We start from the raw sequence: 112,927 nt of genomic DNA on the forward strand, positions 1-112,927 counted from the left end.
TTCGGTCGGGGTGGTGAAGAGATTGCGGACCTGGTGCGTGAAAAAATCCCCTTCCAGGTCATACCCGATATAACCGCTGCATCGGGTTGTGCCGCCTATGCCGGTATACCACTTACCCACCGTGACTACGCGCAATCGTGTGTTTTTGTAACTGGCCATCTAAAAGATGGTCAGCTCGATCTCAACTGGTCTGCGCTTTGCCAGCCTGGCCAGACAGTGGTCGTCTATATGAGTCTGACCGGTCTTGAGACACTGTGCAGCGAGATGATCAAGCATGGCGCGGATGGAGATTTACCGGCTGCATTAATTCAACAGGGTACAACACGGAACCAGAAAGTCATTACAGGCACACTGGCGACCCTGCCTGGTACAGTAAGCAGCGGCGACATCAAACCACCCACTCTGCTTGTCATAGGCCATGTTGTCGGTTTGCACTCAGATCTTGCCTGGTACAACCCCGACGACTGTAACCCCGATACCGACACTGAAACAAACTTGCACGCGAAATCGGACTTTTCCAGATGAGCGGACAAGCGATACTCTGTCCATGACCACCGTCTGGCTGGATGTGGGTGCTGACACCGATCTTGAGCCGGGCGACATGAAAAGACTGGACATCGGCCGCGAGCCTGTACTACTTTCCAATGTCGAGGGGACAATCGTTGCTGTTGCCGATACCTGTACCCATGAAGACGCATCTCTCTCGGGTGGCGCACTCAATGGTGTTTTTGTTCGTTGCCCACTGCACGGCAGTAGATTCTGTCTGCTTGACGGCAAGGCTGTGGATGATCCTGCAGAGATCGACCTTGAGATTTTTTCTGTCAAGATCGAGCATGGGCGGATCCTGATACAAGTGCAGAGTTGATCCCGCCGGCTCAGTGTGCCTGAGTACCCGTGTCTCCAGAGAATCCGGCTCCAAACTCGCACAGTGCCTTCACCAGATGGTATCGATCCTCGACTACGGCAGCTTCGAGCAAGCCCTGCTTCTCACGCGGCGAAAAAGGCAGACTGCAGGCCAGTGTGTCGACCAACTCGTGCATTTCAAGCACTTCAAGAGACTTCCATTCAACACTTAAGTTCTGATGCTCGAGATAGACCTTTACCGAATCCAGGAGCAGCTTTTTTTCGAGTTGAATATCCTCAAGTACGGTGTCATGGGCAAAACGTTCCCAGCACACGTGTGCGCTTCGATAGCCGTGCCTGACTTCAAGTTCACTGCGGATATCAAACCGACAGACCCCGCCAAGCACAATCAGCAAGCGACCGTCGCGCGTCTCACTGAAACTGATAATTCGGCCGGCACATCCAGTTCGGTGTAGTTCCGGCTGTTCAGTGTCCGCACCAGGTAGGGGCTGGACCATGCCGATCAGACGCGCACCGGCCAGTGCATCCATCACCATATTCAGATAGCGAGGTTCGAAAATATTCAACGGGAGCTGTCCGTTCGGCAGCAGCAGTGCACCAGTCAACGGAAAAAGTGACAGCTCCTGGGGCAGATCCTCGAACTGAATTGCAAACGATCTGGTCATCGTAAATACCTCTACTTGATCTGCGATTGTAGCGTGAACGCTTGAAGATGCAGACCGTCCGGTAACGGTCTATGCCAGTATCGAGTTCGTAGATCGCAAAAGCATCTGTGGAAATTGATCACCATGATGTCTTGTATGATCTGCACCTGGCATCGGCACGTGGCTGGAGGACATTGAACCATGGCAGGTTTTGCTGTAATTGGTTTTGGCTCACTGATCTGGGATCTTGACGACCTGGCACCTCGCGTCGAGGGTCAATGGACGCTCTATGCCGGACCCCGGCTACCACTGGAGTTTTCACTCGTTTCGGCCAAGAGACGCCGCGGGCTTGCCCTGGTGATCGATCACGAACAGGGTCAGTCCTGTCCAAGCTGCATAATCAGTAGCCGGCGCAATACGATTGAAGCGGTAGTGCAGGACCTCGCTGCGCGGGAACGCACATCAGACCAGAAGATCGGTTTCATCGAACGTGATTCCGGGGCAGCCCGGTCATGTTCGGCAGCCACGCTGGCCAGCGTCCGGAACTGGCTGGTTAAATCTGACTATGCTGGTGCGGTCTGGACCGACGGTGTATCCAATTTCGAGTCTGTCCTGGGAGTCAAATTTTCGGTTGCCGCGGCTACAGCTCACTTGCGCAGCCTCGAAGGCACATCTGCGGCAGAGGCAAAGCGGTACATTACACTGGCCCCGGGAAAGGTGGATACACCTCTGCGCCGCGCTTTAGCAGGACAGCCCTGGTGGATCGAACAGCTCTATTGAGTTCCGTGTCCAATACCCCCTCGACCCGAACTATCGACTACGTCGGTCGGTTCGCCCCTTCACCAACGGGGCCCCTTCACTTTGGTTCTCTGGTCGCGGCTGTCGGCAGTTTTGCTGATGCACTGCACTGTGACGGGACCTGGCTGGTTCGAATCGATGATGTCGACCAGACCCGCAGCATAGCTGGGATGACTCAGACCATACTTCGGCAGCTCGAATCGTTCGGTTTCCAATGGACGCAAGCACCGGTACGGCAAAGCGCACGGAAGGACCTGTATCTGGAAATCATCGAACAACTGCTCGCTGAAGATCATGCATTTGGATGTCGCTGCACCCGCCAGGATGTGCTCTCAGCCGGGATACGAGGTACAGCTGGACCGGTTTATCCCGGCACCTGCCGGCACAATCAGCTGCCCCCCGGTTCCTATCGTACGGTCCGGATCAAGGCCGGTTCGGCACCGATACGGTTCAACGACCGCATTGCCGGAGACCTGCTGCAGGACCTGCTTCACGACGTGGGTGATTTTGTGGTCAAGCGCGCAGACGGGTATGCGGCTTACCAGATAGCGGTTGTGGTCGACGACCATTTGGACGGCATCACCGACGTTGTTCGAGGTGCAGACCTGCTGGCCTCAACACCCCGTCAGATACACCTCCAGCACCTTCTTGGTTACTCCACTCCCCGCTATGCCCATCTGCCCCTGGTAGTGGACTCTAGCGGCAGAAAACTCAGCAAGCACGATCACGACCGCCCCGTCGACGTAGACAAAGCGTTGCATTCTCTAGTCGCCGCATGGCGGTTTCTTGGGCAGAAGATACCCCAGCATGACCTAGGGGATGTTGAAGAATTCTGGTCTTTCGCTGCCAACCACTGGTCTATTAAAGCGATCCCGGCTACTGGTCATTATTTCGAATCTGCCGAAACTCAAAAACCTTTGCTTTGAACCCGGCTTTGTTGCTCAGGCAGTTTTGCTGGCGACCACTGCCCCCAATGCCGCACTGGCGAGTCGCGCAGCAGGCGGATCGGCCCGACTGGTCAGAAGAATAGGCACATCGGCACCCAGCACGATGCCTGCCGCGCAGGCGCCCATGAAGTACACCATCATTTTAAACAGTGCGTTTCCTGCTTCGATTGTCGGCACAACAATAATATCTGCCGCACCGGCTACGACATGTGAGATACCTTTGAGACGCGCCGCCTTTTCAGACACGACGTTGTCAAATGCCAGTGGGCCATAAACGTCAGCAGCCATCTCCAGATCGGCACATCGCTTTGTGATTTCCTGGCAATCCACGGTTACCGACATGGCGGAGCTAATCTCTTCTGACGCTGCCAATAGAGCCACCTTGGGTCTGCCGTTCCCCAGTGCGTGGCTGAGGTCGACTGCATTCTGAATGATTGAGATTCTCGCCCTGACATCAGGTGCCACATTGACAGCGCCGTCGGTGATCATAAGTACACGGTCGCTGCCCAGCACGGTCATGTGAAAAACATGGGAGAGTCGTCGTCGACACCTCGGTCCGGTCCGGCGGCTGATCAGGGGTCGCATAAAGTTATCCGTGTGAATATGGCCTTTCATAACCATATGGACTTCGTTGGCGCGCGCCAATGACGCACCAGCCTCCCCCATGGCCTTCTCGTCAGGTGTGGAGATGATCTCGTGGTGGTTGATATCGAAACCGATTTCATCGCCTATTTGTGCAAGAATGCCCGGTTCACCAATCAGTACAGGATCAATGATCCCGGCATCAACCGACGCACGTACGCTCTCTAAAACGACCCGAGCACCTGTTCCCACAATCGCTGTCTTAACCGGAGGACAATTCCTTGCCTTTTGCAGCAGATAGTCTGGGCATGTCACTACTTCGGGGCTCAGCACGTTATTCTCCTTCAATACCACCAGGGGTTGGCCCTGACGGTAAACTATCATATTCGCCAGCACACCGGACGCCTGCAATCCAGTGTTAGAACAAATTCCTGGGTTACCCTTTCTCCACAGACCGATGCCGAACACCGATAGCATAACGGGCTATCTGGAAAATGGGTTACCCATTTTTACCTTGTCCTTGTTCATGTCGCCCAGAGATATAGCGCTGACCCAAGATCCCCCGCACAGCGAATCAGACCACACCACCAACCCCCAAGATCATCAGCGTGGGCAATAGACAAATCAGCCGTATCATTTCAGGACAAGCCACGGCCGACGGTGCCGGGGTGCGCCTGCGACGATATATCGGTTCCGCTGAATTAGATCAGATTGACCCCTTTTTGCTATTGGACTTTTTTGAGTCCGATAATCCCAACGACTACATCGCCGGATTTCCGTCTCATCCCCATCGGGGGTTTGAAACAGTCACCTACCTTTTGGCTGGAAAAGTCAGGCACGAGGATAACGCAGGCCATGGCGGAATCATTGAGACTGGTGGGATCCAGTGGATGACTGCAGGCCGAGGCATCATCCATTCTGAAATGCCGGAACAGGAACATGGGCGGCTGGCCGGTTTCCAGCTCTGGGTTAACTTGCCTGCGACCGAGAAAATGTGTCCGCCCGCCTATCACGAGTACCCCGCCAGTGAGATCCCCACAGAAATTCGCGACAACGGCACCACATTGCGGGTCATTACCGGCGCCACCAGCGCCCAGACGATCGGACCAGTACAAGGCGTCGCGACGGACCCGGTCTACCTGGATGTGACCCTGCCCGCTGACTGCACCCTGACAGAGCCAATGCCAAATGGGCATACGGCTTTCATATTTGTCATCGATGGCGAGCTCACCCTGCCAGATGGCGAGAACACGCCGGCATTGCTGAGTGCTACCCAGCTTGGCACATTGAGTAACGGCGCCGCGGTCTGTGTTACAGCAGGTGATGCCGGTGCGCGGTTTCTTCTGGTCGCAGCGAAGCCCTTAAACGAACCCATAGCACGCTATGGCCCATTCGTCATGAATACCCGGCATGAAATTGAACAGGCTGTAGCCGACTACAATGCTGGACGGTTCTAGACCTGTCAATCGCTCCTCAGGACGATATTCCAGCAGTCGCGAGCACCTGAGAATCATCGCCTGCACCTAAACCCGACTGCCTGATGCCAACAGCATCCCCGCACCGCCCAGTTGCCGAACGGTGGGCCATACCGATGATCGCCGGCAGCTGTGTGCTGATATCTGTCAACGGCCTCGTAATCAGGAGCTTTGACTCCGCCAGTGACTGGCAGATCATCTTTTACCGACAGGCTTTCTTTATTGCTGGGCTGCTGCTGGTCCTGATACTCCAATACCGTTCGAGGCTACCAGGGATGTTTCGTCAGGTTGGGTGGGCTGGGATTGGCGCCGCCATATCACTCGGGCTTGCAAATCCAACCTTCATCATGGCGCTCAGTCATACGACCGTCGCCAGTGCCTTATTTACGATTAGCGCGTCGCCACTGATCACCGCCGTCTTGGCACGAATATTTCTTAAGGAACACATCTCGCGCCCAACGATGGTTGCCATTATCGTCGCGATGATTGGGATCAGTATCATGGTGAGCGACGGTATTCTGTCTGGCTCGATCTTCGGGAACCTGCTGGCTCTACTGTGCGCATTCTTTTTTTCGACCTTTGTGATCTTCCTGCGTGTCGGCAAAGACAGAAACATGCTTCCAGCCAGTGTCATGGGTGCGATCATCGGCGGGTTGATCGGGCTGGTCGGGTGTGAATTCGACTTTAGGGTATCTCTGCATGATCTCTCGCTCTTCTTTTTGTGGGGTGCAGTCATCGTCACAATAGTTCATTATTTCTTCACTCTCGGCTCTCGTTACATCACAGGCGCCGAAATTATGCTGATCACTTTGATCGAATTTACTCTGGGACCCATCTGGGTATGGCTGGTGTTTGGAGAACAACCGACGCGAATTGCTTTGATCGGAGGATTGATCGTACTCAGTGCAGTCGCAGCACGTGCTCTGCTCATGATGTATGAGGACCGAAGCACCCGTCACCTCAGCGCCACACGTCTTCCTTAGATATCTGCCAACCAGCCAGGTGCCCTTATATCCCCATTGCAACATTCCAAAGGCAGCAGCGATGATGCCGACTAGATCTGTGTTCCAGGCACCTGCTTAGGAAAGTAATCTTCACAGTTGCCCTCTCGCAATACATCCCCCGTGGCGCAGTGCAGGCCACCGCCGAACGGATACGCATCGCGAAATTCCACCGGCAGCACATTGAATCCCAGGGCATCGAGCTGCTCAATCTGGTTCACTTCGCTGGCCTCGACAATCACTGTGTTGTGATCAAGTATCAGGACATTCATGGACAACCAGACGCTGGAATAGCACAGTGGCGGCGGTGAGTCGTGGGCCGGTTGTGCGGCGTCGATAATCTCCCAGTCATTGGCTTCAAAGATCTTTCGCTGCTTTTCCGGCAGTTTCCTGTTGGGATTATTCATCACCAAACCCGGCCTTAGCGGTACGAAAGTCGCGTCGATATGAATCGGGTAGGGGTCACCAGGAAAATTCACTGTATGAACCCGGTGTGCCGGATAATGTCGCTGCAGCCACTGCATTCCCCGCCGGTTGGTGGTCAGCCCGTGCTGGCAGAACAGGTCTTTGCCAATTCTCAGCACATCGGCGGCATCAAACAGCGGTTCGTGTTCGGTGGTCACGAAATCAAGGTTCGCGGTACGCTCGAGCCGTTCTTCAATGGTAATTTCCTCAAAATATCCTGCTTTATAAGCCTCATCAGCCAACCGGGGTCGTGGCGCCTGCTCCCAGCGAAATTCCGTATCTTCGTCGAAATATTTCTGCATCAGACTGTGGTAGGCCAGGTATTCCCAGAATCGGCAGCGAAATGACATCGGTGCCGAAAGAATTTCCTTACCAACGGTCAGCAGCACATCACGCGGTGGCATACAGCCAAAGGAGGAACCTGTCGAAAAATCCGGCGTCATGACAGCCTGGTTCCACTGAAGCGGTTGCGGACGATCGACCCGGACACCTCGAGACTCCAGCAGTGCAGCGAGGGTATTGAGCTGGACATTCGCACGCTCCACGGTCTGCTGGGGCCGCGGCCCCCACATCCCCCGCATGTCACTGTCTTCGGGAATTTTCGCTTCCGTTGCCGGTTCAGTCGGGGGGATACAGGTAAAATCTGCACGCCCCACAATAGCGTGTTTTAATGGATCGAAATCATTCCACGAACTGACGACCGTGTTTTCCATCTGTTGATCTCCCGTACAGTCACTGACTGGTCCAGTGATTTAAAAACCCAAAACTCTCAATCTGAGCCAACTATATAGCGATGTGTTCTGCTTCACCAGATTGATGATCACTCTTTCGGAACCCAGCACCGGGGCCTTGCAGCGTGCTTTCAAGTTGTATACCGTGCTGCTTATCCGAGGAGAACTCACCAGTGTATGACCCCCTTCCCGCTGCAAGACTGATCTATGATGCACGCCTACCCGGGCAGAGCCTGGCAGCCCTGCCTGACAATATCATACCGGTCAGTCTCGACCAGGCCTATGCTGTTCAGTTCACACTGTGCGAACTATTGATCCCGAACCAGGGCCCGGTCCAGGGATATAAAGTCGGCTGCACCAACGCCAGCGCACGCAGCATGCTGGGCATAGACAGTTGCTTCTCAGGACGTTGTTTTGAAAACGACATCAAACACGCGCCGGCAATAATCAACCACAGTGACTATCACATGGTCGGGATTGAGCCGGAAATTGCGGTACGGGTCGGCCAAGACCTGACTCCGGGAGACCCCTGGACTGCCAGACGCGTCGCCGACCTGACCTCAGAAGTAATGCCATCGGTCGAGCTTGTTGAAAGCCGCTTCTCTACCTGGCCAAAGATGGGGGCATTTTCAGCGGTGGCTGATAACGGCGTACATCGTGAATTGATTCTCGGTGATCCGGTGTCTGACTGGTCACCGGAAAGCGTCAACAGTACCGAGGTGACCCTTTTGGCGAACGGTCAACGTGTCGAGCAGGGACATGCCATGAACGTTGACAGCGGCCCTTTTGGTGTCCTGGCCTGGTTGGCCAACCATCTGAACGCACAAGGTGACGTTCTGATTGCCGGTGACATTGTGACCACGGGCGTTCTGACGAATATCTATAACGCCACGCCGGGTCAACAGCTCGTCGCGGACTACGGATCTTTCGGCGCCCTTAAGATAGAGGTCACGTAACCCATGAGTGAAGAACTGATCAGATCCAGCGCCCGAGACATACGGGCGCAGCTCAAAAACAAAGCAGTCAGCAGCGCTGAACTGCTCGATGCGCTCGAGGCACGGATCGCGAAAATCAATCCCATCGTCAACGCCCTGCCGACACTGTGCTTCGACCGGGCTCGAAAGAATGCAGCCACTCGGGACTATCAAAGCTCTGCACTGCAAGGTATGCCCATTGCGATCAAAGATCTGCTGCCAGTCGCTGGCGTTCGCACCACCTGGGGATCGATGCTCTATGAACACCACATACCCGACACCTCCGATCTGCTGGTAGAACGCCTGGAATCCTCAGGGGCTGTGGTCTACGCCAAGTCAAACACCCCCGAATTCGGTGCCGGTGCCAATACGTTTAATGATGTTTTTGGCGTTACCCGGAATCCGTGGAATACAGCGCTGTCCTGTGCCGGTTCCTCCGGAGGTTCGGCTGTCGCGCTGGCGACGGGGATGGCGTGGCTTGCCAGTGGTTCAGATCTGGGCGGGTCGCTGCGAAACCCTGCCAGCTTCTGCGGCATCGTGGGATTTAGACCCAGCATTGGCCGAATCCCGACCAACCCGGGCGACATGGCGTTTTATCGGCTCAGCGTGGAAGGACCCATGGCCCGAACCGTCGGCGACGTTGCCATGCTGCTCGATGTGATGGCCGGACGTGACCCCCGAGACCCGCTGTCCGTCACTCGCCCTGAGCAGCGCTTTGAGGCCATGGCTGAAGCGCGAACCGTGCCCAAACGGGTCGCCTTTTCACCTGATCTAGGGGTCACACCGGTGGACCCGGAGATCGCCAGTATTTGCCGCCGTGCTGCCCAACGATTCGAGGACATGGGGGCGACTGTCGAAGAAAACCATCCGGATTTTTCCGACCTGCAGCACGTATTCCACACTTTTCGCGCGCTCGGGTTTGCGGCACGCCATGGCAGTCAGCTGGACAAACAGCGCTCTGTGCTTAAACCTGAGATCGTCTGGAACGTAGAGAAAGGTCTCTCGCTCACTGGTGAGGAGATCGCCCGCGCTATGAGCGCACGGGCTGCGATCTATGCCAGGGCGCAAGTTTTCTTCCAGGACTACGATCTGCTGATTTCACCGGCCACGATTGTCCCTCCGTTCCCAGTTGAGCAGCGCTACGTCGAACGCCTGGGCGAACACGAGTTTTCAAACTACATTGAGTGGTGCTCAATCGCCTATGCCATCACGGTTATCGGTGCACCAGCAGTGTCGATCCCCTGCGGATTTACTTCGGCTGGCCTACCGGTCGGCCTGCAGATTGCCGCAGCACCGCTTAATGAGGGACCTTTGCTGTCGGCGGCACTGCTTTTTGAGGAAGCAGTTGATCTAACATCCGGGTTGCCGATCGATCCGGTCACTGCCCACTGAATCCGCCCGGGTTCAGGGATTTAGCCCTGCTGTCAGCCACCGATCTGCAAGATAGCCACCTTCTATACCACCGGCTGACAAGACCACCTGCCAGAGCTGATTATCTCGCGCCCTGAAACTGCCGGCGCTGGTGAGCAGGTAGTAGTCGAACATTCGCTTGAACCGGTCACTGTAACGGCTCTTGAGCTCAGGCCACGCATCATTGAAATTTCTGTACCAGGCCATCAGTGTAGGATCGTAATCCGCGCCAATATTGTGCCAGTCTTCGATGATAAACAGACCGTCACAGTTGTTGACGATACCCCGGGGCAGGGGCAGTACACTGTTGGGGAAAATATACTTCTGTGTCCAACGGTCATACGCATAGTGACTGTCGCCGGCGCCGATCGTATGCAGTAGAAATATCCCACCCTCCGCCAACAGGCTGCGCAACACCCTGAAATAGGTTCGGTAGTTCTTTTGACCCACATGCTCGAACATGCCCACCGAGACTATCCGATCATAGCAACCGCTCAATGACCGGTAGTCAATCAGTTCAATGGTCACGGGTAGATCACGGCAGCGGTTCTGTGCCAGCTCTGCCTGTTCCTTGGACACGGTGATCCCAGTGACTTCAACACCGTGACGTTCCGCCATCCACCACGATAAACCACCCCATCCACAGCCAACATCGAGCACCCGCATACCGGGTTCGAGCTGGAGCTTGCGGCAGATCATCTCCATCTTGTGTTCCTGGGCCTCACCCAGGTTCCGTGCAGATGCCCAGTAACCGCAGCTGTAGTTCATGTGGGTATCGAGCATGGCTTCAAAAACGTCGTTGCCTATATCGTAGTGTTTTTCCCCCACCATAAATGCCCGTTGCACACTCTGCAGGTTGAACAACCTGCAAAAAATGGAAAAAACAACAAACCGCCAATTGTTGCGAATCGAATGATGGAGTCCCGAACGCAGAGTGCGGCAGACCAATTCGTCCAGTTGTTCACAGTCCCACCAGCCGTCCATGTAGGCCTCACCCAAGCCCAGGGTTCCATCCCGCAGGACCCGCCGGAACAGGCGTTCGTTACTGACCTTGATATCCGAGCTATTGGCGCCATTGAGCGTGATATTGGCCGGTGCCAAAAGCTGCTCGAAATAGCTGAAGCCTTTTGGGTCGGTCTTATGGGTCAACTGAGGCAACATAACTCCGGATCAGACGATCCACTCAGTACCGCTATCCACGGGGACCTGAGCGCTCGTGGCCCGGTTGAAATTCGGACCGGCCATGGCACAGACCACCGCCACGACATCCTGTGTCCCAACTTGGATTTAATTGCTGTTTAAGGTCCAGGTCCTGTCCGATCAGTCGAGAAGAATAGATCCGCAGTGCCAGAAGGTCTTCCCTACAGGCTGCAGCCTGTGACGTGTTCAATAGATTTTTCATCGGTCAGGTCTGGAACGCACACAGGTGAAGGTTAGCGCAGTACCGTCCCGGAGTGCAAAGACTAACCGTTATTTACTGAACCTCCAACTGGCTGTCGGCGCTAGAATACCTGCGGCGCCCGTGCTGGGGCAGCTGAAATGGCAATCAGGAGAAATCACCCATGAGTATCCGCAGAATTGAGACCGGCGAACGAATGAGTCAGACGGTCGTACATGGCAACACAGTCTACACCGCAGGCCAGGTTGCCAGAACTGCAGCAGGTGCTTCGGTCACTGACCAGACCCACGCAGTACTGGACCAGATCGATGCACTGTTGGCCGAAGCCGGGACGGACAAGTCAAAACTAATTTCCGCCACCATCTGGATCAGTGACATGTCGACCTTCAATGAGATGAATGCGGTCTGGGACGCCTGGGTCAGTCCCGGTAATACGCCAGCGCGCGCCTGTGTAGAAGCCAAACTGGCGTCACCTGATTTTACGGTTGAGATTGCGGTGATAGCGGCTGTAGACTGAATCGTCTGTCACAGCAGGAATAACGACTTAGCAGTATCTTTTGAACGACAGTGTCGACATCCTTTCGATGCCCTGCGTGCTTGACGAGGGCATCGCCAGTAGAGCGCGTATTGGGCTTGTTGTTCTGGCTTCTGACCACACGGTGGAACATGAATTCCGCCAGGTCGTCACGATGCCCGGCGTTGCTGTCTACCAGACACGTATTCCCAACTCTCCCAAGATCACGACACACTCTCTGCGGGCCATGGCCGGCGATATTGCTGGCCAGGCGTCAGTCATTCTCCCGGGTGTAGAGCTGGATGTACTGGCCTACGGCTGTACGTCCGCATCGATGGTGCTCGGTGAAGACCGTGTCTTCGAACTCATCAAGAAAGGACGGCCCGAGGCACGACCGACAACCCCGATTACCGCAGCCTTCGCCGCTTTCCGCGCTTTCAGGAGCCGCCGCATTGGCGTGGTCACCCCTTACAGTGAGGACATCAATCGGATTGTCCGGCGATACTTCATTGACAACGGTCTTAAAGTCCCGGTTTTCGGGTCGTTCAACCAGACCGATGACAATCGAGCATCTCGTATCAGCGCTGACAGCATTCGGGATGCCATTATGAAGATCGGAAGCCACACCGAGGTCGAGACCGTTTTTCTCTCCTGTACCAGTCTCAGGCTCACTGACACCGTACACGATATCGAGTCTCAACTCGGCAAGCCGGTAACCTCGTCTAACCATGCCTTGATCTGGCACGCCTTGAGGCTCGCGGGAGTGAGTGAACCCATCAACGGATATGGCTCGCTGTACCAGTTGCCCGCACACTGAACCTGATCCAGGATCGACCTACAGATGGGTCAGCGCATTGTCTTCATAGAGCATGAATCCGAACCTCGGGATGACAGGGCATCTAGATATCTTGCCGACCGGGGGTTTGCGATCGCCTGGTTCCAACCGTTCAAAGGGGAGCTTTTGCCGGATATAGATCCAGAAATTGCTGGCGTGGTTGTTACAGGTGGCGGTGCCCAAATCGATCAGATCGAACAATCACCTTATCTGTACAGCGAGGCCCAGTGGATAGAGCAGTGTCTGAAAGCTGATGTACCGGTGCTTGGGTTGTGCCTGGGTGGTCAACTCCTGGCCCATGTGCTGGGTGCGCAGGTCGCACCCCGGGATGATGGCCTGCAGGAATTCGGTTACTACACCATTCAGCCCAACGATTCGGAAAAGCCATTCGTGCCGCAGGACTTTAACGTCTTACAGAACCATAGCCGGGGGTTCGAAGTCCCCGATGGGGCAACGCTACTCGCCCGTGGAGAACTTTTCCCAAACCAGGCGTTCTGTTACGGTGGTAACGCCTATGGACTACAGTTCCATCCCGAGGTGACTTCCACCATACTTCTTAAACGCTGGCATGAGGCAGATTGGGCCCCCTGGAATCAACCCGGCACTCAGAGCAGGACGGAACAACAAAAGCTGGCGCCACGACACGATCCTTTGATTGGTAGCTGGTTTACCACTGTTCTAGATCGACTATTCCCAAAAGCATTAGTGACTTCTTGAGGTTGTTCAATGACGAAAGAAAGGTTACTCGCTAAAACGCTCAGGGCTGAAATAACTGCACACTACTGCAACCCTAACGCTCTGCGGGGACAACCCCGGCCGACAAGGGTGGATTCAGCGCTGGATGACCAAACCTGCTCACGCGCACGAGCGTCGATCACATCATGGTCAAACTACGCGCCTACGCCATTGCACCCCCTCCCTGCCCTGGCACATGAAATCGGCATCGGGCAACTTCTCTACAAGGATGAAGCAACCCGGTTTGGGTTGGGCAGCTTCAAGGCACTGGGCGGCGCTTACGGAGTACTGCATTGTGTGGCCCAAGAAATTTCCGTGCGCAGCAGTACACCGACTGATATTGATGCTTTGATGACGGGACAGTTGAGCGAAGCCGCCGCCGAAATCACTGTGGTCACCGCAACGGATGGTAACCATGGACGATCGGTCGCCTGGGGCGCCGGAAACGTCGGCTGCAAATGCGTAATCTACATGCACGCAGAAGTAAGCCCCGGCCGCCAGAGCGCAGTCGAGGCGTTCGGTGCCGAGGTGGTGCGTGTGCCGGGGGATTACGGAGAATCTGCGCGCCAGGCAGCACAGGTTGCAGCAGAGAACGACTGGCTGCTCGTCTCTGATACTGCCTGGAGTGGCTACACTGAAATCCCAAGGGCAATCATGGCCGGGTATACCGTCATGAGCAGTGAAGCGATGGACCAGTTGCCACCAGCCACCACACCGACCCATGTGTTTGTTCAGGGTGGATGTGGTGGACTGGCCGGGGCCGTCTGCACTGACCTGTGGCACCGATACGAATCCCGGCGACCCCGATTTATTGTAGTTGAGCCGGTGCCGGCGGACTGCCTGTTTCAGAGTGCCGTGGCCGGAGCGATGGTCAATATTTCGGTCACACGGGAGAGCGTTATGGGCGGCCTCTCCTGTGGAGAAGTGTCGCTGCTGGGTTGGGATATCCTCGAAGCAGGCGCTGACCATTTTCTAACCATCGAAGACGATGCAGTGGGTCCACTGATGAAACAGCTTGCGCAAGGCACTGGTGATGATCCTAGAATCGTGGCCGGCGAAGCTGCAGTCGCGGGGCTCGCCGGCTGCATCGCGGCCTGTGCCGACACGGACCTGTGCCAGACACTCGATCTGAATGAACACAGCACCGCGCTGGTGTTTGGGACAGAAGGTGCGACCGACCCTGCCGTTTACCGCCAGTTGGTGGGTACGGCTGCCGACGACCTGCTTTAGTCGAGTAAATCGTGTCGAATCACCCCATGCCAACCCGCGGCTTCCCGACCATTGAGTTCGAAACCCGTACAAGCTCTGCTCAGCAGGTGATGCACGATGCTCAACTGGACGCACTGCTCGTGACAACGGAACCTGAGATTCGTTATTTCACTGGTTTTCAAACACAGTTTTTCGAAAGCCCTACCCGACCTTGGTTTCTGATCGTACCCGCCGACGGAAAGCCGATTGCGGTGATCCCAACGATCGGAGAAGCCGGCATGGCTGCCACCTGGATTGACGAGGTCAAGACTTGGCCATCGCCCACACCCGAAGACGACGGTATCTCGCTGCTGGCTGCGACCGTCAATGCCCTGCCGACCCGTTTCGGCCGACTCGGTCTCCCACTCGGCCAGGAAAGCGTGCTCCGGATGCCGGTTCGCGACAGCCGGGTGCTGGCGGACAGCGTGTCACTCGAAATGGTCGATTGTGCACCGCTGATGCTCCGACTGCGCTTCGTCAAGTCGGACCTTGAAATTGAAAAGATTCGATTTGCCTGTGAGATCACTTCGGACGAATTCGAAGCACTGCCGGCGATTGCCGCACTCGGCGAGTCGGAACGCGAGATCAGCCGTCGGATGCGGATGAACCTGCTGGGGCGGGGCGCCGACAGCACGCCGTATCTGATTGCCGGCTCCGGTCAGGGCGGATACGACAACATCATCATGGGCCCGACGGATCGCTTGCTCGAAGACGGCGACGTTCTGATCATCGATACCGGCACCACCTTTGATGGCTACTTTTGCGATTTCGATCGAAATTTTGCCTTTGGCCATATTGCCGACGATACCCGCCGTGCCCATGAAACGGTTTACCGCGCGACGGATGCGGGTTTTTCAGCAGCTAGGCCCGGCATTACGATGGCGGAAGTCTGGGCTGCGATGTGGGAGATCTTGGAAGCGGGGGGTGCACTGGGCAACAACGTTGGACGCATGGGGCATGGCCTTGGCATGCAACTGACCGAATGGCCATCGATCAAGCAGACCGACCACACTGTGCTCGAGCCAGGAGCAGTGATTACACTGGAACCCGGGATGTCGTTTGCACCCGGCCGTCAGCTCGTCCATGAAGAGAACATCGTGATCACAGCCGACGGCGCTGATTGGCTCACCCATCGTGCTCCCGGTGACATGCCTGTCATCACCTGATACAACCCCGACTCCCAGTCGAAAATCAACTTTGCCCAGTGTACTCATTACCGGTGCGAGTCGTGGTCTTGGCCGTGAATTTGCGCGCCAGTACGCATACGCTGGCTGGACGGTGCACGCCGGTGTCCGCAATCTGCACCAACGTTCCGCCATCGAAGAACTCCAACACGAACAGATCATCTGCCACCAACTCGATGTTGCCAAGCACGACCAGATTCTTTCCGTTAACACTGAACTCGCCCAGGAACCGATAGACCTGCTCATCAACAACGCCGGTTTCTGGCTCGGAAAAGATGAGCACTACGGCCGCTGTGATGATGCACGATGGATGGAGGAGTTCCGGGTCCACATGTTCGGCACCATGGCCATGTGTGAGAGCTTTGTGCAGCAGGTGGCAGCGAGCAAGCGAAAGCTTATCGTCAATATATCCAGTGGTAACGGCAGTCTTACCCTAGAAAACGGCATCGGTGATTATCCGTACAACACCAGTAAGGCAGGCTTGAATCTGATCACTAAAGGATTGGCAGCAGACCTTAAACAACGGGGCATCACCGTTGTCTGTTTCACCCCGGGCTTTGTTGCAACGGACATGTCGGGGCCCGATGCGGATCTCACCCCGCATGAAAGCGTGAGCGCGATGCGCGCCATCATCGATACGCTCGGTCCTGAACAGACGGGCACTTTTTTGCGCTACAACGGTGAAACGGTGCCCTGGTAGGCCATGACAAACAAACGACTCTCTGTTGTCGTTACCGGTGCCAACCGCGGGATCGGGCTGGAGCTTGTGTCCCAGTATCTGACCGATGGCTGGCAGGTGCACAGCTGCTGCCGCGAACCCGAATTGGCAACGCAACTAGCAAGTCTGGCATCAAACTCAGCGCTGAGCATTCATCAACTTGACGTCGGCAATCCAGATTCAGTCGAGAACCTGGGGCTTGCACTGTCAGAACATTCGATTGATCTCTTGATCAACAATGCAGGTATTTATGGCGGTGAACGGCAATCCTTCGGTGACATCGACTATGAGCAATGGGCGCGGGTGCTTAACGTCAACACGTTGGGCCCCTACCGGGTCAGCACGGCACTGGCAGACCAAGTCGAGAACAGTGAACGGCGTCTGATAGTCAACGTCTCGAGCGCTATGGGCAGTATCGAGCAATATGCATCGGGCGGCCACTATATCTACCGCAGCAGTAAAACCGCACTGAATATGGTGACCGTCAACCTGGCCCATGATCTTCGCTCCCGTGGCATTACCGTCCTGTCAGTACACCCGGGCTGGGTACGCACAGACATGGGTGGCTCAAGCGCCGATATTTCAACCCCGACGAGTGCAGCCGGACTGCGTCAACTGATCGACGATGTATCGATCGTGGACAGCGGCCGATTTTTTTCCTGGGACGGTTCACCCCTGCCCTGGTAATCCCGGCGAACGAGGCAGGCTGGGCCCCATGTCAGAATCGGTGTTGTGACCGCGCTGCAAAACAAACCCCGAACTGACATATCTGCCGCTGACCTGGCAGACACAGTTTTTCTGATCAATCCGCTTGCCGGCAATGGCCGCGGACAAGAAACCTGGTCAATGCTGCTGGCGCACTTGCCTGAGCTGGGCAACACTCGATTGATCAAGAGCCGGAATCCCGCTGAGGCCTTGCAGAAACTCAATGAAACACTGACCGAAAATGTCCGCCGTCTGGTGGTCATTGGTGGTGACGGCAGCCTGCACTTGGCTGCCAACCACGTACTGAAGAACGGATACACGAAACAGGTCGCGTTAGGGCTCATTCCGGCAGGTACTGGATCAGACTACGCCAGGATCCTGCGGTTGTCAGGAGATCCGCTACAAGCACTCCACCAGATCTGCACTGCAGTACCCAGAAAAGTCGATGTCCTTCGTATCACGGGGGGGAACGGTGAGGTGCGCTACGCAATCAATACCTTCTCTACCGGTGTGTCTGGGTGGGTCAGTCGTCGCCTGGCTGGGTTAGCAGTCAAGGGATCTGCGGTGTATCTGCGTACCACCTTAAAGGCGTTTATCAGTTTCGAAGCCGTCGACTGCCGGGTAGTTGTTGACAACACACCCTGGTTTGAGGGTCCGCTGTATCTGCTGGCCATCACCAAGGGGAGTCACTTTGGCCAGGGCATGCATATCTCACCCCGCGCCAGTCTGGACAACGGTCTATGCGAAGTTGTTGCCGTGGAACCCATGTCGCGCTGGCGACTGCCGCTGCGACTGTGCCGGCTCTACCTGGGAAACCATCTTTCCGCCAGCTACGTGCACTACCGACAGGGCCGAACGGTTGTAATTGAACCTATTACCAACAATCCCGGATTCGAGATCGATGGAGAATCAACCGACGCTGCGTCAGTCACTGTGGAGACTGTGCCCGCGGCGCTGACCATGCTGGCGTAAACTGCTCGATCACCTGGCACATAATTCAGTCAGCGGCCTGTCGACAAATCGCACAAAAGCGCCAGGCACTGCACCATCACGGTTGCCGCCAGAAACGCCGTCATACCCCCTATGTCGTGCGGCGGACTGACGGTGTTCACATCGACTGCGACCAGATTCAACCCCTGCAGTCCAGTGATCAGCTGCAGTCCTTGCTGTGCAGTCGCACCGCCGAAGGTTGGTGTACACACACCGGGTGCACAGGATGGATCGAAAAAATCCATGTCAAAACAAAGATATACAGGCTTGTCGGCCAGAATTTTGTGGACCTCGCTCAGCACCGAGCCAAACCCGCGTGCATAGAGCGCCGCGCCGTCAATCAAACGATAGCCCATCTCGCGGGTGTGCTCAAAAACACCGGGAACGGTTACGGTACCGCGAGCGCCAATGTGAAAGGACTGCCGGGTGTCGATCAACCCTTCCTCAGCAGCCCGGGTAAAGGTGGTGGCCGTGTTATAACGCTGATGTTCATATTCACCGTCGCCAGGATAAGTGTCGGTATGTGCATCGATGTGAAGCACTACCAGATCGGAATACCGGCGATGCAGGGCCCGGAGCTGCGGCAACGTGACCAGACCGTCACCACCCATGGTCACGGGCACCGCGCCTGCCGACACGACAGTGGCTACCGCCTGCTCGATACTGTCCAGTGACGGCGTTATCACACCGGGTGTACAGGCCACATCGCCGCAGTCGACCACGTTGAGTCGCTTCAGGGGATCAAAATCCCACTGTGGCGGCTGGTAGGGCCGCACCAACGCGGATTGTTCGCGGATGGCTGCTGGGCCAAGCCTTGCGCCAATGCGGGTTGGATGTATGCCACAGTCAAATGGCACACCTAACACAGCTGCCCTGCTTTCTGATGCATCGCTGGAAAACGGCACGCCCATAAAGCTGGATCGAATTTCTAATCCGCTGTTCTGTTGATGCTCTGTCGATTCCATAATTTGAGCTGAAATGATTCTGCAAAACGCCGCACTCACACCTGTACGGACAGGGATGCTATTGTAGGCAAATCAACTGCTTCGTGTCCCAGCACAACCCATCTCCTGGAGATTTTTCATGGACCGTGTTTTGCGCACCCCGGACGACCGATTTCAGAACCTTCCGGGTTATGATTTCGACCCGCACTATGTAGAAGATCTGATCGGTTACGAAGGTCTTCGCTGTCATTATATTGACCTTGGCCCCAAGGATGCGGAGCAGACCTACTTGTGTCTTCACGGCCAACCCACCTGGCTCTACCTTTACCGTCACATGATCCCGGCCTTTCTTGAAAGCGGCGCTCGAGTGGTCGCACCGGATTTCTTCGGTTTTGGACGGTCTGATAAACCTGCTGATCAGAGTGTTTACACCTTTAACTTTCACCGCAACATGCTGCTGGCTTTCCTGTCGCGTTTTGATCTGACAGAACTGACTCTGGTCTGCCAGGACTGGGGCGGCATACTCGGGCTGACTTTGCCTATGGAAGCGCCCCATCGATTTTCCCGCCTGCTGGTCATGAACACAGCTCTAGGTACAGGGGATGCGCCGTTGGGCGACGGGTTTCTGGCCTGGCGCCAGTGGTGCCGCGACAACCCTGATCTGTCTGCAGGCAGGCTGCTCTCCAGAGCCTGTCCACATCTGCAAGCCGATGAGGTCGCGGCCTACGATGCGCCGTTTCCCGATAGTGAATACAAAGCAGGGGTACGCGCTTTCCCCGAACTGCTGCCGGAACAGCCGGACGACGAAGGCGCTGAACTCTCCCGCCGGGCAAGATCCTGGTTGGAAGACGAATGGCCGGGCGAGACATTCATGGCCATCGGCATGCGCGACCCGGTACTGACACCGAAGACTATGCACTACCTGCGGAAGAACATCCGCAACTGCCCGGACCCTTATGAAGTCGCTGAGGGTGGCCACTTTCTGCAGGAGTGGGGTGTAGATGTTGCAACCCGAGCGATTGCTGCTTGGTCGGCTGAAGCCTAAACCCGGCGCTAAAATCAAACCCTGTTAAAGCCGGCTAGAATGACTGGACAGAACGTTCTTGTCATCGTTTCTGATGAGCATACACGTGAGGCGCTGGGCTGTTACGGCGCCGATCACATGCATACCCCCAACATTGATGGCCTTGCCCGCCGCGGCACACGCTTCAGTCACGCCTACACGCCGTCTCCCATCTGTGTCCCGGCCAGAGCATGCATCGCAACGGGTACCTACGTTCACCAGAACCGTTGCTGGTCTAATGCGCAGCCTTATCACGGGCAAGTTACCGGGTGGGGCCACCGCCTGATTGAAAATGGACACCGGGTGGTGTCTGTTGGAAAACTTCACCATAGAAGTAGCCGGGACGACAATGGTTTTGATACTGAAATCATGCCATTGCACGTCAAGGACGGCATCGGCTGGGCCCGGGGCCTGCTGGGGCGTAATGGAAGCAGCTGGGATGCTGCCGCACATTTCGCTGAAGAAATTGGCCCTGGACTGTGTGACTACAATCAATATGACATGGAAATTTCAGCAGCCGCATGTCAGTGGCTTCGACACGAGGCAACGAAAGATCCAGAAAAACCATGGGTGCTGTATGCGTCCTTTGTCAGCCCACACTACCCACTGATCGTGCCTCAACGCTATTTTGATCTCTATCCGCCGTCGCAGATCGAACCACCCCGCCTGAATACCCCGACCGACCACAGCGAGCACCCTGTCCTGCAGGCGATGCGTCATTACCTCAACTATGATGACTTTTTCGATGACCAGAGCCGCCAAGTCGCCAAGGCCAGCTACCTTGGTCTGTGTTCATTTCTAGACGATCATGTGGGAGCACTCATCGACGCACTGCACGACAGCGGCCAATACGACAACACGCTCATCATTTACACCAGTGATCACGGAGAAATGGCTGGCAATCACGGGCTGTGGACCAAGTGTGTGATGTACGAGGAATCGGCCGGGATACCGCTGATCCTGTCCGGGCCCAGTGTACCTAAAGGTGAGGTACGCTCAACCCAGGCCTCACTGGTTGATCTTCATCCTACCATCCTCCAAGCCACGGGGCTTGGGCTGTCCCGTGATGACCTTGATCTACCGGGATGCTCACTGCTCGACCTGATAGATGGCGAGACTCCTAACCGACTGGTGCTGTCAGAGTATCACGATGGCGGTTCGATTACGGGCATGTTCATGATTCGCCGAGAACAGTTTAAATATGTTTGCTACCCGGGATATCCACCCCAGCTGTTTGACCTTGAAAAGGACCCGTATGAAAGCACTGATCTCGCTCCAGAAGCTGCCTACCAGCAGGAAGTCCAGGCGTGTCACCGGGCTCTGTGCACACTGGTTGACCCCGAACGTGCGAATGAACTCGCGTTCTCCGACCAGAGCGCCAGAATCAGCGAACTCGGTGGCCGAAAAGCAATCGAGTCGATGGAGAATTTCGACCAGAGTCCTGTCCCGCATTGATCTCCGCTATCTTTGGGCATTGACCAGAAGTCGGTCGGACCCCATTGCCTAACAACGACAACACGATCAATCCGATAACAAAGGGTGACTAGCGGGGTGTAGCCGCGGGCAGGCCACCATCTACAGGTAGCGTTACACCAGTGGTCGGAGTAGCGCGCGTCAGAAAAAAGAGTACGGCGCTGCCGACGTGCTCCGCGGTAATTTGGGCCTTTAGGAGATTTCGATCACGGTAATACGCTTCGAGTCCCGCTGGGTCGAGTCCCCGTGATCGCATGCGGTCCGGCCCAACCTCCGCCCATAGCCCAGAGGATCGTTCCCCATGTGAAAAAACCGCATCAGGTGCGACCATGTTCACGCGTATGTCATGACTTGCGAACTCCTGACTGGCGACCCGAGCGAGTTGGTGGGCGGCTGCCTTAGTGGCGCTGTAAGCGCCAAAATCAGCCCCAGGTGCAAACACGTTTTTTGTCGATATCAGAACGATGTCTCCCCCGGTTCCCTGAAGATTCATGTTTTTCGCCGCCTCTCGCAAGAGAAGCAGGGTACCGTCTGTATTAACACGCTCTAGGTCTCGAAACTTCTCGAAATCAATCGTCTCCAGTGGGGAAACGTGAGCCAATCCTGCGTTGATCACTACGATATCCACCCCTCCCCATGCTCGATTCACTTGTTCGAATCCGGCGACAACTGAACCGGGGTCAGCCACGTCGAGCCCAAGCGAAAGAACCCGGTCGGGGAACTGCTGACTGAGGGATTCTGCGAGTTGGTCAAGTGAATCACCAGGCAAGTCCGTGACCGCCACATGTGCACCCTCCGAAAGGAGTCGGGCAGAAATGCCTGAACCGATCGCGCCTGCCGCACCCGTCACCAGTGTGATCCTGCCGGTAAGTGCCGGCCTGTTGTCGCGGGCAAGTTTCGCGTGTTGCAGTGACCGGTATTCCATATCGAACAGGTGCTCCTCTGCGGGGGCCTGATAGCGGGAGCCCATGGCAGCGATCAGAGCCTTGGTGGCCAGCGTCTGGGCCATGATATCGCGGACGATTACGGCCGGACCGGCGTCTTCACCTGCGCAGAGCACACCCATCCCAGGAAAAAGCACGATGCTCGGATAGGGTCCGAATGGTGTCACTCCGTCAGGCATGCGATGAGCATGGCGCTCTAAGTAGGTCTGGTAGTCTTCGGCGTACCGCTTAAGTGAGGTGTCGATCTGATTCACGAGCAATGTCTCGTCGTCATAAGCTGGTTCGTCCACCCATGCGGGTAGAATCTTCGTCCGAATCAGGTGATCACTCGTAAGCGGTGGCGAGAGCGCGAGGCTGCGAGCTCCCTCGGTATCGAGAAAAGCCAGAATGTCCGGGGTCAGCAGCGGGCGCAGTACCATTCGTCGGTACGGGCGGTCCGGGTCACCGGTCGTGCGAGCGAGTCGCCCACGGATCAAAGGAGCAACTGTAGACAAGCGCTGGTAGGCCACCTCCATGGAAGTCTGTCGTACGCGCGGCAGGCTCAGAGTGGCGGATTTGTTCAGGTAAGTCTCGGCGCGGGAAACGAGATCAATCATGCGTTCGTAGCTCTCGCGTGGAGACTCTCCGCAGACGATGATACCGTGATGCATCCACACCATCGCCTGCGCCTCCGGTGCAGCAGCGATCGCAGAGGCAACCTGCTTGGCCAGTTGAAATCCCGGTCGAATATACGGCAGGACGATAATATCGTTCCCTAGAGCCGCGCGGACGTGCTGCTCTCCCTGGGGCTGGTTTGTGAGTGCAAGAATCGCATCAGCGTGAGTGTGGTCAACGACGCGGGCAGGAAGGAATGCGTGGACAGGTGTCTCAATCGATGGAGTCGGTGCACGGTGATCGAACAGGTGCGTGCGAAGTTCGCTCACCATCTCCTCATCGGAAAGATTGTCAATCCCGCAAAGACGCTTTAAGTAGGACAGGTCAACAGCTACGTAGTCTTCGGGCGTCATGGATGCCAAGTCGTGTCCTGACGCTTTTATGAATAGAGCGGGTACATTCTCACCAAAGAGGTTCTGGACGTTCCCCTTAATAGATGTATTCCCACCACCATGAAGCACGAGAGAGGGCTCTGCACCAATCAGTCGGCTGGTGTACACGCGTAGCGCAAATTCTTCGCCACGAATTGCTCCGTATCGCTCGACGAATTCGGTCGCGTCAGTATCGGACCAACGATTTTTCACAGTCACTCCATTCCCGCGTCGGCAGCAACCATACCGACACTGATCGTGGGTGAGGTGGTACAGATAGCTTTAAAGACCGAAAGAGTCACGATGCTCACGTGGTGTTTCGCTTCAACTCTCGGCCGATTGTTTGTTATTCTCTTTGAGCGTCAGATAGAGGTCGTAAGCGTCCGTTGGAGAGAGATTCTCGTGGACGACAGCCCGAACGGCCTGGATCATCGCAGCAGGCGCTTCTGACTGAAAGATGTTCCGACCCATATCGACGCCGGCTGCGCCTTGTTGTACTGCATTGTGGGCGAGTTGCAACGCGTCGGGCTCGGGGAGTTTCTTGCCGCCGGCGATGACGATCGGCACTGGACATGACGCGGTAACTGTATCGAAGTCCTCTTCAACATAATACGTTTTGACATACGTTGCACCGAGTTCCGCACACATTCTAGTTGCCAGGCGCATGTACTGGGCGTCCCGGACCATCTCCTTGCCGACTGCAGTCACAGCGAGAGTTGCAATTCCATGACGATTTCCCATATCGACAAGCCGCGTCATGTTGTGGACCGAGCGGGTCTCATGCTCACCGCCTATAAAAACTTGAACTGCCATGGCTGCCACATTAAGTCGGATTGCTTCATCAATGCTGACAGCTATCTCCTCGTCCGAGAGCTCTTTCAAAATGCTCGGCCCACCACTGGCACGCAACACGATACCTCTGGTGTAGGTCGGAGGGATCGTTGTGCGCAGAATTCCGCGGGTCAACATCAACGTGTCGGCGTATTCGATCAGAGGAACAATATTGAGGTCTATCCGCTCCAGACCGCTGGTCGGGCCGAGAAAGTACCCGTGATCGAAGGCCAACATGACGGTACGACCAGAGGTCGGATTAAAAATCTGGGACAGGCGATTTTTCATCCCCCAGTCAAGATTGTTCGACCCTTTAAGGAAAAAGGGCACATTTTGCATCGGAACGCTGGTAGCGTAATTCTTCGCTTCAGTGGTGTCAGCGTCAGCCATGGGTCTTGATCTCCATCGATTTATTCGATCTACTGCAGCAGTACTATCAGCGTACTTCCAGTATAACTCGGGGGCCTAGCCACTTGAACTTCCGCCCGCTCATCAAACTGATTGTCTTGTCGCAACGTTATCCAGCGGATAAATCGGTCGCCGCACGTTGTCAAAGGTGATCTCCGAATAATCCGAAGTACACACGCCGAGCCCGGCGCATTCCACGACCTCGCGCACCAGATCACGGAAACCGACGCGGTAGTGAATGCGGCTCTTCAGCATCAGGAAGCGCTGCTCGGTGGGTTCGATGCCGACCGCGCGGAAACATCCGGGGTCGACCGGTTCAAAATGGCGGGAAATAACCATGATGTCCACCGCACCCACAGACAGCACGCCAGTTGTACCCATATCGGTGATCAGGCCTCTGCCCATCGCGATGGTGGTCGGAAAGCGACCTTCGCTGATCAGCTTGACTCGCCCGGTCAGTTCAAGGGGATGACTGTGGCGCTGCAGAACCGGCATAGCGAGCTTACCGCCCAGTGACAAGCGGACCTCATTCCCCACGCCCGCAGCCTGCATTACACTGACGGCATCAGGATCGAAAATGCCGCAGAAAGCCACGTCCTCCAGACCTTGCGCCAGCACCTCGGCCAGCACATTGGTGGTATCCATCGTACCGCCAGACGCGGTGTTGTCATAGTGATCCAGAATCAGTACCGGTCCGTTGTCGCTGGGTTCTGCTCCCACGGTTCGGGCCCTGGCAACGGACTGTTCCAGCGGCTCGAGCTGATAGACAAAATTTTGACGTTGCGCCCAGGCCTGATCAAGCAGTTCATCACGCAGGCACCCAGCCAACTCGGGGTCATTGTCTGTTGCGACCACCACTGACAGACCCGCTTGCGCGATATCTGCATGTGGAAAACCAGTGAACACACTGACAGCCAGGGCACCATCACGCTCCATTTCCTGGGCCCGCGCCTGCAGCGCCCGATTTGGCTGATCATCCGTACCCTGGCGCATGATGTGCGGGAGCATTGGATTGTTGCCCCATGCCATGGTGGGTTTAATGCCGTTGACGATGTGATCCAGCAATAATTTTCCGGCTAACTCGGCAGTTTCATACATATCGATATGGGGGTAAGTGTGGTAACCCGCGACGATGGTCGAAAGACCGACGATGTCATCGTAGAGATTTGCGTGCATGTCCAGCGCGACCGCAATCGGTACATCCGGATTGACAGCCCTTAACCGACGCAACAGTTCACCTTCACCGTCTTCGTGTGAACGGGTCACCATGGCACCGTGAAGATCCAGGAAAAGCGCATCGCATCCTTGTGCTGCTGCGTGTACGATTTTTTCAGCGATATATTCGTAAGCCTCATCTTCCACAGGGCCGGATGGTGCTGCACCCGCCACCACCGGTATGGTGATTTGAGCATCTGCAGCTTCAGCAACCGTTAGATATCCACCCATGCAACTGGCCGTGCCCCGAAACATCTCCTGCGCAGCATCACCGGCGATGGGTACACCGCTGCCAGCGGGTGAAAACCGGGCAAGATCACTGACCACCGGAGAAAAGGTGTTGGTTTCATGGCTCATCTGCGCAATGACGATATGCATTCTGTACGCTCCAAAAAGGTTATAGCGATCAGACCAGTATAAACGGCATCACTCACTCAATCGGGTCAGCGCATAAAGCTGATCTCTACCAGAAAGCATTCACCACGACCTAACGGTAGGTGTGCTTCGGGGTTTGACCCTCTCTCCTGCCAGGTGCCAGAATGCTTCTTTCCACAACCAGTTTTATAAGGCCGGGATACTTAAGGTCCGCTCTGTCCAAGAGGTAAACCATGCTAGATGATCTGGGCAGCCCAGTTGAGCGACAGATGCAAACATGGCTAAGCACCTTCGATGCTGACACCATCAGCGTTGCAGGTATCCTGTGTGACCAGCACGCCGAAGACCCGCAAAAGACAGCCCTGCTTTACGAAGACGCACTGGGCAACAGTGCCCGTTATACATTTGCACAGCTACGCGACCTGTCGTCCCGGTTGGCCGGTGTCCTCAAAGCGCTGGGGGTGACCAAGGGGGACCGCGTCGCGACATTACTGCCCAAATCACCCGAACTACTGGTCACCACGTTGGGGCTGTGGCGTCTCGGTGCAGCGCATGTCCCCTTGTTCACGGCCTTTGGCCCGCAAGCCATTTCATCGCGGGTCGAAAACAGTCAAGCGCGTGTATTGGTGACCGATGTCGCCAATCGACACAAGGTCTCATACGCAAACGCTGGACCCGGGTCTCCACAAGTCGTCACCGTCACCGATGACAGCAGCGGCACGCATGATGGCGATGTGGCGTACCGGGACGCACTGGCTCAGGCAGATCCAGTAACGGATCCGGTTTTAACCTGTGGCGACGATCTGTTTATTCTGATTTATACATCCGGCACCACCGGCAGCCCCAAAGGGGTGGAGATTCCGGTCAAAGCACTGGCTTCTTTTGTAGCCTACATGCGTTTCGGCCTGGATGTGCGCGATGACGATGTGTACTGGAACATGGCCGACCCTGGTTGGGCCTACGGTCTGTTTTATGCACTCGTTGGGCCCCTGCTATTGGGCAACACTACATTGTTCTTTAATGCACCGTTTGACGTCAGCGCAACCTATAGAATTCTTGAGACTTATGGTGTGACCAATGTGACCACTGCACCCACTGTTTTCCGGATGATGCGAGCAGCGGAAGATCAGGTCATACCATCAGACACCTCTTCGCTGCGGTTGGCATCTTGTGCCGGAGAACCGCTCAATCCCGATGTTGTCAGCTGGGGCCGTGACCAACTCGGTGTACCCATTCACGACCACTATGGCCAGACCGAGGGCGGTATGATGGTCTGCAATCATCATCTCCCAGAACTACAGCGACCCATCCGCGCCGGTTCAATGGGGCACACGATGCCGGGATTCAGGATCGTCATTCTGGATCCTGATGGCAAGGAGTTAGCGGCCGGCCAGGAGGGCCAACTGGCCGTAGACACATACGCCTCCCCGTTGTTCTGGTACCGTGGCTACTTCAACGATCCTGAGCGCACCGCCGAGCGCTTTACCGACAATGGCCGATACTACCTGACTGGTGACTCAGCGAGTCGGGACGCGGACGACTATGTGTCTTTCAGTGGCCGGGCCGATGACATCATCACCAGTGCCGGTTACCGGATCGGTCCGTTCGAACCTGAAAGCGCACTACTCACGCATGAGGCCGTGGCTGAAGCTGCGGTGGTCGGTATTGCCGATGAACTTCGGGGCGAAATCGTCAAGGCGTTTGTGGTTCTTAAAGCAGGATACGACCCCTCATCTGAACTGGCCGAAACATTGCGTACATTCGTACAGTCCACACTGTCAGCACACGCGTACCCGAGACAGATTGAATTCATCAGCGATCTGCCCAAGACACCCAGCGGCAAAATCCAACGCTTTTTGCTGCGCGGATAACACGATACATAGTCATAACCGAGGTCGATATGTCCCAGGATAGAAAGCAGGCGACCCGGCAACGCTGGCTGGAGTTGCTCCAATCCCACCGTGCCGATTTCGATGCAGCGGGTTCGGAACAATTCTGGTCGCCTGCCCGTGACTGCGCCTCACGCGATGAACTTCGCGCCCTGCAGAACGAGAAGCTGAAGGTGCTGACACCATTTCTTTATGAAAACAGCGATTTCTACCGCCACCGGTTCGATTCACTGCGGCTGACTCCGGCTGACATTCAAACCGTCGACGATCTTCTGAAATGGCCGCCCGTCGACAAAAAGGAGATGGTCGAAGACCTGATGGCCAATCCGCCCTGGGGCACCTACACCACCCATAACGATGCACTCTGGAACGAACGGGGCTGGAGCCTGTTTACAACCTCGGGAACCACCGGGCTACCACGGGTTTTTCGCTATTCCAAGTTCGACCTGGAACAGTGGTGCTGGGCCAACGCCCGGGCACTGTGGTCGCTCGGTGCCAGGCGCGGTGACAGTGTTTTTCTGGTAGTTGGATTTGGACCACATGTCTGGGCCTGGGGTGTGCATCAGGCGCTCGCGTACATGGGGATACCGTGTATTCCCGGCGGTGGCATGACGGCGGAGATGCGCTGCAACATCATCGAGCGATACAAGCCGACGATCCTCGCGACACTGCCGTCACAGCTATTGCGCCTCGGCCGGGTAATGCAGGGCCTAGGGCTAGATCCCGCCAGATCTTCGATCAAGACCTTGTTCACGGGAGGTGAACCCGCGGCCGGGATATCCACTACGCGTGCCCGGCTCGAAGACCTGTGGGGTGCCCGGCTGGTCGAATTTTATGGCTGTACCGAGGCCTCCCCACATTCCGGCGGCTATTCCTGCCCGGCTTCCAGCTTACCCGGCCAACAGGTACATACCCACCTGATGGAAGATTTTCAGATCTGGGAACTGGTCGACCCTGACACGCTGAAACCGGTTGCCGAAGGTGAGTGCGGCATCACCATCTGCACCAATATGAACTCCGAGAGTTCCTCACAGTTGCGTTTTATTGTTGGCGACTACACGACCTTCAATTCGTCTCCCTGTGACTGCGGGCGCACCCATGTACGCGCGATGGGTGGATTTTCCGGTCGTGCCGATGACTTGATTAATCTGCGCGGATTAAAGTTCTATCCGTCGGTCATCGAAGAAGCCGTGCGCGCTGTCGCCGGCGTGGGTGATGAATATGACGCCACAATCGAGACCAACAAAGCTGGCATCGATGTGATGACCGTGCGTGTTGAACACGCCGATTTTGAGTCGTCTGAAACGGTCGCCAGGGCTGTTGCGTACGAGGTTCGAACCCGGATCGAGGTCCGCTGCGAGGTGGAGATCATCGCACCGGATACCCTGCCCAAAACAGAATTCAAGGCCAAGCGCATATTCGATAATCGGAACAAACGTTAAACCGGAAAAACGATATGACAGTGGCTCATGCCCCGCCTTTTCGCGCCGAACATGTGGGCAGTTTGCTCCGTCCCAGTGAGCTGACCCAGGCCTTTCGGGCGTTTAATGCGGGAACGATCTCAGCGGACGCATTCAGGGCGGTCCAGGACAAGGTTATCGGCGACGCCGTCACGACACAGGAGTCACTGGGTCTGAAGCTGGTGACGGACGGCGAGTTCCGCCGGGCGTCTTACTGGGGGCACTGGGTCGACGCCGTCGAAGGACTGGGTGTCGCACCAGCGCTTTTCGCGTTCCATGACGAGAGCGGCGCAGAACAGGAATTCATAGCTGCCACCTGTACCGGAAAGCTGAAAAAATCCGCTTCCATCTCAACCGACGAATTTGCGTTTCTTCAGTCGGTGGCATCGGTGACGCCGAAAATTACGATGCCGTCGCCGTCGACCCTGCACTTCTGGCGACTGAACGAGACCATCGCGGGCTCGGGATACCCATCGGAGCAGCATTATCTGGCCGATTTAACAGCGATTTACCGCCAGGAAATAGCCGACCTGTATGACCTAGGGTGCCGTTATATTCAGTTGGACGAAGTGCCACTGATCATGCTGGCCAATCCCGCCATCCGCAAGCGCGTGGTGTCACTGGGCGGCGACCCCGAGCGGCTCACGGCACTGTACATCGAGGCACTGAACGCGGCTGTGCAGGACCGCCCGACTGACATGACCGCGGCACTGCATATCTGCCGGGGTAACTTCAAGGGTAAATGGCTCACTGAAGGGGGCTACGACGACATTGCGGAATCCGTATTCGGCCAGGCAGAAGTCGACGCGTTCTTCCTTGAATTTGACACCGACCGTGCCGGCAGTTTCGAGCCGCTCAGACACGTACCGCTCAATAAAAAGGTGGTCCTGGGACTGGTCAGTTCCAAAACGCCTCACGTTGAAGATCCGAAGCAACTCAAAGTGCGTATTCTCGAAGCCGCTGAGTACCTGCCACTTGAGTCGCTGTCGATCAGCCCGCAGTGCGGATTCGCCAGCACAGTCGCGGGAAACCCGATCACCGAACGGAACCAGATCGACAAACTCTCGGCACTGGTCGGGCTGGCCGAAGAGATCTGGGGCAAGGACTGAATCCGAATACCCTACATTTCGGGGCTCGCCAGGTACTAGCTGGTGTCAGTTGCGCACTGCTTCCAGTGCCGCGGCCGTTGCGCTGGTCAGGATCCTGATGTCGCTGCCAACAGTCACCAGATCAAACCCCATCGATATCATCTCCCTGGCATAGGCCGGCGAGAGACAGTGGATTCCTGCCCGTATACCAGCCGCTTTGGCAGTCTCAAGAATCCGTTTGATCGCAGACACGACCTCCGGCTCGTCAGGGTCAAGTTTTGGGGTGTATCCCATCGACAAGCTGAGGTCGCTTGGCCCGATGTAGACCCCTGTCAGCCCCGAGGTGGCCACAATGCCATCCAACTCGTCAAGCGCCCGTCTAGTTTCGACCATGGCCAGCGTCACGATCTCCTCATTGGCAGCCTGGGCATAATCTGGACCATGCGCCATGATGGCTCGGGTCGGCCCAAAACTCCTTTCACCAGCCGGTGCGTAAAGCGCGTAACGCACAAGGCGTGCTGCATCTTCAGCTGAATTGATCATCGGGCAGATCAATCCTACCGCACCCGCATCGAGTAGCTTACCGACGATTCCCGGCTCCAACCAGGGCACCCGCACGAGGGGCGCCGATTGTCCAATCGATATGATCTGCAGCAGATTAAGCGCTGACTGATAATCATTGAGTCCATGCTGAAGATCGACCGTCAGCGAGTCGAAACCCGCTCTGGCGTTGATCTCGGCAGTCACCGTGCTGGGGATGGAAAGCCAGCCGTTGACGACAGGCCTGTTTTCAGCCCAGATTTCACGAATTCTATTTTTCAAATCACGCTCCCGCCATGATCCAGGCACCAGCCAGAGCCCGCGTGCCGATTAGCGCTGACGACCCGATTAACCTGACCACAGGCCTTCCCGGGTAAGATCATCCATGGTTGCACGGATACTTTCGTGCAGAACTTCGACCATGGTATCGATCTGGCGTCGCGTCAACACCAACGGTGGCGACATGACATTGAGATGAGCGATGGGCCGCACGATCACACCACGCTCCTGGCAGTGATCGGCAATCCGTTTTCCGATATTGGCGTCATCTGGCAGCAATTCCCTGGTTTCCTGATTCGCGACGTTCTCAATACACATCATGAAGTGGCTGCCCCGCACATCACCCACGATGGGATATTCCCGCAAGGTATTGAGTTGTTCCTCAAAATAAGGCCCGACTTCGCGAACATAGCCACATATGTCGTCGCGTTCCATGATCTCAATATTCTTAAGGCCAGCCGCGCAACTGACCGCATGTCCAGAATAGGTAAAGCCATGGGTAAACAACGCACCCTCAGCCTGCGGCACGCTGATCACATCATAGATCTTTTTTGAAAGTATCGTCGCTGACAGTGGCACGTAGCCTGAAGAAATACCTTTGGCACAGGTGATAATGTCGGGGACAAAATCAAATACTGTTTCAGAAGAAAAAAACTGTCCCAACCGACCAAAACCGGTAACCACTTCGTCGGAGATATACAGCACTTCGTAGCGGTCACAGACCTCACGCGTTCGCCGGTGGTATCCCGGTGGCGGTACGATGACGCCGCCGGCGCCCATGATGGGTTCGGCGATAAAGCAGGCCACATTTTCAGGACCGAGTTCCAGAATTTTGTTTTCAAGATCTGCCACTTTCTCATCACAAAACGCTTCCATCGACATTCCATCTGGTCTTCGATAAGGATTGGGCGCTGGAATGTGATGGACCAGATCGGGGACAAGGTCAAACCCCTGATGATCGAATGCCACGCCCGTCATGGACATGGCGAGGTACGTGCTGCCGTGGTAGCCGTCTATTCTGGAAATGATTTTTTTCTTGTTCTTCTTGCCTAAGCGGTTGAAGTAAAAATGGATAATCCGGATCGCCGTGTCGTTTGACATTGATCCACCCGTACCAAAAAACACATGATCAAGCTGTCCTGGCGTCAGTTTGGCCAGCTTGGCTGCCAATTCTGCGGCGGGCGGCGTCGTCAGGTGACCAAATACTGAGTAATAGTGAATCTGCCTGACCTGATCGGCGATTGCCTCGGCCATCTCTTCATTGGCATAACCAATGTTGTTACACCACAAACCGCCTATGCCGTCGATATATCGTTTACCGTCTGAGTCAATTACATAAGCGCCTTCAGAGTTGGCCATCACCATCGATCCTTCTTCCTTGAAGGTCGAAAAATCAGTCCAGGGATGAATGTAGTGATCGCGATCTTTTTGCCACAGACTCTCGGTATCGTATTTAGGCTGTGTCGTCATTGGATTTTCTCCGAATAGCGTTATAGATTTTATCGTTGGGTTTTTGGGGATCCCTGCTCCTAAAACCGCAAAGCTCATTAACCACGTTTACACCGAATTCGTCAACACAATTGCACAGACAATTATGTGCTCTCATGAAAAGGCGATGCCGTCGACGAGTGAATCAGTCAGCTTCGAAATAAAACGCATACACCTATCTAACTGTTTTTCCGAAACATACTCATCGGCTCTGTGCGCCTGCTGGATACTGCCCGGACCGCAGACCACCGCAGGTATGCCGAGCTCACTGGTAAAAAGACCCGCCTCGGAACCGAAGCTGATTTTCTGCGTACCCTCAGTATCGCTCAACAACGACTGAACCAGGCTCACCACCGCTGCATCCGTTTGGGTTGACAAGCCCGGGTAGCGGGTCAAAACCTCAAACTCGACACCTGCTTCAGGATCAACGGCCTGCATAGGCGGCTCCAGCACCGTTGCGATGTGACCACGGATATCAGCGACAAGACTTTCGGTGTCCTGCTCCGGGAGATGACGAATTTCAAACTCCAGTACACATTTTTCTGGCACGATATTAAGGGCTGTTCCACCGTGTATCGTACCCACATGTAAAGTGGTGTTCGGTACGGTGTAAGCATCATCAAACGGCCCGTGTACACGAATGTTCTGCTGTAGATGCCGTATATAGCAGACCAGCTCGGATGCAGTGTCTACCGCATTAACGCCCGAGGTCGGGTAAGCGGAATGACTGCTGCGGCCGCGCACCGTGACCCTGAATGCCTGTTTCCCCTTGTGCCCCCGAACCACCTGCATTCCGGTCGGTTCGCCAATCACACCCATCATCGGCCGTGCCGGCAGGGTCGCCATCAGCTCGATCAGACGCCGTACGCCGAGGCAACCGATCTCTTCATCGTAAGACAAGGCAATGTGAGCTGGTGTCCTGAGTGGACGACGCGTCATCTGCGGTACCTGGGCCAGAACACAGGCAATAAACCCTTTCATGTCAGCGCTGCCACGAGCATAAAAACATCCGTCCCGACTGACCAGTGAAAACGGATCCGTGTGCCAGTCCTGCCCATCGACAGGTACAACGTCGGTGTGACCAGAAAGCATGACGCCCGGCGAATCGGTTGTGCCAATCGTTGCGTAGAGATTCGCCTTACAGCGCGTCTCGTCAAAAATCAGCTCACTGTCGACGCCGTGACCGCGGAGATAATGCTGAACATAGTCGATCAGATCAAGGTTGGAGCGGCGGCTGGTGGTATCAAATGCAACCAGATCCGTCAACAACCTCAGCAGATCATCCGACACCATCAGGTTTGACTCGCTCAGAAGGTAACAAAGCCCGGTACCGGCGGGTAGCATAAATCAAAGGGTCACCCTGCTCGTTAAGCCTGACATTCTGGATCCTGCCGATCAGAACGTAGTGGGTCCCGTACAACATTTCCCCTGCGATCAGGCAATCCAGGTTTACCAAGGCTTCTGCGAAAGCCGGTGCCCCGGTCGCCATACGGTCCCAGTTACCCGACACAAAAAGATCAACATTGGCATCCAGGTAGTCACCCGCAAACGCTGTAGACACGTAGTCCTGATCATCGCGTAGAACGTTGACACACATAGTGCCGTTGGTCCGGACAACCTCACTGACCGGGGAGGTTTTATTCAGGCAGACCAAAACAGAAGGGGGATCATCCGAGACTGAACACATACTGCTCACGGTCATCCCGGCACAGCCGGATGCACCATCGGTAGTAACGACCGACACCGCAGATGCCACACAGCTCATTGCCTCGCGAAACAGATCGCTACTGACCATATCTACAGTCATCTTCGGTGAGGAGTTTGCTGACCGGTTCAGTATCATTCATCGCCCGGCACCCCATAGGTGGGTGCTGCGCCGGGATTGAGGGCTCGGGTCAGGTAGACCATCATCTCGGGTTCGTATCGTTCCCAGCACCGGCGCAGTTCTTTCACGGGTTGTTCGGCCCAGTCCACACGCAGATCGACCAATGGCCAAGGCTGCTCGTGGGCGACCAGCAAGGCCGCCGAATGAGTTGGGCCCTTCTCACCACCGGCTGCAACGCCGGCTTCCAGTGCCTGCAACAAACGTTCGGCAAGGTGTACCCCTATCGATTTCTCAAACATAGCGCACATTGCCTGCGCCACCCCGACATCGGACAGCAGGTTACCAGCACCAACACAGTGCTGCCCTTCGCTCACGGCGTGGATGCCCAGGACTTCTTGTCCACTGAAGTGAGCAGTACGACTCGATAGATCTACGACCGCTACCTGACGATACTCAGCGTAAGGACGCTGGTCCATTACCGAATTCAGTGCATCCGATGCACTCTGCCCGCCCGCCATCAGATCAAGCACCTCATTGCCGATTGTCGGGTCGGTAATATTCTGGGTTGACACAGCACCTGCACCCGCCCGTACCCAGGGGCAGCGACTGCCGACACAGATACTCGAGGTCGTGATCGCAATGCCGCTCATTCCACTCTCATCGCACATACCCGTGATTGAAAAAGTCATGGCTTGTCCCGGTAGTATTCAGACCATCGAAAATCAGCTGACGTTACTATCGGGTATTACCGCAGTCACTTCGATCTCCACCGACCACTCAGGCCGGGCCAGTGCCGAGACAACCAGCCCAGTTGAACACGGGTGTACACCCTTGAACCATTTGCCCATCTCCTGATAAACGGAATCTCGATACCGGATATCGGTCAGGTAGACCACCACACGGCACACCTGTTCAAGACAGCTGCCCGCTTCCCCAAGCAATAGGGAAACGTTTTCCATTGCTTTTCTGGTCTGGGCACCGGCGTCATCGGTGAAAAGCGACTCACGAGTCTCGAGATCCTGGGCCACCTGTCCCCGCAGAAAGACCGTAGTTCCTTTCGCGACGACTGCCTGGCACAGATCATTGTCCAGGCTCTGTTCGGGATAGGTGTCTCGGGTATTGAACTTGCGCAGGCGTGTGTGAGTCATCATCGGTTCTCCGTTTATTCAGGCCGCTGATTTGCCGGCGGGCCTGGCACCAAACAGCTGTTTGGCGCTGGTGTCCCCGGCCGTCTGATCGATACGCTCTAATAATTCTTCCGACAGACCAGCTGCCCGGTGGGCAAAGCCCAGTGATTCGCCCCAGTCAAAATTTCTGTACACCGCTGCCAGATGTGCAAATGGTGGTGACTGCGCAAAGAGCTGGAAAGTCAATCGATGGCCTGCATAGTCCGAATTCAGCAGATCGCGGGCGAATGCCAGAAGTTTACGTCGATCCTCAGCAGTCCACTCGTCATTGATTGTATAGAATTTCTCCATCCATTTACCGGTCTCCGGATGCCTGAAGCTTGCAACATCCGGGGTCACACAGATCTGTCCACCACACAGTTCCCGCGCCAGGTGCATCATCGCCGGCAGATTCGAGCACGCATGAACCCGTCCTGTAAAAAGCAATGACTGATTGGGCATCAACAGTCCGCCAGGGCTCCTTTCAGCGGTCGCGATAGCAGCGGTCAGGTGTGCGTTGATTCCCTCGCGGTAGACCGCAAGTTGGGACAGTTTCTCCTGTACGGCTGGCTGCTTGTCCAGACCAGTCTGGCGCACGTTAAACAGTGCAGCGCCGATCATCAGATCGGCCATCTGCAGGTTGCGCTGTACAAATGCAAAGGCGCTGTAACGGTGCAAGGTTGACCGAATGAAGGTGGCCGCTTTCGTGTGACGGTAGAACAGCACATTTTCCCAGGGTATCAGGACATTATCAAATACCACCAGCGCATCGATTTCATCGAACTTGTTGGCGAGCGGATAATCCTCAGCTGATGCGCGCCCGGTAAAACCGGTACGGCAAATCATCTTGATACCTGGAGACCCGAGATCACAGATAAATCCAACTGCATAGTCAGACAATTCGCTGTCACCCCAGTTGGCGATGGTTGGCTTGGTGAACGCCTGGTTCGCATAAGGCGCCGCCGTTTCGTACTTTGCCCCGCGAACAACAATGCCCTGATCTGTCTCACGGACCACGTGCAGCAACATGTCTGGATCCTGGTCCTGAGGTGCCTTGGATCGGTCACCCTTGGGATCGGTGTTGGCCGATACATGAAAAGGATCGATCCTGATCACGCGATCAACATGATCACGAATATTTTGTGAAAACTGCGGGTCCATTTCGTTCAGCACGTCCTGCCCATCGTACAGGGACCACATCTCGCCGACGGTTTCATCACCCACACGGGTCACAATCCCACCGACATCATCCATCACTGCGTCGGTGGCCTCACGCTTCCGGTACCAGTCCTCCTGCGCGTACGGCAATTTAAGTCCCACCGAGAAGGTCTCACCTTCCTCTTCATAGGTCATCACGTGCCGCGTTGCGGCATCGTGCTGCATCTCGTAAATACGGGCCCGAATGTCGACCACGGGCTTGAACATCGGATGCGTCGGCACGTCGTCGACTTTCTCGCCATTGATCCAGACCTGACGACCATCGCGGATAGAGTCCAGGTATTCAGCAGCGGTTCTGATCATTTCAAAATTCCTGGCTGGGTTTTAGCCGATTCACTCACCTTTCGGCTTGATAGTGGAGGATCATGCGCAGTCTGCCTGTATTGTAAAATACAATTTAATAATCCATTGTATCTATTATTTTTATGCAATATACACTCAAACAGCTCCAGTATCTGATCAGTGTGTCCGAGCACGGCAACATATCGGCCGCTGCCAAAGACTTATTCATCTCCCAACCTGCCCTCTCGACCTCCATCGCACAACTCGAAAGTTCGCTTGGCCTGACGTTGCTGATTCGACATCACGCCAAGGGGGTCTCGCTGACACCGGCAGGTGCCGATTTCCTTGCCCGTGCAAGATCACTGCTCACTCATGCGCAGGAAATTGAGGAGGACGTGCGGGAACTCCGCGATTCGATCAGCGGCGACCTTGCAGTTGGGTGCTTTGTGACGCTTGCACCGTTTTTTATTCCACGGCTGATGAGCGATCTGAAAGAAAACCACCCCAAGCTGCGGATTCGCCTGATTGAGGGCACGCTGGACCGACTCCAGCAACTCCTTAAATCGGGTGACATTGAAATGGCACTGCTTTACGACCTCGAGTTGGATTCTGAACTTCGAAGTGAAGGCTTGACCGTCATAGCGCCACATGTTCTGCTGCCGTCTGGCCACCCGCTGTCCGGTGGGAAATCCGTTTCACTTAAAGCGCTGCAGGATGAATCAATGATCCTGCTGGACCTCCCGCACAGCCGTGAATATTTTCAGCGACTGTTCCAGCACCTGGGTATCAATCCGCGAATTGACCAGCGGTCTGCGTCATTCGAACTGGTCCGTGGTCTTGTTGCCCGGGGCCACGGCTACAGTGTGCTCAATCTACAGCCGGCCTCCGAACTCACTTACGATGGCGCTCGCGTCCGCTGTCTGCCGATCCGTGAAAAAGCCATGCCATTGCGGGTGGTGCTGGTCACACTGTCGAAAACCCGGCGAACCCGTCGTTCTGAAGCTTTTACGCAGACCTGTAGAGCGTTTTTCGCCCGTTTATAACCGCGAGAATCTCGTCCCAGCCTTATGTCGATGCCATCGCTGCCAGCACTTTCTGAACGGCCAGTTCACCACTCATCAGGGCGCCGTGACAGGTACAGAAATGGTTAAGCGATGTCGCTTCACCGGCAAAAAACAGGCGCTCCGCAATCGTTTCAGCGAGCACAGCACGCTGATTGAACTGTCCGGGACTGGCGCTTGAATACGCACCGCGCACAAACGGGTTTCCGCGCCATGCGGACTGTCGATCACCCTTGATGTGGCGCACTATGTCATGGCCAAAGGCACAACTCAGAGCCTCTTTGACCACAGCTGCCGAAGCCGCCGGTCCCGATCGTTCCAGCCAGTCTGCATAACGACCCGCTACGATCCCGATGACACAGTCAAATCCGTGGGGGCGTAGGTTGAGCAAAATCGGGGCATCGTGATCGACCTGGACCACCACGCGCTCGGGTACATCTGCCGGGAAAAGCCGGTGATCGAGCCAGAACCTGATATGGTTGTAGTTGCCCAAGGGCAGGGCAGCGATGGCGCTCTGCTTGCTGCCAGGCAACTCTGGCAGAAAACGAAGCGCGCCAGAGTCCAAAATACCTGTTGATACAGTGATAATGACCCGCTGGGCCTGTACATCACCGCGTGTTGTTTCCACGCGCACGCCCGCATCGCCCCAGTGAATGGTCCTGACCTCCGTATTCAACGAAACGGGTACACCAGAGCCCCAACGTTCGACCAGTTGGCCGTAACCGTCTACAACAGGCCAGTTTTCGTGGGTATCTTCATAACTAACCATGTCACCTATGGAAACCTGATCGGAATCAGACGACGTATTCAGTGCCGTGTAGTAGTCAAGTACAGATGTCCATTCGCCGTCGCGTTCTGTCACCTCAGCAACAGACTTGTCCAGACCGTCCGACCACGCCTGTGCTAGCACTGCTTCAGCGGCCTCGAATTCTTCCTCCAAAGACTCAAGCGCCGGTTCAGACACCCACTGACCGCCCCTGAAATAGCCCTCTTCCGGTCCATAACCATCACGCTTCTCATAGCGGATTGAATACTGGTCAGCAATTGGAACAAAGGGATTGATACTGGCGGAATGCATCCAGTGGCAGCCGAGATCAAATGCTGCACCATCCGGTGGATACTCGGTGTGCGCGCGCCCACCGATCCGGTGAGATGCTTCAAGCAACACGTAGGGTACACCTCGGGCGGTCAATGCTATCGCTGCCGCCAGGCCTGCTGCACCGGCACCAATGACTGCAACCTCAACCCGGTCGGTCATGAGGCGCGCACCGACCCCGCTGGCCTGCGGTTGTTCGGGACCGTCTCGGACAGTTCACGGCCATCAATCCGGCGAATGTTATGTTGACTGATCATGACGGCAATTGTCACAACCAGCACCACACCAGCACCCACGATCACGGCGATCGATGCGTTATAAGTAGATGCGATCGCACCCACAAACAATCCCCCCAGCGGCATCAGGTAGAAACTGATGATGTGAATTCCCATCACACGACCCCTTAGCGCATCGGGTACCGCTATCTGGAGCACCGTCATCGAGGTGATCAAATACACCGAACCGAAAACGCCGACAAAAAACGTACAGGCCAGTGCAGTCTCAAAAGCCAGATGTGCAGTACCGTAAGCTACCGTGAGTCCAAATCCTATCAAGGCGACCCCCCCACACAGAAGGCCTGCCAGCATGGCGACGCCAAGATGTCGGTGCTGCTGAAACGATGAGACCAGCACAGTGCCCACTGCCGAACCCAGCCCAACAGCGGACATCAGTGCACCAAACCCGATTTCCTGGGTGCCCAGGCTGTTGGCGAACACTGGCATCAACTGATTGAATGAAAACCCAAAGAACATCCAGACCCAGGTCAAGGGAATCAGCACCAAAAATGTCCGGTTAGTAAAAATAAAACGGATACCTTCGGCGAACTGTTGCCCAGTACCGCCAGTCGCTGCCGCCTGACGCTCTACCTGCATACCGACCAGTGTGAAAAACATCCCGACAAAACCGAGTGCGCCCAATGCAAATACAACGGACGTGCCTGCCGCTGCGATCAGTACCCCGGCCAATGCCGGTAGGATCATTCGGCTGCCCTGCCAAAGAATAGAATTCAAAGACACCGCACTCATCATCTGGTCCGGTGTAATCAGCTTCGCAAACAACGCCTGGCGTACAGGCCATTCAAACCCCGTCACGATACCGATCACACAACCCAGCACAAGGACATGCCAAACCTCGACGACACCAGAATAGTCGAGGAACGCCTGAACCAGCAGCAGTACTGCAGTAATCAGCGATGTGGTCATCAACAGCACTCGGCGATCGAATCGGTCGGCCAGTACGCCGCCAAACAATAAAACGATTATCGCCGGTCCGGATACGGCCGCACCCAGCACGCCAAGATCCATCGGCGATCCGCTGAGTTCAAAAATCAGCCACCCCTGTGCCATCAGCATCAACTGACTGGCACCCACGGTACCCATGGAACCAAACCAGTAACGCCGGTAACGACGGGACTTCAGCGCTGAAAACAACATTGGAATTAGATCACGCGGTCAGAGTAATCGCGGGGTGTCATTGAGTCCACGCAAGCATTGTCTTTTGGCCGGCAGTCGACCAGTCTTCAGGAATCTGGAGCGAAGACCCCGGTCCCGGCCGTTCGATATTCGTCCCGCGGCGGACTGAAGATATCCAGCACCATTGCCCCATCTGGACCTGCTCGAAATGCATGCGGTACATCACCTGGTGTGCGCCAAAAATCGCCGATGGTTTCAGGATGTTCCACACCATCCTGAATTGGAACGCCGCTACCCGCAATGATAACGCCCCATTGTTCCGGGGGATGTGAATGCACTTCACTTTGACTGCCAGGTTCCAGCTGAACCACCGACAACATGGCCTGATCTCCCGGAAATATCCGTGTAGATACACCCTTAAGCCAGATCTCGGGCGATGCCTTGTGAGAGATCTTGAAGGTTAAAGATATTTTCTGTCAACTCATTACCTCCAGGCAGTGCGAGTTTCCCTGCCCGTTCATGAGATCGGCACAGTCGGTAAACGGCGATAGTCAGGTCACCGATATAGTCTTTATCAACCTGGACCAGAGAATTCCCGCAACAAATGACCGGGCGTACCACAATCTGCGATCAGTCCATTCTGATCGACCACCCGTGTACCGTTCACCCACAGTCCATGCAGGCCCACAGCAGGGGTGTCGACCCGGCTGTTGCCCCCCGGAAGATCAGTCACCCGTCGCCGCGGCCCGCGACCCACCGTCGACGGATCAAAAAGCATCAGATCAGCCTGCTGGCCAGCAACGATCCGACCTCGATCAGCGATTCGACAGATATCAGCCGGTCGGCTGGTCACTGCCTGTACAGCTTGCTCCAGCGACAGATCTTCCCTGTCCCGTACCCAGTGACCCAGAAGGTGCAATCCAAATCCCGCGTCACAAAGAAACGACAGATGGGCACCCGCGTCCGACAGTGTCACGGCGGCATGGGGGTGATTGAGCAGATCTTTTACCCGATCTTCTTCAGTATTGAACAGCTTACAGTCGAACATCGCATCCATCTCATCATCGAGCGCGAAATCCAGTAACCAGTCAAAGGGATCCTTCCCGCTTGCGTTCGCGAGTTGACCGACGGTTTTCTGAACCAGGTCCTGGTGTCGCTGTTCAATCACACTGATGATCGTCAAATGATCAAACTGATGATAGGAAAAGCGGTTGGGCACGCCTTTTGTACGTGCTTCTGCCTTGATCTTGTCACGGAATGATACATCCGCCAGTATCTGCCGAAAACGTTCTTCGCCGTCAGCTTCAAGCGCAGGTCGCCAGGCCAGAAACGCTTCAAGCGGATAGGGATGCCTTATTGTGAACTCCATACCCAGTGGAAAACAGCCCACCTGGCCCCACAGTTCACGGCCACGACTGCGAGCGTTTTCTATTTCACTGAATTCCCGGAACACGCGTTCAGGATCATTGGGATCCACGAACATCGCTGCGATCATGACCGGCCTGCCATTGTTCGCAGAAATCTGTTCCAGAAATTCTATCGTTGTCGTCATCCCTTTGGTCAGCATAAAAACACCTCGACCTGCTTCCTTAAGGGCGCCAGTCAGCTCCAACATCTCGTATTCATCGGCAAGACGCGATGGCATCGGAATTCCGTTCTCACCGTTGTGCTGTTCCAGAGTCGATGTCGCAAAACCGACTGCACCGACCGACAGGGCTTCAACGAGGATCGATTTCATCTGCGCAACCTCATCGTGTGTCGCAGCTCGCGTTGATGCCTCTTCACCCAGCACCCACATCCGAAGCGATGAATGTCCGCAATAAGAGGCCACATTCGGCACCATGCCCCGCCTCTCTAGGAGATCGAGGTACTCGGGATAGGATTCAAAATTCCAGTCGACCCCTGTTCGCAATGCATCCAGCGACATACCCTCGACATGTGTCAAGTTGCGTAAAGTCAGATCTCGGTGCTCAGGTTTGCATGGCGCAATAGTGAAACCGCAGTTACCGATGAGTGCGGTGGTCACCCCAAGACCTGTTGACGGACTCGCAGAAGAATCCCAGGTCAGCTGTGCATCGTAGTGGGTATGCAAGTCAATAATACCGGGCGCCAGAGTCAATCCGTCCGCATTAACTTCCTCGACACCTCCCCCAAGCCCAGTGCCGAGCTCAGTGATTTGCCCTCCGTCTACCGCAACGTCACCCCACTGTGCCGGATTTCCTGTGCCATCGACAATCTGGGCATTACGAATGATCAGGTCGTGCATGAATATCACCTATATTATGTTTGAAGTCATCAACGGGTCTGCTTGAATCACTCTAAACAAACCCGCAAGACCTTTCAATTCATTCATCATTCAAAGTTTCCGTCCTCACGCCTAATTCTGGCGCCAGCGGGGATGCTTAGGCCTGCTTCGAGGGAAACCCGGTTAGCCTGCCTACTGCTATAAGTTGATTTTCATGTTCGGTACAAATATCGAGTTCGGTACGACCTTCTCGGAATGCCCAAAACTGTCGCCAATGGAGTTTGGTATAGGACGTGCTTGGCAGCGCATAGCCCAGCTGCTGCTCCACTTCCCGATGCAATGTAGGCAGTCTGTAGAACGGAACACCGGGAAACGTATGATGCACACAGTGATAAGTCATGTTCCAGTTGACCCATCGCATAAACCAATTAGTGCTGAAAGTTCTCGTATTCCACAGGGTGTGTGGTTGATGTGTTAGGCCGGTGTGCTCTCCGAGCCCCTGCAGCATATACGACCAGCGCATCAGAAAAAACGGACCCCACCAGAACACCAGCACCCACCACGATTGCAACACGAGGGCACTCCCAAGCGCGACGGCGTAGCCAGTCACATGCCAGCGCGCAGCCTGTTTCACGTCCTGCTGCTGTGATGGGGTCAGATACCATTCATCTGCGCTAATAAAAGCATGACACCAGATTCTTTTGAGCTTTGATCGGATCAGCGGGAAACCGCTCAAGGCCAGCAGATACTGTCCGGCACTGCGGATTTCCGGGCGCTCGAGCTCGGTGTCCTTTTGCCAGTCCTGCGTGTTGCGATGGTGTACAAAATGTGTCCAGCGATGATGGTCACTGGGATTGAAAATAACGAAACCACACAGCCTCGCCACCCAGATATTCAGCCAGCGTGACTTGAAAGCAGTCAGGTGATCACATTCGTGGGTGGGTGCATAGAGATAGTTCAGCAATATGCCTTGGAGTATAAACAGGGGCATACTCCACCAGCTGCCCCAGCTAACAGACAGTCCCCAACTCGTGGCGGCAATCGCGCCGAAGTGACCGGCAAGCTGAACCAGACCCGGCCAGTTACGCCGCGTCGACAGCTCGGCAAGTCGTTCTGTCGATATAACACCTTTGGCACCGATAAAATCCTGCATACCCTTTTCGTTCTCGTTAGCCGTCAGCGATAGACACCGTCCCACTCACCGGGATCAACATCAGCAAGGGTACCATCGGGATTCACGGCCGGCCGATTGATGGCAAATACGGTCTCTGGTCTCACCACCGAGTACTCCATGTAACCCATGCGCGCGATGGGTTGCATCGCTCCTGTATTGACCATACCGTCGTCAATGAACTGGTCATCGATGTAGATGCCGACAACATGCCCAATTACAACGAAATGACCGTTCTCGGTGCCAGGCACCACATCGGGTAACGGCACAGTTTTCCAGTGGCGGCACTCGAACGCGGCGGGACTCTCCTTAACCCGAGGCGGTTTTACAAATTTTGAAGTAGTTGGTGTCAGACCCGACAATGGAAATTCATCAGTATCAGCCGGCACCGATGCTGAAGAGATGTTCATACCCCCGCGTGTGTCCCAGGTCGCCATCGAGCAGGTGAATTCGCCGGTCTGCTCGATGTTGCGTACACTGTCCTTGAAGTCAGCAGAAGAAAACATCACATAAGGAGGCCGGTCGCTGACCGCATTGAAGAAGCTGTACGGCGCAAGATTACAGATGCCGTCTGCACTGATACTGGAGATCCACCCAATCGGTCGGGGTGCAATCAGTGCCTTGAACGGGTCGTGCTTGAGGCCGTGTTTGTTTTCAATTGAATCGTAATACATGTGTTTTATCCACGATAGTCGGGCTGTGTGCAATGGTCAGGTCTGGGTAGCTATTGCAATCTGCTGCGTCTGATGGTCCGCCCTGGGTTTAGGTTATGATCGGACGAGTATAAGCAAATCGGAGTTTCTGAATGTTCGAAAGTTTTGAGCGATCACAGATAGACAGTAACGGCTGCCGAATCAACGTCGTTCATAGTGGTTCTGGACCCGGTCTGCTGTTGCTGCACGGCTACCCACAGAATCACGTCGAATGGCACAAAGTTGCTCCACGCCTAGCAGAGAATTTTACGGTCGTTTGCCCAGACCTTAGAGGGTATGGCGACAGCGGGAAACCACCTTCGTCAAATGACGACCTCTCAACTTATTGCAAACGGACCAGCGCCCGGGATCAGATTGCAGTGATGCGGCAACTCGGTCATCCGCAGTTCCACCTGGTTGGTCACGACCGCGGTGTCCGAGTTGGACTTCGTCTGGCACTTGACCATCCAGATTCTGTGCTGAGTTTTACCAACCTGGATGTCATGCCATCGATGGAGGCCTTTGAGAACATGGATGCCTCGCTCGCCTATTCCTGGTTCCACTGGCACCTGATGCGGCAACCATCACCGCTACCTGAAATTGTATTCAGTACCAATCCTAAACTTTTTCTCGACTTCTTTCTGGAAAACTGGACATCGGTATCGGGCAGTTTTACAGATGCCGCTTATAAAGAATACCTACGCTGCTTTTCAGACCCCGATACCGTGCGTGCCATGTGCGCAGACTACCGCAGTGTAACGCTCGACATGAAACACGATAATGCGGACCGGGGAACAAAGTTATCCTGTCCGGTGCTGGTACTGTGGGGTAGCGAAATGTCGAAACGACCTGGTTGGCAAACTGGGAAGAATCTGGACATGATGGAGGCTTGGCGTGCACGGGCGCCCGACGTTCGAGGCAGCGCACTTGCTTGCGGCCATTTTATACCCGAAGAAAAACCTGATGAGTTGATTTCCGAATTGCTCAAGTTTTTGTCATCAATATAATAAGGATAAACAGTAGAAATCCGCCCGATATTTCACCCTATCCTTCGACTATCGCCTCTGCCTCGATCTCAACCAGATAATCATCTATCAACTGTGAAATCTCAAACGTCGCATTTGCCGGGCACACGTCACCGAAATAACGGCCATGAACCAAAGATACCGCTTCACAATCTTCTGCGTTCTGCAAATAAACCCGCGTGCGGACGATATCAGAAAGAGACCCACCAAGAGACATGACACTAGCCTTAATCTTATCGAGTATATATACCGCCTGCCCCGGAGCGTCTCCTCGACAAACAATAACGTCCTGACCGTGGGTTGCGGTCGTGCCACTAACCAGAATCCGGTTTCCAATTCGGACTGCTCGGGAATGCCCACAGATCTTTTCCCATTTAGTGCCGCTGAACACTTGAGTGCGGTCGGTCTTTCCGGGTACAGCAATTGGCTCATAAACAGTAGGCAGCGAATCGAGATGGTGACTAAGATCACCAGTTGCAGTCAAAAAAGGAGGTTCACGATACTCATCACCACAGTCGCCCTTTAGGCGGCAAATATCAGCCATCGATTCGGCGATCAGACTCTTGTCTTCCTCATCCAAAACAAAAGAAAATATCGTAAGATTATCTTGTCGGTGCTGGCTTTCGGTCAGTCTCGCGCCGATAATTACTGCGCCTACAGCCGGTTGATCCAGAACCCAGCGAGTTGCAACATTGGCTACTGAGACATCGTGACGTTGTGCAACAGATGTTAGTGCTCGCAAGATAATTTGTAAGTTTTCCCAGCCTCCCGTCTCATCTATAAACCGCTTGTATTTCATTTTGCTCCAGTCATTCAATTCTGAATTCCCTGGTTCCGGCTTGTCTAACCATCTTTCTGTAAGAAATCCACCTGCCAAAACACCATATGCAAAAAGTTTGATGCCATTTTTCAACACCTCCGTGGTCATATCTCCCAAAGCACGTTGATCCAGCAGTGAGACCACCACCTGGTTAGAAACAACCGGGAAACCGTGACGAAGGAGTACCAATAAATGATCGGTATCAAAGTTGGTTAAACCAATATTGGCGATCCGACCACCTTCATGTGCCAGCATGAGGCCCTCCATAGCATCTAAGTATCCTGGGTGCTGGAATGTCCACCAATGAAGCTGCAGCAGGTCTACCGATTCAACACCAAGTCTATCTGCACGCTCATCAATAGCATCTCGAACTACTTTGGGTGACATTCTGCCGGGCTTTGGACACCACTTTGTATGAAACCGCGCTACGTTCAAATTGTCGCAAGTCTCTTGACGAAGTTGAAGTATTTCCCTCGCCCGGCCAGAGATTAACTCGGCGCTTCCATAGTGATCAGCCATATCAAATGTGTCGAAACCTTCCAAAGCATATTCAACAAGATTCTCAGCTGCCGCTTCGAGATCGAGATTGGACCCATCTTTTTCAAGATCTGCCACTTGCCATAGACCCGTAATAACTTGACTGATCTCGTAGTTTGGCGACAACAACAACCGTTCTGGTTTCATATGGCTTTACCCTGATCTAATCACTAATCCTATTTGGTCGAATTTGTTTCTGATGATAGCGACTAATTTGATGTCAATAACCGTACGTAACATCCTTTGCTCAGAAATTTTTGTCAGCCTTAATCACTGATCATTAAATTTCTTATCATCCGATTGATTTTACTGCCGTTGTCTGCAAACTCGTCCATCACGATATCAATATGGTTACGATTCGGAACGACAGTCGCAAAACTCTTAAGGCCAGCCGCAGACCAACTCTCGTTTATCTCTAACTGCTGGAATAAAAATTCTTCGGTCTCATTCCCACCCACAATGAATAGCAATTCTCCAGCTTCGCTCGGAACATTGTGAATGGGGCTATACATGCGAACATCGTCCTCGGAAATACATAGTATTTTATTCTTAGTACTCTGTCGGACAGGTTCTAGATCATACAATCCGCTGATCGCACAACCTGTAGAAATAACATCAGCAGGAAGACCCTTTTCCACAGGCCATAATCTATCCATTAGCAAAGTTACCAGATGACCTCCTGCCGAATTACCCGAAATCGAAATGTTAGTTGGATCAATATTCAGATCTGACTGATGCTCATATATCCATTGAACAGCTCGCTGACAAGAGTCAATAATGATCGGGAAGTTAGCTTCTGGAAGCATTGGATAGTCGATGACAATCACAACTGTTCCATCTTCACAGAACCCATCAGCAACAAAACTGAAGGCCTTTGCATCCAGTGAATGCCAGAATCCACCATGGATAAACATCTGAACACAACCATTTTGCTCAATAGTCTTATCAAGAAAAATATCTAACATCTGCTCTTGATGTGTGCTGTAGGGTACATTCAATACCGGTTCAAGTCTTGTCCGCGACCGGACACTTCTTTCAAGCCTTCTCTCAAACAATGAGTCTAAAAAAGGCACGCTGTCGAGGACAAACTGTGCCTCAAGCTGATCGCTACTGTAGTTTCGATATGCCATATATCGGACTTAACATTGCTTATTATCGATATTGAGACCAGAGAAAGAATTGGTTATCCAGAATTACAGTCTCTAACTCGAAAGGTGTTTTTTCTCGGGTAATATTCCTGATGGTCTAAAGACCAGCATAAGCACCAATACCATCCCCACAATAATTATTCGCAGGGATGCCGCTTGTGTCTGATAGTCGGGGGTTACGATAAAATTGATTAGACTATCACTTGCAGACCACAACCCCCAGATGACAATTGCGCCGACGATGGCACCTAGGTTGTTGCCTTTTCCACCAACGATCAACATCACATACACCTGAATTGTGAATATCGGCAAGAAATCTTGCGGACTGATAAATCGGACAAAATTTGCGTACATCGCACCCGCCAATCCCATGATTCCACAACCAAGAACAAAGGCTTGCAGACGAAACAAAAATACATTTTTTCCCAAAGCCTCGGCGGCGACTTCATCCTCTCTGATTGAACGAAGCACCCTGCCCCAGGGAGATTTCACGACACGCTCAAGAGCGTAGTAAATGAATACTATGGTCACGATACAGATGATGAGATAGCACAAATTGCTCATGAATGCAGAGTCTAAGAATCGAGAAAATGGCTTGGGTAGTGCATACAGCCCGTTTGGCCCGCGTGTCACCGACTCTGCATTAAGCGCCACCAACTGAATACTTATTGCTATTCCAAATGTGGAAATCGCAAGAAAATCTTCTCGCAATCTCAAAGTCACCAAACCAACCAACACTCCAGCTAGACCAGAAACCACAATCGCGCATATCCAGCCTAGAAGTATAGGCAATTCGAAACCACCGAACATGGTATCCGGGTAATCAGGACCGGTAATAATTGCACTGGTATACGCCCCAACTGCAAAGAAGCCCGCGATACCAACATTAAACATGCCGGTAAACCCATATTGGATGTTTAATCCTAGAGAACTGATGATATAAAAAGAACAAATAATGAAAAAGAAAATAAAAAATGACAGGATATCAATCATCTCTTTCTTTCTCACCTATGATTCCCTGAGGTCTCACAATTAGGACAACAATCATGATTAGAAATGATATCGCGCCACGATAAGCAGAAAGATCTGCGGCGACCGCAAAGGCTTCCGTCAAACCAATCAAGAATCCACCGAGCACCGCTCCATAGACATTCGTCACACCCCCCACGATCAACGCCGCAAACATCGGGAGTATGAGTTCGAACCCCATTTCGGGATCAAGTTGTGTGACATGAGCATGTAGCGTTCCCGCAATTGCCGACAGCGACGCACCAATTACCCAAGACCATCGAATAACAGATTTCACGTTAATGCCATTAACCATCGCCAAGATTGGATTCTCTGCAACCGCCCGCATTTTCTTGCCCATCGTGGTTATGGATAAAAACGAATGTAGGGAAACCACACAAATAGCTGTGATAACAAGAATGACAATGTCATCTGGTACTACCTTGATGTCACCAAATATCGGAATTGCTCGTGGGATGTAAAAGCTTAGGAACATCTGGTCCGCACCCGCAACCAGCGTGATGACATTTCGGATGATCAGCGATAACCCAAATGCAGCAATTATGAATGTAATTCGAGATGCTGCTCTCTCTCTGAGCACACGGAAAAGCACCGAATCGACCACGAGGACAATGACACTAGTAACCGCAATGGAAAACACTATTGAGCCAAGCAAAGGCCATCCAAATGAGATGGGGCCAATAGATCCAATCCCTGCGCCCATCAACACGATAAATGCCATGGAGATGTATGCACCAATTGCAAGAATTTCACCTTGAGCAAAATTTGCAAATCGTAATACGTTGTAGGCAATGCTGAGGCCTACGGCACCAAGTGCGATGATTGAACCGCTAACAAGGCCGTCGATAAAGTACTGAATCATGATGCTCGTGCCATTGAACCGGCTCCAAAATAAATTTCGGCAACTTCGGGGTCCTCTAAAAGCTCGCGAGCATTTTTTACCAGTCGAAGACGGCCATTCGCTAAGATAGCCCCACGGTCGGAGACAGAAAGTGCAGCGCGTGCATTCTGTTCGACCATGACCACAGTTACACCACTGTCTCGAATTTGGACGACATGCTGGAAGACCTGATTTCTAAGGACGGGAGACAATCCTGCCGAAGGTTCATCAATAAGCAGTAACACGGGGTCGGCCATGAGTGCACGACCTAACGCAAGCATCTGTCTCTGACCCCCAGATAGTTTTCCAGCAGTGGTGTCTCTGAATCTGCTTAGATCGGGAAATAATTCGAAGACTTTCTCTAGCCTTTCAGCATAGGCTTGCGTGTTTAATATCGCGCCTAAATCTAGATTATGCAAAACCGTCAGTTTCGCAAATACATTTTCTGTCTGGGGCACATAAGCCACCCTGCGCTCAATGATTTCATACGTTTCCAACTCGGATATATTTTCACCCTGAAACAATATTTCACCCGATATTACTTCTATCAGCCCACAGATCCCCTTTATTAACGTTGACTTTCCGGCACCGTTCGGACCTAACAATGTAAGAATTTCACCCTGGATAACTTCCAGTGACACATCGATAACAATCGGCAACACGCGTTGGTATCCGGCCACAAGGTTACTGACTTGGAGAATGGCTTTACCTGAGCTGGGATCAGAATTATTCACGGTGACTGTTGGTGCAAAATAATAAAGCACCAACACCTCTAGTGTTCTATAACCAATCTTGTATTAGTTGTTCCTTGGAGATGCCTCACTACCCAAGAATGCATCTATCAAGCGAGGATCTGAACGAATTTCTTCCGGACTACCTTGCATCAGCATATCGCCATCGGCCATAACTAGAATAGATGAGCACAATCGCATCACAAGTTCCATGTTGTGCTCAATGATCAGAAACGTCACTCCTTGACGGTGTATATCTTTTATTCGATCGATTATTTCTTCCAGTAAAATTGGGTTCACACCTGCAGCTGGCTCATCTAGTAGGATAAGCTTAGGATCAGACATCAACGCTCTGCCAAGTTCCAGGAGCTTCAATTGTCCGCCTGAGAGATTCCCTGAAAACTCATTCTGAAGATCAGCCAGATTTAAAAATTCCAGCAAATCCTTGGCTTTGTCTTTTATTTTGAGCTCTTCCTTTTTTACTGCACTGTTCTGCAACCAGTTGTTCCAGAGCTTTTCGCCAATTTGTTTGCGTGGGACCATAGTCAGGTTTTCAAGAACTGTCATTCCTGAAAATGGTCTAGGAATCTGGAACGTGCGAACAATGCCGAGCTGAAAAGTCTGATATGGTCTAAGGCCTGTGATCTCATGCTCATTAAAAAATACTGCGCCACTCGAAGGAGTAAGATGACCAGCGATCATATTGAATGTTGTTGTTTTCCCGGCTCCATTCGGTCCAATCAAGCCCGTAATCGTATTCGGCTCAACGGTGAATCCGAGGCCACTCACCGCAGTCAAGCCGTCAAATTCTTTTGTTAGATTCTCAACAGTTAGCATGGTGTAGAAATTCGTGAATCCGACTAATACTACCCTCCCTAGTGATAAAGAGTAGGTTGTAACTGTTTCAACTATTAAAGAGGCCAAGAAGCTAGCTTCTTGGCCTCTTAGATCGAATATTTTGTTCCTGTTTAGTTGTTCATGGCTCGAACCTTCGCCTTCACTTCAGAAACCTCCTCAAGCGATACACTGCCGACAGTAACATATTCGCCATCTTTGATTTTCATCATGACAAATGGCACGGCAACATCGCCATAAGGATCAAAATCAATCGGTCCTGTTGCGCCAACATACCAAATATTCTTACCAGCTTTGATGGCACTTATGGCCAACTTTAATCCCTCAACACCACCATGATGCTGCTCACCGTCTGGACCCGTAATTTCTCGGACAATCTTGGCAAGCGTTGGCCCGCTCGTATCGAGGCCACGCATATCAGCGGCTACCATCGCCAATCCAATAAGCACACCGGCGTCATAACCTGAATTTCGTCCGGGACCTTTGGGACTCGCGTCCCAGCGAACCTGAAAGTCGGCTTCCATCTGTTGGAGAGAAGAATTTTCTGGCGTTCCAGGACTAATGAACCACGCATTCTTCAAAAGATCTTCACCGACGGTATCTACAAATGCGCTGTCGTTCATACCTTGTGGCATGATGAAATTTTGTGGTCCATCAAATCGAATCCAATCTCTAAAATGTTTGACGCCATCCTGGGTATTGCTGAGCATATATAAGCTATCCGGATCGCCTTCCAGTGTTTTGGTAATTTCGGACCGGTAAGTCGGTTGATCTGGATTAAATGGAACGGAATTAGCTATCTCTCCACCCAACGCCTTAAATGCATCTATAAAGCCGGCCTTGTTATTTTTCCCCCAGTCATTGTTAAAATAAATAATCGCTGGTTTACGAAATCCTGCCTGGTAAGCCATCATGGCAGCAGCGACTGCCTGTAATGAGTCTGACGGTAAAGTGCGGAAAAAGAGCCCTTTGGTCTCTCCTCTTTTCGCCATATTGGTAAACGTCGAAGACGTAGATGCTGTGGCTATGACCAGAACGTCATTCTCAACTGTCACAGAACTGAGTAACGGAGCAGTAATACCTGACGAGACTGGACCTACCAAAGCAGTTACGCCTTCAAGATCAATCAGCTTTCGTGCGGCATCCACAGCAAGGGAGGCTTGGGTGTTTGAGTCTCGAACGTCGTATACGAGATCACAGCCAACCCCGAGTGCCGCTCTGGCTTCATTGACTTGCTCAACTCCAAGCTGAGCCGCCCTTGATATGGGAACGCCATGCGCACCATAGGCCCCGGTCAGCGAAAGCACAGCGCCGATCTTATGTTCACACGCTGCTAGAGACGCATTGAATCCACTCGAACCGGCCATACACAATAGAGCGGCGCCCAGCACCCCCACAACCTTCTTTTGTCGCATTTTCATCTCCATTACTCCTTTTATTTGTAGAGGAAACAAACCATAGCTAATAAATTTCGTTAAGCGTGAAGTGATTGTATAACGAACCAACTCTGAGTCGGAATATTTTCCATGCTCAATTTGAAGTTGCTAGTTTGAACAATAAACCGTCGGGCTCGGCGTAGTGATCCAGAATTGAAAAATGGTTCGCGTTTTCAATGAGTGCTGATTGACTACCCTTTCCGAGGCCAGCTTGCATCATCGCAAAGTCATGCGTTTGTCGGACCATTTCCAAACCTTCATGGGTACCGACAGCCAGAACCAGGTCGCCGGCGTAGTTTTCACTACAGGACAGTGGCGAAAACTCGTCCACATCGCGTTGTGTCAGACCTATTTCCCTATTACGATCGATATAGACGACTGGCTGCAGGTCGTAGATTCCACTGATACCCAAAGTTCTGCTGATTATCGGTCGTTGGTCGTGAGAGTAGCGATCCCACTGGGTTGCGGCCAGAATTGCAACGATCTGAGCACCCGCGGAGTGGCCCGCTAAATTGATCTCTCCGCTGTCAATCCCCCAGGTTTTCAATCGACTCACAAGATCCAGAACCATTTTGCGACACGAGTTAACAAGTTCAGTCATGGTCACATCTGGGCAAAGCGGATAATTTGCGCCAATAAACGTCCAGCCCTTGTCTACAAAAGCGGGGGCCATAAACTCAAAATTTGCCTTGTCTTGGGAATACCAAAACCCGCCATGGAAAAATATGTGTACCGGAAACTCTGACCCACCCGGAAAAACATCATAGGTCTCAAGACTATGGTCTCCGTAACAAACATCAAGTTTTGTCTCTAAGTCTGCCCGAGCACGGTCGCTGTCGCGCTTCCAGCTAATCGGATAGTCATCATAGTGTGGGATTCTGTGTTTTTGGTTATAAAGATTCTCCAGTTGATCCTTGGTAAACCCTCGATAAGGCTTGTCTGTCATTGAATTTTCCATCTACCTGAACATTAAGTGTTTAGTGACACAATCGGGAGTGAGCAATCAAGGATACTACGGACTACATCCTACGAGTACTCTCATAAACTCATAGATTGAAGCACAATTACTATGATCGGAACCAACAAATGCGATTAATAGGAGCTAATCAATATATCCTCAAAAATCGTTTTCACTGAATACTATGATTCCTAAAGTATCACTTGCCCCAGATTACTCAGTCAGCCGCTTGATTGCCGGAGGCTGGCAGTTACAAAACCAAGGCGACAATGTGATCAATGACCTTTTGCGACTCAGTCGCTATGGGATTACCACTTATGAAACTTCAGATACCTATAAAAACGGACAAACTCTTCTAGGTAGATTTCTTGCCAGAGCTAAACAATCACTCTCCAGCGAGATATTTTCAACGCTTCAAATTCATACCCGATATACAGCACCGATTACAGGTTCTGTCCCAGGTAAAGCCACAATTGTCGATACTGTTGATCGCTCATTGAGAGAATTGAATGTCACTCGACTGGACCTGTTACAACTCCAATGGTGGAACATCGAAGTGCCTGGCTTCGAGGAAACGCTATCGGTAATTGGTGATCTTCGCAAGGCTGGAAAAATTCATCACATCGGCACTACAAACTTCGGCGTCTATCTTCTGGACCGAGCAAGATCAACTAATGTTCCTCTAACAACAAACCAGGTTCACTACTCAATTCTAGATCGCCGAGCAGAAAATCAACTTGCCAACTATGCAAAGCAGTATGGAATAACTTTACTAACCTACGGTGCACTGGCGGGCGGATTTCTTGCTCGGAAGTGGTTCGGTGCTCATGACCCTTTAGTCGTTCCTTCAAACGCTATCAGGTTTAGTCGGGAATATCGGTGCATCATCGATATGGTGGGTGGGTGGAATTCCTTCCAGACTCTGTTAGGTGTCCTAAATACCATCGCGTCTAAACAAAATTGCTCACTCTCAGCGGTAGCTCTGAGATGGGTGCTACAAATGGGACTTCCAAGTGCGGTTCTAGTCGGCTTATCTACCTCGCAACGACTAACAGATCTTCTGTCGGCATTTAAGATTAATCTTTCGCCAACCGACCTCGTCTCCATTCAAGAAACAGTAGGTCGTTCGAACGAAGACGTGGGCCAACTCGAGCGCGATACTGAGTCTTCACTATTTGCAGCGATACATTCAAACTAGATTGAATCTCGGACTCAGACTCATCAGAATTAACTAAGTTAACTGATTCTGGTTATAGCGCATTATTTGTCCATGGCGCCCAGTCTTATCTCGCTCGAGATCATAGCAATCACCCACTGGCCCCGACCGTTCCTTTAGTGCTGAATCTAGTAGATCATTGTCGCCAGGCGTCAGCGAGAATCCAAATACCCGAAGGTTCTCTGTGATGTGAAGTGTGGACGTCGCGCCAACAATCGCAGCTGCGACTCCCGGTTTATCCAGAACCCAGCGCAACGCCACAACTGGAACAGTAACCTCATACTTATCCGCTACAGTTTTTAAGCACCTGAGCAGTTGTTGAAAGGTGTCCCACCCGCCGAAGTCTTCGATAATTAGTTTGTACTTCGTTAGGGACCTATTTGGGAAAGGCTCTAGAGGCTCGGATTTCCCAATCCAATCAGAAGAAATAAATCCACCAGCCAAAGTTCCGTAACACAGCTGACTAATGTTGTTCTCCAAGCTACAAGGAATGAATGACTGTTCCGGACGAACGTCTATAAGCGAGTATTGCGGCTGGTTAGTAACTATTGGAACATTGGCTTCCAGCAATGTGCGCAGATGTGAGGTATTAAAGTTCGTAGCTCCGATCCTCGCAATTTTTCCAGCTTCTCTCAGTTCATTGAGTACAAGTGCCGTCTCAACGAAACCAGGCGTTTTGTCCGGGTCCCACCAGTAATATTGAACCAGGTCAAGTTGCTCGACCCGTAATCTCTTGAGTGAACGATCAATAATGCTTTCTACATATTGACGATCAACTGTAGCCAAACGGTCATAATCGGGTACGATCTTTGTGTGTATCTGTACGGATTTTGCCAGTTCTGGATAGGTGGTTCGAAATTTCCCTATGAGTTCTTCTACTCCCGTATAGTGATCTGCACAATCGAAAGTTGTAATTCCATGCTCAACAAATGTAGCCATATCTTTAATTGCTTGTGCTGGATCTACAGTGCCATGTCCACCCGCAAGATGCCAACCGCCCTTGATAAGTCGTGAGATCGAGTATCCCTTTGTCAATTCAATACGTTCAACGTTCATTTAGACTTATTCCTAGGAAGTGGGTTGGCCGTGGTTTCGGAATGTGAAAATGTTCGCCGATTTAGTCTATTGATCTTAAATTTAGAACCACAATTTGGGTCAGGACAAGCAATAAGATTGTCTGTTGACATCCAATCGTTGGGATCAGTTTCTCTCTGTTTAGCAGGAAGAAGTGGCAAGAGAGCTGCCAAAGTATAAATTGACCATGTTTGTGATTCTGGGAATTCTAGATGTTCCCCTCTCAAATAGAAGCAATCCCCAGCTTTAGCGCCACACCAACAAGGCCTGTCTCCCTCAAGCCACTCGATCTTTAAATCATAAAGTGAAAAAGTATCGTCAATCACAGATATCTCCTGTTGGAATGGAACAGCGATTTGAATCCGACATGAGAGGCCGAGTTAACACCCAAAACTCCCGACTGATTTAATGAGTCGTTCGCGCCATTCTATCCCAAGAGAGATTTCAAAATTGTTCACCGATCAATTCAAAAAGTACACTAGTCCTCTCAGATCTTACTGGTGGAAATACTGATGGCATTACGCACTGAAAACACTGCACTGATTGTCATCGATATGACAAATGGGTGGTGCTCATCTGAAGGACACATGGCAAAACTTGGTTTTGACACAACAATGTGTCGTGACACTGTGGACAAATGCAGATCACTGATCATGTACGCACACCAAAGTAATGTGCAAGTGATATTTACACAACATATCTATCGAGAGGATTACTCCGATGGGGGTTTCATCGTTGATGAAATAATGCCCGAATTGAAATCAGTTAAACCAGCTTCTGCTAACGCATGGAGTAATCAAATCGTTACCCAACTAAGGCCTCTACAACAAGACATAGTCATCAAGAAAAATAGATACAGCGCATTTTTTTCTAAGGATTTCACAAACCATCTTAAGCGACTCTCCATCACTGACTTGGTACTATGCGGTGTCACAACCAGTATGTGTGTCGAAAGTACAGCACGGGACGCAGCTCAAAGAGATTACCGAACTTTCGTGGTTAAAGATGCAACAGCCGATATCGAAACTATTCGATACGAACAAGCACTAATCAACTTGGAATTTGGTTTTGCCCGCTTGATATCGGTTTCCGACGCTAAGGACAAATGGAGCGGGTAACTAGTTTGTGTAGATCCAGCCGTTAAGCATCGTATCCTTTAAAGGCGTCCTCTAACAAAGAGTCAAACTGTAACCGAGCACACCAGCCGAGTTCCCGTTCGGCCAGAGCGGTACTGAACATCGACGCATTGGGTTCAGCACGATAACGATCTGGATCCCGCACGATGCTGGCCGGAATGCCCATCGCCTGTGCCCGCTCCAACGTGGGTAGGGGACTCATGGACCATGGTGCAACAGCAAAGTACAACTGCCAGGATGATGACAGGTCAGCCCTTACTGCGGCAACAAAACCGTCTGCAGCATCCTCCGGCGCTATAAACGAGCGAGTCGCCGTCAATGGCTCGTTCAGCGCATGGTTATCCTGGGGCAGATCACAGAGCCACTCGACACCGTCCTGCCCTGCCAGCGCCCGGGCGGTTGCGATCACCACATCTGGAAAAACGACAAACGCCGGTCTCAGGCACACTACCTCGATACGGCCTCGACGGGCAAAACAGCGTCCCACGGTCTCAGCCACCTGTTTGCTCAAACCATAAGCCTGCCGTGGACGACACGGATGATTTTCATCAATCGGTAGATAGTCCGGTGGGGTGTCGTCACCGATTCCCAGGGCAGCAACGCTGGAGCACAAAACCACACGCTGAACACCGGTCTCCTCGGCCGTTTCCAGCACATTCCAGGTGCCTTGCACATTGATCTCAAAAAACGCTTGCTCCGTCGCTGGCACTGCTGCGTCGAGCGCCGCCAGATGGATCACCATATCTCGATCGACCATCGCGGCCTGCAAACTGGTACGATCCAGGATATCCGCCTGAACCTGATCAATGTCGCTCCCCCAACCCACCTTGTCGAAGTTGCGTACATCAAAACCCTGGGCCACAAGCGCCGTGTGCACATAACGGCCCAGACGCCCACTTCCTCCAGTGAGGAGAACGCGATTCATGCCTGATCGAACAGCGCTCTAGCGACCCTTGACCGGAATGCAGCCGTACCCTGCTCCCATACCGGCGACATGTCTGCGGTACGGGATGCTGTTGGTGAATGGGCCGCAGCCTGTAGGTCCGCAAGCACTTCAATATCCTGATTCATAATCTCGCACCAGGCCTCGGCCGTGCGTTGGCGCTCATCGACCAGTTTCGGATCGGTTGCATCTTGATCAATAAAATAGAAGTTTAGGTGCTCGGTACAGCGAGCCGGACCATCAGGCTCTACCGCAACCAGCATCATGTGGCGTGGCTGCAGTTCGATCAAGGTATTCGGGTACAACGCAAGGATATCCTGGGAGATCTTTTGGGCATCGGATAACCGGTCAAATTGACGCAAGTGCTGACCCGATGATTTTGGCTTGTCCGCCGCGCCGGTGGTGTAGCAGATGCCGAAAACCGTGTCATCGATGTTGACGTCTGTAAAACGCCGAGCTGCGGCAACATCGCCGAGCTGCGGGTGGACCATGGGCAAGTGATAAGTATCCAGGAAATTCTCGATCACAAACTTCCAGTTGGCATCCACTGTCAGGGTTCGCTGCTCGCCTAAACCGAAACGGGATAAATCATAGTTTTCCCAGCGCGAGATCAGCGGCGCCACAAAATCTTCGAACTCAGGTGCTTTGCCGTCAATGTTCACGAATACCTGGTCCAGCCAGACCGCAACGCGGACGGGTTCCAGGCCATAGTGCTGTGGGTCAAATTCAGCCGGTGCGCTGCGATCGCCGGTCTTCCAGTGTGGCGTGCCGCGTAACGCCCCGTCCATCCCATAGGCCCAGCCGTGATATTTGCAATGCAGAAGTATTTTCCCCTGGCACGGTGCTCGCAGCACTCGCGCACCACGATGACGACAGACATTGTGGAATCCTCGAATACTCCCGTCTTCATCCCGCAGCAGAATCAACGGAAGACCAGCCACCGTCACGGGAATCGCATCGCCCCGACCGGCCATCCGGCTGGCGCTTCCGGTATTGACCCAGGTACGGGCAAACAGGACATCATTCTCCTGTTCATAAAGCTTAGGATCATGGTACGCCGCTGTTAACTGTTCTTGCCGTGACCTCACCCGAATCTCTACCAGTGTCGCTCAGGCCGGTATCCGATTTACCGACGACTCACGAATACGCGCCCGTGCACGAGTCGCGTCACCAAAGGCTTCGAACAGTCGGCGCGACAGCGTATGGTTATTGGGTTCCCATTCCGCATGCCACTGTACACCCACGGTGAAAGTGGCATCGTCCTTCAGACGTATCCCTTCAATCAGGCCATCTTCGGACTCAGCTTCAACCGCAAACACGTCAGCCAGCCGATCGATTCCCTGTCCATGCAGTGAATTGACTCGAATATCAGACTCGCCGGCGATCCGGGCCAGGCTACCACTCAACCTTACCTGATGGCGCAGCTGGAAAACTTCCTCAATCGTGATGTCTTTGTTGCGCGGCATACGGTGATCGTCTTTCCCCTCGACCAGATGGACCCGGTAGTACAAGGACCCCCCCATCGCAACATTCATCTCCTGAATCCCCCGGCACATACCGAAAATCGGTACGCCTTTGTCGATGCAGCTTCTGACCAGCTGCAATATGGTGTCGTCCCGGCCCGGATCTATGGGCTCATCGTCGGGAAAAGGGTCTCCTGCAAAATGGTGTGGTTCGACATTGGCACGGCCACCCGGCAAAACCAGCCCGTCAATGCGCTCGGCTAGGCGGTCTGAATCATAGTGATCCTTGATGCCAGGCAACAGAAAAGGCTCGCACTTCGCAAATTGTGAGACTGACCGCACAACCGCCTGGCCGGTACCGTGCGCGGCATAGCGGCCGTTGGCCACTTCCACCAGGCTGGCGGCAATACAGACTAAAGGTTCAATATTGTGAGTCATGCATTAAAGACATCAATTCAAGCGATCCACTGTAGCCCGCATTAATGCATCTAAACATAACATGTAGAACCTGACACTGCCTCTCCAACACCGTAGAGGTCCGAATTTAGACCCTGGTGGACAGCTCGGTAAAGGTCAGCTTTGCAGATCGCGGACAAGTGCTGTCCGCGTGCTAGATGAAACCTGTACGTCATAGCCGTAAGCCGGATGATCAATCCCGATGATGAGTGTTTCCTCGGATCCTAGCGCACCGATCATCTGCCCGGTGAGTTCGAATCGAACAAAATGCACCGATGAGGTTTTGTCGGCAGTCTCCCGAACGAGATCCTCGTTCGCGATTGGTGTAACGCGACTCAGATCCCCGACCGCAAGCCACAAGGCTGTTTCGATCCCGATCAACCGCTGCAATGCCGTGCGCCGCTCCTCGACGTCGGGAAATTCGATCATCATGGTTGCCTTGAGGTTACTGCCATCAGGAATCAAAGGGTTATAGGCATCGAGTTCTTGCTGGATCTTGTCCGCCTCACAGATGCGTTCCAGTCGCAGCATCTCCTGGATCTGGTACTGCATGGTCAGAGCGTCTTCAAAATAGAGGGTCACGTTGGGACCGACGGCCACGCGCCGATTATTCTTGTGCGCCATTACCCGTGCACGAAAATCCTCGCGGTCATTCGCGTACTGTTCCAGAGTCATAAGACTCGCTCGTGTCAGTTTGTCCACAACCCAAACCTGTTTATATACCGTAAGCCTTGCGCAACAGAGCTATAGGGTGGACAGCCTGGGTTCCATCACCGACACCGTTCGCAAGGTGCTGACCTGCGATCGGGCAATCACTGCCGTAGTGGTCCGGCACGCCCGGTACGTGACTTTCCAGATGGCGGAGGTGGCGGTGCCGAAGGCGCTGTTCGAGCAGATTCTCGCACAGATTGCCCGGCTCACGCCGTCGTGCGACACGGGATAGTCGTGGACGGTGTGTTCCTTCGCCCCCTGGTCGCCTGGCCAAGGCGGCTTGCGCCTAGTGTTGGCCCAGGCCCAATACCGTGGCCCGCCTCTCTCCGAGTCGCTCAGAGTACCCAGGGTCCCTTATCTTATCCCGTCACTACGAAGTAACATGATAACATTGCAATGGCAGGCGAAAGTGGGAGAATCTGCGGCAAGGCTCGGCTGACGAGACGTTCAACTGGGAAATCTCGAATTACATAAAAAGGTGCAATTATGACTGACCAAAACGTGGATAGCGCAAGCAAGTGCCCAGTGATGAGCAGCCCTCACCAGGCCGTTGGCGGCACAGCGAACCAACACTGGTGGCCGAACCAGTTGAACCTCGGGATCCTCCGCCAGAACCACCCCCAGGCCGATCCCAACGGCGAGGCGTTCGACTACGCCGCGGAGTTCAAGAGCCTCGACTTCGAAGCCCTGGCGAAGGACGTCGATGCGCTGATGACCCAGTCGCAGGACTGGTGGCCGGCCGACTATGGCCACTACGGACCGTTCTTCATCCGGATGACGTGGCACGCCGCGGGCACGTACCGCATCGAGGACGGCCGTGGCGGCGGCGGCAGCGGCAACCAGCGCTTTGCCCCCCTCAACAGCTGGCCCGACAACGTGAGCCTCGACAAGGCGCGCCGGCTGCTCTGGCCGATCAAGCAGAAGTATGGCCGCAAGATCTCGTGGGCCGACCTTCTGATCTTCACCGGGAACCGCGCCCTGGAAACGATGGGCTTCAAGACCTTCGGCTTCGGCGGCGGCCGCGAGGACATCTGGGCGCCCGAGGAGGACATCTACTGGGGCCCCGAGCGGGTGTGGCTCGACGACGAGCGCTACAGCGGCGACCGCGAGCTGGCGAATCCGCTCGGCGCCGTTCAGATGGGCCTGATCTACGTCAATCCGCAGGGGCCAAACGGTAACCCGGATCCGCTTGCTGCAGCAAAGGACATTCGAGAGACGTTCCGCCGCATGGCGATGAACGACGAGGAAACGGTTGCGCTTATCGCCGGCGGACACACGTTCGGCAAAGCCCATGGTGCCGCCGAGGAAGATTACAAAGGTCCCGAACCCGAGGGTGCCAGCATCGAGGACCAAGGCCTTGGCTGGAAGAGCAGCCATGGCAGCGGCATAGCCGGCGATACGATCAGCAGCGGGCTCGAGGGCGCCTGGACCAACGATCCAACCCAGTGGGACAACGGCTACTTCGAGAACCTGTTCAACTACGAGTGGGAGCTGACCAAGAGCCCTGCCGGTGCGCACCAGTTCGCCCCTAAGAACCCCGAGGCGCAGGAGGCCGTGGCGGAGGCGCACGACCCGTCGAAGCGGACCGCCCCGATGATGTTGGTGACCGACGTCTCGCTGATCACCGATCCGGACTACAAGAAGATCTCGAAGCGCTTCCATGAGAACCCGGACGAGCTCGCCGACGCCTTCGCCCGGGCGTGGTACAAGCTGCTGCACCGTGACATGGGACCCGTCGCCCGGTACCTCGGCCCGTGGGTTCCCGAGGAGACGCTACCGTTTCAGGACCCGGTGCCCGAGGTCACGCACCAACTGATCGACGACGCGGACGCCGCCGCGCTCAAGGGCAAGATCCTCGACTCCAGCCTGTCCATCTCCCAGCTGGTCTCGACCGCCTGGGCGTCGGCCTCGACCTACCGTGACACCGACAAGCGCGGTGGCGCGAACGGGGCGCGCATGCGCCTCGCGCCGCAGACGGAGTGGGACGTCAACGTGACGTCCGGCGTGTCGAACGTGCTGGAGACCCTGGAGGAGATCCAGCGGGAGTTCAACGGCTCGCAGACGGGCGGGAAGATTGTCTCGTTGGCCGACCTGATCGTGCTGGGCGGCTGCGCAGCCGTCGAGGCGGCTGCAAAGAAAGCCGGGCACGGCGTGCAGGTCCCCTTCACGCCGGGGCGCACCGACGCCACGCAGGAGATGACCGACGCCGAGTCGTTCGCCGTGCTCGAGCCGATCGCCGACGGGTTCCGCAACTACCTGCAGAACGGCCACGAGCATTCGTCGGAGCACCAGCTGGTTGACAAGGCGTTCATGCTGACGCTGTCCGCCCCCGAGATGACGGCCCTCCTCGGCGGCATGCGCGTCCTGAACGCGAACGCCGGGCAGTCCGAGTTCGGGGTCTTCACCGACCGACCCGAGACGCTGACCAACGACTTCTTCGTGAACCTGCTCGACATGGCGACGGAATGGAAGGCGACCTCGGACACCGAGGAGGTATTCGAGGGCCGCGATCGCGGGACGGGCGAACTCAAGTGGAACGGCAGCCGCGTCGACCTCGTCTTCGGTTCGAACTCTGAGCTCCGGGCGATCGCTGAGGTCTACGGGAGTAACGACGCCGAGCAGAAGTTCGTGCGTGACTTCGTGGCTGCGTGGGACAAGGTCATGAATCTCGATCGCTTCGACCTCGCCTAATCTCGGTTCGCAGGTTTGCGAGCGACCCTAAGCTACGGTCAGTGATGCTGTCAACGCAACGTTCGGACTGTCAAGGGTACCTCAGCCTACGTTCGGGTTGGTTCTGCGCTTTGAGATCGAGTTGATGTCACCAGCGCAAGTGGTCGATCACGACGGCTGAGAAACGGGGAGAAGATTGTGGTTAAGCCGGTCCTGCCGGTGATCCAACGATCCTACTTCTTCCGGTGGAAGACCTGGCGTCCCGTCCCAGTCTACGGGGTTCTTGGCGTACTTAAGACGGGTGCGCAGGTTGCCCTTGTACGGAGAAGGCAGGTTCTTATAGCGGGGCTGGGTGTAGGCGTGGTAATCGGGTCGGATGACGGCGTGTGAGGTGGTGGACGGATTGGAGCTGAGGCTGTAGATGCCTAGAGCCTTGCAGGCTTCTGCGGCACTGCCGTGCTTCTCGATCAGCTCATCTCGCATCCTGGCAGCTAGGGTACGTCTGGCACAGTTGCCGGATGTCTGCGACGCCTATTGGGGCCCTAGTGACAACAGCGTAAAACCACCGTTTGTGTATACCATCCGGTACATAAACTACGGATGAATTTTATATTCCGATCAGCTTCGAGGTAAAATAGCGCGCCCGACAACTGCGGCCATTCCACCGAATTCCCTAATGGCCTGAAACGTTGCCCTGTTGTCAGGGGAGGACGCGATACAGAAAGTTCGATATGCGTCCACGAAGGGGAGTGAGTTTTCTCGACGTTTTTTTCCATTTCTACTACGCTGAATTCTCTAACGTTGCCAACTTTGACAAGTTGGATATCGTTTTATGCAACGCCCATCTAGTCAACAGACCATGCGATGTCAGATACCCGCAGTAATATGCCCGATTGGAGTGGTTACGTATCGATTACGAGACTTTCTCTTAATCGGCAGGCTGGTCTTGAACTGCTATCGGACAATATACGACGCGTCCTGCCGAACACTGTCAGACCCGTTCATTAGCCGGCTACAGACCCACCCGGCCAGAGCATAGCCACCGGCTCCGGGATCACTCTGATCACTTGCTCACGGTATGACGTAAACGTAAACTCGATTCCGTAAACGTAAAAGACAATACATTCCAGGGAAGAACCCATGACAACTAGTGATACCCATTCACAACCGTGGCTGCACCATTACCCCGAAGGAATCGACTGGTCGACACCACTGACCCGTCGGTCACTCAATGAGTACATCGATGACGCAGAAATCCGGTTCGCTGACCGGCCAGCGATTGACTTTCTGGGCCGTAAAACCACCTACGCACAGCTGGCGGCACAAATTCGACAGGCTGCCAAGGGTTTCCAGGACATGGGTGTCACGAAAGGCAGCCGGGTCGGCCTGTGCCTGCCCAATACCCCGTATTCGGTCATCTGCTATTTTGGCGCACTTCGGGCCGGTGCCACCGTGGTCAACTACAACCCCCTGTATGTTGAGCGTGAGCTCGCATTCCAGATCTCTGACAGTGAGACAGAGATTATGGTGACGATGGACCTTAAGCTGCTTTACCCCAAAGTCGCCGCGATGCTCAGCCAGACCGAAAGCCTGCAACAGATCGTTGTCTGCCGGATGTCTCCCATCCTGCCACCACTGAAGGGTCTTTTATTCGGTGTCGTCAAACGCAAAGAAATCGCAGCGGTCACTGACGGCGAAACGACCGTGCGGTTTGAAGATCTGATCAACAACGACGGACAACCCGAATCCGTCGAGATCGATATCGAGCAGGACATCGCTGTACTGCAGTACACCGGCGGCACCACCGGACGGTCCAAGGGTGCGATGCTGACGCAGGCCAATCTGTCCGCCAACATCTCACAAGTGCTCTCGTGGTTCCCGGGTCTCAGACCCGGTGAAGAAAAAATTGTCGGCGTACTGCCTCTTTTCCATGTGTTCGCAATGACCGCCGTGATGAACTTCGCCGTGGCGTCGGGCGCTGAGATGATTCTGCTGCCCCGCTACGAACTGGAACAGACCCTCAAGACCCTGAGCGCAAAAAAGGCCACGCTGTTCCCGGCCGTACCAACCATTTACACGGCCATCAACCAGGCCCCGGACCTGGCCAAGTATGATCTGTCATCGATCCGCTACTGCATGTCCGGTGGTGCGCCCCTGCCGCTGGAAGTCAAGCGTCAGTTTGAACAAATCACCGGCTGTAAGCTGGTTGAAGGATATGGATTGAGCGAATCCTCGCCCGTTGCCACCTGTAACGCACTGACTGGCATAAATAAGGAGAACTCGATCGGCCTGCCGGTGCCTGGAACAGATATCACCATACACGACCTCGAAGCCCCGCATGACCTCATGCCCGTTGGGGAGCGCGGTGAAGTGTGGATCAAAGGCCCGCAGATCATGAAAGGCTATCTCAATCAAGCAGAAGAAACCACGGACACCCTGCGCGATGGCTGGCTACGGACCGGCGATGTCGGTTATATGGATGAAGAGGGCCACTTCTTTCTGGTCGACCGTCTCAAGGACCTGATACTGTGCAGTGGTTATAACGTCTACCCGCGCATGGTTGAGGAAGCAATCTACCTGCACTCTGCGGTTTCGGAGGTCACTGTCATCGGCATCAAGGACGAATACCGCGGCGAGAGCCCCAAAGCCTTCGTTAAGCTCAAGCCCGGTGGATCGCTTACCGAAGCAGATCTGAAGCAGTTTCTGGAGGACAAGCTCTCCAAGATCGAGATGCCCTCACACATCGAGTTCAGAGATGAACTGCCCAAAACGATCATCGGCAAACTGTCCAAGAAGGAACTTGTGGCCGAGGAACAGGCCCAGCAACCGCAGGCTGACAGTTAATGGAAACCGCACTCGCTGAACGTGATGCCGATAGCATCTACAGTGTTACGGAACTGGCTAATCTACTTGGCATCACACCACGGGCCATCCGTTGTTACGAATCCAAAGGGCTGATGTCCCCTCGTCGAGCCGGCACGATACGAGTATATAACTACTACGACCACGGCCACCTGCAAATAACTTTGCGCGGCAAGCGGCTGGGTTTCAGTCTGGCCGAGATCCGCGAGTACATGCATCTGCATGATGCCGACCCCAGCCAGAGCGAACAGCTCGCGATGCCGCTGGGAAAGTCAACCAGCGACTAAAAGCGCTTGAGCATCAGAAATCTGATCTTGCCGCGCTGGTCACCGAGTTGGAAGATATCCGGCTGCAGACACTCGATACACTGAACCGGACTCATGATCAAACCCGAGCAGGTGCAGACTGAACGCTTAAGATGCAACACAGGCAAACCGGTTTTTCTACTGTGCCCTGCGCTGTGTTATCCAGAGACTAAACAGGAGACGATCCAATGAAAAACGTTGTCATTGCCGGCTATGCCCGCTCACCATTCCACTTTGCCCACAAGGGCCTGCTGGCTAAGGTCCGGCCGGACGATCTGGCAGCACAGGTTGTTCGGGGACTCATAGACAGAACCGGCGTCAACGTCGACGACATCGAAGATCTGATTCTCGGGTGTGCATTTCCCGAAGGTGAGCAGGGATTCAATATGGCCCGCCTGGTGGTGCTGATGGCAGGCCTGCCTATCAGCGTTGCCGGTACCACGATCAACCGGTTCTGCGGTTCTTCCATGCAGTCCATTCACAACGCGGCCGGTGCGATTCAGATGAACGCCGGTGAGGTCTTTATCTGTGCGGGCGTCGAGTCCATGAGCCGCGTCACCATGGGCGGGTTCAATCCGATGCCCAATCCGGCACTGCTGGAAACCAACCCCGCGGCTTATATATCGATGGGTGAAACAGCCGAAAACGTCGGCAAAGAATACAACATCAGTCGCGAGGAACAGGAGCAGTTTGCTGTCCTGAGCCAGCAGAAAGCCGCGGACGCCCAATCGCTGGGCAGGCTGGAACAGGAGATCGTACCCATTCAGATGAACGGGCTAACCATCGATACTGATGGCTGCCTGCGACCCGGCACCTCAGCGCAAGACCTGGCGGGCCTGAAGCTGGCTTTCGACGAGAACGGTACCGTGACGGCCGCCACCTCCTCACCACTGACCGATGGCGCAGCGGCAACACTGGTTTGCTCAGAGGCCTACGCCCAGGAAAACGGGCTTGAGTCCATCGCTCGAATCAAGAGCATCGCCGTGTCAGGCTGTAAACCTGAAACGATGGGACTCGGCCCGATTTTTGCTTCACGAAAGGCACTGGCCCGAGCCGAATTGAGCGCAGACGCCATTGACGTGGTGGAGATCAACGAAGCTTTCGCCACCCAGTCGATCGCATCTGTTCGTGACCTGAACCTCGATATCGACAAAGTCAATATCGACGGCGGTGCAATCGCCATTGGTCACCCACTTGGTGCAACCGGTGCGCGGATTACCGGCAAAGCTGCACAGATTCTCAAGCGCGAAGGTGGCCGCTACGCGCTGTCAACTCAGTGTATTGGTGGTGGCCAGGGGATCGCCACTGTGATGGAAACTGTCGGAGTATGATCGATATAGACAAGGTCGCTGTGATCGGTGCCGGTGTCATGGGCGCTGGTATCGCAGCCCACGTCGCCAACGCCGGCATACCGGTCATTCTGCTCGACGTGGTCCCCGACGGTGCGTCCAATCGCAGCGTGCTGGCCGAAACAGCTGTGCACAACATGCTTAAAGCTGACCCGGCACCACTGATGCACAAGCGAAATGCCCGCCGTATTCAGACCGGCAACCTCGACGATGATATGAGTTTGCTGGCGCAGTGCGACCTTATAATCGAAGCAGTTATCGAGAACCTTGAGATCAAGCAGGATCTCTACAGACGCGTTGACACCGCTCGCAAGCACGGTTCGATCGTCAGTTCGAACACGTCCACGATTCCACTGGCAAAACTGGTGAACGGATTACCTGAAGATTTTGCCCGTGACTTTGCGATCACTCATTTTTTTAACCCGCCACGGTATCTGCGGCTGCTGGAAGTGGTGGCCGGCACGCACACCCGGGCAGATGCGATCACATCGCTTCAGGTCTTTGGCGACCGGGCACTGGGCAAGAGCGTTGTGCTGTGTAAGGACACACCCGGATTCATCGCCAATCGGATCGGCATTCTCTGGACCACAAGTGCGATCCGATTCGCCTTTGAGGATCAGTTATCGGTTGAAGAAGCAGATGCCATTGTGGGCAGGCCCATGGGTATACCTAAAACGGGCGTGTTCGGCCTGATGGACCTGGTGGGTATTGACCTGCAGCCGCATGTATCGTCCTCGATGCTGTCGTCGCTGCCCGCACAGGATATGTTCAGAGACCTGCACCAGGAATCTGAACTGATAGCGCGCATGATCCGTGAGGGTTATACCGGCCGCAAAGGTAAAGGTGGTTTTTACCGCCTCAACCGTACGAACGGAAAAAGAATCAAGGAGTCTCTGGACCTGCAAACAGGCGAATATCGGACAGCACGGAAAGCGAGCCTTGAGAGTATAGGCGCCGGTCGCAAAGGCCTGCGCGCCCTGGTGGAGCACCCGGACAAAGGAGGCCGGTACGCCTGGCGTGTACTCGCCCACACATTGAGCTACGCCACTTCGCTGGTGCCCGAGATCGCCGACGATGTGTACGCGGTCGACGAGGCCATGCGAAACGGCTATGCCTGGAAATGGGGACCATTCGAGATGATCGACCAGCTCGGCCCAGCCTGGTTCGCCGCACAGCTGCGTGAATCCGGTATGGCCGTGCCACAACTGCTGGACCAGGTCGGAGACGGTACGTTCTATCGGACAAAACAGGGTGTGCTGCAGTATTTTGGAACCGATGACACCTATCACAACGTGGTCAGGCCAGATGGCGTACTTCTGCTGCAGGATATCAAGCGCACGACCACGCGCATCGCGGGAAACGGTTCTGCTAGTCTGTGGGATATCGGGGATGGGGTTGTCTGTCTCGAGTTTCACACCAAAATGAACAGCATCGATCCGGGCATCATGTCCATGGTCGAAAAAGCATTGCAGGTGATCCCTGCAGAGAATCACAAGGCGCTGATTATCCACAGCGAGGCCGCCAACTTTTCGGTCGGTGCCAATATCGGCCTTGCCCTGTTCGCAGCCAATATTGCGGGCTGGCCCGAGATCACGAAATCGGTTAAAGCCGGCCAGGACGCCTACAAAGCACTCAAGTACGCCCCCTTCCCCGTGGTCGGTGCACCATCCGGCATGGCACTCGCCGGCGGCCTGGAAATTCTGCTCCATTGTGATGCGGTACAAGCGCACGCGGAGACCTACATGGGCCTGGTCGAGGTCGGCGTCGGTCTGGTCCCGGCCTGGGGCGGCTGCAAGGAAATGCTGGCACGCTGGCATCACAATCCCAAAGGTCCTCAGGGGCCGATGCCGGCCGTAACCCGGGTATTCGAAACCATCGGCACAGCCACAGTCGCACGATCTGCCGACGAGGCCCGAGATTTTCTGTTTTTGCGCGATGGGGACGGTATCACTATGAACCGGGACCGGTTGCTGGCTGACGCCAAAGCAATAGCTCTGCAGCTCGCCGACGACTATGTACCGCCGGAACCCACCGAATACGCGCTGCCGGGTCCCACCGCCGCAACAGCAATGACCCTGGTGCTCGATGACTTCCGGCGGGCCGGTAAAGCGACCGATCACGATGTCGTCGTCGGCAAGGCACTGGCCTGGGTACTCTCGGGCGGCAAAACAGATATCACCGAAACGATCACCGAAGATCATCTGCTGTCGCTTGAACGGCGCACCATTGTCGAGCTGCTCAAAAAATCGCCTACCCTGGACCGCATTGAGCACATGCTGGAAACGGGCAAACCACTTCGCAACTGAATAAACGTCGTACCAAAAAACTTCTCTGGAAACCAAAACATGGCCAGCTACACCGCACCCTTGCGTGACATGCGCTTCATTTACAACGAATTGTTTGAATCCAGCAAGATTACTGCCCTGCCGGGTTATGAAGATGCAACGCCGGACCTGGTTGATGCCATTCTGGAAGAAGCGGCCAAGCTCTGCCAGAACGAGCTGTTTCCACTGAACCGAACCGGTGATGAGGAAGGTTGTCGATGGGATAACGGTGAGGTCACGACCCCGGCCGGTTTCAAGGAAGCCTATGCAAAATACACCGAAGGCGGCTGGAACGGACTGGCTTGTTCTCCCGAACACGGCGGCCAGGGTATGCCCGGTGCACTCAATGTTCTGGTTGAAGAAATGATGTGTTCTTCCAATATGGCATTCGGCACCTACGCCGGCCTCACCCGGGGCGCCTACCGTGCAATAAACATGTTTGGCTGTGACGAATTGAAAGCACTTTATCTGCCCCGGCTTGCAAGCGGCGAGTGGACCGGTACCATGTGTCTGACCGAACCGCAATGCGGCACGGATCTCGGCCTGATTCGTACACGGGCAGAACATGACGACGATGGCAACTATGCCCTGAGAGGCACCAAGATCTTCATCAGTGCCGGTGAACACGACCTCTCATCCAACATTATTCACCTGGTGTTGGCCAGACTTCCGGATGCGCCGGCGGGGATCAAAGGCATCAGTCTTTTTCTGGTGCCGAAGTTTCTGCCGGATGAAAACGAAGCGCCCGGTCAACGCAATACTCTCACCTGCGCATCAATCGAAAACAAGATGGGTATCAAGGCCTCCGCAACCTGCGTGATGAACTTTGATGGTGCCAAGGGCTGGCTCGTCGGTGAGCCTCACAAGGGCATGCAGGCGATGTTTGCCATGATGAACGACGCCCGGTTGGGCGTCGGAATGCAGGGTCTGGGACTTGCTGAAATCGCGCGCCAGTCGGCCGTCGAGTATGCCCGTGAGCGGTTGCAGGGCCGATCGATCAGCGGCACCCAGCATGAAGACAAACCTGCAGATCCGATTATCGTACATCCGGATGTGCGGCGGATGCTGCTGACCATGCGTGCGTTTACAGAAGGCGCGCGGGCCATGGCGGTGTGGATCGCCCGACACATCGACCTGCGTGATCGGGCAACCGATGCTGATGCCCGCCAGGCTGCGGATGATATGGTTCAACTGCTGACACCCATCGTCAAAGCCTATTTCTCGGACGGTGGCTTCGAGATCGCCAACCTGTGTATCCAGGTCTACGGTGGTCACGGCTATATTCGTGATAATGGCGTCGAACAGTATGCCCGAGATGCCCGCATCGCCCAGATCTACGAAGGGGCCAACGGCATCCAGGCACTGGATCTTGTCGGACGGAAATTACCCGTCCATATGGGTCGCTACCTGCGCCGTTTTTTTCACCCTGTACAGGCCTGGATCGATGACAACACCACGCAGCCGGCAATGCACCCGTTTGTACTGCCGCTCGCCAAGGCCTTCGGCCGACTGCAGATCGCAACCGGACAGATCGCGCAGAGCGGTCTGAAGAACCCCGACGAAGCCGGTGCCGCCTCGACCGACTACCTCAGGCTGTTTGGTCTGGTTGCTTTTGCCTACCTCTGGGCCCGCATGGCAAAGATCGGCCTCGATCACCAGACCGATGATGAAGCGGATTTCTACGCTGCCAAAGTAGCCACCGCAAAGTTCTTCATGGACAAAATCCTGCCGCAGACCGGTGCACTGTTTTCATCCATCATGGCCGGTTCCGGCAGCATCATGGACTTTCCGGAAGCATCGTTCTAACTACACAGTCAAACAAATTACCCGCAGCCAGACGGCAAACAGCATGCAGAAAGCACGGCGAACCGTTGGCGACGACAGCACAACGCAATCAGCCCTCGCGTCGCGATCTGACGCAGGGTAGTCTCAACCGCCACGTTCTGCGGTTGACTGGGCCGATGATTATCGGCCTGCTTGCCATTTTCGCTGTCGATCTTGCTGATGCATTCTGGGTTGCACGCCTGGGCACGCTGGAACTGGCGGCACTGGGTTTTTGTTTTCCAGCAGTGCACGTTATTTTCAGTATCAGCCTGGGCCTGTCGACAGCCGCCACTGCCGTGATGGCCCAACAGATCGGCGCCGGCAGCACCGACGGTGCCCGAAATTTCGCCCGCGACAGCCTGATCGTTTCTGTCGTGTTGATGGCAATTGTCGCGGCCGTCGGCCTACTGACCATGGATCTGGTTTTCACAGCGATCGGCGCCACGGGCACAACGCTGGCGCAGGCCAAGAGTTTCATGAGCGTTTTTTATCCCAGTGCGCTGGTGCTGGTCATACCGATGGTCTCAAACGGCATGCTCCGCGCAGCCGGTGACACGCGCTGGCCGGCGATCATCATGGTGATCGTGGCGGTACTCAATGCTGCCCTTGACCCGTTACTGATATTCGGTGCCGGACCCATACCGGCACTGGGGCTCAAGGGCGCTGCCTGGGCCACATTGCTCGCCCGGGTTGTCTCGGTGTTTATTGCTCTTGGAATTCTGCACTACCGCGAACGCCTAATTTCCTGGTCCAGGCCCACCTGGCAAGGCCTGGTTGAATCGCTCCGACATATCGGCCAGATTGGGCTGCCCAGTGCGACCACCAATGCGATCACACCACTGGCCACGGGGCTGGTCACGGCAGTGGTGGCCGGATTCGGTGACGCGGCGGTCGCCGGTCTAACGACCGCCATGCGGATCGAAGTGTGTGCACTGCTGGGGGTTTTTGCGCTTGCAGTGGGCAGCTTTCCGGTCATGGCTCAGAACTATGGCGCCGGAAATAGTGAGCGTCTCCTAACCGCCCGGAAATTCACGCTCTCGACTGGTGTCGTTATCTCGCTGGTCGTCGCCATACCGGTGTACCTGTCTGCAGCACCACTGGCCGGCATTTTCATCAGCGGTGGCCTTGTGCAGGAAACAGCAACAACCTTTCTCAAGATCGTACCGTGGTCCTGGGCTGGGTTTGCCCTTGTCTTCATGATTTCAAGCATCCACATGGCAACGGGCCGACCTTTTCTGGGTGCAAGCCTGACACTGGTACGCTTGTTTGTTCTGCTGATCCCGTTGACCTGGCTGTTGTCCCGCCACTATGGACTGGCCGGCGTTTTTATGGCCTTTGTACTCGCCAACCTGCTGACCGCCATGGCGGGACTGGCCTCCTTTTACCTGTTCAAACCACGAACCCGCGCGCGGTGAGGCGCGATCGTGAACCCATACGCCCTATACTTGGCGCCCTCGACTCAACACGGTTTATGAAAACCATGTCAGCAGACATTGCCCAATACCTCCGGCCCGGATCCACGGTGCAGAGTGAGGATGATGCCGTAATCGCTTTCACACGCCGGGCGATCGGATCGGAAACTGATCCGATTGAGCAGATCCGGCGTTTGTTCTATGCCGTGCGCGACCAGATCCGATACGACCCTTACCAGATAGACCTTTCAACCCAGGGCCTTTGCGCCGCCCGTACCCTGGAAACCGGGCACGGCTGGTGTGTGTCCAAAGCTATCCTGCTGGCTGCTGCCTACCGATCCGTTGGCATTCCTGCGAGCCTTGGATACGCCGACGTCAGAAATCACCTGTCTACTGAAAAGCTAAGACAGCGCATGCAAAGCGATGTCTTCTACTGGCATGGTTATACCTCGATATACGTTGGCGGCAAATGGGTCAAAACGACACCGGCATTCAACATTGAGCTGTGTGAAAAATTCAAACTCAAGCCGCTCGACTTCAACGGGGTCGAAGATTCGATCTATCACCCGTTCGACCTCGAAGGTAACCGGCACATGGAGTATATCAACGACCGTGGTCACTACGTCGAACCACCAATGGACGAAATACGCGCGACCTTCCAGAGTGAATACGCTAATTGGACAGACGGCAACGATACCTTCGGTCGGGATTTTGAATCTGATGTCGATCTGGAGACCCGAAATTAGTCATCTACTTCAACAGCTGCAAGTTCTGAGCAGTCGATAGACGCATCAGCGACAGCCAGGACCCGGTATTTTGCTCTTCGCTATAAACTGTATCAGGCGACCCAAAAAGCTTTTTCTAGATCGTCGAAGTCGGACGCGGGGCCCTCGAACTTGTTACGCCCGAGCTCCAGCACGTAGACATAGTCGGCGATTTGAAGGGCGTAACGAATTTCCTGGTCGACCAGCAGAATAGTCAGGTCATCCTGTTCGGTGAGGACCGTCAGCATCTCGTAAACTTCCTCCGAAAGCATCTTCGACAACCCCGCGGTCGGTTCATCCACCAACAGCATCTTGGGCTCCGCCATCAGGGTGCGACTGATCTCGACCATACGCTGCTGTCCGCCGGACAGCTCTCCTGTGATTTGTTTCCGCTTCTCCTTCAGTACCGGAAAGCGCTCGTAGTTCGCCTCGATCTTCTCCTGGATCTGCTTTCTGTCACGCTTGAAAGTCCAACCGCCGAGTTGCAGGTTTTCCTCGACCGACATGTCCTTGAAGACGCCCGGTTGCTGCGGAATGTAGGCCAGCCCTTTGAGTATTCTCTTGTGTGTGGGTACGTCGACGATGCTTTCACCCTGCAGCAGGATCTCTCCTTCGTTCGGGCGTAGGAAACCGAATACCGCCCTCAGAGCAGTGGACTTACCGACTCCGTTCGCGCCGAGTATGGCAGTGATCTGGTTCTTGCGGGCCTTGATATTGAGGTCCTGAAGAATGTTCAGGTCCTTGTAGTACCCGACATACAGGTTACGGGTTTCGAGTACCACTTCTTCGCTGTGCTCAGCCATGGTTGGTATCCGTCTGTATCTTGGTTGACTGCCCTGTACCTGTGTGATCTTCCTCGGCTCCGAGATACGCCTCGATCACGACCGGATCGACCTTCACCTTCTCCGGCGTATCATCCGCAATCAGGTCGCCGTAGTTCAGCACCAGCAGGCGCCTACAGAGAGAAAATATAGAATCCATCTGATGACTGATGATGATGATCGCGGTACCATTCTCGTTGACCCGGCGAATGTACCCATAAATGATCTCCAACAGCCGGGGATGTACCCCCGCAAACGGCTCATCCAGGATGATGATGTTGGGATCCAGCATCAGCAGTCGTCCCAGCTCCAGTAGTTTCTGTTGACCGCCAGAGAGCGCACGGGCGTATTCGTTTCGAAGATGGCCTAGGGTCAGAAACTCCAGCACTTCCATGGCTCGCTCGTGGATCTCGACGGTTCGCTGACTCTTGCCCAGCGCCAGTGCGGGCACGTAGAGGTTTTCGAGCACCGTCATCCTGCGGAATGACCGCGTGATCTGGAAAGTGCGTCCAAGTCCGACATTCGCCACTTGAAACGGTGCCAGCTGGTCGATACGGGTACCGTTCAGGTACACCGTACCGCTGTTGGGCTTGACCGCACCGTCCAGGACATTGGTCAGGGTGGTTTTCCCGGCCCCGTTGGGACCGATCAGGCCGATCATCTCTGGCCCCTTGATCTCGAAAGAGACGTCCTTTAGCACTTGGTTTCCGCCAAAACGCTTGTTAAGTCGTGTAACAGAAAGCTCGATCACCGTGAACCCCCCACCGGCCGGGCTGGTACAGCATCGGCATCGTCTTTAGTTCGTTGAGCTATCGTCTCGCCCGCAACGTGGCTGCGCGTGAAATAATCGATGAGCGGTGGTAGCAACCCGTTCCTGGAAAAGCGCAGCGTCAGCATCAGCACTGCGCCGAAGAAAACGAGTCGCCATATCGTCATGTCAATTTCCACGCCGCCGATATTAAAACTGGTGCGCAACATTTCCAGGGTGAACTCGATCAGGATCGCGCCAATGGCGGCGGCCACGAAATTTTCCACGCCACCGATGACGGCCATTGAAACCACCAGACTCATCTGCAGGATCATCAGGTTATTCGGTGTGATAATGGTGACGTAGTGTGCCTGCACAGCACCTGCGGCCGCCGCCATCATCGACGTGATCACAAAAACCAGCACCTTGTACCGCGTAGTGTTCACACCGAGGGCTGCCGCAGCGTCCTCGTCTTCTCTGAGCGCACGGACAAACAGGCCAAAGCGGGACCGTGACAGCCAAGTCATCAGCGCAAGGCACCCCAGCAGGAGGAAAAACATAACGAAGTACGGTGGTATCTTGTCCGTCTTAGTGAAAACGTACCCGAAAATGGTGATACCGTTTTCGAACAAGCTGGGCAGCTCGATCCCGGCCTGGCCCCGGGTGATCATAATCTCTGCGCTGATAGTCGCACGCAGAATCTCGGAAAAACCGAGGGTGAAAAGCGCAAGGTACGCCGCCCGCAGGCGCAGAACCAACAATCCGATCAATAGACCGAATATGCCTCCAACCAGGCTGCCCAATATCACACCCAGCCATACCGGCATCGGTTTGACTTCGACCGACCCGTTCCAGTTGTCCATCGCCTGCGACAAACAGTCCTGGGTCAGTGTGGTCGAGGTCACCCCGATCGGGTTCTTGATGATGAGGTAACTGTCACCGAACGCAAATTCGGTGCACAGTCCGGTCGGTTCGGGGGAAATAAAGATGTAGTGGCAGAACAGCGCCGTGGTGTAGGCGCCGAGACCCGTGAATGCCATGTGGCCAAATGAAAACTGCCCGGCGTAGCCCGCAAGCATGGACCAGCTGGAAGCCAGTATGGCGTAAAAGAAACCGATGATGCAGATGTGCATTATATAGTCGTAGTCGCCACCGCTGTAGAAGAACGGGAAGGCGGTAAAGAACAGCACGATGGCGAGCCCAATCGCCGAGGGCACGTGTTGCTTTTTCAAAACTTTCCGTGCGCCCCGCTAGCAAAACGTCTGCCGAAAAGGCCCGTTGGCCTGAGCAGCAGCATTAGGATGAGCACAATCATCCCGTAGGCGGGAATATAGGAGGTCGCTTTTTGTGGACTGGGCACACAGCCAGTCCCTGCCGCTTCGACGAGGCCTACGATGATTCCGCCGATGAAGGCGCCTGGCAACGAACCCAACCCGCCCAGCACGACGATAACGAACGACCGCAAGGCAGGAATCATACCCACCTGTGGCAACCAGGAAAACGCTTGCACCAGCGTCGCGCCTGACAGTGCGGCAATCATTCCGCCCATGGCGAACGCGATCATATTCATACGATGCGGATTAATACCAGCAATCGCAGCCGCTTCCCGGTCCTGGCTGACCGCGCGCAGGGCTTTACCGGTCCAGGTTCGATACAGGAAATAAAGCAGCGCGAACAGTACCATGATGGAAATTATCGCCGCCACAAAGCGGGGGTTGGAGATCGAGACCGTATCGAACAGTTCCATGTTACCTCGACTGGTCTTGATCAGCCACGGGTCCGCTGCATCTGGCAGGCGAATGCGTGGAAAGTCAAAGAACCGCTTGACCTTGACCGGGTTGGCACCGACCAGGGCCTGCACCAGGTACTGCAGCGTAAAAGCGAGGCCGAATGTGATCAGGATACCGTACTCCACCGGCCGATCGACACGACCGTCATACATCGGAGTCAGAAACATCCGCTCGAAAGCAGCGCCCAAGGCAAATGTCAGTATGCAGGCACCGAGGACACCAACCAGCGGGTGCGTCCCGGGGAACCAGACCACGGTGATGAAATACACCAGCATCCCGCCGATCATGTAGAACTCGCCGTGAGAGAAGCTGACAATGCCAAGGATCGAGAAGATCAGCGTCAGTCCCAACGCCATCAGGCCGTAGATGATGCCGATGATGAGCCCGTTAGTGATCTGGGAAGCGACGAACGAACCGTTCGAGACGCAATTGTTGCTCGGATCGGCATTGGCGAAGGCCACCATGATGATGCCAACCACGATCAGCGACGACAGTGTGATCATAATGCGACTGATTTCGGGCGCCTTCCACCACAGCGGCACCAGCCCGATCGGTCCCAACGCCGCACCAACCAGCGAACCGCCCAAAGTAGCGTTTGACGTGTCCAGATCCTTGCGCAGATAGACCCGGCGAGTCGCTACACCCCCTATCACACCCCAAACGATCAGCCACAGTACGGCGGACCAGAAAATGCCCGAATATTCCATTGTAAAACTGCTCAGTTCACCCGTGTCGGCTCAGCATATTCGCAACACAAAAAAACAGTGGCGGGACAGATCATTCTGTCCCGCCACCATTACTGCATACAAAAATGGAACTGCTGTAGAAACTATCGGCCGACGTAGATCGGTTCGCCAGTTTTATACACGTCAGGATAGACAATCGTCATGGTATTGGACGGCTCGCCTTCTTTCTGGTACTGCACCATCGTGATGGCAGGATCCGGCCACTGGTGCCACCATTCGTCACCCTTGCCATCCGCACTTGGGTCTTTCTTAGAACCGTACGGAAAGTAGATACGACCTAGCGTGCCCTCGTGGCTGATGTTCTCCAACGCCGCGACGATGGCATCGCCGTCAGTTGAACCTGCCTCGTTGATGGCCTGCGCGATCACACCGATCGAGTCGTAGGCCTCCAGGGCATAACTCTCTACACCATCCTTGCCGGTCTGGGACTTGTAGTCGGCTGCCATCTTGAGCGCACTTTCGTTATACATGGTTTCCGGCACCCCAATTCGGGCCATGAAAGCCAGGTTGCCATCGGGGACGTTCTCCCACCAAGCCTTGCTCTCAAGCCCGGCCTGGTTGGCGTGGAACATTATGTCCTGAGGACCAATACCTGCATCCGCCGCTTGCTGAGTGTAGTTATAGCCTGCCTCACCGGTCAGCAGCACAATGACGTAGTCCGGGTTTTCAGCCTTCACCCGCTCCACGATCCCGGCAAAGTCCTGGGTACCGATGTCCACCCCAAAGGTGACGCTGCTGATGCCCTTTGAACCCATCCCTTTTTCAACTTCCGCAGCCGCCGGAATTCCGTAGTCAGTGTTTTCCGTGACGATTACGACCTTCTTCACGCCAGGCGCCTGGGCTCCAAACTTCCAGATCACGCCAGAGGCCCAGGAACTGAGCGGTGCAATCCGGAAAATATATTTCTGCTTGTCACCGGTAATGGTGTCGTTCCAGGTCTCGGCAAAAACCACCGGAATACCACGATCGTTGGCCACATCCTTCCCTGCCACACCGACCGAGCTGTGATACCCACCACCGATTGCGACCACCCCATCCTGGGTGATTAGTCTCTCCATCATCGCTCTGGCTTTCTCGGGCAGGCCCTCGGTGTCTGCGATGACGACGTCAATCTCGCAGCCGAGTACACCGCCAGCTGCATTGATGTCGCGCTCGGCAAGCAGCATCGCGACGCGCATTGCCTCACCACCAGTTACCGAACCGGGCGCGGACAGCGGCGCCAGTCCACCGATCTTGATCGGACATTCCGCTGCCATCGCCTGAGTCCCGATTCCCATCAGGCCCAGAGCCAACACCACTAGATATTTTTTCATGTTTTGTGCCTCCTTTTAGATGTAATTTCCATTCACTCGTAAAACCTCGCCAAGCGAACGAGATCAATACTAACCGAAAATATGAATCTTCACAGCATCATGTCGCAGTCAGTGTCCGCAGGTACTGGCCCACAAAATCGTAACCCACCAGTTTGGAAAATGCTGCTGTCAGCTGGGTGGTAACTGGCCCAGGGACTTTACCGTCACCCAGCGTTTTACCGTTGTAACTGCGCGCAGGGCACAGACACAGGCTGGTCGAGGTCATAAACGCCTCGTCGGCCGTTTCTGCTTGAAACGTAGTCAGATCTTCTTCTGACACCGAAATGTCTAGTTCAACTGCCAGGTCGATCACGATCTGCCGACTCACCCCTTCCAGAACAAACTGAGGACGCGGGGTGAACAGCGTGCCGTCACGCACCAGGAAGATATTGCTGCCGATACCCTCACACAGAAACCCCCTCGTATCCAACAAGACAGCCCACGGGTGTTCGGCGTTTCTGCGGACCTCGTCTTCCGCCAGCACCAGGTTCATATAGTTGACGTTCTTGATATTCGGGCTCAGGCATTCAGGCGGTATCCGCCGAATAACCGGTGTCAACACGTCTATCCCGTCCCGGAACATCGGCGCACGGGCTTTTAAAGGCAAGGGCGTGCATTCAACGATCACCGTTGCCCCGCTACCCTGCTGCGCATCGCCGACGATGGATTTTTCACCGCGCGTCACCCGCTGAAACACCCAGTAATCGTCACCCTCTCCGCGTAAGGGTAAATTTTTTTCAACCACCGTCTGACTGATTTGCGTCATTTCCTCAGGTGACAGGCCGGGATCCATGCCCACGGCCTTCAATGACCGGTAAAGACGATTGATATGATCATCGAGCCTGAAGATCTTTCCCTCAAATGTCCGCGCGGTGTCAAATATGGCGTCGCCCAGCACAAAGCCGCGATCCCGAAACGAGACCTTGACTTCACTTTCCGGCAGATAGTCACCGTTGATGTATGCAACCCGTTCTTGAGCCATGTCAGTCCTCCCAATCAATAGAATTCATATTCTTCAGACAGCAGTCCAGCCGCCGTCGACCATCAGTGCGGAACCGGTCACCAGGCGCGATGCATCCGATGCCAGATAAACCACCGCACCCATCAGGTCTTCGACCTGACCCACCCGACCCAATGCAATCTGAGACAACACCTGGTCCTTAAATGCTTTGTCTTCGAGCATTGGTTCTGTCATTGGGGTCTCAATAAATGTCGGGCACAACGTGTTCACCCGTATTCCCGACCCACCCAGTTCCCAGGCCAGCGCCTTGGTAAAACCTTCCACGGCGTGCTTGCTGGCGCAATAAACGGTTCGTCCGGGCCCACCCACATGTCCCATCTGCGATGAAATGTTGATGATCGAGCCATCGAGGTCTGCCGCAACCAAACCGCGGGCCACGGCACGGGTGGTGAAGTAAACTGATCTGACATTCAGTGCCATCACGTCGTCGTAATCGGTCTCGGTGTAATCGATACACAGCGCCGGCCGGTTGGTACCGGCATTGTTGACCAGCACCTGGAAGGGTCCCTGCTCTGAAATCAGCTGTGTCATTGCTGCGGTGTCCGTAACATCCAGCGCCATCGCAGTTGCAGCATCACCGCGGGCACAGATTGCGCCAGCGGCTTCTGATACCTCACTACCGGTTCTGGCCAACAGACAGACATCGGCGCCGGCGTCGGCCAACGCCGACGCTGCCGCCAGGCCGATACCGCGTCCGGCGCCGGTCACCAGGGCTTTACGACCATCGAGCCTGAACGAAGGTGTGCGCGGTAGATCCATGATCAACTGTCAGCGCTCAACCGCCGAATACCACGGTACATCGCGATTACCGTAGCGCCGCACCCGTACATTGGCCTGTTCACCATGACCGGCAAAGCCTTCGATCGCACACAGTCGAGAACAGTACTCTCCGATCATGGTCGAGGCCGCATCCGTGAGTACGCGCTGATAGGTACAGGTCTTCATGAATTTGCCAACCCACAGCCCGCCGGTGTAGCGCGCAGCCCCTTTAGTCGGCAGCGTGTGGTTGGTGCCGATTACTTTGTCTCCATAGGATACGTTTGTCCTGGGCCCCAGAAAGAGTGCACCATAGTTGGTCAGGTGCTCCAGAAAATAATCAGGATCTCGGGTCATTACCTGCACGTGTTCAAACGCCAGGCGATTGGCTTCAGTGACCATTTCGTCGACCGTTTCACATACGATCACCTGGCCGTAGCTGGCCCAGGATTCTGCGGCTATATCAGCAGTCGGCAGAATCTCGAGCTGACGCGCTACCTCGTCTAGGGTGTCTTTGGCAAGACTTTCAGAATCGGTCAGTAGCACCGCCGGAGACGTCGGCCCGTGTTCGGCCTGCCCCAGCAGATCGATCGCACACAACTCTGCATCGACTGAGTCATCCGCAATCACCAGGGTTTCGGTCGGGCCGGCAAACAGATCGATCCCGACACGACCGTAGAGTTGCCGCTTGGCCTCGGCGACGAACATATTGCCCGGGCCGACCAGCATGTCGACCGCAGAGATGGTCTGGGTGCCCAGCGCCATCGCTGCAACCGCCTGTATACCGCCGAGCACCAGAATCTCATCGGCACCGCCGTAGTGCATGGCGGCGACAATCGCAGGGTGTGGACCACCTTCGTGTGGTGGCGCAGTCGCCGTGATGTGTTTTACGCCGGCCACCTTGGCCGTCACGATGCTCATGTGAGCAGAGGCGACCATCGGATACTTGCCGCCAGGCACATAACAGCCGATGCTGCTCACCGGAATATTGCGGTGACCCAGCACTATACCCGGCAGGGTTTCGATCTCAAGATCATTCAGACACGCTTTCTGTTTCTGTGCGAAATTTCGGACCTGGGCCTGGGCAAATTGGATATCCTCAAGGTCCTGAGCCGGTACCTGGTCTATCGCATTCTGAATGTCTTTTTCGGTCAGGCGAAAAGACGGCGGACTCCAGGAATCGAATTTTTCCGACAGTTCGCGAACCGCATCGTCGCCACGCGATTCTATGTCTGCCAGAATGCTTTCAACCGTGGCCCTGACTTTTGCATCGCCCTCAGCAACCTCGGCAGCACCTTTGCCTTTCTTCAGATACCGTGCCATCGATCTTTTCTCCTTTTTGCCGCAGCTGTGGTCAGTGTTAGTGGACGCAGCCGGTCAAGATTCTTCGCGCAGTTCAACACGCCTTATTTTTCCCGAGATCGTCTTGGGCAGGCTCTCACGAAATTCGATCTCCCTGGGATATTTATACGGCGCAGTGGTCTCTTTGACATAGTCTTGAATCAGTGTTTTAAGTGCGTCGTCGGGTTCGTATCCTTCAGCCACCACAATATGGGCCTTAACGATTTCACCGCGGAGTTCATCGGGTTTGGCAACGACCGCAGACTCGACCACCGCGGGGTGTTCCAGCAAGACGCTTTCGACCTCGAACGGGCTGATCCTGTAGCCGGCAGAACTGATGATGTCGTCAGAGCGCCCGACAAACCAGATGTAGCCGTCAGCATCGCGGGTCGCGGTGTCGCCGGTGTAATACCAGCCATGCTGGAATGAATCCCGGTTGAGATTTTTCTCGTCTTCGTAATAACCGTCGAAAAGGCCCAGCGGCTGAACACCGCCGACCTGCAAGGCGATGTGCCCTATTTCACCGTCATCACAGATCTTGCCGTCACCATCGACAATCTGGACATCCATGCCCGGAACAGGCTTGCCCATGGAGCCGGGCCGGATTTCCATACCCGGGACATTGGCAACAATATTGACGGTTTCGGTCTGTCCATACCCGTCATGCACCATGGTGCCGGTAACATCTTTCCACATTCTGATCGCTTCCGGGTTCAGCGGTTCGCCGGCGCTCAGAGAATGGCGCAGCGAACCGAGGTCATAACCGGACAAGTCCATTTGCGCGAACAGCCGGTAGACCGTGGGCGGTGCACAAAATGTGGTGACACCGAGCTCACCGATGAGCCGCAGGTGAATATCGGCATCGAATTTCGCATCACCGTCATAGAGCACCACTGCAGTTCCGAACAACCATTGCGGGAACAGCATACCCCAGGCGGCCTTGGCCCAACCGGTATCGGACAGTGTCCAGTGAACGTCGTTTTCCGTCAGGTCCATCCAGTAGTTGCCCGTCACCACATGGCCCAGCGCATAGCCATGATCGCGCGGCACCAATTTAGGTAGCGACGTGGTACCGGATGTGAAATAAGCCATCATCATTTCATCACTTCGGGAATGCACCACAGCACCCGGATCGGCCTGGGCACCTGCTTCAGCGCACGCTTTGTCGTAACTGATCCAGCGGTCCTGTTCACCCCCAATCAGGATCAGGTGCTGCAGTGTCGGACAGTGGTCCTTAATCGTCTCAATCTTAGAGACGTGTTCCATGGATACCACGGCCACTGTGGCGTTTGATTTGTTGATCCGGTATTCGATGTCCTTTGCGGTCAGCAGATTGGTCCCCGGCATCGCCACTACACCTGCCTTGATGCAACCGATGACCACCTCGTACCAGGCCGGCACGCGGGGCATGATCACGACTGCACAGTCACCCTTGCGGGCACCAATCTGATGCAGCACGTTGGCAAATCGGGTTGACGCCTGGCTGAGATCCGAAAACGAATGATGCTCGACCACGGAACCCGAACGGTCTACCCAGATATACGCTGTCTTGTCGCCGTCAGCGGCGCGCGCATCAATGACATCAACACCAAAGTTGAAATACTCCGGCACTGCGATATCGAAATTACCCGGAACCGACAACTGGTCAAGAACGGGACTGAGATCGAACATGATGAATTACCTCGATGTATCGATTGCGGGTTCGAGTCGGGTTGAAACTACGGCGCGGGATTGCCAACCGCCAGCAGTGGCTCGATTTCAGGTGTGCCATCCGGCACAAAAAAATCGCTCCACAGTGGCTTCTCCGGATCCATGCGGTAACCACTGAAGTCGGTGACACCTTCCTGCGCCAGTAACACATCATCGACACAGAAGTTACCACTGAATTCCCGCGAATCCTTTGCCAGTATCGCCGCCGCGGCATCCGCCATGATCTGTGGCGAGCGACAATAGGCCAATGCGGCGTCACCAGCGAGGACATTGCTGATTGCCGCCGTGGCAATCACCGAGTGCGGCCACAGGGCATTTACAGCAACACCTTTATCGGCCAGTTCCCCGGCCATACCCAGCACACACTGACTCATCCCGAATTTCGACATGGTGTAGGCCACATTGGGTGCGAACCATTTCTGCTGCATATCCAGTGGCGGGGAAATGTTCAATATGTGGGGGTTGTCCGCTTCCAGGAGGTGAGGCAGGCATTCGCGCGACAGCATGAATGTTCCGCGCACGTTGACGCCAAACATCAGATCGAACCTGCGCATTTCAGTCTGTGCGGTCGGGGTTAATGAGATCGCACTGGCGTTGTTGATACAGATATCAATGCCGCCAAATGCCTGCACAGTTTCGGCAACGGCTGCCTGCACCTGCTCTTCGCTTCGAATGTCCGTAATCAGTGGCAGCGCCCTGCCGCCAGCCTGGACAATCTCCTCGGCGGCGGTATAGATGGTGCCTGGCAATTTAGGGTGGGGTTCTGCAGTCTTGGCCAGAATGGCAATGCTCGCACCATCGGCTGCAAGCCGTTTGCCAATCGCCAACCCGATGCCGCGGCTGGCACCAGAAATCACCACCCGTTTATCGGAAAAATTGCCCATTGTTTATCTCCATCAGTTTATAAGCGTCAGTAAATTCTGCCGGCACTGTGCGACGAACGGTTCAGGACAGGCCGATCCCCCAGTCCTTAAGGATCTCCGCCGTGTGCTCACCCGGCGCGGGTGGACTGCGGCTGAGTTCCGGTTCGGTTCGGCTGAAACGTGGTGCCGGTGCGGGCTGCACTACACCGTCGTATTCAACGAACGTCTGCCGCGCCATGTTGTGGGGATGACCGGGCGCCTCGGTCATGGACAGGACCGGCGCAAAACACACATCCGTACCTTCCATGAGGGCGCACCACTGATCCCGTGTCTTGCTGCGGAAAATTTGCGCCAGTGCGTTTTTGAGCGCCGGCCAGTTCGCAGCGTCCATCTGTCGTTTGAAGCGTTCATCGTCCACACCGGCTTTTTCCAGCAACAGCGCATAAAACTGTGGCTCAATTGAACCAATGGCCACCCACTCGCCGTCGGCACACTCGAATGTCCCATAAAAGTGTGCACCACCGTCAAGGAAGTTGGAACCACGGACATCCGACCACATTTGACTATGTTTCAGACTGTACATCATGGCCATCAAATGGGCAGCACCATCGGTCATGGCCACGTCAACGATCTGACCCTGCCCGGAGGATTGCACCTCGTGCAGGCCACACATCAGCCCAAAGGCAAGATACATAGCACCGCCGCCAAAATCCCCCACCAGATTGAGCGGCGGCACCGGACCCTGGTCAACGTTTCCGATGGCGTGCAACGCACCGGTCAACGCGATGTAGTTGATATCGTGTCCAGCGGCGTGAGACAGCGGACCCGCCTGCCCCCAACCCGTCATACGGCCGTAGACGATCGCCGGATTCCGCATAAAACAGACATCGGGACCCAGACCCAGTCGTTCCATAACACCTGGCCGAAATCCTTCGACCAGGGCATCGGCTTTCTCGATCAACCTGAGTACGGTTTCAAGATCGTCTGGATCTTTTAGATCAAGCGCAATCGAGCGCCGTCCGCGATTAAGAATTTGATAGTCTTTATCAAAACCTGCCGTAGGACTCTTTCGGTCTACCCGAACAACGTCCGCACCCATATCGGCAAGTAACATGGCACAAAACGGGCCGGGCCCGATTCCTGCCATCTCGACAACCTTCAATCCTTTCAATGGACCCACACCATCCTCCACAGCGCATTGTGGTTAAACGCGCACCAGTTACTCTGTGTCAGTCTACTATGTTGGATGCTGCGCGTGTCCCGGCAGCGGGTGGTGTCTCAGGCGGCCCTGCAAAACACTGGGCGTTGGCTATCCAGCGTTCAGCGACCGGACCTGAAACCATCAGTTGGGTATCTGCGATATTTCGGGTCTGGGTGACCACCTGGCAGAACTCGGTGGCCGACCCGCTGATCCGATCATCCGGATTGGATTCATTCCAGCTCCAGCACTCGCCGGAGGGCGCCACCAACTCGACCTGGGGTACCTGATCCGGAACTGTCCAGCCGCGGTTAAGAAAAGTCCACTTGAATGTATTCACCCCCAACACCGCAATGTTGTGGATACGGTCTGTATCCACTCGCTTGACTCCAAGCAGATCATAAACGGCCTGCCCGTGCGCCCAGGTTTCCATCAGGCGGGCGGTAATACTCGACAGCACACTCATGTCGGGTCCGGCCCATTTCAGGCGGGCCTTCGGGTCAGCATCGACCCAGCGGGCTGCCATATCGCTGTAATACTCGCGCCACCTGCTGACCAGCGCCCGGCCGGCAAGACCGTCGACCCAATCAGTTTCGAACTGCCGCATGCCGATCTGAGGAATCGCTGCTTTGACCCGCCCGATAAATTCAAGCAGTGCCGATTCATCGGTCAGCGACAAATCCGCCGCCCAGTTCCACATGTGCAGATGCGTAACAATGTCGTTGAGGGTCCAGTGCTTGAACTGCGTCTGACGACAGAGCTTGTCATCGCTCAGTTTATCGACTAACTGGAAGAGCGCTTCGCTTTCGTCCCGAAAATCGAGCGGTTGCTGAAACATTGGCAGACCCTCTAGGCCGCAGCCTCCAGGCTGGCGGTTAAACGTTCGCAGGCATCCAAAAAATCTACCTTGAATTCCTGCACCACCGCCGCCGCTGTTTTTTCCTGGTTCATCAATCCGACCCCCTGACCAACCCAGTAGGTTGCCAGATCCCGGGCGCCGGCATGACCGCTCTGGGCGAGTTTGTCGATCCGCAGCAGTGCGGGTTCCACCAGCAGTGACTGCAACGGCATCGGCAAAGGCGCCTGATCGCCTTGCTCCCAGGCATCGGTCCAGGGTGAGCGTAGCTGGCGTGAAGGTTTGCCGGTTCGAGAACGGCTGCGTACGGTATCGCTGGACGTTGCAGACAGCAGCTTTTCCTTGATCACCGGCAACGGTTCGGCCTCGACCGTCGTCAACCAAACCGAACCACACCAGGCGCCGGCTGCTCCCATGGCCATCGCAGCCGCCATCTGTCGGCCCGTGACGATCCCACCAGCCGCAAGCACCGGTGTGTCCCCCGCGACGGAAACCACTTCGGGAATCAGCACCATGGTCGAGATATTTCCGCAGTGACCACCGGCCTCACCCCCCACAGCAACCAGAATATTCACGCCGGCCGCGATCTGAGCAACCGCATGGACCCGAGTACCGACCAGCGCGGCTACCGGCACATCGCGGGACTTGGCTTGATCGATCATCACGCGTGGCGGCGTACCCAGAGCGTTGGCTATGAGACGGATCGGAAACGAGAAAGCGACATCCAGCATGTCGGCGGCACCGGCCTCTTCCAGATTGCGGGCAAAATTCAACCGGCCATTCTCTTCTTCATCCAGAGCACCGCCGTCAATATCATGTGCCTGGAGAACGCCGGAAATAAAATCACGATGGCTCAGGGGAAGGGCCTTGACCAGATCGACACTGTCGAGTTCCTCACCTTTGCCCTCAAACCGGTTGGGCACAATCAAATCAACGCCATAGGGCTTGCCCCCGCAATGATCGTCGATCCAGGTGAGTTCTTCGCGCAGCTGCTCGGGCGAATAACGGACCGCACCAAACACTCCCATACCCCCCGCACGGGATACGGCAGCGACCACGTCCCGGCAATGGCTAAAGGCCAGTAACGGAAACTCGATGCCCAACATTTCACACACGGCAGATTTCATAGTGTTCCCCTGTTGATTCCTGGCTGTTCACTTGACCGCATGTCTTAGCTGATCTCGAACAGCACGTCGTCGATGGCCACCTGAACCTGGAGTGCGCACACCACCTGTTCGACTGTACCGTCTACCGGCGCATCGATCTCGTGTTCCATCTTCATCGCTTCAAGACTCGCGAGGCGCTGACCCTTCCGGACCACATCACCTGCTTTGACCATAATCTCGGTGACCCGGCCATGCATCGGCGCCAGCACGCGGCCGTTGCCGGCTTGCGTCTCTGACAGTGCAGCCGCAACCATCTGGTTATCAAAACACCAGGCCTCGCCATCCATGAAGAGGTACGCACGAGTTTGACTCTGCGCTTCATAAACAACCTCAATGGTGCGTCCGTCAACTTCAATGCGAGCCTTGTTCTCGCTGTCAGCCACCATGCGAACGGCTATTTCAGCACCCTCAGATCGCACCCGATAATCATCACCCCTGGCACTCACGGTCAGGTCGAGCGCGTTCCCGGCGAGCCCATAGCGGTAACGCGATACCAGCGAACCGGTGCTGGACCAGCCCAGCAGATCGGCAGGTACCAACAGAGCCCGCTGTCGGGCCGCGTCCCGCTGCCATCGATACTGCATGACCGCTGCCACAGCTGCGTGTTCGACGCCGGGTACCGCCGGCGACAGATCCTCTGGTCCGAAAGCCTGATCGATAAATGCCGTGGTCGCACAACCGTCGGCAAAAGCCGGACGATTCAGCACATCGACGAGAAACGTCCGGTTTGTCGTCAGCCCGAACAGCACGGTCTTTGTCAGTGCATCGGCCAACCTGCGCCGCGCACTCTCCCGGTCATCGCCCCAGGCAATGAACTTGGCCAGCATCGGATCATAGTGAGGACCGATCTGAAGGCCGTTGTCGATGCCCGCATCGATGCGAACATGCTCGGCCCTGCCAGGCTGCCACAGCGCCACTGTGCCAGTACAGGGTAAAAAACCACGGCTCGGATCTTCAGCGTACAGTCGGGCTTCGATGGCGTGACCGCTGAACTGAACATCCGCCTGGGTTAGTGTCAGCGGTAGGCCTTGTGCAATATCAATCTGCATCGCCACCAGATCGAGTCCAGTAATCATCTCGGTGACCGGATGTTCGACCTGCAACCGGGTATTCATCTCCAGGAAGAAGAAGTCGCCGCCTTCATCGAGCAGAAACTCGACGGTACCTGCACCACGGTAACCGATACTCTTGGCCGCCGTGACCGCGGTCTCCCCCATAGCGGAACGCAACTTGTCCGTCATCGCGGGACACGGTGCCTCCTCAATGACTTTCTGGTGGCGTCGCTGGACTGAGCAGTCACGCTCACCCAGGTGAATCACGTGACCCTGTTCATCCGCCATGATCTGTACTTCAACGTGGCGTGGCCCCTGCAGGGCTTTTTCCAGGATGACCTCGTCCGAACCAAATGCGTGCTGGGCCTCCGAGCGGGCCCGGGCCAGGGCTTTCGTCAACGCCGCCGGATCGTCCACCTGGCGCATGCCCCGCCCACCGCCACCTGCCGCAGCCTTGATCATCACCGGGTAACCAATCCGGCTGGCCGCTTCAATAAACGCATCGTCGGACGGGTCCTCCCCTGCGTAACCCGGCACGCAGAGAACACCGGCCGATGCCATATGGGCTTTGGCGCGTGCCTTATTCCCCATCAGTTCCACCGCAGCTGCGCTGGGACCTATAAACACGATACCTGCTGCCTCGCAGGCTGCCGCAAAGTCAGCATTTTCAGACAGAAACCCGTACCCTGGATGAATCGCACCGGCGTCCGTTTCCCGCGCCGCCGCCAGCATGTGCTCAATATCGAGATAGGACTGTGCGACCGGTGCCGGTCCGATGCAGACCGCGTCATTAGCCTGGCGCACATGCGGCGCGAGTGCATCGGCCTCCGAATAAACCGCAATGCTCCGGTATCCCAGTGCAGTCGCCGTTCGCATCACCCGTACGGCAATCTCACCCCGATTGGCGATCAGTATGCTGTTAAATCTATCCACCGCTGCGTTGACCGTCGGTCGTCAGTCCGACCAGCTGGGTTTTCGTTTTTCGATGAACGCTGAGATCCCTTCTCTGCCTTCGTCACTCAACATACCCTCGGCAAAGCGCTCTGCCGCCAGATCCAGCATCGCCTGGGGTTCGAGTCGGGCCGCTGCAAGAACCAGTTCCTTGGTCATTGCGTTCGCACCCGGTGCACAGCGCATCACCCGGGCCCTGATTTTCAGTTCTGCCTCATCCAAGGCATCCACATCGTCTACGACCTGATCTGCCAGTCCGATTCTCTGCGCTTCCTCGCCGTCGAAACGGGCAGCAGTCAGCATAAGACGCCGGGCCGCCGACAAGCCCAGGCGCTGAACGACAAACGGCGCGATCTGGGCCGGGGCAATGCCCAGCGTGGTCTCCGTCAGTGCAAACCGCGACTCGCGGGTCACCACAACCAGATCGCCTGCGCAGGCCAGGCCCAGCCCACCGGCGATGGCCGCACCTTCGACCAGGATCACGACCACCTGCGGCATCTCATTCACCAAGCGGAACAGTTCGCCTGCTCTACGACTCGCTGCCGCCACCAGTTGGTGTGACTCCGCCCCGCCCTGAAAATCTGACTGAAAAGCCTTCAGATCTCCACCGGCACAGAAGACCCCGCCGTGTCCGCGCAGGGTGATGCCTCGAACAGACCGGTCATCCTGAACCACTTGCAGGGTGTTGCGCAATTCGATGGTCATTTCTTCATTCAGCGCGTTGCGGGATTCTGGCCGGTTCAGCCAAATCGTGAGCCAAGCATGCTGGACATCCGTTTCGATGGTCCTAGTGGGCGGCAGAGCAGACATCGTCTTACAGCCGTGCAATACCAAAGCTGTTGGGCCGCAGTGTTCGATTGCGTGACTCCCAGCAGGTTTGAAGCGCAAAGCCCAGGACTTTCCGGGTATCCCGCGGATCGACCATGCCGTGATCAAGCAAACGACCTGAGGTGTAGAACGCATCGGACTGCCGGTCATAGTGCTCGATGATGGCCTGTTTCTGTGCCTCAAGCGCTGCAGTGTCGATCTCTTTGCCGCGGCGCCGGGCAGAATTGATCATCACGTGCTCCATGGTCAGTGCCGCCTGTTCACCGCCCATGACGCCGGTAGTGGCATTGGGCCAGGTGAACAGAAAATCGGGTTCATAGGCATAGCCACACATGCCGTAATTTCCGGCACCAAAACTGGCGCCGATATAGAGCGAGATCTTCGGCACTTTCACGTTGGAGACCGCCTGGATCATCTTTGATCCATGTTTGATCATGCCGGCGTGTTCATACTCTGTGCCCACCATATAACCGGTCGTGTTATTGAGAAATATGATCGGCAGGTTGGATTGATCGCATAACTGAAAGAACTGTGCGGCCTTGGTCGCACCATTGGGGTCGATGGGACCGTTATTGCCGACCAGTCCGCAGGATTGACCAAAAATATCAGCCTGGATACACACCGTCGATACGCCGTAACGGGGCTTGAAGTCGACAAAATCAGAACCATCGACAATACGCGCCACGACCTCCCGGACATCGTAGGGTTTGTGGTAGTCCAGCGGCACAACGCCGGCAATCTCGTCCGGGCTGAAGACAGGTTCCTGGAACGATCTTGGTTCAGGGCGCGGGCAGGCACTGTTCCAGTCCAGCCGGCCGATCAGATCACGTGCGATCTCAAGGCCGTGGCTGTCGTCTTCGGCCAGATATTCCACCAGTCCGGAGACCGACGCATGCATCTCCGATCCGCCGAGCTGTGCGTCTTCGGCGATCTCACCGGTCGCGGCCTTCAACAGCGCGGCGCCGGCCAGTGCCGCCATCCCGTTTTTCTTTACACCGACGACGTAATCACTCATGCCCGGCTGGTAGGCGCCACCGGCTGTTGATGGACCGTGCAACACCACAATGGTCGGTATGCCCGCAGCACTGAGGCGAGCCAGGCCGTGGAACATACCGCCACCATTGGCCCAGAGTTCGACGGTGTAGCGCATCAGGTTGGCGCCTGCGCTTTCCACCAGGTGGATCAGGGGCAGCTTCTGTTCCTGTGCCACACGCAAAACACCCAGTGCTTTGCTCACAGACGTGGTGGTCGAAGCACCGGCATTGATGCCGCTGTCGTCGACGAACACCGTACAGCGCACACCGCTGACAAAGCCGATACCACAGATCATGCTGGCCCCGGGAATACTGCTGTCCGGGTCTTGGTCATCGACCAGATAGTTGGCCATGTTGTAAAGCTCAAGAAACGGCAGGCCCGGATCCAGCAGGCCCGACAATCGTTCACGCGGCGTAAGCTGACCGCGTTCCTCAAAACGCGGGCGGCGGCGCTCCGACAGATCGTGTGCGCGTGTCTCCAGGCTGCGCAACTTCTCCACCAGGGCAAGCATCTGTTCGCGGTTGGCAGCGAATCCTTCGCTGGCGGGATCAATGCGGGAACGGTACTGGGTCATGAGATTCGCTCCGCAAGCGGCGCTGGCAGATCGATAGGCTGGGCCAGCAGGATCTGAGCATAACCTTTGCCTTGCGCGTCATTTCTCAAACTGGCAATACCGCCGCCACCGAGCACATCGTGCAGCACGAAATTGATGGCATGTATTCCGGGCAAAAGAAAGCGCTCTACCCGCCCGTCGAGAAAGTGCGAAAAACAATTGGCCACCACTTCCGGTGTCAATGCGGTCCAGATATAGGGCAGGTATTCGGCCTGGCGGGCGATGATGCCGATATTGGCCTGGTCACCCTTGTCACCACTGCGCCCATAAGCCAGCCGGATCAGCGGCACCGGGGTCAACACGCCTTGTGCTTCGGGGCACGGCGACAACGTATGCGGTACGGGCACAGCAGGTTCTGAAGTCAGAACCGGCGCAACCGTATGGTCAATGCTGTCCCCACCCCAGTGGATGCGCACGCTGAGCTCCCCTTTGGGAAGCAAAAAAGAGAACAGACGAATAACGGGTGAGGGCTTTGGCCGTCCACCGGCAAAAACGCACAAGCCCGGCGGCGTTGCCAGACCCAGACCCGTTATCTCTTTTAAAAGAACACCAATACCGGCCGCCGACCGGTGGCGGGCTGCAATCTTGAGGGTCACCTCCTGGTAATCACCCGCGTGACTGCCAAGATATTTCTCGGGCACACCGCCGAGTATCTCGATGCTGGTTTCCGTGAAATCGCCAAGCTGCTGGGCTTCGATCTGCTTGTTTGCCCGGGCGATGGCCGCGTCGGCGAATACGCTGGCTTTTGACCGGGCATTAAAACCATTGAAGGTCAGCAGCTGACCCCCTCGAAATCCATCCGCGTATGTGGCACACACCTTGTAGGCCGCCGGCGCCGTGTACCCTGCCGCACCCCGCACCAGAACCCGGTTGGGTCCCTGCTGTTCGATCCGAATTCTGGAAAAGTCACAGACCACGTCCGGCAGTACATAAGCCTGAGGATCACCGATCTCGTAGAGCGCCTGCTCCGCCACGGTGGCGACGGTAACCAGCCCGCCGGTATTCTCCGGTTTGGTACACACGAACGACCCATCGGCGGACACTTCTGCGATGGGATAACCGATATCGGCCAGTGAACCCGCTACTTTATGCCAGTCGGTAAAGTTGCCGCCCGTGGCCTGCGGACCGCATTCGAGTATGTGACCGGCGAGCGACCCCCCGGCCAGACGATCGAACTCATCGGGTTTCCAGCCGAACGCATCGATACACGCACCCAGCGTCACGGCACTGTCGACACAGCGGCCCGTAATCACGATATCAGCGCCCAGAGCCAGGGCCTGAGCGATGGGAAACGCACCCAGATAGGCGTTGATGCTCGCGATGTCTTTAGGATCTGGGAAATTCTGGTCGGAGAACATCTCAGTAATTCTCCGGTCGGCGAAGGCCCCCTTATGGGCCATCAGATCATCACCGCTGACGACAGCCACGGTCAGGTCAAGACCTGCATCATCGATAAGTTACGTGGCCGCAGCGGCACAGGTCTGGGGATTAATCCCGCCGGCGTTGGATATCAGCTTCACACCCTGAGCGGCCATGTCGGCCAGATGCGGTTGCAGTACCGCGTCGATAAAGTCCGTGGCAAAACCACGGTTCTGATCTCGTGCGTGGGCTCTTGCCATGATCGACATCGTGATCTCGGCAAGGTAGTCGTAAACGATGTAATCCAATCCGCCGGCTGCAAGCAGTTGGGGCGTGGCCATTGCGGCTTCTCCCCAGAACCCGCTGGCACCGCCGATCCTTATGGTTCGCTTTGTCATACTATCAGTGCTGCCGTGGGCGTTGACTGCTCGAGCTTATCCGACCGAACCGGATCGATGTCCGATCTCAAGATCGTTGTCCGCGTGCCGGTTCCGGCCTCTGACCAGCGAAAGTGGTATCTGGGTCCAGTCCAGTTTGCTGATCTGGCTCATATCCAGATCACGCCGCAGTACCGAGGTCGACGGCATGTAACGTATCGCAAATCCTGCCCGGCGTTCCCCCGATGGGTTCGCATCGGAACCATGCAGAAGATGCACATCGTGCAATGAGATCTGTCCGGGCTCAAGTTCCGCATAGCGGGCTTTGTCTTCCTCAAATTTTGGGTCGTCAATGATCTGATGCAGGGTCAGGTCCGGGCTGTTGTCCGTGCGGTGAGAGTAAATACCTGCTTTGTGCGAACCGGGGATGTAACGCAGCGCGCCATTGGCTTGGGTCGTCCGGTCGATCGCAACCCAAACCGTACAGGTTCGAAGTGGGCGGATCGGCCAGTACTGCGCATCCTGGTGCCACGGCACTTCCCGCCCCGTCGTTGCCTGCTTACAGAAAAGATGGGTCGCCCAATTAATGATATCGGGCCCGATCAGCTGTTCAACCATATCCAGGATTTCGTGACGAGTAACCAAGCTGGTGAAGGCACTGTGGCCAACAAGTCGCAGCGGCGGCAATCGGTCCAGATGCACATTAAACAGAAAATCCGTCGGTGTGTCGGGGTTGGCGCGAATGACGCTATCGACTGCATCATGTAGACAATCGAGCTCAGTCTCAGACAATCGAAAGTCACGCGGTATTACTAGCCCGTCTTCGCGATAACTCTCGATTTCACTCGTAGCCAGCATAACGCTCGGTAAGCTCTAAATTGACCAGAATCTCTTACCTTAATCCCGAGGGACTAAATTGGGCAAGTTTTAAGCCCAGCTGCTGCATGGGCCTGGTCGCTATGCCTCCGAATCGGCCATGCACGTCGAACAAAGCAAGATAGAACTTGCTTCCAAAAAGAAAAGACCCCGCAATCGCAGGGTCTTCTTAAAACCAGTTATGTGCTGTTGCGCGGTCTTAGTTCGAGTGGCGGGAACTCATTACGAAGAACAGTATTGCAAGAATTGCTGTCAATATCAGATTAGCAACAGCAGCCGCACCGGAGATATTTGCGGCATAAAGATCATATCCAATGTGGGCAACCCAGGCGAGATTGATTACCCCCCACAGCATGCCAGCGGAAGCAAGTTTGTTCTCGATCCAAACCGGCAGCATCAGCGCCAATATACCGGTACCAAGAAATGAGACGCCCAGTGCGCGGATAACGACTATCAGCGGCCCGCTCTCTTCCCAGCCGTACATGCCCACCGCCATCACAGGCATGAAGAACATCGAAATACCATTCAGAATAAGAATTACACCAGATATACGAAAAACAAGTGCTAGATTCATATCGTCTCTCCTATCAGAGTCAGTCCTATCTTACGGTACCCTTATTATAAGTCAGGTTTTGACTTTTCAGGTCCCGCAAAATGTCTGATGCACCACCTGTTCCGGCCGTGGGGGTTCAGCGTAGGCGTCGGCACCGGGTTGCTGCTGATAAGGCGATGCCAGTACGGTCACCAGGCGATTAAAAGGTGCCAGGTCGTCTTCACCTTCTGCAGCACGAATCGAAGCCTCGACCAGGTGATTCCGCGGAATATAGAGAGGGTTGGCCTTGCGCATCTGATCCTGGCGTTCGCTGTCGGCAACGCCGTCATGCGCCAGACGTCTCCGCCAGAGTACTGCCCACTGGTCGAACCCGTCCGGATCTTCAAACAGTGCACGCACGGGCTTGTCGGCATCATTTTGCGTCTGCGACAACGCGCTCAAATACCTGAAGGTCAGGGTGAAGTCGGCTTTGTTTCGGGCCATGCGTTCTAGCAGGTCGCTGCCGAGCGCTTCATCGCCCGCATCGACCGTGGGCAGACCCAATTTACGCCGCAGGCCAGCCGCGTAGGATGCCTTGAAACGCTCGGAGAAGGTGTCGATGGCGGCAGTGGCTTTCTCCACCGCTTCATCTTCGTTCTCACTCAACAGAGGCAAAAGCGCCTGGGCGAGACCTGCCAGATTCCAGTGTGCGATCGGCGGCTGGTTCTGATAGGCATAACGGCCCATGTGATCGATCGAACTGTAGACCGTCTCTGGATGGTAAGTATCCATGAATGCACAGGGGCCATAATCGATGGTCTCGCCGGCGATAGACATGTTGTCGGTATTCATCACGCCGTGGATAAACCCGATCAGTTGCCACTGCGCCACCAGGGCCGCCTGGCGCTCGATCACCGCACCCAGCAGTGCGAGATAAGGTTCGTCCACCGAGGTCAGGTCGGGGTAGTGTCGCTGGATCACATGATCCGCGAGCAGTGCCAGCGCCTCGGTATCGCGGCGAGCGGCAAAGTACTGGAAGGTGCCGACCCGGATATGACTGCTGGCGACTCGGGTCAGCACGGCACCGGGCAGGTTGTTCTCGCGGATTACCTGTTCACCGGTCAGCACCGCCGCCAGTGAGCGTGTGGTCGGAATACCCAGTGCGGCCATCGCCTCACTCACAATGTACTCCCGCAACACCGGACCCAGCCCCGCCCTGCCGTCACCCATCCTGGAGAACGGTGTACGCCCCGCGCCCTTGAGCTGAACATCACGCCGCTGCCCATCGCAGTCGATCAGTTCCCCCAGCAATATGGCCCGGCCGTCTCCCAGCTGGGGCACCCAGCTGCCGAACTGAAATCCGGCATAAGCCATGGCCAGGGGATCTGCATGCTCGGGTACCACGTTGCCTGCGAACACCTCGATGCCGCTTGCGCACGTCAGCTGCGCCGGGTCCAGGCTCAGCTGCCGTGCCAGGGCGTCGTTCAGACGAACAAGGCGCGGACTCGATACTGGCGTCGGGGCCAAACGGGCATAGAATCGCTCCGGAAGCCGGGCAAAGGTGTTGTCGAAGGGAAAGGTCGAGGTATCCATGATTCACGGGGTTCCCCAATCGTTTAGATCCGGGAAGCACCCGATCTTTTCAGTGATCGAACGCAGACGCAACCCCGGTGGCATTGGGGATATCGGGACACATAGATTATTTTCCACCAACAAATCTAAACGCCTCAGACACGACGACGGCAAAATGATGGGTATTGGGCAACACACCAGGTGCGCCATCCCGCTGGCTTTTGGCCTTTCTGAACACGGTTTTCACTATACTGACTGTCTTCAGAAATGCTGTTAACCGAAAAGCCGAACACAAAACGTTAGGGAAAATAAGGCACCAAGCAGATGACGCTGCAGTACCACCTCCAATTAAATAACGGCGATGTTGGCCGTTACGTGCTGCTGCCGGGTGATCCAGCGCGCTGTGCCCGAATTGCTGAGTTTTTCGACGAACCACAGTTCATCGCTCAGAACCGGGAATTCACCACCATTTCGGGCTATCTGAGCGGTGAACAGGTCTCCGTCACCTCCACCGGGATCGGCTGTCCCTCGACAGCCATCGCAGTCGAGGAACTGATCAAGATCGGTGCCGATACGTTTATTCGAGTTGGCACCTCCGGTGGCATACAGCCCGGCACGCAAACCGGCGACATCGCCATTGTCACGGGTGCGATACGCGATGAAGGCACCACCCGCCAATATCTGCCGATCGAGTTTCCCGCGCTGGCTGACCCAGAGATCGTGCTGACCCTGCAGGAAAGTGCACTCGAACTGGGGTTTCCTTTCCGCGTCGGCGTTAGCCATTCCAAAGATTCGTTTTACAGCGAGATAGAACCCGACCGACAACCGCTATCGTCACAACTGACACAACGATGGCAGGCATGGCGTGCCGCGGGGGCGATCTGTTCGGAGATGGAAGCATCCGCCCTATTTATTCTGGCAAGCCTGCACGGTAAACGCGCCGGCGGCGTCATGACCATGGTGGCCGAGAACGAAGGCCTGCCGACCGATCAGGACGGGGAGGAACAGTTCCACGGAGACCGGGCCATACGCACGGCAATCGATGGGGTCAAACGATTGATCGAAAAAGACCGGCGCACTGCAACAAGTTGAGAATTGTTGAATCAGTGAGGGTGACCGGCAGCTGCACGACAGGCGCTCGGGGAGAAGACTTGGGGGCTATGCAGCTGAGCCTGACTCAGTTCAGCAACTGACCCTTAGGGACTGAATTGATCTCCTGGCCGGCCATCCAGCGGCCCTGGAAGTGGAAGTCTTCAGCATCCATCTTGGCGAAGAAAGTCTTCGGGTCATCACCGTCTATATGCGCCTTGTGTGCATCGGCATCCTTGAAGACCTGGGTGTAAAGAAATACGTTCGGCTGATCCAGTGGCCGACACACATAAAAACTTTCCATGCCGGGCTGGTTCTGAAGGCAGTTGTAGCGGTACTCGTTGATCAGCGCCTCAATTTGCTCGAGATCGCCTTCCACGACCGCTGTGACGTGAACGATATAACTCATCTTAGTGCGTACTGTAACAAAATTTTTGCAGCGATCCACTTCCGGCTAAAGTCCCAACGAACAGAATCAGACAAGTCACGAAAACCGTGGCAGATCGTTTATAAAATGTTTAAATCAGGCCCAGCATAGGCCAGGCTGGATACCGAAACCGCGATAGGGAACCCAAACATGACCAAATCCAGAGGAAGAACGCTGGGGCTCGATTTTCCCGGTACCCCCGGTACCGACAATGCCATCACCGATGTCGCAGGCGTTGCGGTCGGCTACACCACCGTGATTGAGGGCGAAGGTGCCCTGCAACCTGGCAAAGGCCCGGTACGGACCGGTGTCACCGCGATTCTGCCCAAAGGTCATAACCCCGAACCCCATCCGGTCTGGGCCGGTGCTTACGCTTTGAACGGCAACGGGGAGATGACTGGCACCCACTGGATCCACGACGGGGGTTATCTCATTGGACCGGTCTGTATTACCAACACCCACAGCGTCGGCATCGTCCATCATGCCGCTGTGCGCTGGATCATCGAGACCTACCGTGAGACCTGGGGCGAGGAACATTTGTGGGCGATGCCGGTGGTGGCTGAGACGTACGATGGCGTTTTGAATGACATCAACGGGCAGCATCTCACAGAAAGTCACGCGCTGGACGCGATGCGCAGCGCCAAGCCAGGCGCTGTATCCGAGGGCAACGTCGGCGGCGGTACCGGCATGATCTGTTACGAATTCAAGGGCGGTACCGGTACGGCATCGCGCCGGATCAGTATTGACCGTCAGGACTTCACGGTCGCGGCCCTGGTACAGGCCAACCACGGGATCCGTCCCTGGCTCACGATCCTGGGTGTGCCGGTCGGGCGCCACCTGACAGACGACCGACTCCTGCCCCGCCGTGAACAGGGTTCGATCATTGTGATCCTGGCCACCGATATACCGATGATGCCGCATCAACTCGATCGACTTGCACGGCGGGCCGCAATCGGCATTGGCCGGGGTGGCACACCGGGCGGAAATGGTTCCGGTGATATTTTTCTCGCCTTCAGCGTGGCCAATCCGATGCCGCTGTCGCAGGTCAACCGGGCGTTCCTGTCATTCGACTGGGTCAACGACGAGCAATGCGATCCCATCTACCTGGCTGCTGTCGAGTCAGTGGAGGAAGCGGTCGTCAATGCGCTGCTGGCAGCCGAAGACATGAACACGCTGCGGCCGGCCGGACACATCTGCCGTGCCCTGGATCATGACCAGCTGATGGCCGTCATGAAGCAGCATGGCCGTGGCGGTGGATAGCCCCTATTTAGACTGCACGCGCAGATGAAGATCACACGCCGTACCTTACTCGCCTCCAGTGCTGCACTGATTGCGGCGGGCAGCGCACTGACATGGCTCTACAACCGGCCCCGGATTGTGGGCAGTCTGGGCGACCTGTTGATCGACCCGAAGGGTATTCTGGATCTGCCGAGCGGGTTTTCGTATCAGATACTCGAGCGTACCGGTGCGTTGATGAGCGATGGTTACCCCATGCCCGACTTGCCCGACGGCATGGGTTGTTTCCCAGGCTCCAAAGGCCAGTGGATTGTGGTGCGCAACCATGAAATTCATCAAGGTCAGGCCGCTGACCACACACTGGCCTACGATCCGCAGCGCGGCGGCGGTGTCAGCCGCGTCGTGGTCGACGCGAAATCCGGCCAACGGCTCTCCAGCAACCTGCTGTTGACGGGCACGTCCCGCAACTGTGCCGGGGGCCCGTGCACCGAAGGCTGGCTGAGCTGCGAGGAAATCGACGAGCCTGATCACGGTTACGTTTTTCTGTGTGACCCGGCGGCGGATACGCTGCAACCAGCGCGGCGGTTGCCCTCTCTGGGGCGTTTCCCACACGAGGCCGCGGCCTTTGACCCTGCGTCGGGCATCACCTATCTGACCGAAGACACTGCCGACAGCGCCATCTACCGGCATGTGCCCGAAAGGTCGGACCAGCCGTTTTCAGCCGGTACACTGCAGGCTCTGAAGCTCGTGGATACCGACCGCGCCGACCTGTCGGCAGAGCAGCAGGTCGGCGATCGGTTGACTGTCGACTGGGTCACCATTGATGACCCACAGGCCCAGTCGATACCCACGCGTCATCAAGCCCAGGCCCGAGGCGCGGCAGTGCTGTCGCGCGGTGAAGGGATGTGGTCCAGCCCGGGCGTTGTATACCTCGCCTCCACCGATGGCGGCCCGGCGCGGCGCGGACAGATCTACCGTCTCGATATCGCACCGCCCGGCGAACAAGACCGCTTAAGCCTCGTCGCCCAGGCGGAAAACGATAATGCAATGGCGAACCCGGACAACCTCACGATCGCCCCCGGGGGTGATGTCTATATCGCTGAAGACGGCAGTGAGCCCAATCTGATCTGGCAGCTGCGATCCAATGGTGATATTTTTCCCATCGCCCGAAACGCCCTGAGCGGTGAGGTTACAGGACTTTGTTTTTCACCCGATGGCAACTGGCTGTTCGCCAACCTGCAGAAAGAAGGTCTGACCCTCGCCATCCGCGGACCCTTCAACGACCGCACACCAGGCTGAGCCACGCACAGCAGAGGAGAAATATGCACAACCGGCTACTCGAACCGATTCAGATCGGACCGCGCAGACTGCGCAACCGCATTTTTATATCCGCCCATGTGCCCGGGTTCGCTGATCAGGGCGCGCCCGGCAAACGCTATATCAGTTACCATCGACAGCGGGCTGCTGCGGGCGTCGCGATGCAGATTACCGGCGGCACTGCTGTACACCGTTCGGGCTTGCTCACGACTGCACCCAGTGCCCTGGTCAACCTGGACGACACCATCATTCCCGGTTACCAGTCACTGTCTGATGCGGTCCAGGGTGAAGGCGGCACCATGCTCGCCCAGCTGGCCCATTCGGCCGGCACCCTGTCGGCTGAACTACTGGGCCAGCCTTCGTGGGCACCGTCACCGGTGCGCAGTGCGCTCACCGGCAATGTCCCCCACGAGATGAGTTCGGCGGAAATCTTGGAGATCATCGATGCCTTCGTCGCCGCAAGCGGCCGGGTCCGGGCCGGCGGCCTGGATGGGATCGAGCTCCTGTCGGCCTTCGGGTTTCTACCGCACGCCTTCCTGTCACCGCTGAACAACCGGCGTACTGACGGCTACGGCGGTTCACTGAAGAACCGCATGCGGTTTCTGCTGGAGCTGGTCGAAGCCTGCCGTCCGGCCATCGGTGAAGACCGGATCCTCGGCATCCGCATTCCCGGATCAGACATGACGCCCGGCGGCCTTGAAATCAGCGACATGCAGGCTGTTGCGCAGGCACTCGAGAACACGGGCCAGGTGGACTACCTCAACGTGATCGCCTACAACAACTCACTTCGGTTTGGCCGGGCACTGCATTGGCCTGCCACACCGGCGGGCCATGAACTGTTCACCGAACTGTCCGCTCAGATCAAAGCCGTCGTCAGCCTGCCAGTGCTGGTTGCCGGCCGCATCACGCATCCCGATCAGGCCGAAGCCGTGATCGCCAGCGGCCAGGCCGACATGGTGGCAATGACCCGGGCCCATATCACCGACCCGGAAATCGTCCGCAAGATCACCGAGGGCCGGGCCGACGACATCCGGCCCTGCGTGGGGGCCAACACCTGTATCCGCGCCCGATTCCAGGGACGCCCGGTTCGCTGCATGCACAATCCCTACGTTATCAGCCGCAACACCGACCACTCACCTTCGTCCTCTAACGACCTGCCGCCAGTCACCGTGGTCGGGGCCGGTCCGGCCGGCCTGGAGGCCGCCCTGACCGCTGCACAGCGGGGTCACTCAGTGCGGTTGCTGGAACGCAGCGGCGAATATGGGGGTCAACTCAGGCTGTGGAGCCGTGTTGAGTCGCAGAAAGAACTCGCAGCCGTCATCGACTGGCGGGTCAGGCAACTGGACAAGCTCGGCGTTCACCCCGAGTTCAATCAAACCGTAACGGCCGATCAACTCTTGAACATCGATGACGGCATCATTGTGATGGCCACCGGTGCTGAAGCTGTGGCGGACGCAATTCCGGGCGACGGCAGTGTTGTCCAGACAACGCCGGTGGAGCTGCTGAACGACCCCGGCCTGTTCACGGGTCGCGCATTGATCCGCGACCAGGGCCGCGGTCTCAGCGCCCTGGTTGCCGCCGAAGCACTGGCCGCACAGGGTAGTAACGTCATTGTGGTCACCGATGAACCCGCCGTCGGCCTGGATCTGGACCTCACGGTCCGGGTCCCGGCCTACGACCGCCTGCTTAACAGCGGCGTTGAGTTCCTGCCCAACCACAAGATCGCCGCGTTCGAAGACGGCGCTGTGAAGCTTCAGCATGTCTTTACCGGTCAGCAAACCGTGTTGCCATCGATCGATGTGCTGGTCGATGATCACATCATGCGCCCGTGCGATGACCTGATGAAAGCGCTGGCGGGTTCAGACCGGATTGTGCGGTCCGTCGGCGATTGCGTGGCGCCGCGTACCGTCGAAGCCGCCATACACGAAGCCGCCCAGGCCATCGCCCAGCTGACGCCAGCTTAATCCCGAATTCTCCTGATCGTGAGGACATACTGATGCCACAGGTAATCGACATTCAGCGGGAAATGGACGCCCGTACATTTCTAGAAGGCCGGCATGTCGACACGGCGCCTGAAGAACTGGAGGCCGCTTTTGCGACGCTGGCGCACTACCGAGACGGCGGCATATTCGCCGGCGGATTTTCCGGGATCAGTCGCTGGGAGCGGCATCGTAACGGTGATGAGATCGTCCACGTCCTGGGCGGCGCAACCCGGTTGACCATCATGAGCCAGAGCAACGCGGAATCATTCGAACTCACAGCCGGCATGATGATCATCGTGCCCCAGGGGTGCTGGCACCGGTTCGAATCGGAGTTCGGGGTCCAACTGATGACGGTCACTCCCCAACCCACCGATCACACCGGGGCAGACGACCCAACGGATACCGATGAGGACCGCGTCTTATAGCCAGCAAGTCTGCGCGGTCGTATTGACAACATTCTGGCGTTCGCCCGGCAGCTGCTCCGGCTGACGCGCGACAAGTAACCCAAGCAAGTGCGCTTTGTCGAGGCGCTGCCGCGCAACGCCACCGGAAAAGTGCTCAAACGCGAGCTGGTGCCCGACAGCAACAATTGATTGTGGCCTGTCGTCTAGGTCCTGAGTACATCCAGTAACGCTTCGGCCTGTTGGATCACCGCGTCCTGGTGGGGCTGCAGATCCTGCCCGCCAATCTGCTCGAAGACCTCGAGTAACGGGTCATCGATATCGGTCTTGATCCCGGACAACTCTTCGAGCACCGCCAATCCCATGTAGGGCACGGTCGATGCGTCATAGCCGCCCTCGTGACACATCATCAGGCGACCGCCGCACACCTGATCTGCCGTGCGCATCAGTTTGGCGGTGAGTTCCCGGTAACCACGTGAATGCATCAGCTGCCGGCCGAGCGAATCATGGATCCCGGCATCAAATCCCGAGGGGACGATGATCAATTCCGGCGAGAACGCCTCAAGGGCCGGAACCACGACCCGGTCGAACACCGCCTCATAGGCCCCGTAACCGGATCCCGGCGGCAGGGGAATGTTGAAATTGAAGCCCTCACCCGCCCCGGCACCGCGTTTGTCCATGCCGCCGCTGTGCAATGGAAACAAATTCTGCTGGTGAATGGAAATGGTCAGCGCCCGGGAGTCTTCCCAGAACGCCGCCTCCGTACCGTTGCCGTGGTGCACATCCCAGTCCACATAGGCGATGCGCTCGAGACCCCGATGGTTCATTGCGTGCAGACCGGCGATCGCACCGTTGCAGAAGATACAGAAACCCATGCCCATGTCTGCCTTCGCGTGATGTCCGGGCGGCCGCACCAGGGCATAGCCATTGTCAACGCGCTGATCCAGCAGCGCATCGACCAGTTCGATCACGCCGCCCGCGGCCAGCAAGGCGATGTCATACGAACCCACCCCCATCGGCGTGCCGATACCGGCCTCGCCGCCAGTCTCGTTCAGGATCTTCATACGAGCCAGATGGTCAGGCTCGTGCAACATCAGTATTTCCGCTTCGGTCGCGGGCCGGGGCGAGATTGCCACCAGCTGTTCCGTCAGGCCGGCGACATCCAGCAGGTTCTTAAATCGCCGTTTGGTCTCGGGATGTTCCGAGTGCTCATACGGCTGTACCTGTAAGCCAGGCGGCATCACCCCGGCATATTTTCCGGTGTTGTGCCACATGTACAGCTCATGCCAGACCAACCCTGTTCTGCGCGACATGGGGTATCCTCAACGTATGATGTTTTCAGCAGCTGATTGGTTCCTAGCATGACACAATCTGTTTTGAAATTCGCCCAACTCGTGCTTCATCAAAAATTCGACACCCACGTACGTCGACTACTATCCGAACTATTGTTCTGCTACCGAATATTTCACTAACACTACGGAAGAAACACAGTAGCCAAACTTCATGAACAGCGTCTTCGAGGTCTTCCAGGCAACCGCTGCACGACGTCCGGATGCCCCGTTTCTGTGTGTCCCGGCCAGGGCGCAGCGCGACTACTGCCCTGAAGGAGCTGAGTTTTCCTATCAGTGGATGCTGGACCAGGCCCTGGCCGCGGCCCGCGCCTATACAAAAGCCGGTTACGGCCATGGCCACCGCATTGCCCTGCTGCTGGAGAACCGTCCTGAATTTTTCGTGCAGTATCTCGCGCTCAACAGCCTCGGCGTGGCGATCGTGCCGGTGAATCCGGACTACCGCCACCATGAAATCGTCTATCAACTCGACCACGCCGATGTGGTCCTCGCGGTGGGCATCTCAAACCGGGTGGCTGACCTTGAACAAGCCAGCGAGCGCTGCACCCTGCAACCGCCGGCCGTCGATGTTGCGCGGCTGCCGGACGAAACGCTGCCCAGCGCGGGTCAACCGCCACCCCGGGCGACCACAGCCATCGACCGAGAGACCGAATGCGCCATGCTCTATACCTCCGGCACCACCGGGCGACCCAAAGGCTGCCTACTCACCAACGACTATTTCATCACGGCCGGCGAGTGGTACCTGACCCTCGGCGGAGAGGCCGCGCTTTTAGGTGATTCCGACCGAGTACTGAACCCCCTGCCGCTCTACCACATGAACGCGCTCGCGGTCACTGCCACCAGCATGATGATTGGCGGTGGCTGTCTGATCTCGCCCGACCGTTTTCACCCCAAGAGCTGGTGGAACGACGTTGTCTCTACTCGAGCAACCGTGATCCACTACCTGGGCGTGGTGCCGCCGCTGCTGATGAACCTGCCGGCGAGCGATGCGGAATCGAATCACAGCGTTCGCTTCGGGGTCGGTGCCGGTATTGACCCGGACCACCACGCGGCCTCTGAAACACGATTCGGCTTTCCCATGGTGGAGGTCTGGGGCATGACCGAAACTGGCCGGATTTTTGCCGACAACCACCCACCCCGACAGGTGGGCACGCGCGCCTTCGGCAGACCGATGAGCGGGCTTGAAGCCCGCGTGGTAGACGAGCACGACCAGGATGTTGCCGTAGGCACACCCGGTGAGCTGCTGGTGCGACACAGTGCCGCTGACCCCCGCCGCGGCTTTTTCTCGGCATACCACAAAAATGAGCCAGCGACCGCTGAGGCCTGGTACGGCGGCTGGTTCCACACCGGCGATACGGTCCGCCAGGACGAAAAGGGCACGCTCTACTTTATCGATCGCAACAAGAACATCATCCGCCGCTCGGGCGAAAACATCGCCGCCGGTGAGATCGAAGCAGCGCTGCAGGCCCACACTGCAGTCGCCCAGGCCGCGGTGATCGGGGTGCCCGACGACCTGCGGGAAGAAGAAGTCTTTGCCTGCATCGTGGTGATGCCGGACGTTGATTCTGACGAGACGACTGCAAGGGCGCTTTTTGACTGGTGCATGCAACGGCTGGCGTACTACAAGGCACCGGGTTATGTGCTGTTCCGCGAGTCACTGCCCACTACCGGCACGCAGAAAGTGCAAAAGACCCTGATCTTCGACCCCGACACAGACCCCACAACAGAACCCGGCTGTATCGATTTGCGGAATGCCAAACGCCGCGGCAATTGACACTGCGACCGAAGAACCGTTGACGGGCCGGTTTTGCGCCCTATCATGTCGGGCACTCGCCGGACCCGATCCAGGCATCCGGCATCCTAGAAGGCGACGCAGCGGAGATACGCACGATGGGTAAGCTGGCTAAGGCTTTGAAGTCTTCATCGTTTGTGGTGACCAGCGAACTCACCCCCCCGAAAGGCACAGATCTTGACGAGCTCTTTGCCAAGGCCGACCTGCTGCGCGATCTCGTCACAGCATTCAACCTGACCGAATCCCATGCCGCCCGCATGGCCATGGACCCGGTTGCCGTCGGCCACCTGCTGATCGACCGCGGTATCGAGCCCATCGTGCAGATGACCTCACGCGACAAGAACCGGCTGGCCATTCAGGCCAGCATCCTCGGTGCGGCGGCGCTGGGTGTCTCCAACGTGGTCTTCATGGGCGGTGATCCCCCGAAGAACGGCGATCATCCGGACGCCAAACCGGTATTCGACCTGTTCGCCTCACAATTACTCGAGGCCGCCTGTGCCCTCAACAACGGCACCGATCTCAGCGGCAATGCGCTTAAAGGCACGCCGCAGCTCACCATCGGCGCAGTGGCCAACCCGGGCGCCAGCGACCTGGCGCTCGAGATCGACAATATGAAGCGCAAGGCCGATGCGGGCGCTGAGTTTTTTCAGACCCAGGCGATCTACGACGTAGCCGCGTTTGACCGGTTCATGACCAAAGCCAAACCGGAAAAACCGGTGCTGGCCGGCATCATCCCGATCAAATCGGTCAAGATGGCGCAATACATGAACGACAAGATCCCGGGCGTCGATATCCCGCAGGACCTCATCGATAAAATCGACGCGGCCGGTGACGACAAGGCCAAGGTCGCCGACATCAGTATCGTGATTGCCAGCAACACGGTCCGTGAACTGCGTGACATGACGCGCGGTGTGCATGTCATGGCCATCGGCTGGGAAGACAAGATTCCGGCGATCCTGGATCGCGCTTCCGCCTAGGACGCAGCTGGTCATCGACTGGATCAGGGCGAACACACACGGCAGATAAACCCGGAACCCAGCCCGGCGCACACCGTGAACGCTTCCACATTCAGTGTCCTGGTCCTCGGCGGCGATGGTATCGGACCTGAGGTGACTGATGCGGCCGTCGCGTGCATGGAACAAGCCGCCGGGGCGAACGGCCTTCGAATCGATCTCGAACACGATCTGCTGGGCGGTGCAGCCTACGATGAGCACGGTGTGTTCTGCACTGACGACACCGCGGACAAAGCAACCCGGGCCAACGCTGTGCTGGTGGGCGCAGTCGGTGGCCCTAAATGGGATCAGATCAAGATCGACGGCGGGCCGCAAGATAAAGACGGCCTGATGCGCCTGCGCCACACGCTGGATGTGTATGCCGGCCTGCGCCCGGCGCGGGGCCACCCGGCATTAACCCACGCCACACCGTTTCGGGAGGGCCTGGCTGAGCAAGCCGACGTGATGGTGGTTCGCGAGCTCTGCGGCGGTGCGTTTTTTGCCCAACCTCGCGGGATTGAGCCTATTAAGGGCGGCGGCTTCCGGGCGTTTGACACCAACCTCTATACCACGCCCGAGATCGAGCGCATTGCCAGGGTCGCCTTTGCGCTGGCCCGACGCCGCCGCGGCCGCGTCACCTCCATCGATAAAGCCAATGTGATGCAAAGCTATGTCCTGTGGCGGCAGGTGGTCGAGGACATCGGCCGCTCTGAATACCCCGACGTCGAGCTCGAACTGCTCTACGCAGACAATGCGGCCTACCAGCTGATGCAGCAACCGGCCCACTTCGATGTGATCCTGGGGGACAACCTGTTCGGTGACCTGTTCTCCGATCTCGCCGGCACGATTACAGGCTCTCTGGGCATGCTGCCGTCGGCATCGCTGCCCGGCCTGACCCGGACGGCCGACGCCGGCGCGGCGGCGATCTACGAGCCGGTCCATGGCTCGGCACCCGATCTCACCGATCTGGGCATGGCCAACCCGATCGGCGCCATACTCAGTGTGGCGATGATGTTTGAATTCAGTTTCCACCAGCCTGCTGTGGCGCGGGCTATCGAACAGGCCGTGGACCGCACCGTGCAGCACGGTACGCTGACACCGGACCTGGGCGGCCAAGCAACGACTGAGCAGGTGACTGAGCAGGTGCTAACGCACCTGGCACAGGCTGACTGACTCCCCTGGAATCCCTCATAATCTGAACGGTGTCGCACCGGTGGCCGGCCGCCAGTGTGAACCCGATCCAGAAGATGAAAAGTACGGAGCAAACACCATGACACGATCGGTCAGCTGCGGCGAAGCGCTCATATCACTGCTGGAGAGTTACGAGGTAGATACCGTCTTCGGCATTCCCGGTGTGCATACCCTGGACCTGTACCGCGGCCTCGCCCACAGCAACATCCGACATGTACAGGCGCGCAACGAGCAGGGCGCCGGCTTCATGGCCGACGGCTATGCGCGCCTTGGCGGTAAACCTGGGGTGTGTGTGCTGATTTCAGGTCCCGGTGTCACCAACGCCTGCACACCAATGGGCCAGTCCTTTGCCGATTCCATTCCGGTGCTGGTGATTTCGAGTACCACCGCCAGCTACAGTCTGGGCAAAGGCTGGGGCTGCCTGCACGAGGTCACCGATCTTGAAGCGGTCACCCGCCCGCTGACCGCACTCAGTGCCACCGCCCGCTCACCCGATGACCTGGAAGAACTGATCGGGCAGGCGTTTTCTATTTTTGCCTCTGAACGGCCGCGACCGGTCCACATTGCCGTGCCTATTGATGTCCTGGCGCAACCAGTCAGCACGACCTGGCAGCGCAGGACAGTACCCAGCCGGCCGGCGCCGGCGGGTTCTGCAATCCGCGAAGCGGCTGAACTGCTGCGACAGGCCGAGCGCCCACTGATCTATGCCGGCGGCGGCGCGGTGGGCACCGCACCCCTACTCACACAGATAGCCGAGCGCCTGGATGCCGCCGTGATCACCACCACCGCCGGTAAAGGCGTGGTGCCCGATTCCCACCCACTGTGTATCGGCGGCGGCATCGTCCGGCCCCAGGCCCGGGACTTTCTAGCCCAGGCCGATGTCATTCTCGCCATCGGCACTGAAATGTCCGAGACCGACAGCTTTGTCGAACGGATGGCACTGAACGGCCAGTTGATCCGCATCGACATCGATTCACGAAAGATGAACGACCTCTACCCCGCCGCGATCGGCATCGTGGGAGACGCGAGCCTCGCCGCCCGTGAACTACTGACCGCACTGGGGGAGCAGACCCAGAATCACGACACCGCGGGCGAAGTCGCTGCCGTGTGCCGCTCACTGGTCGATGACCTGACGGACAGTGAGTCTCGCCACATCCGCCTGCTTGACGCACTGCGCGAGGTATTGCCGGGCGATGCCGTCATTGCCGGCGACATCTGTCAGGTGGTGTATACCGGTGCGTTCGCCTTTCCGGTGGAGCAGCCGCGGCAGTGGCACTACCCCGCCGGCTACTGCACGCTGGGCTGTGGTCTGCCCAACGGCATCGGCGGCAAGCTCGCGCTGGGTGATACACCGGTGGTGGTCCTCGCTGGCGACGGCGGCTTTATGTTCACCGTGCAGGAACTGATCACGGCTGCTGAACTGCGGCTGTCGCTACCGATCATTGTCTGGAACAATGCCGGCCTCAAACAGATCCGGGATGACATGACACAACGTAAAATACCGGCTGTGGGTGTCGACGGCATCAATCCGGACTACCTACAACTGGCAGCCGCCTGTGGCTGTAAGAGCAACCGACCTGACAGCGAAGCCACGTTCCGATCGGCGGTCACCGATGCGCTCACTGCCGACGTGCCGACATTGATCGAGGTCTTTGAAGACAGCGACTGGCTCAGCTGATCTACCCAGGCTATCGTGACGACTGCCTGAAGCCATGCAGCCACCGTGGACCGGCGAGCGGGCATCTAATTAGGTTTAAAGCTAGAGATCGAGTATCAGCGTCTCGCCGTCGGCAGCGCGTGAGACACAAATCATGATCGACTCGTTGGCCAGCTTTTCAGCGCTGCTGAGCACATGATCCCGATGATCGGCCTCCCCGCCCAGAAGTCGCGTCCAGCAGCAGCTGCACAACCCATCTTCACAGGACGTCTCGACGGCGACACCTGCGTCCCGTACCACCTCGAGGATGGACCGCTCGGGGGGCACGCTGAGGGTCATTTTCTGCCGGGACAGAAAGACATCGAAAGCCTCGTTGGGCAGCTCGTCGGTAGCCGGTTCGACGGCAAACAGTTCCGAATGAAACGCCTCTTCGGGCCAGTGACTGCTGTGCAGCCGGGCACTCTCAACCAAACCCGCCGGGCCGCACACATAAATGTGCTGGCCCGTAACCGGGTCCGCCAGCAAAGCTTGGACGTCCAGCCCTGTGGCCGGATCACCGCCGTCGTGATGAAACGTGACCCTGGGGCCAAACAC

Annotated in this window: 101 protein-coding genes and 2 pseudogenes; 43 read left to right on the top strand and 60 right to left on the bottom strand. The window is 55.8% G+C overall.

The genetic code is table 11. The features are described from left to right. The coding region (locus MK323_07265) for an SAM-dependent methyltransferase (protein MCH2481959.1) at nt 1–525 on the top strand (525 nt) is incomplete at its 5' end. A gap of 22 nt (nt 526–547) precedes the next feature. Further along, nucleotides 548–865: a non-heme iron oxygenase ferredoxin subunit gene (locus tag MK323_07270; protein MCH2481960.1), complete on the top strand. Its 318-nt coding sequence runs from the start codon at nt 548–550 to the stop codon at nt 863–865. 10 nt (nt 866–875) lie between these two features. Here MK323_07270 and MK323_07275 read toward each other — a convergent pair whose 3' ends face one another. Next, entirely contained in the window at nt 876–1,529 is a 654-nt protein-coding gene (locus MK323_07275) for an LON peptidase substrate-binding domain-containing protein (protein MCH2481961.1), read from the bottom strand. A gap of 180 nt (nt 1,530–1,709) precedes the next feature. Here MK323_07275 and MK323_07280 point away from each other — a divergent pair, with 180 nt between their 5' ends. Next, nucleotides 1,710–2,288, top strand: coding sequence for a hypothetical protein (locus tag MK323_07280; GenBank protein MCH2481962.1), 579 nt, complete (start codon nt 1,710–1,712; stop codon nt 2,286–2,288). Next, nucleotides 2,267–3,232 carry a tRNA glutamyl-Q(34) synthetase GluQRS gene (gluQRS, locus tag MK323_07285; protein ID MCH2481963.1) on the top strand — a complete coding sequence of 322 codons (966 nt, stop codon included), beginning with the start codon at nt 2,267–2,269 and terminating at the stop codon, nt 3,230–3,232. Before MK323_07280 ends, gluQRS begins: the two co-directional genes overlap by 22 nt. 15 nt (nt 3,233–3,247) lie before the next feature. Here the strand turns inward: gluQRS and MK323_07290 are convergent, their stop codons facing one another. Continuing rightward, nucleotides 3,248–4,168, bottom strand: coding sequence for a bifunctional enoyl-CoA hydratase/phosphate acetyltransferase (locus MK323_07290; protein MCH2481964.1), 921 nt, complete (start codon nt 4,166–4,168; stop codon nt 3,248–3,250). Nucleotides 4,169–4,443: 275 nt separating this feature from the next. On the opposite strand from MK323_07290, the gene MK323_07295 reads away from it, so the two are divergent. Beyond that, nucleotides 4,444–5,292: a pirin family protein gene (locus MK323_07295; protein ID MCH2481965.1), complete on the top strand. Its 849-nt coding sequence runs from the start codon at nt 4,444–4,446 to the stop codon at nt 5,290–5,292. 83 nt (nt 5,293–5,375) lie between these two features. Next, complete coding sequence (locus MK323_07300) at nt 5,376–6,293, top strand: DMT family transporter (protein ID MCH2481966.1); 918 nt, start codon at nt 5,376–5,378, stop codon at nt 6,291–6,293. A 71-nt stretch (nt 6,294–6,364) separates the two neighbouring features. On the opposite strand, the gene MK323_07305 is transcribed toward MK323_07300, so the two are convergent. Next, nucleotides 6,365–7,489: a serine/threonine protein kinase gene (locus MK323_07305; protein ID MCH2481967.1), complete on the bottom strand. Its 1,125-nt coding sequence runs from the start codon at nt 7,487–7,489 to the stop codon at nt 6,365–6,367. A 191-nt stretch (nt 7,490–7,680) separates the two neighbouring features. Between MK323_07305 and MK323_07310 the strand changes: the two genes are divergently transcribed. Beyond that, a complete protein-coding gene (locus MK323_07310; GenBank protein MCH2481968.1) occupies nt 7,681–8,463 on the top strand; it encodes a hypothetical protein in 783 nt (260 codons plus the stop codon). A 3-nt stretch (nt 8,464–8,466) separates the two neighbouring features. Next, nucleotides 8,467–9,873 carry an amidase family protein gene (locus MK323_07315; protein ID MCH2481969.1) on the top strand — a complete coding sequence of 469 codons (1,407 nt, stop codon included), beginning with the start codon at nt 8,467–8,469 and terminating at the stop codon, nt 9,871–9,873. 12 nt (nt 9,874–9,885) lie between these two features. On the opposite strand, the gene cfa is transcribed toward MK323_07315, so the two are convergent. Next, nucleotides 9,886–11,040 carry a cyclopropane fatty acyl phospholipid synthase gene (cfa, locus tag MK323_07320; protein ID MCH2481970.1) on the bottom strand — a complete coding sequence of 385 codons (1,155 nt, stop codon included), beginning with the start codon at nt 11,038–11,040 and terminating at the stop codon, nt 9,886–9,888. A 43-nt stretch (nt 11,041–11,083) separates the two neighbouring features. Further along, nucleotides 11,084–11,293 carry a hypothetical protein gene (locus tag MK323_07325; GenBank protein MCH2481971.1) on the bottom strand — a complete coding sequence of 70 codons (210 nt, stop codon included), beginning with the start codon at nt 11,291–11,293 and terminating at the stop codon, nt 11,084–11,086. A 160-nt stretch (nt 11,294–11,453) separates the two neighbouring features. Between MK323_07325 and MK323_07330 the strand changes: the two genes are divergently transcribed. The 8 genes from MK323_07330 to MK323_07365 are packed head-to-tail and all read left to right on the top strand — an operon-like array spanning nt 11,454 to nt 18,201. After that, complete coding sequence (locus MK323_07330) at nt 11,454–11,807, top strand: RidA family protein (GenBank protein ID MCH2481972.1); 354 nt, start codon at nt 11,454–11,456, stop codon at nt 11,805–11,807. Between the two features lie 40 nt (nt 11,808–11,847). Continuing rightward, nucleotides 11,848–12,621, top strand: a complete 774-nt coding sequence (locus MK323_07335; protein MCH2481973.1) for an Asp/Glu racemase — start codon at nt 11,848–11,850, stop codon at nt 12,619–12,621. Between the two features lie 24 nt (nt 12,622–12,645). Beyond that, nucleotides 12,646–13,356 (top strand): glutamine amidotransferase, encoded by a 711-nt coding sequence (locus tag MK323_07340; GenBank protein MCH2481974.1) that lies wholly within the window; start codon nt 12,646–12,648, stop codon nt 13,354–13,356. 9 nt (nt 13,357–13,365) lie between these two features. Continuing rightward, nucleotides 13,366–14,604, top strand: a complete 1,239-nt coding sequence (locus tag MK323_07345; protein ID MCH2481975.1) for a diaminopropionate ammonia-lyase — start codon at nt 13,366–13,368, stop codon at nt 14,602–14,604. Between the two features lie 11 nt (nt 14,605–14,615). Next, the gene (locus tag MK323_07350) at nt 14,616–15,788 is read left to right on the top strand and encodes a Xaa-Pro peptidase family protein (protein ID MCH2481976.1); all 1,173 of its coding nucleotides are present in this window, start codon (nt 14,616–14,618) and stop codon (nt 15,786–15,788) included. Between the two features lie 31 nt (nt 15,789–15,819). Further along, nucleotides 15,820–16,506, top strand: a complete 687-nt coding sequence (locus MK323_07355) for an SDR family oxidoreductase (GenBank protein MCH2481977.1) — start codon at nt 15,820–15,822, stop codon at nt 16,504–16,506. A gap of 3 nt (nt 16,507–16,509) precedes the next feature. Next, entirely contained in the window at nt 16,510–17,211 is a 702-nt protein-coding gene (locus MK323_07360; protein MCH2481978.1) for an SDR family oxidoreductase, read from the top strand. 45 nt (nt 17,212–17,256) lie between these two features. Continuing rightward, nucleotides 17,257–18,201 (top strand): hypothetical protein, encoded by a 945-nt coding sequence (locus MK323_07365; GenBank protein ID MCH2481979.1) that lies wholly within the window; start codon nt 17,257–17,259, stop codon nt 18,199–18,201. Between the two features lie 29 nt (nt 18,202–18,230). On the opposite strand, the gene MK323_07370 is transcribed toward MK323_07365, so the two are convergent. Continuing rightward, entirely contained in the window at nt 18,231–19,184 is a 954-nt protein-coding gene (locus MK323_07370) for an arginase family protein (GenBank protein MCH2481980.1), read from the bottom strand. 118 nt (nt 19,185–19,302) lie between these two features. Between MK323_07370 and MK323_07375 the strand changes: the two genes are divergently transcribed. Both MK323_07375 and MK323_07380 read left to right on the top strand, forming a co-directional pair. Next, complete coding sequence (locus MK323_07375; protein MCH2481981.1) at nt 19,303–20,208, top strand: haloalkane dehalogenase; 906 nt, start codon at nt 19,303–19,305, stop codon at nt 20,206–20,208. A 39-nt stretch (nt 20,209–20,247) separates the two neighbouring features. Continuing rightward, nucleotides 20,248–21,681 carry a sulfatase-like hydrolase/transferase gene (locus MK323_07380; GenBank protein MCH2481982.1) on the top strand — a complete coding sequence of 478 codons (1,434 nt, stop codon included), beginning with the start codon at nt 20,248–20,250 and terminating at the stop codon, nt 21,679–21,681. Between the two features lie 88 nt (nt 21,682–21,769). On the opposite strand, the gene MK323_07385 is transcribed toward MK323_07380, so the two are convergent. From MK323_07385 to MK323_07395, 3 genes are all read right to left on the bottom strand, one after another. Continuing rightward, the gene (locus MK323_07385; protein MCH2481983.1) at nt 21,770–23,881 is read right to left on the bottom strand and encodes a bifunctional aldolase/short-chain dehydrogenase; all 2,112 of its coding nucleotides are present in this window, start codon (nt 23,879–23,881) and stop codon (nt 21,770–21,772) included. Nucleotides 23,882–23,992: 111 nt separating this feature from the next. Next, complete coding sequence (lsrF, locus tag MK323_07390) at nt 23,993–24,889, bottom strand: 3-hydroxy-5-phosphonooxypentane-2,4-dione thiolase (protein MCH2481984.1); 897 nt, start codon at nt 24,887–24,889, stop codon at nt 23,993–23,995. A 102-nt stretch (nt 24,890–24,991) separates the two neighbouring features. Next, nucleotides 24,992–26,500, bottom strand: a complete 1,509-nt coding sequence (locus MK323_07395; protein ID MCH2481985.1) for a M81 family metallopeptidase — start codon at nt 26,498–26,500, stop codon at nt 24,992–24,994. A gap of 230 nt (nt 26,501–26,730) precedes the next feature. Between MK323_07395 and MK323_07400 the strand changes: the two genes are divergently transcribed. The 3 genes from MK323_07400 to MK323_07410 are packed head-to-tail and all read left to right on the top strand — an operon-like array spanning nt 26,731 to nt 30,955. Then, the gene (locus MK323_07400) at nt 26,731–28,368 is read left to right on the top strand and encodes an AMP-binding protein (GenBank protein ID MCH2481986.1); all 1,638 of its coding nucleotides are present in this window, start codon (nt 26,731–26,733) and stop codon (nt 28,366–28,368) included. Between the two features lie 29 nt (nt 28,369–28,397). After that, nucleotides 28,398–29,828, top strand: coding sequence for an AMP-binding protein (locus tag MK323_07405; protein MCH2481987.1), 1,431 nt, complete (start codon nt 28,398–28,400; stop codon nt 29,826–29,828). A 14-nt stretch (nt 29,829–29,842) separates the two neighbouring features. Beyond that, nucleotides 29,843–30,955 carry a 5-methyltetrahydropteroyltriglutamate--homocysteine S-methyltransferase gene (locus tag MK323_07410; protein MCH2481988.1) on the top strand — a complete coding sequence of 371 codons (1,113 nt, stop codon included), beginning with the start codon at nt 29,843–29,845 and terminating at the stop codon, nt 30,953–30,955. Nucleotides 30,956–31,000: 45 nt separating this feature from the next. Here the strand turns inward: MK323_07410 and MK323_07415 are convergent, their stop codons facing one another. The 7 genes from MK323_07415 to MK323_07445 all read right to left on the bottom strand — a co-directional run bounded on the left by MK323_07415 (nt 31,001) and on the right by MK323_07445 (nt 37,753). Then, the gene (locus tag MK323_07415; protein MCH2481989.1) at nt 31,001–31,756 is read right to left on the bottom strand and encodes an aldolase/citrate lyase family protein; all 756 of its coding nucleotides are present in this window, start codon (nt 31,754–31,756) and stop codon (nt 31,001–31,003) included. Between the two features lie 66 nt (nt 31,757–31,822). Further along, a complete protein-coding gene (locus MK323_07420) occupies nt 31,823–33,223 on the bottom strand; it encodes an aminotransferase (protein ID MCH2481990.1) in 1,401 nt (466 codons plus the stop codon). Nucleotides 33,224–33,355: 132 nt separating this feature from the next. Next, nucleotides 33,356–34,534, bottom strand: coding sequence for an acetylornithine deacetylase (gene argE / locus MK323_07425; protein ID MCH2481991.1), 1,179 nt, complete (start codon nt 34,532–34,534; stop codon nt 33,356–33,358). Next, complete coding sequence (locus MK323_07430; protein ID MCH2481992.1) at nt 34,521–35,048, bottom strand: flavin reductase; 528 nt, start codon at nt 35,046–35,048, stop codon at nt 34,521–34,523. The genes argE and MK323_07430 overlap by 14 nt, the downstream gene beginning before the upstream one ends. A 32-nt stretch (nt 35,049–35,080) precedes the next feature. Then, a complete protein-coding gene (locus MK323_07435) occupies nt 35,081–35,755 on the bottom strand; it encodes a DUF1028 domain-containing protein (GenBank protein MCH2481993.1) in 675 nt (224 codons plus the stop codon). Nucleotides 35,756–35,788: 33 nt separating this feature from the next. Beyond that, nucleotides 35,789–36,217, bottom strand: coding sequence for a RidA family protein (locus MK323_07440; protein ID MCH2481994.1), 429 nt, complete (start codon nt 36,215–36,217; stop codon nt 35,789–35,791). A 15-nt stretch (nt 36,218–36,232) separates the two neighbouring features. Continuing rightward, nucleotides 36,233–37,753, bottom strand: a complete 1,521-nt coding sequence (locus tag MK323_07445) for a 4-hydroxyphenylacetate 3-hydroxylase family protein (GenBank protein ID MCH2481995.1) — start codon at nt 37,751–37,753, stop codon at nt 36,233–36,235. Nucleotides 37,754–37,875: 122 nt separating this feature from the next. Here MK323_07445 and MK323_07450 point away from each other — a divergent pair, with 122 nt between their 5' ends. Then, the gene (locus MK323_07450; protein MCH2481996.1) at nt 37,876–38,775 is read left to right on the top strand and encodes a LysR family transcriptional regulator; all 900 of its coding nucleotides are present in this window, start codon (nt 37,876–37,878) and stop codon (nt 38,773–38,775) included. 22 nt (nt 38,776–38,797) lie between these two features. Here the strand turns inward: MK323_07450 and MK323_07455 are convergent, their stop codons facing one another. The 6 genes from MK323_07455 to MK323_07480 all read right to left on the bottom strand — a co-directional run bounded on the left by MK323_07455 (nt 38,798) and on the right by MK323_07480 (nt 45,391). Beyond that, the gene (locus tag MK323_07455; GenBank protein MCH2481997.1) at nt 38,798–40,051 is read right to left on the bottom strand and encodes an FAD-dependent oxidoreductase; all 1,254 of its coding nucleotides are present in this window, start codon (nt 40,049–40,051) and stop codon (nt 38,798–38,800) included. Next, nucleotides 40,048–41,322: an MFS transporter gene (locus MK323_07460; protein MCH2481998.1), complete on the bottom strand. Its 1,275-nt coding sequence runs from the start codon at nt 41,320–41,322 to the stop codon at nt 40,048–40,050. The genes MK323_07455 and MK323_07460 overlap by 4 nt, the downstream gene beginning before the upstream one ends. Nucleotides 41,323–41,408: 86 nt before the next feature. Then, nucleotides 41,409–41,681 carry a cupin domain-containing protein gene (locus tag MK323_07465; protein MCH2481999.1) on the bottom strand — a complete coding sequence of 91 codons (273 nt, stop codon included), beginning with the start codon at nt 41,679–41,681 and terminating at the stop codon, nt 41,409–41,411. A 194-nt stretch (nt 41,682–41,875) separates the two neighbouring features. Next, a complete protein-coding gene (locus MK323_07470; protein MCH2482000.1) occupies nt 41,876–43,567 on the bottom strand; it encodes an amidohydrolase family protein in 1,692 nt (563 codons plus the stop codon). Nucleotides 43,568–43,703: 136 nt separating this feature from the next. Next, nucleotides 43,704–44,699, bottom strand: coding sequence for a fatty acid desaturase (locus tag MK323_07475; GenBank protein ID MCH2482001.1), 996 nt, complete (start codon nt 44,697–44,699; stop codon nt 43,704–43,706). A 23-nt stretch (nt 44,700–44,722) separates the two neighbouring features. Further along, nucleotides 44,723–45,391: a flavin reductase family protein gene (locus MK323_07480; GenBank protein ID MCH2482002.1), complete on the bottom strand. Its 669-nt coding sequence runs from the start codon at nt 45,389–45,391 to the stop codon at nt 44,723–44,725. A 131-nt stretch (nt 45,392–45,522) separates the two neighbouring features. Here MK323_07480 and MK323_07485 point away from each other — a divergent pair, with 131 nt between their 5' ends. Continuing rightward, nucleotides 45,523–46,416, top strand: coding sequence for an alpha/beta hydrolase (locus MK323_07485; protein ID MCH2482003.1), 894 nt, complete (start codon nt 45,523–45,525; stop codon nt 46,414–46,416). Nucleotides 46,417–46,453: 37 nt separating this feature from the next. Here the strand turns inward: MK323_07485 and MK323_07490 are convergent, their stop codons facing one another. From MK323_07490 to MK323_07525, 8 genes are all read right to left on the bottom strand, one after another. Continuing rightward, complete coding sequence (locus MK323_07490) at nt 46,454–47,938, bottom strand: aldo/keto reductase (GenBank protein ID MCH2482004.1); 1,485 nt, start codon at nt 47,936–47,938, stop codon at nt 46,454–46,456. Nucleotides 47,939–48,057: 119 nt separating this feature from the next. Continuing rightward, the gene (locus MK323_07495) at nt 48,058–48,921 is read right to left on the bottom strand and encodes an alpha/beta hydrolase (GenBank protein MCH2482005.1); all 864 of its coding nucleotides are present in this window, start codon (nt 48,919–48,921) and stop codon (nt 48,058–48,060) included. 72 nt (nt 48,922–48,993) lie between these two features. Next, nucleotides 48,994–49,947 (bottom strand): branched-chain amino acid ABC transporter permease, encoded by a 954-nt coding sequence (locus MK323_07500; protein ID MCH2482006.1) that lies wholly within the window; start codon nt 49,945–49,947, stop codon nt 48,994–48,996. Next, nucleotides 49,925–50,830 carry a branched-chain amino acid ABC transporter permease gene (locus MK323_07505; GenBank protein MCH2482007.1) on the bottom strand — a complete coding sequence of 302 codons (906 nt, stop codon included), beginning with the start codon at nt 50,828–50,830 and terminating at the stop codon, nt 49,925–49,927. Before MK323_07505 ends, MK323_07500 begins: the two co-directional genes overlap by 23 nt. Next, nucleotides 50,827–51,582: an ABC transporter ATP-binding protein gene (locus MK323_07510; GenBank protein MCH2482008.1), complete on the bottom strand. Its 756-nt coding sequence runs from the start codon at nt 51,580–51,582 to the stop codon at nt 50,827–50,829. The genes MK323_07505 and MK323_07510 overlap by 4 nt, the downstream gene beginning before the upstream one ends. Before the next feature lie 63 nt (nt 51,583–51,645). Continuing rightward, complete coding sequence (locus tag MK323_07515; GenBank protein MCH2482009.1) at nt 51,646–52,416, bottom strand: ABC transporter ATP-binding protein; 771 nt, start codon at nt 52,414–52,416, stop codon at nt 51,646–51,648. A 131-nt stretch (nt 52,417–52,547) separates the two neighbouring features. Continuing rightward, complete coding sequence (locus MK323_07520) at nt 52,548–53,855, bottom strand: ABC transporter substrate-binding protein (protein MCH2482010.1); 1,308 nt, start codon at nt 53,853–53,855, stop codon at nt 52,548–52,550. Nucleotides 53,856–53,964: 109 nt separating this feature from the next. Then, nucleotides 53,965–54,816, bottom strand: coding sequence for an alpha/beta hydrolase (locus MK323_07525; protein MCH2482011.1), 852 nt, complete (start codon nt 54,814–54,816; stop codon nt 53,965–53,967). A 196-nt stretch (nt 54,817–55,012) separates the two neighbouring features. On the opposite strand from MK323_07525, the gene MK323_07530 reads away from it, so the two are divergent. Beyond that, nucleotides 55,013–56,026, top strand: coding sequence for an aldo/keto reductase (locus MK323_07530; protein MCH2482012.1), 1,014 nt, complete (start codon nt 55,013–55,015; stop codon nt 56,024–56,026). Between the two features lie 33 nt (nt 56,027–56,059). On the opposite strand, the gene MK323_07535 is transcribed toward MK323_07530, so the two are convergent. Both MK323_07535 and MK323_07540 read right to left on the bottom strand, forming a co-directional pair. Then, a complete protein-coding gene (locus tag MK323_07535; protein MCH2482013.1) occupies nt 56,060–57,100 on the bottom strand; it encodes an aldo/keto reductase in 1,041 nt (346 codons plus the stop codon). Beyond that, nucleotides 57,097–57,444, bottom strand: a complete 348-nt coding sequence (locus MK323_07540) for a TIGR04076 family protein (protein MCH2482014.1) — start codon at nt 57,442–57,444, stop codon at nt 57,097–57,099. Before MK323_07540 ends, MK323_07535 begins: the two co-directional genes overlap by 4 nt. Nucleotides 57,445–57,630: 186 nt before the next feature. On the opposite strand from MK323_07540, the gene MK323_07545 reads away from it, so the two are divergent. Beyond that, nucleotides 57,631–58,236 (top strand): cysteine hydrolase, encoded by a 606-nt coding sequence (locus MK323_07545; protein MCH2482015.1) that lies wholly within the window; start codon nt 57,631–57,633, stop codon nt 58,234–58,236. A gap of 22 nt (nt 58,237–58,258) precedes the next feature. Here MK323_07545 and MK323_07550 read toward each other — a convergent pair whose 3' ends face one another. From MK323_07550 to MK323_07570, 5 genes are all read right to left on the bottom strand, one after another. Further along, nucleotides 58,259–59,179 carry an NAD(P)-dependent oxidoreductase gene (locus tag MK323_07550; GenBank protein MCH2482016.1) on the bottom strand — a complete coding sequence of 307 codons (921 nt, stop codon included), beginning with the start codon at nt 59,177–59,179 and terminating at the stop codon, nt 58,259–58,261. Next, entirely contained in the window at nt 59,176–60,285 is a 1,110-nt protein-coding gene (locus MK323_07555) for an aromatic ring-hydroxylating dioxygenase subunit alpha (protein ID MCH2482017.1), read from the bottom strand. Before MK323_07555 ends, MK323_07550 begins: the two co-directional genes overlap by 4 nt. Nucleotides 60,286–60,306: 21 nt before the next feature. Next, the gene (locus tag MK323_07560; GenBank protein ID MCH2482018.1) at nt 60,307–61,098 is read right to left on the bottom strand and encodes a gamma-glutamyl-gamma-aminobutyrate hydrolase family protein; all 792 of its coding nucleotides are present in this window, start codon (nt 61,096–61,098) and stop codon (nt 60,307–60,309) included. A gap of 135 nt (nt 61,099–61,233) precedes the next feature. Beyond that, nucleotides 61,234–61,791, bottom strand: coding sequence for a DUF3501 family protein (locus MK323_07565; protein ID MCH2482019.1), 558 nt, complete (start codon nt 61,789–61,791; stop codon nt 61,234–61,236). 40 nt (nt 61,792–61,831) lie between these two features. Next, the gene (locus MK323_07570; GenBank protein ID MCH2482020.1) at nt 61,832–62,101 is read right to left on the bottom strand and encodes a hypothetical protein; all 270 of its coding nucleotides are present in this window, start codon (nt 62,099–62,101) and stop codon (nt 61,832–61,834) included. 254 nt (nt 62,102–62,355) lie between these two features. Between MK323_07570 and katG the strand changes: the two genes are divergently transcribed. From katG to MK323_07615, 9 genes and pseudogenes are all read left to right on the top strand, one after another. Next, nucleotides 62,356–64,518: a catalase/peroxidase HPI gene (gene katG, locus MK323_07575; GenBank protein ID MCH2482021.1), complete on the top strand. Its 2,163-nt coding sequence runs from the start codon at nt 62,356–62,358 to the stop codon at nt 64,516–64,518. 177 nt (nt 64,519–64,695) lie between these two features. Further along, nucleotides 64,696–64,887, top strand: a complete 192-nt coding sequence (locus MK323_07580) for a hypothetical protein (GenBank protein ID MCH2482022.1) — start codon at nt 64,696–64,698, stop codon at nt 64,885–64,887. A 750-nt stretch (nt 64,888–65,637) separates the two neighbouring features. After that, nucleotides 65,638–67,341 carry a long-chain fatty acid--CoA ligase gene (locus tag MK323_07585; GenBank protein MCH2482023.1) on the top strand — a complete coding sequence of 568 codons (1,704 nt, stop codon included), beginning with the start codon at nt 65,638–65,640 and terminating at the stop codon, nt 67,339–67,341. Continuing rightward, nucleotides 67,341–67,768, top strand: a pseudogene (locus MK323_07590) (MerR family DNA-binding transcriptional regulator). The gene MK323_07585 and the pseudogene MK323_07590 overlap by 1 nt, the downstream one beginning before the upstream one ends. An 84-nt stretch (nt 67,769–67,852) precedes the next feature. Next, entirely contained in the window at nt 67,853–68,995 is a 1,143-nt protein-coding gene (locus MK323_07595; GenBank protein ID MCH2482024.1) for a thiolase family protein, read from the top strand. Then, nucleotides 68,992–71,319, top strand: a complete 2,328-nt coding sequence (locus MK323_07600) for a 3-hydroxyacyl-CoA dehydrogenase NAD-binding domain-containing protein (GenBank protein ID MCH2482025.1) — start codon at nt 68,992–68,994, stop codon at nt 71,317–71,319. The genes MK323_07595 and MK323_07600 overlap by 4 nt, the downstream gene beginning before the upstream one ends. A 39-nt stretch (nt 71,320–71,358) precedes the next feature. Continuing rightward, entirely contained in the window at nt 71,359–73,143 is a 1,785-nt protein-coding gene (locus tag MK323_07605; GenBank protein ID MCH2482026.1) for an acyl-CoA dehydrogenase C-terminal domain-containing protein, read from the top strand. 65 nt (nt 73,144–73,208) lie between these two features. Further along, nucleotides 73,209–74,576 (top strand): MATE family efflux transporter, encoded by a 1,368-nt coding sequence (locus MK323_07610; protein MCH2482027.1) that lies wholly within the window; start codon nt 73,209–73,211, stop codon nt 74,574–74,576. Nucleotides 74,577–74,632: 56 nt separating this feature from the next. Continuing rightward, the gene (locus MK323_07615) at nt 74,633–75,319 is read left to right on the top strand and encodes a transglutaminase-like domain-containing protein (GenBank protein MCH2482028.1); all 687 of its coding nucleotides are present in this window, start codon (nt 74,633–74,635) and stop codon (nt 75,317–75,319) included. A gap of 92 nt (nt 75,320–75,411) precedes the next feature. Here MK323_07615 and MK323_07620 read toward each other — a convergent pair whose 3' ends face one another. The 20 genes and pseudogenes from MK323_07620 to MK323_07715 form a co-directional block, all read right to left on the bottom strand. Then, nucleotides 75,412–76,140, bottom strand: coding sequence for an ABC transporter ATP-binding protein (locus MK323_07620; GenBank protein ID MCH2482029.1), 729 nt, complete (start codon nt 76,138–76,140; stop codon nt 75,412–75,414). Continuing rightward, entirely contained in the window at nt 76,133–76,909 is a 777-nt protein-coding gene (locus MK323_07625; GenBank protein ID MCH2482030.1) for an ABC transporter ATP-binding protein, read from the bottom strand. Before MK323_07625 ends, MK323_07620 begins: the two co-directional genes overlap by 8 nt. After that, nucleotides 76,906–78,138, bottom strand: a complete 1,233-nt coding sequence (locus MK323_07630; GenBank protein MCH2482031.1) for a branched-chain amino acid ABC transporter permease — start codon at nt 78,136–78,138, stop codon at nt 76,906–76,908. The genes MK323_07625 and MK323_07630 overlap by 4 nt, the downstream gene beginning before the upstream one ends. Continuing rightward, entirely contained in the window at nt 78,135–79,403 is a 1,269-nt protein-coding gene (locus MK323_07635) for a branched-chain amino acid ABC transporter permease (GenBank protein ID MCH2482032.1), read from the bottom strand. The genes MK323_07630 and MK323_07635 overlap by 4 nt, the downstream gene beginning before the upstream one ends. A 122-nt stretch (nt 79,404–79,525) precedes the next feature. Then, complete coding sequence (locus MK323_07640) at nt 79,526–80,755, bottom strand: ABC transporter substrate-binding protein (GenBank protein ID MCH2482033.1); 1,230 nt, start codon at nt 80,753–80,755, stop codon at nt 79,526–79,528. Between the two features lie 97 nt (nt 80,756–80,852). Continuing rightward, entirely contained in the window at nt 80,853–81,776 is a 924-nt protein-coding gene (locus MK323_07645; GenBank protein MCH2482034.1) for an aminotransferase class IV, read from the bottom strand. A 33-nt stretch (nt 81,777–81,809) separates the two neighbouring features. Next, nucleotides 81,810–82,574, bottom strand: coding sequence for a glucose 1-dehydrogenase (locus tag MK323_07650; protein MCH2482035.1), 765 nt, complete (start codon nt 82,572–82,574; stop codon nt 81,810–81,812). 9 nt (nt 82,575–82,583) lie between these two features. Next, on the bottom strand, nt 82,584–83,894 hold the full coding sequence (gene hisD / locus MK323_07655) for a histidinol dehydrogenase (GenBank protein ID MCH2482036.1): 1,311 nt from the start codon (nt 83,892–83,894) through the stop codon (nt 82,584–82,586). A gap of 54 nt (nt 83,895–83,948) precedes the next feature. Then, nucleotides 83,949–85,583, bottom strand: coding sequence for an AMP-binding protein (locus tag MK323_07660; protein MCH2482037.1), 1,635 nt, complete (start codon nt 85,581–85,583; stop codon nt 83,949–83,951). A 47-nt stretch (nt 85,584–85,630) separates the two neighbouring features. After that, the gene (locus tag MK323_07665) at nt 85,631–86,506 is read right to left on the bottom strand and encodes an NAD(P)-dependent oxidoreductase (GenBank protein MCH2482038.1); all 876 of its coding nucleotides are present in this window, start codon (nt 86,504–86,506) and stop codon (nt 85,631–85,633) included. A 61-nt stretch (nt 86,507–86,567) separates the two neighbouring features. Beyond that, entirely contained in the window at nt 86,568–87,632 is a 1,065-nt protein-coding gene (locus MK323_07670; protein MCH2482039.1) for a CoA transferase, read from the bottom strand. An 82-nt stretch (nt 87,633–87,714) separates the two neighbouring features. Further along, nucleotides 87,715–88,521, bottom strand: coding sequence for a TIGR03084 family metal-binding protein (locus tag MK323_07675; protein MCH2482040.1), 807 nt, complete (start codon nt 88,519–88,521; stop codon nt 87,715–87,717). Nucleotides 88,522–88,532: 11 nt separating this feature from the next. Beyond that, on the bottom strand, nt 88,533–89,666 hold the full coding sequence (locus tag MK323_07680) for a nitronate monooxygenase (GenBank protein ID MCH2482041.1): 1,134 nt from the start codon (nt 89,664–89,666) through the stop codon (nt 88,533–88,535). Nucleotides 89,667–89,710: 44 nt separating this feature from the next. Next, nucleotides 89,711–91,633 carry an ATP-grasp domain-containing protein gene (locus MK323_07685; GenBank protein MCH2482042.1) on the bottom strand — a complete coding sequence of 641 codons (1,923 nt, stop codon included), beginning with the start codon at nt 91,631–91,633 and terminating at the stop codon, nt 89,711–89,713. Nucleotides 91,634–91,711: 78 nt separating this feature from the next. Next, on the bottom strand, nt 91,712–92,518 hold the full coding sequence (locus tag MK323_07690; protein ID MCH2482043.1) for an enoyl-CoA hydratase-related protein: 807 nt from the start codon (nt 92,516–92,518) through the stop codon (nt 91,712–91,714). 4 nt (nt 92,519–92,522) lie between these two features. Next, nucleotides 92,523–94,145, bottom strand: a complete 1,623-nt coding sequence (locus MK323_07695; protein MCH2482044.1) for an acyl-CoA carboxylase subunit beta — start codon at nt 94,143–94,145, stop codon at nt 92,523–92,525. Beyond that, nucleotides 94,142–95,941 (bottom strand): annotated as a pseudogene (locus MK323_07700) (DUF1446 domain-containing protein). The gene MK323_07695 and the pseudogene MK323_07700 overlap by 4 nt, the downstream one beginning before the upstream one ends. A 36-nt stretch (nt 95,942–95,977) precedes the next feature. Beyond that, nucleotides 95,978–96,778, bottom strand: a complete 801-nt coding sequence (locus tag MK323_07705) for a phytanoyl-CoA dioxygenase family protein (GenBank protein MCH2482045.1) — start codon at nt 96,776–96,778, stop codon at nt 95,978–95,980. 217 nt (nt 96,779–96,995) lie between these two features. Then, nucleotides 96,996–97,370: a hypothetical protein gene (locus MK323_07710; protein MCH2482046.1), complete on the bottom strand. Its 375-nt coding sequence runs from the start codon at nt 97,368–97,370 to the stop codon at nt 96,996–96,998. Between the two features lie 66 nt (nt 97,371–97,436). Next, the gene (locus tag MK323_07715) at nt 97,437–98,921 is read right to left on the bottom strand and encodes a YdiU family protein (protein ID MCH2482047.1); all 1,485 of its coding nucleotides are present in this window, start codon (nt 98,919–98,921) and stop codon (nt 97,437–97,439) included. 303 nt (nt 98,922–99,224) lie between these two features. Between MK323_07715 and MK323_07720 the strand changes: the two genes are divergently transcribed. After that, nucleotides 99,225–99,992 (top strand): nucleoside phosphorylase, encoded by a 768-nt coding sequence (locus MK323_07720; GenBank protein ID MCH2482048.1) that lies wholly within the window; start codon nt 99,225–99,227, stop codon nt 99,990–99,992. Between the two features lie 85 nt (nt 99,993–100,077). Here MK323_07720 and MK323_07725 read toward each other — a convergent pair whose 3' ends face one another. Beyond that, on the bottom strand, nt 100,078–100,398 hold the full coding sequence (locus MK323_07725) for an antibiotic biosynthesis monooxygenase (protein ID MCH2482049.1): 321 nt from the start codon (nt 100,396–100,398) through the stop codon (nt 100,078–100,080). Between the two features lie 168 nt (nt 100,399–100,566). On the opposite strand from MK323_07725, the gene MK323_07730 reads away from it, so the two are divergent. The 4 genes from MK323_07730 to MK323_07745 are packed head-to-tail and all read left to right on the top strand — an operon-like array spanning nt 100,567 to nt 105,376. Further along, complete coding sequence (locus tag MK323_07730; GenBank protein ID MCH2482050.1) at nt 100,567–101,676, top strand: P1 family peptidase; 1,110 nt, start codon at nt 100,567–100,569, stop codon at nt 101,674–101,676. Between the two features lie 24 nt (nt 101,677–101,700). Next, nucleotides 101,701–102,951 (top strand): PhoX family protein, encoded by a 1,251-nt coding sequence (locus tag MK323_07735; GenBank protein ID MCH2482051.1) that lies wholly within the window; start codon nt 101,701–101,703, stop codon nt 102,949–102,951. Between the two features lie 23 nt (nt 102,952–102,974). Then, nucleotides 102,975–104,933 carry an FAD-dependent oxidoreductase gene (locus MK323_07740; protein MCH2482052.1) on the top strand — a complete coding sequence of 653 codons (1,959 nt, stop codon included), beginning with the start codon at nt 102,975–102,977 and terminating at the stop codon, nt 104,931–104,933. Nucleotides 104,934–104,965: 32 nt separating this feature from the next. Beyond that, entirely contained in the window at nt 104,966–105,376 is a 411-nt protein-coding gene (locus MK323_07745) for a cupin domain-containing protein (GenBank protein MCH2482053.1), read from the top strand. A 182-nt stretch (nt 105,377–105,558) separates the two neighbouring features. Here the strand turns inward: MK323_07745 and MK323_07750 are convergent, their stop codons facing one another. Further along, entirely contained in the window at nt 105,559–106,665 is a 1,107-nt protein-coding gene (locus MK323_07750; GenBank protein MCH2482054.1) for a class II histone deacetylase, read from the bottom strand. Between the two features lie 190 nt (nt 106,666–106,855). Here MK323_07750 and MK323_07755 point away from each other — a divergent pair, with 190 nt between their 5' ends. The 4 genes from MK323_07755 to MK323_07770 all read left to right on the top strand — a co-directional run bounded on the left by MK323_07755 (nt 106,856) and on the right by MK323_07770 (nt 112,354). After that, nucleotides 106,856–108,475: an AMP-binding protein gene (locus MK323_07755; GenBank protein MCH2482055.1), complete on the top strand. Its 1,620-nt coding sequence runs from the start codon at nt 106,856–106,858 to the stop codon at nt 108,473–108,475. Nucleotides 108,476–108,591: 116 nt separating this feature from the next. Continuing rightward, entirely contained in the window at nt 108,592–109,470 is an 879-nt protein-coding gene (locus MK323_07760) for a methylenetetrahydrofolate reductase (GenBank protein ID MCH2482056.1), read from the top strand. A gap of 75 nt (nt 109,471–109,545) precedes the next feature. Beyond that, on the top strand, nt 109,546–110,658 hold the full coding sequence (gene leuB, locus MK323_07765) for a 3-isopropylmalate dehydrogenase (GenBank protein MCH2482057.1): 1,113 nt from the start codon (nt 109,546–109,548) through the stop codon (nt 110,656–110,658). 97 nt (nt 110,659–110,755) lie between these two features. Next, on the top strand, nt 110,756–112,354 hold the full coding sequence (locus tag MK323_07770) for a 5-guanidino-2-oxopentanoate decarboxylase (protein ID MCH2482058.1): 1,599 nt from the start codon (nt 110,756–110,758) through the stop codon (nt 112,352–112,354). 81 nt (nt 112,355–112,435) lie between these two features. On the opposite strand, the gene MK323_07775 is transcribed toward MK323_07770, so the two are convergent. Next, on the bottom strand, nt 112,436–112,927 hold a 492-nt coding region (locus tag MK323_07775), incomplete at its 5' end, for an iron-sulfur cluster-binding domain-containing protein (protein ID MCH2482059.1).

Source organism: Gammaproteobacteria bacterium, from assembly GCA_022450155.1.
Taxonomy (GTDB): domain Bacteria; phylum Pseudomonadota; class Gammaproteobacteria; order Arenicellales; family UBA868; genus REDSEA-S09-B13.

Coding starts and splice junctions, on each gene's coding strand:
- MK323_07430 (MCH2481992.1), bottom strand. CDS start 35,048: ATGACTGTAGATATGGTCAGTAGCGATCTGTTTCGCGAGGCAATGAGC.
- MK323_07660 (MCH2482037.1), bottom strand. CDS start 85,583: ATGTTCGATCTCAGTCCCGTTCTTGACCAGTTGTCGGTTCCGGGTAAT.
- MK323_07695 (MCH2482044.1), bottom strand. CDS start 94,145: ATGACCCAGTACCGTTCCCGCATTGATCCCGCCAGCGAAGGATTCGCT.
- MK323_07545 (MCH2482015.1), top strand. CDS start 57,631: ATGGCATTACGCACTGAAAACACTGCACTGATTGTCATCGATATGACA.
- MK323_07380 (MCH2481982.1), top strand. CDS start 20,248: ATGACTGGACAGAACGTTCTTGTCATCGTTTCTGATGAGCATACACGT.
- MK323_07740 (MCH2482052.1), top strand. CDS start 102,975: ATGCACAACCGGCTACTCGAACCGATTCAGATCGGACCGCGCAGACTG.
- MK323_07325 (MCH2481971.1), bottom strand. CDS start 11,293: ATGAAAAATCTATTGAACACGTCACAGGCTGCAGCCTGTAGGGAAGAC.
- MK323_07585 (MCH2482023.1), top strand. CDS start 65,638: ATGACAACTAGTGATACCCATTCACAACCGTGGCTGCACCATTACCCC.
- MK323_07770 (MCH2482058.1), top strand. CDS start 110,756: ATGACACGATCGGTCAGCTGCGGCGAAGCGCTCATATCACTGCTGGAG.
- MK323_07635 (MCH2482032.1), bottom strand. CDS start 79,403: ATGGAATATTCGGGCATTTTCTGGTCCGCCGTACTGTGGCTGATCGTT.
- MK323_07645 (MCH2482034.1), bottom strand. CDS start 81,776: ATGGCTCAAGAACGGGTTGCATACATCAACGGTGACTATCTGCCGGAA.
- MK323_07465 (MCH2481999.1), bottom strand. CDS start 41,681: ATGTTGTCGGTGGTTCAGCTGGAACCTGGCAGTCAAAGTGAAGTGCAT.
- MK323_07280 (MCH2481962.1), top strand. CDS start 1,710: ATGGCAGGTTTTGCTGTAATTGGTTTTGGCTCACTGATCTGGGATCTT.
- MK323_07615 (MCH2482028.1), top strand. CDS start 74,633: ATGAAAACCATGTCAGCAGACATTGCCCAATACCTCCGGCCCGGATCC.
- MK323_07460 (MCH2481998.1), bottom strand. CDS start 41,322: ATGTTGTTTTCAGCGCTGAAGTCCCGTCGTTACCGGCGTTACTGGTTT.
- MK323_07725 (MCH2482049.1), bottom strand. CDS start 100,398: ATGAGTTATATCGTTCACGTCACAGCGGTCGTGGAAGGCGATCTCGAG.
- MK323_07550 (MCH2482016.1), bottom strand. CDS start 59,179: ATGAATCGCGTTCTCCTCACTGGAGGAAGTGGGCGTCTGGGCCGTTAT.
- MK323_07650 (MCH2482035.1), bottom strand. CDS start 82,574: ATGGATCTACCGCGCACACCTTCGTTCAGGCTCGATGGTCGTAAAGCC.
- MK323_07305 (MCH2481967.1), bottom strand. CDS start 7,489: ATGGAAAACACGGTCGTCAGTTCGTGGAATGATTTCGATCCATTAAAA.
- MK323_07665 (MCH2482038.1), bottom strand. CDS start 86,506: ATGGGCAATTTTTCCGATAAACGGGTGGTGATTTCTGGTGCCAGCCGC.
- MK323_07530 (MCH2482012.1), top strand. CDS start 55,013: ATGATTCCTAAAGTATCACTTGCCCCAGATTACTCAGTCAGCCGCTTG.
- MK323_07480 (MCH2482002.1), bottom strand. CDS start 45,391: ATGTATTACGATTCAATTGAAAACAAACACGGCCTCAAGCACGACCCG.
- MK323_07620 (MCH2482029.1), bottom strand. CDS start 76,140: ATGGCTGAGCACAGCGAAGAAGTGGTACTCGAAACCCGTAACCTGTAT.
- katG (MCH2482021.1), top strand. CDS start 62,356: ATGAGCAGCCCTCACCAGGCCGTTGGCGGCACAGCGAACCAACACTGG.
- MK323_07705 (MCH2482045.1), bottom strand. CDS start 96,778: ATGCTGGCTACGAGTGAAATCGAGAGTTATCGCGAAGACGGGCTAGTA.
- MK323_07535 (MCH2482013.1), bottom strand. CDS start 57,100: ATGAACGTTGAACGTATTGAATTGACAAAGGGATACTCGATCTCACGA.
- MK323_07690 (MCH2482043.1), bottom strand. CDS start 92,518: ATGTCTGCTCTGCCGCCCACTAGGACCATCGAAACGGATGTCCAGCAT.
- MK323_07605 (MCH2482026.1), top strand. CDS start 71,359: ATGGCCAGCTACACCGCACCCTTGCGTGACATGCGCTTCATTTACAAC.
- MK323_07395 (MCH2481985.1), bottom strand. CDS start 26,500: ATGCATATCGTCATTGCGCAGATGAGCCATGAAACCAACACCTTTTCT.
- MK323_07745 (MCH2482053.1), top strand. CDS start 104,966: ATGCCACAGGTAATCGACATTCAGCGGGAAATGGACGCCCGTACATTT.
- MK323_07490 (MCH2482004.1), bottom strand. CDS start 47,938: ATGAAACCAGAACGGTTGTTGTTGTCGCCAAACTACGAGATCAGTCAA.
- MK323_07525 (MCH2482011.1), bottom strand. CDS start 54,816: ATGACAGACAAGCCTTATCGAGGGTTTACCAAGGATCAACTGGAGAAT.
- MK323_07495 (MCH2482005.1), bottom strand. CDS start 48,921: ATGGCATATCGAAACTACAGTAGCGATCAGCTTGAGGCACAGTTTGTC.
- MK323_07760 (MCH2482056.1), top strand. CDS start 108,592: ATGGGTAAGCTGGCTAAGGCTTTGAAGTCTTCATCGTTTGTGGTGACC.
- MK323_07315 (MCH2481969.1), top strand. CDS start 8,467: ATGAGTGAAGAACTGATCAGATCCAGCGCCCGAGACATACGGGCGCAG.
- MK323_07275 (MCH2481961.1), bottom strand. CDS start 1,529: ATGACCAGATCGTTTGCAATTCAGTTCGAGGATCTGCCCCAGGAGCTG.
- lsrF (MCH2481984.1), bottom strand. CDS start 24,889: ATGGCTGACGCTGACACCACTGAAGCGAAGAATTACGCTACCAGCGTT.
- MK323_07560 (MCH2482018.1), bottom strand. CDS start 61,098: ATGACTCACAATATTGAACCTTTAGTCTGTATTGCCGCCAGCCTGGTG.
- MK323_07300 (MCH2481966.1), top strand. CDS start 5,376: ATGCCAACAGCATCCCCGCACCGCCCAGTTGCCGAACGGTGGGCCATA.
- MK323_07400 (MCH2481986.1), top strand. CDS start 26,731: ATGCTAGATGATCTGGGCAGCCCAGTTGAGCGACAGATGCAAACATGG.
- MK323_07470 (MCH2482000.1), bottom strand. CDS start 43,567: ATGCACGACCTGATCATTCGTAATGCCCAGATTGTCGATGGCACAGGA.
- MK323_07405 (MCH2481987.1), top strand. CDS start 28,398: ATGTCCCAGGATAGAAAGCAGGCGACCCGGCAACGCTGGCTGGAGTTG.
- MK323_07370 (MCH2481980.1), bottom strand. CDS start 19,184: ATGGAATCGACAGAGCATCAACAGAACAGCGGATTAGAAATTCGATCC.
- argE (MCH2481991.1), bottom strand. CDS start 34,534: ATGGTGTCGGATGATCTGCTGAGGTTGTTGACGGATCTGGTTGCATTT.
- MK323_07475 (MCH2482001.1), bottom strand. CDS start 44,699: ATGCAGGATTTTATCGGTGCCAAAGGTGTTATATCGACAGAACGACTT.
- MK323_07440 (MCH2481994.1), bottom strand. CDS start 36,217: ATGATGACTCACACACGCCTGCGCAAGTTCAATACCCGAGACACCTAT.
- MK323_07565 (MCH2482019.1), bottom strand. CDS start 61,791: ATGACTCTGGAACAGTACGCGAATGACCGCGAGGATTTTCGTGCACGG.
- MK323_07435 (MCH2481993.1), bottom strand. CDS start 35,755: ATGACTTTTTCAATCACGGGTATGTGCGATGAGAGTGGAATGAGCGGC.
- MK323_07360 (MCH2481978.1), top strand. CDS start 16,510: ATGACAAACAAACGACTCTCTGTTGTCGTTACCGGTGCCAACCGCGGG.
- MK323_07755 (MCH2482055.1), top strand. CDS start 106,856: ATGAACAGCGTCTTCGAGGTCTTCCAGGCAACCGCTGCACGACGTCCG.
- MK323_07410 (MCH2481988.1), top strand. CDS start 29,843: ATGACAGTGGCTCATGCCCCGCCTTTTCGCGCCGAACATGTGGGCAGT.
- MK323_07715 (MCH2482047.1), bottom strand. CDS start 98,921: ATGGATACCTCGACCTTTCCCTTCGACAACACCTTTGCCCGGCTTCCG.
- MK323_07735 (MCH2482051.1), top strand. CDS start 101,701: ATGAAGATCACACGCCGTACCTTACTCGCCTCCAGTGCTGCACTGATT.
- MK323_07685 (MCH2482042.1), bottom strand. CDS start 91,633: ATGCGAACGGCGACTGCACTGGGATACCGGAGCATTGCGGTTTATTCG.
- MK323_07680 (MCH2482041.1), bottom strand. CDS start 89,666: ATGAAATCTGCCGTGTGTGAAATGTTGGGCATCGAGTTTCCGTTACTG.
- MK323_07720 (MCH2482048.1), top strand. CDS start 99,225: ATGACGCTGCAGTACCACCTCCAATTAAATAACGGCGATGTTGGCCGT.
- MK323_07600 (MCH2482025.1), top strand. CDS start 68,992: ATGATCGATATAGACAAGGTCGCTGTGATCGGTGCCGGTGTCATGGGC.
- MK323_07515 (MCH2482009.1), bottom strand. CDS start 52,416: ATGCTAACTGTTGAGAATCTAACAAAAGAATTTGACGGCTTGACTGCG.
- MK323_07730 (MCH2482050.1), top strand. CDS start 100,567: ATGACCAAATCCAGAGGAAGAACGCTGGGGCTCGATTTTCCCGGTACC.
- MK323_07520 (MCH2482010.1), bottom strand. CDS start 53,855: ATGAAAATGCGACAAAAGAAGGTTGTGGGGGTGCTGGGCGCCGCTCTA.
- MK323_07750 (MCH2482054.1), bottom strand. CDS start 106,665: ATGTCGCGCAGAACAGGGTTGGTCTGGCATGAGCTGTACATGTGGCAC.
- MK323_07450 (MCH2481996.1), top strand. CDS start 37,876: ATGCAATATACACTCAAACAGCTCCAGTATCTGATCAGTGTGTCCGAG.
- MK323_07445 (MCH2481995.1), bottom strand. CDS start 37,753: ATGATCAGAACCGCTGCTGAATACCTGGACTCTATCCGCGATGGTCGT.
- MK323_07710 (MCH2482046.1), bottom strand. CDS start 97,370: ATGAATCTAGCACTTGTTTTTCGTATATCTGGTGTAATTCTTATTCTG.
- MK323_07640 (MCH2482033.1), bottom strand. CDS start 80,755: ATGAAAAAATATCTAGTGGTGTTGGCTCTGGGCCTGATGGGAATCGGG.
- MK323_07270 (MCH2481960.1), top strand. CDS start 548: ATGACCACCGTCTGGCTGGATGTGGGTGCTGACACCGATCTTGAGCCG.
- MK323_07675 (MCH2482040.1), bottom strand. CDS start 88,521: ATGTTTCAGCAACCGCTCGATTTTCGGGACGAAAGCGAAGCGCTCTTC.
- MK323_07485 (MCH2482003.1), top strand. CDS start 45,523: ATGTTCGAAAGTTTTGAGCGATCACAGATAGACAGTAACGGCTGCCGA.
- MK323_07505 (MCH2482007.1), bottom strand. CDS start 50,830: ATGATTCAGTACTTTATCGACGGCCTTGTTAGCGGTTCAATCATCGCA.
- MK323_07375 (MCH2481981.1), top strand. CDS start 19,303: ATGGACCGTGTTTTGCGCACCCCGGACGACCGATTTCAGAACCTTCCG.
- hisD (MCH2482036.1), bottom strand. CDS start 83,894: ATGGCACGGTATCTGAAGAAAGGCAAAGGTGCTGCCGAGGTTGCTGAG.
- MK323_07340 (MCH2481974.1), top strand. CDS start 12,646: ATGGGTCAGCGCATTGTCTTCATAGAGCATGAATCCGAACCTCGGGAT.
- MK323_07595 (MCH2482024.1), top strand. CDS start 67,853: ATGAAAAACGTTGTCATTGCCGGCTATGCCCGCTCACCATTCCACTTT.
- MK323_07420 (MCH2481990.1), bottom strand. CDS start 33,223: ATGACGACACAGCCTAAATACGATACCGAGAGTCTGTGGCAAAAAGAT.
- MK323_07670 (MCH2482039.1), bottom strand. CDS start 87,632: ATGGCAGGAATCGGGCCCGGCCCGTTTTGTGCCATGTTACTTGCCGAT.
- MK323_07345 (MCH2481975.1), top strand. CDS start 13,366: ATGACGAAAGAAAGGTTACTCGCTAAAACGCTCAGGGCTGAAATAACT.
- MK323_07330 (MCH2481972.1), top strand. CDS start 11,454: ATGAGTATCCGCAGAATTGAGACCGGCGAACGAATGAGTCAGACGGTC.
- MK323_07455 (MCH2481997.1), bottom strand. CDS start 40,051: ATGACCGACCGGGTTGAGGTTGCAGTCATTGGTGCCGGTGCAGCAGGC.